The organism is Methylobacterium sp. CM6241 (assembly GCF_054817845.1).
This window is the reverse complement of sequence record NZ_CM139246.1, coordinates 3989239-4104068: the sequence shown is the minus strand read 5'-3', so window position 1 is coordinate 4104068 and position 114830 is coordinate 3989239. Positions and strand designations below refer to the sequence as shown.

The 114830-nt window shown below is 67.6% G+C and carries 104 protein-coding genes (2 of these 104 only partly in view); 56 read left to right on the top strand and 48 right to left on the bottom strand.

The genetic code is table 11. The features are described from left to right. Positions 1-1288 carry the 3' portion of a DNA mismatch repair endonuclease MutL gene (gene mutL, locus ACYQR9_RS19205; RefSeq protein ID WP_461227727.1) on the top strand. 695 nt of this gene lie to the left of the window's left edge, so the window shows 1288 of its 1983 coding nt (coding positions 696-1983); the start codon falls outside the window, past its left edge; it ends in the stop codon at positions 1286-1288. Between the two features lie 126 nt (positions 1289-1414). On the opposite strand, the gene ACYQR9_RS19200 is transcribed toward mutL, so the two are convergent. Further along, positions 1415-2026, bottom strand: a complete 612-nt coding sequence (locus ACYQR9_RS19200) for an FMN-dependent NADH-azoreductase (protein ID WP_056425100.1) — start codon at positions 2024-2026, stop codon at positions 1415-1417. A gap of 76 nt (positions 2027-2102) precedes the next feature. Between ACYQR9_RS19200 and ACYQR9_RS19195 the strand changes: the two genes are divergently transcribed. Next, positions 2103-2507, top strand: a complete 405-nt coding sequence (locus tag ACYQR9_RS19195) for a winged helix-turn-helix transcriptional regulator (protein ID WP_461227726.1) — start codon at positions 2103-2105, stop codon at positions 2505-2507. A 42-nt stretch (positions 2508-2549) separates the two neighbouring features. Here ACYQR9_RS19195 and ACYQR9_RS19190 read toward each other — a convergent pair whose 3' ends face one another. The 4 genes from ACYQR9_RS19190 to ACYQR9_RS19175 all read right to left on the bottom strand — a co-directional run bounded on the left by ACYQR9_RS19190 (position 2550) and on the right by ACYQR9_RS19175 (position 6874). Beyond that, on the bottom strand, positions 2550-3683 hold the full coding sequence (locus ACYQR9_RS19190; RefSeq protein WP_461227725.1) for a spore photoproduct lyase family protein: 1134 nt from the start codon (positions 3681-3683) through the stop codon (positions 2550-2552). Positions 3684-3749: 66 nt separating this feature from the next. Next, entirely contained in the window at positions 3750-4307 is a 558-nt protein-coding gene (gene rsmD / locus ACYQR9_RS19185) for a 16S rRNA (guanine(966)-N(2))-methyltransferase RsmD (RefSeq protein WP_461223066.1), read from the bottom strand. Beyond that, complete coding sequence (locus tag ACYQR9_RS19180; protein ID WP_461227724.1) at positions 4304-6520, bottom strand: pseudouridine synthase; 2217 nt, start codon at positions 6518-6520, stop codon at positions 4304-4306. The genes rsmD and ACYQR9_RS19180 overlap by 4 nt, the downstream gene beginning before the upstream one ends. Before the next feature lie 150 nt (positions 6521-6670). Continuing rightward, positions 6671-6874, bottom strand: a complete 204-nt coding sequence (locus tag ACYQR9_RS19175; protein WP_056425115.1) for a CsbD family protein — start codon at positions 6872-6874, stop codon at positions 6671-6673. 143 nt (positions 6875-7017) lie between these two features. Here ACYQR9_RS19175 and ACYQR9_RS19170 point away from each other — a divergent pair, with 143 nt between their 5' ends. Further along, positions 7018-7491 carry a nucleoside deaminase gene (locus ACYQR9_RS19170; protein ID WP_311273893.1) on the top strand — a complete coding sequence of 158 codons (474 nt, stop codon included), beginning with the start codon at positions 7018-7020 and terminating at the stop codon, positions 7489-7491. Positions 7492-7555: 64 nt separating this feature from the next. Then, positions 7556-8257, top strand: a complete 702-nt coding sequence (locus ACYQR9_RS19165; protein ID WP_461227723.1) for an SDR family NAD(P)-dependent oxidoreductase — start codon at positions 7556-7558, stop codon at positions 8255-8257. Between the two features lie 33 nt (positions 8258-8290). Here the strand turns inward: ACYQR9_RS19165 and ACYQR9_RS19160 are convergent, their stop codons facing one another. Beyond that, the gene (locus tag ACYQR9_RS19160; RefSeq protein WP_461227722.1) at positions 8291-9769 is read right to left on the bottom strand and encodes an MFS transporter; all 1479 of its coding nucleotides are present in this window, start codon (positions 9767-9769) and stop codon (positions 8291-8293) included. Positions 9770-9893: 124 nt separating this feature from the next. On the opposite strand from ACYQR9_RS19160, the gene ACYQR9_RS19155 reads away from it, so the two are divergent. Then, positions 9894-10148 carry a hypothetical protein gene (locus ACYQR9_RS19155; protein ID WP_056425126.1) on the top strand — a complete coding sequence of 85 codons (255 nt, stop codon included), beginning with the start codon at positions 9894-9896 and terminating at the stop codon, positions 10146-10148. 342 nt (positions 10149-10490) lie between these two features. Beyond that, positions 10491-12215, top strand: a complete 1725-nt coding sequence (locus ACYQR9_RS19150; protein WP_461227721.1) for a diguanylate cyclase — start codon at positions 10491-10493, stop codon at positions 12213-12215. Between the two features lie 114 nt (positions 12216-12329). Here ACYQR9_RS19150 and ACYQR9_RS19145 read toward each other — a convergent pair whose 3' ends face one another. From ACYQR9_RS19145 to ACYQR9_RS19120, 6 genes are all read right to left on the bottom strand, one after another. Next, positions 12330-13412, bottom strand: a complete 1083-nt coding sequence (locus ACYQR9_RS19145; protein ID WP_461227720.1) for an ABC transporter permease — start codon at positions 13410-13412, stop codon at positions 12330-12332. After that, a complete protein-coding gene (locus tag ACYQR9_RS19140) occupies positions 13409-14332 on the bottom strand; it encodes an ABC transporter permease (protein ID WP_461227719.1) in 924 nt (307 codons plus the stop codon). The genes ACYQR9_RS19145 and ACYQR9_RS19140 overlap by 4 nt, the downstream gene beginning before the upstream one ends. Before the next feature lie 16 nt (positions 14333-14348). Beyond that, complete coding sequence (locus ACYQR9_RS19135) at positions 14349-15947, bottom strand: peptide ABC transporter substrate-binding protein (protein WP_461227718.1); 1599 nt, start codon at positions 15945-15947, stop codon at positions 14349-14351. 8 nt (positions 15948-15955) lie between these two features. Next, the gene (locus ACYQR9_RS19130; RefSeq protein ID WP_461227717.1) at positions 15956-16390 is read right to left on the bottom strand and encodes a GlcG/HbpS family heme-binding protein; all 435 of its coding nucleotides are present in this window, start codon (positions 16388-16390) and stop codon (positions 15956-15958) included. 73 nt (positions 16391-16463) lie between these two features. Next, positions 16464-17471 carry an alpha/beta fold hydrolase gene (locus tag ACYQR9_RS19125; RefSeq protein WP_461227716.1) on the bottom strand — a complete coding sequence of 336 codons (1008 nt, stop codon included), beginning with the start codon at positions 17469-17471 and terminating at the stop codon, positions 16464-16466. Between the two features lie 72 nt (positions 17472-17543). Next, positions 17544-19418, bottom strand: a complete 1875-nt coding sequence (locus tag ACYQR9_RS19120; RefSeq protein WP_056425150.1) for an ABC-F family ATP-binding cassette domain-containing protein — start codon at positions 19416-19418, stop codon at positions 17544-17546. Between the two features lie 107 nt (positions 19419-19525). On the opposite strand from ACYQR9_RS19120, the gene ACYQR9_RS19115 reads away from it, so the two are divergent. Further along, entirely contained in the window at positions 19526-20461 is a 936-nt protein-coding gene (locus ACYQR9_RS19115; RefSeq protein ID WP_461227715.1) for an AEC family transporter, read from the top strand. A gap of 21 nt (positions 20462-20482) precedes the next feature. Here ACYQR9_RS19115 and ACYQR9_RS19110 read toward each other — a convergent pair whose 3' ends face one another. Next, positions 20483-21502, bottom strand: coding sequence for a UDP-3-O-acyl-N-acetylglucosamine deacetylase (locus ACYQR9_RS19110; RefSeq protein ID WP_461227714.1), 1020 nt, complete (start codon positions 21500-21502; stop codon positions 20483-20485). A 300-nt stretch (positions 21503-21802) separates the two neighbouring features. Between ACYQR9_RS19110 and ACYQR9_RS19105 the strand changes: the two genes are divergently transcribed. From ACYQR9_RS19105 to ACYQR9_RS19090, 4 genes are read left to right on the top strand one after another with little or no spacing between them, the layout of a single operon-like run. Next, positions 21803-22495 (top strand): Crp/Fnr family transcriptional regulator, encoded by a 693-nt coding sequence (locus ACYQR9_RS19105; RefSeq protein ID WP_018043200.1) that lies wholly within the window; start codon positions 21803-21805, stop codon positions 22493-22495. Further along, complete coding sequence (locus ACYQR9_RS19100) at positions 22492-23577, top strand: ABC transporter ATP-binding protein (protein ID WP_461227713.1); 1086 nt, start codon at positions 22492-22494, stop codon at positions 23575-23577. Before ACYQR9_RS19105 ends, ACYQR9_RS19100 begins: the two co-directional genes overlap by 4 nt. Then, entirely contained in the window at positions 23577-24464 is an 888-nt protein-coding gene (locus ACYQR9_RS19095; protein ID WP_461223080.1) for an ABC transporter permease, read from the top strand. The genes ACYQR9_RS19100 and ACYQR9_RS19095 overlap by 1 nt, the downstream gene beginning before the upstream one ends. Continuing rightward, positions 24461-25246 carry an ABC transporter permease subunit gene (locus ACYQR9_RS19090; protein ID WP_461227712.1) on the top strand — a complete coding sequence of 262 codons (786 nt, stop codon included), beginning with the start codon at positions 24461-24463 and terminating at the stop codon, positions 25244-25246. The genes ACYQR9_RS19095 and ACYQR9_RS19090 overlap by 4 nt, the downstream gene beginning before the upstream one ends. Here ACYQR9_RS19090 and ACYQR9_RS19085 read toward each other — a convergent pair. Then, positions 25234-27165 (bottom strand): AsmA family protein, encoded by a 1932-nt coding sequence (locus tag ACYQR9_RS19085; RefSeq protein WP_461227711.1) that lies wholly within the window; start codon positions 27163-27165, stop codon positions 25234-25236. The two genes, ACYQR9_RS19090 and ACYQR9_RS19085, sit on opposite strands and share 13 nt — an antisense overlap. Positions 27166-27591: 426 nt before the next feature. Between ACYQR9_RS19085 and ACYQR9_RS19080 the strand changes: the two genes are divergently transcribed. Next, positions 27592-28323, top strand: coding sequence for a CoA transferase subunit A (locus tag ACYQR9_RS19080; protein ID WP_461227710.1), 732 nt, complete (start codon positions 27592-27594; stop codon positions 28321-28323). Positions 28324-28343: 20 nt separating this feature from the next. Further along, positions 28344-29003 carry a 3-oxoacid CoA-transferase subunit B gene (locus tag ACYQR9_RS19075; protein WP_056425174.1) on the top strand — a complete coding sequence of 220 codons (660 nt, stop codon included), beginning with the start codon at positions 28344-28346 and terminating at the stop codon, positions 29001-29003. A gap of 99 nt (positions 29004-29102) precedes the next feature. Here ACYQR9_RS19075 and ACYQR9_RS19070 read toward each other — a convergent pair whose 3' ends face one another. Further along, entirely contained in the window at positions 29103-30104 is a 1002-nt protein-coding gene (locus ACYQR9_RS19070; protein WP_207411786.1) for a polysaccharide pyruvyl transferase family protein, read from the bottom strand. 451 nt (positions 30105-30555) lie between these two features. On the opposite strand from ACYQR9_RS19070, the gene ACYQR9_RS19065 reads away from it, so the two are divergent. From ACYQR9_RS19065 to ACYQR9_RS19055, 3 genes are all read left to right on the top strand, one after another. Beyond that, positions 30556-31980, top strand: a complete 1425-nt coding sequence (locus tag ACYQR9_RS19065) for a phosphomannomutase (protein WP_461227709.1) — start codon at positions 30556-30558, stop codon at positions 31978-31980. Between the two features lie 452 nt (positions 31981-32432). Next, entirely contained in the window at positions 32433-33551 is a 1119-nt protein-coding gene (locus ACYQR9_RS19060) for an MBL fold metallo-hydrolase (RefSeq protein WP_461227708.1), read from the top strand. Further along, on the top strand, positions 33544-34158 hold the full coding sequence (locus ACYQR9_RS19055; protein WP_461227707.1) for an SCO family protein: 615 nt from the start codon (positions 33544-33546) through the stop codon (positions 34156-34158). Before ACYQR9_RS19060 ends, ACYQR9_RS19055 begins: the two co-directional genes overlap by 8 nt. 33 nt (positions 34159-34191) lie before the next feature. Here ACYQR9_RS19055 and ACYQR9_RS19050 read toward each other — a convergent pair whose 3' ends face one another. The 5 genes from ACYQR9_RS19050 to ACYQR9_RS19030 all read right to left on the bottom strand — a co-directional run bounded on the left by ACYQR9_RS19050 (position 34192) and on the right by ACYQR9_RS19030 (position 39194). Then, positions 34192-35082, bottom strand: coding sequence for an ABC transporter permease (locus ACYQR9_RS19050; RefSeq protein ID WP_461227706.1), 891 nt, complete (start codon positions 35080-35082; stop codon positions 34192-34194). Further along, positions 35079-35984 (bottom strand): ABC transporter ATP-binding protein, encoded by a 906-nt coding sequence (locus tag ACYQR9_RS19045; RefSeq protein ID WP_461227705.1) that lies wholly within the window; start codon positions 35982-35984, stop codon positions 35079-35081. Before ACYQR9_RS19045 ends, ACYQR9_RS19050 begins: the two co-directional genes overlap by 4 nt. A 10-nt stretch (positions 35985-35994) precedes the next feature. Continuing rightward, entirely contained in the window at positions 35995-37026 is a 1032-nt protein-coding gene (locus ACYQR9_RS19040) for an ABC transporter substrate-binding protein (RefSeq protein ID WP_461227704.1), read from the bottom strand. 358 nt (positions 37027-37384) lie between these two features. Then, positions 37385-38050, bottom strand: coding sequence for a methionine ABC transporter permease (locus ACYQR9_RS19035; protein WP_461227703.1), 666 nt, complete (start codon positions 38048-38050; stop codon positions 37385-37387). Continuing rightward, a complete protein-coding gene (locus ACYQR9_RS19030) occupies positions 38040-39194 on the bottom strand; it encodes a methionine ABC transporter ATP-binding protein (RefSeq protein ID WP_461227702.1) in 1155 nt (384 codons plus the stop codon). Before ACYQR9_RS19030 ends, ACYQR9_RS19035 begins: the two co-directional genes overlap by 11 nt. A gap of 465 nt (positions 39195-39659) precedes the next feature. Between ACYQR9_RS19030 and soxC the strand changes: the two genes are divergently transcribed. Continuing rightward, positions 39660-40919 carry a sulfite dehydrogenase gene (soxC, locus tag ACYQR9_RS19025; RefSeq protein WP_461227701.1) on the top strand — a complete coding sequence of 420 codons (1260 nt, stop codon included), beginning with the start codon at positions 39660-39662 and terminating at the stop codon, positions 40917-40919. Further along, complete coding sequence (locus ACYQR9_RS19020) at positions 40909-41517, top strand: c-type cytochrome (RefSeq protein WP_461227700.1); 609 nt, start codon at positions 40909-40911, stop codon at positions 41515-41517. Before soxC ends, ACYQR9_RS19020 begins: the two co-directional genes overlap by 11 nt. Here the strand turns inward: ACYQR9_RS19020 and ACYQR9_RS19015 are convergent. From ACYQR9_RS19015 to ACYQR9_RS19005, 3 genes are all read right to left on the bottom strand, one after another. Next, positions 41481-42278 (bottom strand): MetQ/NlpA family ABC transporter substrate-binding protein, encoded by a 798-nt coding sequence (locus ACYQR9_RS19015; RefSeq protein WP_461227699.1) that lies wholly within the window; start codon positions 42276-42278, stop codon positions 41481-41483. The two genes, ACYQR9_RS19020 and ACYQR9_RS19015, sit on opposite strands and share 37 nt — an antisense overlap. Positions 42279-42395: 117 nt before the next feature. Further along, on the bottom strand, positions 42396-43196 hold the full coding sequence (locus ACYQR9_RS19010) for a MetQ/NlpA family ABC transporter substrate-binding protein (RefSeq protein WP_461227698.1): 801 nt from the start codon (positions 43194-43196) through the stop codon (positions 42396-42398). 39 nt (positions 43197-43235) lie between these two features. After that, positions 43236-44633: an LLM class flavin-dependent oxidoreductase gene (locus ACYQR9_RS19005; protein WP_461227697.1), complete on the bottom strand. Its 1398-nt coding sequence runs from the start codon at positions 44631-44633 to the stop codon at positions 43236-43238. A gap of 325 nt (positions 44634-44958) precedes the next feature. Between ACYQR9_RS19005 and ACYQR9_RS19000 the strand changes: the two genes are divergently transcribed. Both ACYQR9_RS19000 and ACYQR9_RS18995 read left to right on the top strand, forming a co-directional pair. Further along, on the top strand, positions 44959-46176 hold the full coding sequence (locus tag ACYQR9_RS19000) for an acyl-CoA dehydrogenase family protein (protein WP_207411775.1): 1218 nt from the start codon (positions 44959-44961) through the stop codon (positions 46174-46176). 51 nt (positions 46177-46227) lie between these two features. Next, entirely contained in the window at positions 46228-47580 is a 1353-nt protein-coding gene (locus tag ACYQR9_RS18995; protein ID WP_461227696.1) for an LLM class flavin-dependent oxidoreductase, read from the top strand. 82 nt (positions 47581-47662) lie between these two features. Here ACYQR9_RS18995 and ACYQR9_RS18990 read toward each other — a convergent pair whose 3' ends face one another. From ACYQR9_RS18990 to ACYQR9_RS18950, 9 genes are all read right to left on the bottom strand, one after another. Continuing rightward, positions 47663-51001 (bottom strand): DEAD/DEAH box helicase, encoded by a 3339-nt coding sequence (locus ACYQR9_RS18990; RefSeq protein ID WP_461227695.1) that lies wholly within the window; start codon positions 50999-51001, stop codon positions 47663-47665. Between the two features lie 329 nt (positions 51002-51330). Then, positions 51331-52125, bottom strand: a complete 795-nt coding sequence (locus ACYQR9_RS18985) for an ABC transporter ATP-binding protein (RefSeq protein ID WP_461227694.1) — start codon at positions 52123-52125, stop codon at positions 51331-51333. Beyond that, positions 52119-53162: an ABC transporter permease gene (locus tag ACYQR9_RS18980; protein WP_461227693.1), complete on the bottom strand. Its 1044-nt coding sequence runs from the start codon at positions 53160-53162 to the stop codon at positions 52119-52121. Before ACYQR9_RS18980 ends, ACYQR9_RS18985 begins: the two co-directional genes overlap by 7 nt. A gap of 9 nt (positions 53163-53171) precedes the next feature. Then, positions 53172-54245, bottom strand: coding sequence for an ABC transporter substrate-binding protein (locus ACYQR9_RS18975; RefSeq protein WP_461227692.1), 1074 nt, complete (start codon positions 54243-54245; stop codon positions 53172-53174). A 70-nt stretch (positions 54246-54315) separates the two neighbouring features. Beyond that, positions 54316-54486, bottom strand: a complete 171-nt coding sequence (locus ACYQR9_RS18970) for a hypothetical protein (RefSeq protein WP_244477986.1) — start codon at positions 54484-54486, stop codon at positions 54316-54318. Between the two features lie 382 nt (positions 54487-54868). Then, entirely contained in the window at positions 54869-57967 is a 3099-nt protein-coding gene (locus ACYQR9_RS18965) for an efflux RND transporter permease subunit (protein ID WP_461227691.1), read from the bottom strand. 59 nt (positions 57968-58026) lie between these two features. Continuing rightward, positions 58027-59256 (bottom strand): efflux RND transporter periplasmic adaptor subunit, encoded by a 1230-nt coding sequence (locus ACYQR9_RS18960; RefSeq protein ID WP_056425227.1) that lies wholly within the window; start codon positions 59254-59256, stop codon positions 58027-58029. Then, positions 59253-59936, bottom strand: coding sequence for a TetR/AcrR family transcriptional regulator (locus tag ACYQR9_RS18955; RefSeq protein WP_311273863.1), 684 nt, complete (start codon positions 59934-59936; stop codon positions 59253-59255). Before ACYQR9_RS18955 ends, ACYQR9_RS18960 begins: the two co-directional genes overlap by 4 nt. Beyond that, complete coding sequence (locus tag ACYQR9_RS18950; protein ID WP_461227690.1) at positions 59933-60208, bottom strand: hypothetical protein; 276 nt, start codon at positions 60206-60208, stop codon at positions 59933-59935. The genes ACYQR9_RS18955 and ACYQR9_RS18950 overlap by 4 nt, the downstream gene beginning before the upstream one ends. Positions 60209-60286: 78 nt before the next feature. Here ACYQR9_RS18950 and ACYQR9_RS18945 point away from each other — a divergent pair, with 78 nt between their 5' ends. Beyond that, positions 60287-60784, top strand: a complete 498-nt coding sequence (locus ACYQR9_RS18945; protein WP_244477987.1) for a hypothetical protein — start codon at positions 60287-60289, stop codon at positions 60782-60784. 391 nt (positions 60785-61175) lie between these two features. Here ACYQR9_RS18945 and ACYQR9_RS18940 read toward each other — a convergent pair whose 3' ends face one another. The 10 genes from ACYQR9_RS18940 to ACYQR9_RS18895 form a co-directional block, all read right to left on the bottom strand. Next, entirely contained in the window at positions 61176-61574 is a 399-nt protein-coding gene (locus ACYQR9_RS18940) for a hypothetical protein (protein WP_461227689.1), read from the bottom strand. Between the two features lie 805 nt (positions 61575-62379). Beyond that, positions 62380-63273, bottom strand: a complete 894-nt coding sequence (locus ACYQR9_RS18935) for a transporter (RefSeq protein ID WP_056425239.1) — start codon at positions 63271-63273, stop codon at positions 62380-62382. A gap of 318 nt (positions 63274-63591) precedes the next feature. After that, positions 63592-65160, bottom strand: coding sequence for a c-type cytochrome (locus tag ACYQR9_RS18930; protein ID WP_461227688.1), 1569 nt, complete (start codon positions 65158-65160; stop codon positions 63592-63594). Between the two features lie 46 nt (positions 65161-65206). Next, complete coding sequence (locus tag ACYQR9_RS18925) at positions 65207-65566, bottom strand: hypothetical protein (RefSeq protein WP_461227687.1); 360 nt, start codon at positions 65564-65566, stop codon at positions 65207-65209. After that, complete coding sequence (locus ACYQR9_RS18920) at positions 65563-66084, bottom strand: TspO/MBR family protein (protein WP_461227686.1); 522 nt, start codon at positions 66082-66084, stop codon at positions 65563-65565. The genes ACYQR9_RS18925 and ACYQR9_RS18920 overlap by 4 nt, the downstream gene beginning before the upstream one ends. Continuing rightward, on the bottom strand, positions 66081-67265 hold the full coding sequence (locus ACYQR9_RS18915; RefSeq protein ID WP_461227685.1) for a geranylgeranyl diphosphate reductase: 1185 nt from the start codon (positions 67263-67265) through the stop codon (positions 66081-66083). The genes ACYQR9_RS18920 and ACYQR9_RS18915 overlap by 4 nt, the downstream gene beginning before the upstream one ends. Before the next feature lie 5 nt (positions 67266-67270). After that, positions 67271-68614 carry a BCD family MFS transporter gene (locus tag ACYQR9_RS18910; RefSeq protein WP_461227684.1) on the bottom strand — a complete coding sequence of 448 codons (1344 nt, stop codon included), beginning with the start codon at positions 68612-68614 and terminating at the stop codon, positions 67271-67273. Further along, positions 68614-69540 (bottom strand): chlorophyll synthase ChlG, encoded by a 927-nt coding sequence (gene chlG / locus ACYQR9_RS18905; protein ID WP_461227683.1) that lies wholly within the window; start codon positions 69538-69540, stop codon positions 68614-68616. Before chlG ends, ACYQR9_RS18910 begins: the two co-directional genes overlap by 1 nt. 100 nt (positions 69541-69640) lie before the next feature. Further along, the gene (ppsR, locus tag ACYQR9_RS18900) at positions 69641-71086 is read right to left on the bottom strand and encodes a transcriptional regulator PpsR (RefSeq protein ID WP_461227682.1); all 1446 of its coding nucleotides are present in this window, start codon (positions 71084-71086) and stop codon (positions 69641-69643) included. Positions 71087-71121: 35 nt separating this feature from the next. Continuing rightward, complete coding sequence (locus ACYQR9_RS18895; protein ID WP_244477988.1) at positions 71122-72006, bottom strand: cobalamin B12-binding domain-containing protein; 885 nt, start codon at positions 72004-72006, stop codon at positions 71122-71124. A gap of 292 nt (positions 72007-72298) precedes the next feature. Between ACYQR9_RS18895 and bchF the strand changes: the two genes are divergently transcribed. The 17 genes from bchF to bchO all read left to right on the top strand — a co-directional run bounded on the left by bchF (position 72299) and on the right by bchO (position 92113). Continuing rightward, the gene (bchF, locus tag ACYQR9_RS18890; RefSeq protein ID WP_419953739.1) at positions 72299-72805 is read left to right on the top strand and encodes a 2-vinyl bacteriochlorophyllide hydratase; all 507 of its coding nucleotides are present in this window, start codon (positions 72299-72301) and stop codon (positions 72803-72805) included. Then, a complete protein-coding gene (locus ACYQR9_RS18885) occupies positions 72802-74085 on the top strand; it encodes a ferredoxin:protochlorophyllide reductase (ATP-dependent) subunit N (RefSeq protein ID WP_419953738.1) in 1284 nt (427 codons plus the stop codon). The genes bchF and ACYQR9_RS18885 overlap by 4 nt, the downstream gene beginning before the upstream one ends. A gap of 4 nt (positions 74086-74089) precedes the next feature. Continuing rightward, the gene (gene bchB, locus ACYQR9_RS18880; protein ID WP_461227681.1) at positions 74090-75736 is read left to right on the top strand and encodes a ferredoxin:protochlorophyllide reductase (ATP-dependent) subunit B; all 1647 of its coding nucleotides are present in this window, start codon (positions 74090-74092) and stop codon (positions 75734-75736) included. Further along, positions 75711-79421: a magnesium chelatase subunit H gene (locus ACYQR9_RS18875; protein WP_461229842.1), complete on the top strand. Its 3711-nt coding sequence runs from the start codon at positions 75711-75713 to the stop codon at positions 79419-79421. Before bchB ends, ACYQR9_RS18875 begins: the two co-directional genes overlap by 26 nt. Continuing rightward, the gene (gene bchL / locus ACYQR9_RS18870) at positions 79418-80311 is read left to right on the top strand and encodes a ferredoxin:protochlorophyllide reductase (ATP-dependent) iron-sulfur ATP-binding protein (protein ID WP_018043258.1); all 894 of its coding nucleotides are present in this window, start codon (positions 79418-79420) and stop codon (positions 80309-80311) included. The genes ACYQR9_RS18875 and bchL overlap by 4 nt, the downstream gene beginning before the upstream one ends. A gap of 11 nt (positions 80312-80322) precedes the next feature. Next, positions 80323-81063: a magnesium protoporphyrin IX methyltransferase gene (bchM, locus tag ACYQR9_RS18865; protein WP_461227680.1), complete on the top strand. Its 741-nt coding sequence runs from the start codon at positions 80323-80325 to the stop codon at positions 81061-81063. Then, positions 81060-82505, top strand: coding sequence for a BCD family MFS transporter (locus ACYQR9_RS18860; RefSeq protein WP_419953735.1), 1446 nt, complete (start codon positions 81060-81062; stop codon positions 82503-82505). Before bchM ends, ACYQR9_RS18860 begins: the two co-directional genes overlap by 4 nt. Positions 82506-82507: 2 nt before the next feature. Next, complete coding sequence (puhA, locus tag ACYQR9_RS18855; RefSeq protein ID WP_461227679.1) at positions 82508-83281, top strand: photosynthetic reaction center subunit H; 774 nt, start codon at positions 82508-82510, stop codon at positions 83279-83281. Beyond that, positions 83278-83964: a photosynthetic complex putative assembly protein PuhB gene (puhB, locus tag ACYQR9_RS18850; RefSeq protein WP_461227678.1), complete on the top strand. Its 687-nt coding sequence runs from the start codon at positions 83278-83280 to the stop codon at positions 83962-83964. The genes puhA and puhB overlap by 4 nt, the downstream gene beginning before the upstream one ends. 18 nt (positions 83965-83982) lie before the next feature. Beyond that, on the top strand, positions 83983-84456 hold the full coding sequence (gene puhC, locus ACYQR9_RS18845) for a photosynthetic complex assembly protein PuhC (RefSeq protein WP_311273849.1): 474 nt from the start codon (positions 83983-83985) through the stop codon (positions 84454-84456). Next, on the top strand, positions 84453-84752 hold the full coding sequence (locus ACYQR9_RS18840; RefSeq protein WP_056425285.1) for a hypothetical protein: 300 nt from the start codon (positions 84453-84455) through the stop codon (positions 84750-84752). The genes puhC and ACYQR9_RS18840 overlap by 4 nt, the downstream gene beginning before the upstream one ends. Positions 84753-84802: 50 nt before the next feature. Beyond that, positions 84803-85840 (top strand): magnesium-protoporphyrin IX monomethyl ester (oxidative) cyclase, encoded by a 1038-nt coding sequence (gene acsF, locus ACYQR9_RS18835; RefSeq protein ID WP_156467715.1) that lies wholly within the window; start codon positions 84803-84805, stop codon positions 85838-85840. 1 nt (position 85841) lies between these two features. Further along, positions 85842-86654, top strand: coding sequence for a putative photosynthetic complex assembly protein PuhE (puhE, locus tag ACYQR9_RS18830; protein WP_056425292.1), 813 nt, complete (start codon positions 85842-85844; stop codon positions 86652-86654). 222 nt (positions 86655-86876) lie between these two features. Further along, a complete protein-coding gene (gene hemA / locus ACYQR9_RS18825) occupies positions 86877-88094 on the top strand; it encodes a 5-aminolevulinate synthase (RefSeq protein ID WP_056425295.1) in 1218 nt (405 codons plus the stop codon). 199 nt (positions 88095-88293) lie between these two features. After that, positions 88294-89430, top strand: coding sequence for a magnesium chelatase ATPase subunit I (gene bchI, locus ACYQR9_RS18820; protein WP_461227677.1), 1137 nt, complete (start codon positions 88294-88296; stop codon positions 89428-89430). Continuing rightward, complete coding sequence (locus tag ACYQR9_RS18815) at positions 89427-91184, top strand: magnesium chelatase subunit D (RefSeq protein ID WP_461227676.1); 1758 nt, start codon at positions 89427-89429, stop codon at positions 91182-91184. The genes bchI and ACYQR9_RS18815 overlap by 4 nt, the downstream gene beginning before the upstream one ends. A gap of 11 nt (positions 91185-91195) precedes the next feature. After that, positions 91196-92113, top strand: a complete 918-nt coding sequence (gene bchO, locus ACYQR9_RS18810) for an alpha/beta fold hydrolase BchO (RefSeq protein ID WP_461227675.1) — start codon at positions 91196-91198, stop codon at positions 92111-92113. Positions 92114-92422: 309 nt separating this feature from the next. On the opposite strand, the gene ACYQR9_RS18805 is transcribed toward bchO, so the two are convergent. The 3 genes from ACYQR9_RS18805 to ACYQR9_RS18795 all read right to left on the bottom strand — a co-directional run bounded on the left by ACYQR9_RS18805 (position 92423) and on the right by ACYQR9_RS18795 (position 95952). Beyond that, on the bottom strand, positions 92423-93652 hold the full coding sequence (locus ACYQR9_RS18805) for a hypothetical protein (RefSeq protein WP_461227674.1): 1230 nt from the start codon (positions 93650-93652) through the stop codon (positions 92423-92425). After that, entirely contained in the window at positions 93649-94440 is a 792-nt protein-coding gene (locus tag ACYQR9_RS18800) for a hypothetical protein (RefSeq protein WP_461227673.1), read from the bottom strand. The genes ACYQR9_RS18805 and ACYQR9_RS18800 overlap by 4 nt, the downstream gene beginning before the upstream one ends. A gap of 246 nt (positions 94441-94686) precedes the next feature. After that, entirely contained in the window at positions 94687-95952 is a 1266-nt protein-coding gene (locus ACYQR9_RS18795; RefSeq protein ID WP_461227672.1) for a cytochrome P450, read from the bottom strand. A 276-nt stretch (positions 95953-96228) separates the two neighbouring features. On the opposite strand from ACYQR9_RS18795, the gene ACYQR9_RS18790 reads away from it, so the two are divergent. The 5 genes from ACYQR9_RS18790 to ACYQR9_RS18770 all read left to right on the top strand — a co-directional run bounded on the left by ACYQR9_RS18790 (position 96229) and on the right by ACYQR9_RS18770 (position 100053). Beyond that, a complete protein-coding gene (locus ACYQR9_RS18790) occupies positions 96229-96492 on the top strand; it encodes a con-10 family general stress protein (RefSeq protein ID WP_311273842.1) in 264 nt (87 codons plus the stop codon). A 157-nt stretch (positions 96493-96649) separates the two neighbouring features. Continuing rightward, the gene (locus ACYQR9_RS18785; protein ID WP_461227671.1) at positions 96650-98179 is read left to right on the top strand and encodes a phytoene desaturase; all 1530 of its coding nucleotides are present in this window, start codon (positions 96650-96652) and stop codon (positions 98177-98179) included. Beyond that, positions 98160-99263 carry a phytoene/squalene synthase family protein gene (locus ACYQR9_RS18780; RefSeq protein WP_461227670.1) on the top strand — a complete coding sequence of 368 codons (1104 nt, stop codon included), beginning with the start codon at positions 98160-98162 and terminating at the stop codon, positions 99261-99263. Before ACYQR9_RS18785 ends, ACYQR9_RS18780 begins: the two co-directional genes overlap by 20 nt. Next, complete coding sequence (locus ACYQR9_RS18775) at positions 99260-99412, top strand: hypothetical protein (protein WP_311273839.1); 153 nt, start codon at positions 99260-99262, stop codon at positions 99410-99412. Before ACYQR9_RS18780 ends, ACYQR9_RS18775 begins: the two co-directional genes overlap by 4 nt. Before the next feature lie 440 nt (positions 99413-99852). Then, positions 99853-100053: a hypothetical protein gene (locus ACYQR9_RS18770; protein WP_461227669.1), complete on the top strand. Its 201-nt coding sequence runs from the start codon at positions 99853-99855 to the stop codon at positions 100051-100053. Positions 100054-100068: 15 nt separating this feature from the next. Here the strand turns inward: ACYQR9_RS18770 and ACYQR9_RS18765 are convergent, their stop codons facing one another. After that, positions 100069-100947: an SDR family oxidoreductase gene (locus tag ACYQR9_RS18765; RefSeq protein ID WP_461227668.1), complete on the bottom strand. Its 879-nt coding sequence runs from the start codon at positions 100945-100947 to the stop codon at positions 100069-100071. A 76-nt stretch (positions 100948-101023) separates the two neighbouring features. Between ACYQR9_RS18765 and ACYQR9_RS18760 the strand changes: the two genes are divergently transcribed. Next, positions 101024-101452: a winged helix-turn-helix transcriptional regulator gene (locus ACYQR9_RS18760; protein ID WP_026175842.1), complete on the top strand. Its 429-nt coding sequence runs from the start codon at positions 101024-101026 to the stop codon at positions 101450-101452. A gap of 388 nt (positions 101453-101840) precedes the next feature. Beyond that, complete coding sequence (locus tag ACYQR9_RS18755) at positions 101841-102242, top strand: hypothetical protein (protein WP_311273836.1); 402 nt, start codon at positions 101841-101843, stop codon at positions 102240-102242. Positions 102243-102287: 45 nt separating this feature from the next. Here ACYQR9_RS18755 and ACYQR9_RS18750 read toward each other — a convergent pair whose 3' ends face one another. Next, positions 102288-103187 (bottom strand): carotenoid 1,2-hydratase, encoded by a 900-nt coding sequence (locus tag ACYQR9_RS18750; protein WP_461227667.1) that lies wholly within the window; start codon positions 103185-103187, stop codon positions 102288-102290. Next, the gene (gene crtD, locus ACYQR9_RS18745) at positions 103145-104695 is read right to left on the bottom strand and encodes a 1-hydroxycarotenoid 3,4-desaturase CrtD (protein WP_461227666.1); all 1551 of its coding nucleotides are present in this window, start codon (positions 104693-104695) and stop codon (positions 103145-103147) included. The genes ACYQR9_RS18750 and crtD overlap by 43 nt, the downstream gene beginning before the upstream one ends. Before the next feature lie 86 nt (positions 104696-104781). Between crtD and ACYQR9_RS18740 the strand changes: the two genes are divergently transcribed. The 11 genes from ACYQR9_RS18740 to pufM all read left to right on the top strand — a co-directional run. Continuing rightward, positions 104782-105651 (top strand): polyprenyl synthetase family protein, encoded by an 870-nt coding sequence (locus ACYQR9_RS18740; protein WP_419953722.1) that lies wholly within the window; start codon positions 104782-104784, stop codon positions 105649-105651. A gap of 199 nt (positions 105652-105850) precedes the next feature. Then, positions 105851-106981: a methyltransferase gene (locus ACYQR9_RS18735; RefSeq protein WP_461229841.1), complete on the top strand. Its 1131-nt coding sequence runs from the start codon at positions 105851-105853 to the stop codon at positions 106979-106981. A gap of 100 nt (positions 106982-107081) precedes the next feature. After that, the gene (bchC, locus tag ACYQR9_RS18730; protein ID WP_461227665.1) at positions 107082-108017 is read left to right on the top strand and encodes a chlorophyll synthesis pathway protein BchC; all 936 of its coding nucleotides are present in this window, start codon (positions 107082-107084) and stop codon (positions 108015-108017) included. Next, a complete protein-coding gene (locus ACYQR9_RS18725) occupies positions 108014-109000 on the top strand; it encodes a chlorophyllide a reductase iron protein subunit X (protein ID WP_461227664.1) in 987 nt (328 codons plus the stop codon). Before bchC ends, ACYQR9_RS18725 begins: the two co-directional genes overlap by 4 nt. A gap of 5 nt (positions 109001-109005) precedes the next feature. Then, complete coding sequence (gene bchY / locus ACYQR9_RS18720) at positions 109006-110583, top strand: chlorophyllide a reductase subunit Y (protein ID WP_461227663.1); 1578 nt, start codon at positions 109006-109008, stop codon at positions 110581-110583. After that, positions 110583-112049 carry a chlorophyllide a reductase subunit Z gene (gene bchZ / locus ACYQR9_RS18715; RefSeq protein ID WP_311273829.1) on the top strand — a complete coding sequence of 489 codons (1467 nt, stop codon included), beginning with the start codon at positions 110583-110585 and terminating at the stop codon, positions 112047-112049. Before bchY ends, bchZ begins: the two co-directional genes overlap by 1 nt. Positions 112050-112171: 122 nt before the next feature. Then, positions 112172-112423 carry a hypothetical protein gene (locus ACYQR9_RS18710; protein WP_461225360.1) on the top strand — a complete coding sequence of 84 codons (252 nt, stop codon included), beginning with the start codon at positions 112172-112174 and terminating at the stop codon, positions 112421-112423. 172 nt (positions 112424-112595) lie between these two features. Next, positions 112596-112823, top strand: a complete 228-nt coding sequence (gene pufB, locus ACYQR9_RS18705; protein WP_018043292.1) for a light-harvesting antenna LH1, beta subunit — start codon at positions 112596-112598, stop codon at positions 112821-112823. Positions 112824-112837: 14 nt separating this feature from the next. Further along, the gene (gene pufA / locus ACYQR9_RS18700) at positions 112838-113026 is read left to right on the top strand and encodes a light-harvesting antenna LH1, alpha subunit (RefSeq protein WP_018043293.1); all 189 of its coding nucleotides are present in this window, start codon (positions 112838-112840) and stop codon (positions 113024-113026) included. A 266-nt stretch (positions 113027-113292) separates the two neighbouring features. Then, the gene (gene pufL / locus ACYQR9_RS18695) at positions 113293-114117 is read left to right on the top strand and encodes a photosynthetic reaction center subunit L (RefSeq protein ID WP_461227662.1); all 825 of its coding nucleotides are present in this window, start codon (positions 113293-113295) and stop codon (positions 114115-114117) included. Between the two features lie 73 nt (positions 114118-114190). Then, positions 114191-114830, top strand: the 5' portion of a protein-coding gene (gene pufM / locus ACYQR9_RS18690; protein WP_056425355.1) for a photosynthetic reaction center subunit M. 338 nt of this gene lie beyond the right edge of the window; only the first 640 of its 978 coding nucleotides appear in the window; its start codon is at positions 114191-114193; its stop codon lies beyond the right edge, outside the window.

The window sequence follows — 114830 nt, the reverse complement described above, 5'->3', positions numbered from 1 at the left end:
GGCGCGGGAAGGCTTCGCCCTGTCCGGCCATATCGGCCTGCCGAGCTACCATCGCGGCGCGGGCAACCAGATCCACTTCACGGTCAACAGCCGCCCGGTGCGCGACCGCCTGCTGCTGGGCGCCGTGCGCGGGGCCTATGCCGACACGATGAGTTCGGACCGTCATCCGGTGCTCGGCCTCGCCATCACCTGCGATCCCGCCCTCGTCGACGTGAACGTCCATCCCGCCAAGACGGAGGTGCGCTTCCGCGAGCCGGGCCTCGTCCGCGCCCTCATCGTCAGCGCCATTCACGAGGCCCTGCGGCAGGTCGGAGCGCGCAACGCCAGCACGGGGGCCACCCGCACCCTGGACGCCCTGCGTCTGGGCCATCCCTCATCGACGGTGCGGCCTGCAATGACCGCACATTCGGGACGTGGCGCCTGGTCGGGCAGGGCACCGCTTCCGCCGGGCCTGCCCTCGTTCGGCGCGCCCGCCGGCCTCGCGCCGGCAGCGTCCTTCGGTGCGCGGGCGGGCCTGTTCGAGGCCCCGCAAGCGGCGTTCGATCGGTCCGGGGCAGGGTTCGAGACGGCAGGATTCGAGGGGGCGGGGTTCGAGGAAGCCGGACAGGCGCTGTTCTCCGGTGATCTCGCACCGCCCGGTGCCGATATCCGCGAGCCGGAGGCAGAGCCCCTGCCGGACGATCACCCGCTGGGTGCCGCCCGCGCCCAGCTCCACGAGACCTACATCGTCGCCCAGACCCGCGACGGAATCGTCCTCGTCGACCAGCACGCGGCCCATGAGCGCCTCGTCTACGAGCGGCTGAAGCGCGAGCGCGCCGCCGGCGGCATCGCCCGCCAGGGCCTCCTGATCCCCGACGTGGTGGAGATGGCGCCGCAGGACGCCGAGCGCCTCGTCGCCGCCGCACCCGACCTCGACCGCCTCGGCCTCACCCTGGAGGCGTTCGGCACCGGTGCGGTCCTGGTGCGTGAGATGCCGACGGCGCTGGCCGGTGCGTCCGCTCGCCGCCTGCTGGAGGACGTCCTCGACGCCCTCGACGCGAGCGGGCTGGAGGAGGGCAGCGCCGACGCTACCGAAGGTGGCCCGCTAGGGCGGCGCCTCGACGCGATCCTCTCGCGCATCAGCTGTCACGGCTCGGTCCGCGCCGGCCGGCGCCTGCGCCCCGAGGAGATGAACGCGCTCCTGCGCGAGATGGAGGCCACCCCGTTCGCCGGCACCTGCAACCACGGCCGCCCGACCTTCGTGGAACTGAAGCTCCAGGATATCGAGCGGCTGTTCGGCCGGCGCTAGAGCGCTCTCCGCCGAAGTGGATGCCGGTTCGGCGAAAAAGAGCGCGGCAAAACAAAGGCCTGGAGATGTGCCCCGGCCCAACGTGGTCGGGCGCAGCTCTAGAGAGCGGCGCCGGTTCGTCGGTCCTCAGGCGGTCGGCAGGGCGGAAGCCGCGTCGAGCGCCCCGGCGAGGGCCTTCTCGCGGGCTTCGGGACCGAGGGCGATCCCCTCGGCGATGACGAATTCCGGGTTGGTCACGCCGATGAAGCCGAGGACGACCCGCAGATAGGTCTCGGCATGCTCCGCCGAAGCCGTCGGCGACCCCGCACCGTAAAGGCCGCCGCGCGACACGGCGACGATGATGCGTTTCTCGGGCACGAGGCCGACGGCGCCGCTCTCCGTGTATTTGAAGGTCTGGCCGGCCACGAGGATGCGGTCGATCCAGGCCTTGAGTTGGGTCGAGATCGTGAAATTGTAGAGCGGCGCGCCGATCACCACGATGTCGGCGGCCAGGAACTCCGCCAGCACCGCGCGGCCGAGGGCGACGTCGTTCTGGATGTCCGGCGTGTTGGTCGCATTGGGCTGATGGCCCGCGAGATAGGCGCCGGAGAGATGAGGGATCGGCGTGGCGGCCAGATCGCGATAGGTCGTCACGAGGTTCGGTGACCCTGCCTGAAGGCGGGCGACGATGGCGGCCGAGACCGCGCGGCTGACGGAATGCTCGCCCAGGATGCTGCTGTCGATGTGCAGAAGGTTCATGTTCGATCCTCGGTATCAGAAATATACCGAGGCGCTATAGAGTACCGGAGTGGCGCTCGCGCAAGGAGGCACATTCGTGGAACCCGGACACATGGATGTAACCGAGGCACAGGCCTCCCACCGCCCCGGCGATTGCCGGGTGGTCGGTACGGTGCTGGCGCGCGTCGGCGACAAATGGAGCATCCTCGTGGTGATGACGCTCACGGACGGGCCCCGGCGCTTCAACGAGTTGAAGCGGGTCATCGGCGGCATCTCCCAGCGGATGCTCACCTTCACCCTGCGCGGCCTGGAGCGGGACGGCCTGGTTTCGCGCACGGTCACCCCGACGATCCCGCCCCGTGTGGATTACGAACTCACCGAGCTCGGCCGCTCGCTTCAGGTGCCGGTCCAGGCGCTCGGCTCCTGGGCCTTCGCGAACCTGCCCACGATCCAGGCCGCGCGGACCCGTTTCGATGCAGACGGCAAGGCGGGTCCGGACTGATGCGGGGACGTTCGGAAGCCGAGCGGTGGGCGGATCGGCCGCTCAGGTCCAGTAGAGGATCCGGGCGAAAGGGAGTTCGCGCGCGACGGCGGCGGTGATCGTCTCCCGCATGGTCCGCATCAGATCGCGGGGGTAGACGTATTTCACCGAGCCGAACTTGGTGAGCTTGCGACTGCGCTCGTCCTCCCGCATCGGCAGGTCGGAGCCGGGATACCAGCCCTGGAGCACGTCCTTCGACCCCGGCGTGAACCGGTGCGTGATGAGTTCCACGGTGAGGTCAGGGTTCGACACGCCGGACAGCGCCTCCGCCACCTCCCGCAGGAGCCCCTCATAAGCGTCCGGCCAATCGGGAACGGCGATGATCGGCGCGATGGTGAGACCCACCGGGTAGCCGGCGCGGGCCATGGCCCCGAGCGCCTGCAGGCGGGCGTCGAGACTGGCGGTGCCGCCCTCGTAGCGCGCGGCGGGACGCGCGTTGAGGGAGAATCGCACGCGGGTCCGGCCCCGATGGGGCAGGGCCAGGAGCGGCTCGACGGCGGCGAATTTCGTCGTGAACCGCAATTGCACCGCCGCGTCCCAGGCGCCGAAATGCGTGATCGCCGCCGAGAGCGAGCCGGTCAGGTGCTCGATGCCGAGGGGATCGGTGTAGCAGGAAGCCTCGAAGGTTGTGCCCTCGTCGACCCGGCCGGCCTGGGCCGAGGTGACGCCGCCTTGGCCGAGATAGGCCGGCAGATTCCTGAGGATGGCGTCGAGATTGGCATAGGCCCGCGTCACCGGAGGGCCGGACAGGGAGCCGGCGAGGTAGCAATACTGGCAATGGGCCGGGCAGCCCTCCGCGAGATCGAAGCGCCAGTCGGCACTGGGCGGGATCGGCTGCAGCCTCAGCTTGGTCGGGGGCGCCACCACGATGGCGAGGGTCGCCTTCGCCTCGCGATAGGCCCGGCGCGGATCCGCGTCGCGCAGGCTGGTGAGACGGTTGCTTTTCAGGCGCTCCACCGGGAGACCGAGCGCCTCGGCCCGCGCCAGCATCGCGCGGCCATGGGCATGGTCCAGGGCCGCCGGCGTCACCAGGACACGGCGCGGCCGCCACAGGCGCGCGTCACGCGCACCCTCTACCGGCCCGGCCTTCGCCGGCTCGGCCGTCAGGGGATCGCGTGTGACGTCTTCGAGGACCATGGCGGAGCAACGCGGCGGCGATGCCCCAGGGTTCCCGGCGCGCGCCGGGGTCGCAGGGTCGACGCGTCAGGCCTGGAAGCGCGCGAAGGCCAGGGCGGTGTCTCCGTAGACCCGTCGTTCGAGCTCGGTGAAGCCCGGCGGCAGCGCGACGTTGGCGCCGGCGGCCTCCTCCACCACCACGAGGGCGCCGGGGGCGAGCCACCCGCCATGGGACGCGCTGGCGAGAGCGGCCGGCGCGAGGTCCCTGTTGTAGGGGGGATCGCAGAAGACGAGGGTGAAGGTCCCGCTGGTGCCGGCCGGGCCGAGCTTGGTCGCATCGCGGCGGAACAGCCGCGTCTTGCCGGCACAGCCCAACGCATCGATGTTCTCGCGGATCAGACCGCGCGCTTCCGCCCCCTCGTCCACCAGGAGCGCGTAGCTCGCCTCGCGGGACAGGGCCTCGAAGCTCAGCGCCCCGGTTCCGGCGAAGAGATCGAGAACCCGCGCGCCCGCCACCGCGTCGTCATAGGCATGGGCGAGAACGTTGAAGAGCGCCTCGCGCAGGCGATCCGAGGTCGGCCGGATCGCGTCCGATTTCGGGGTGGCGAGGCGGCGTCCACGCAGGTCGCCGCCGACGATCCTCACCGCGAGCCGCCACGGGGCGGACGTCCGCCCCCGCCACCGGGCTTGCCGCCCGCGCCGCCGCCGCGATTGCCGAACCCACCGGGCTTCGCCGAACCGCCGGGACGGGAGGAACCACCGGCCTTGAACCCGCCCGGCCTTCCGGCCCCGGCGGGTTTGCCCGATCCGCCGGGCTTGCCGAACCCACCGGGCTTTCCGCCCGGGCGGAAGCCGCCACGATCGGCGCCCGAGCGTTCGGCGCCGATGTCACGGTCGCCGCCCTGGCGGTCGTCGGAGCGGCCCTTGAAGCTCGCTCCCTTGAACCCACCCGGCCGGCCGCCGCCGGGACGATCGTCGCCGCCACGATTGAAGGCCGGCTTGTCACCGCGGAATCCCGCCGGCCTGTCCCCCCGCGGCTCGCCGCGATTGAAGGCCGGGCGTTCCGCGCGGTCGTTGAAGCCCCCGCCATCGCGAGGCTTGAAGCTGCGGGGGCGCTCGTCGCCGCCACGAGGCGGACCGCGCCGCTCGGCACCGTCCTGCCGTCCAAACCCGCCGCTGCGCGGAGCATCGTCCCGGCGCGGGGGTCTGGCATCGCTTCGCGGCGGTCTTGCATCGCTGCGCGGAGGTCCGGCATCGCTTCGCGGAGGTCTGGCATCGCCATCGAACCGGCGCTGCGGCGGGCGGGCATCGGCCTCCTCGCGGCGGGCCGCCTTGGCATCGGATTGGCGCAGCGTCCGGACCGGACGCTCGGCGGCGCCCGTCTCGTCACGCCGTGCACCGCGATCACGGCGATGCGGCTCGGGAGCCGGCTCCTGCGGGCTCGCCTTCAGGCGCTCCACCAGGACACGGCGCTCGCCGGTATTGATCGCGCCCACGCGCTCGCGGCCGCGAGCGGCGGATGCCTCACGCTCCGCCTTGGGATCGGCGCCACGGCGGGGGATCTTGACCCGGCGCGGGCCGTCCTCCTGCGGTGCGGCCTCGTCCGCGCGCCAGACCGAGCGCCGGGGGCCGGCACTGTTGCCGCCGGTGGGGACCCGTGCGGGTTCGGCGGGCTTGCGCAAGGGGCGGTCGCCGCCGCGATCACGGTCGCCGCCGCGCTCATAACCGCGCGGGGCGTCGTCATAGCTGCGCCCTGCGCTTCGCGCCGCAGCCGCCGAGGCGCTGCGGGCGGGCTGTTTCGCCTGCTGCTGCGCGGGTTTCGGCGAGCCGAACGGGGCGATGGGCTCACGGTTGGGGCTGGTGAAATCGACGCCGGCCTGATCCGCGAGGGTCGGGCCCAGCTGCTCCTTGAGCACCTTGGTGCGGATCTCTTCCACCAGTCCGACTTCGAGGTCGCCGAGCTGGAACGGGCCGAAGGACAGGCGGATCAGCCGGTTCACGGCCAGACCCAGATGTTCGAGGATGCGCTTGACCTCGCGGTTCTTGCCCTCGCGCAGGCCCAGCGTGAGCCAGAGGTTGTCGCCCGAGGACCGGTCGAGGACCGCGTCCACCGGGCCGTAATCCATGCCGTCGATGGTGACGCCCTTGCGCAGCTTGTCGAGCTCGGCCTGATTCGTGTCGCCATGCGCGCGGACGCGGTAGCGCCGCAGCCATCCGGTATCGGGATGGGCGATCACCTTGGCGAGGCCGCCATCGTTGGTGAGAAGCAGCAGGCCTTCGGTGTTGATGTCGAGACGGCCGATGGCGACCACGCGCGGCAGGTCCTCGGGCAGGGCCTCGAAGACGGTCTGGCGTCCTTCCGGATCGCGCGCCGTGGTCACGAGGCCCCGCGGCTTGTGATAGATCCACAGCCGGGTCCGCTCGCGGGCGGGCAGGGGCTCACCGTCGACGGTGATCTCGTCCGCATCCGTCACGTTGATCGCGGGCGAGGTCAGCACCTTGCCGTTGAGGGTGACGCGGCCCTCGGCGATCATCGCTTCGACGTCGCGGCGGGAAGCGATGCCGGCGCGCGCGATCGCCTTGGCGATACGGTCGCCCTCGGGCGTCGCCGAATCGGAATCACCGGCGGCGGCATCGTCCCCGGCCTTGGCCGCAGGCCTCGGCAGGGCGGCCTTGCGGCGCAGGGGGGCGTCTCCTCCCCTGGCGGGCGCGGCGGCCCGGCGGGGCTTCGGCTGCTCCTCGGCCGAGGGGCCGGGCACGCCCGCATCGGTCGCCGGGGTCCAGGCTTCGCCGGAAACGCTGTTGGTCTCGGGCGCGTCCTCGGACCCGCCCGTCTGTTCGTCTGTCTTGTCGCTCATCCGAGCCCCATAACAGAGCGGAGGCAAGGTTGCGAGCGATTGCGCGTGGGGCGGCCTGCCCGTCGCGCAAGGGGGCATTGCGGCCGGTCACGAAAAAGGCAGCCTTTCGGCTGCCTTCGTTCCTCATCCAGTCGGGCTGGATGCCGAGGTTCAGAGCTTGCTCTTCACCGTGTCGGCAGCGTTCTTGACGCCGTCCTTGGCGTCGCCGACGGTCTTCTGGGCATCGCCCTTCAATTCCTGGGCCTTGCCTTCGGCCTTGAGCTTGTCGTTATCCGTGGCATTGCCGATGCCCTGCTTCACGTTACCGACCGCCTCGTTGGCGAGCCCCTTGATCTTGTCAGTGGTGCTGCTCATCGTCTGCTCCTGATAAGATCCTGCGGCCTTGGCCGCGTTGGAGATGAAACGGCTCAGCCTCAGCGATGTTCCTGCCGGGCCGGATCACGGGATCTCGACCGCTTCCTTGTTTCAACAAATACAAAGGCTTGGGCTCGACGATCGTGACTGCGCCCATTTCCTCGAAGGCCGCGACCGACCCGTTGAGCCTCGCTTTCGACGCCGCCCGCCGCGCGGCCGGGGAGGGCGAAGTACCGGTCGGCGCCGTGATCGTACGGAACGGCCTCGTCCTCAGCGTCGCCCACAATCGCCCACGGGCGCTTCGCGATCCCACCGCCCATGCGGAAATCCTGGCGATCCGCGCCGCCTGCGCCGCCATCGACGACGAGCGCCTCATCGGCTGCGACCTCTACGTCACCCTGGAGCCCTGCCCGATGTGTGCCGGCGCCATCTCGTTCGCGCGCATCCGACGGGTCTATTTCGCGGCCCTCGACCCGAAGGGCGGCGGGGTCGAGCACGGACCACGGGTCTTCAACCAGCCCACCTGCCACCACGCGCCGGACGTCTATGGCGGCTTGCGCGAGGCGGAGGCGGCCAAGCTCCTGCGCGACTTCTTTCGCGACAGGCGGGAGGGCTGACGCGAGACGCCTTACCCATCGTACAAACGGCGGCCATCCGAATCCTGCGTCCCGGAGATACCCCATGATCGCGACCTATCGGCGTGCCCTCATCGTCGGGGCCGGAGAGGGCCTGAGCGCCTCCCTGGCCCGGCGTTTCGCCCGTGAAGGCCTGCGGGTCGGCCTCGCCTCGCGCAACGTCGGGAAACTCGAAGGGCTGGCGGCCGAGACGGGAGCGGCCGTCCATGCCTGCGATGCCGCCGATCCGGCCGAGGTGGAGGCTCTGTTCGCCCGGATGGAGCCGGCGCTCGGAGGCCCGCCCGACGTGGTGGTCTACAATGCCAGCGGCCGCTTGCGCGGCCCCATCGCCGATCTCGACCCGGACGCGGTGCGTCAGTCCGTGATGGTCTCGGCCTTCGGCGGCTTCCTCGTCGCCCAGGCCGCCGCGCGACGCATGCTGCCGGGGCGCCACGGCGCGATCCTGCTCACCGGAGCCTCGGCCAGCGTGAAGGGCTACGCCGAGTCCTCCGCCTTCGCCATGGGCAAGTTCGGCTTGCGCGGCCTGTCGCAGAGCCTCGCGCGCGAGCTCCAGCCGAAGGGCATCCATGTCGCCCATTTCGTCATCGACGGCGGAATCCGCAGCGCGTCCCGCCCGGAGCCGGCGGACGCGCCCGACAGCCTGCTCGATCCCGACGCCATCGCCTCGGCCTATTGGGACGTCCTGCGCCAGGACCGCAGCGCCTGGACCTCCGAGATCGCGCTGCGTCCCTGGGTCGAGCGGTTCTGAGGCACTTGGGAGCGCCTCGGAACCGGCCGGCGATCAGGCCGCCGCCAACGGCTTCGAGACATCCTCCAGGGACTTGCCCTCTGCGGCCGTGCCCCAGACTCCGCCGACGATGGCGGCGATCAGCATGAGAGCGGCACCGATGCCGTAGCCGATCAGCACGTTGTCGCGGGACCCCGTCTCGACCAGGGCGCCGAACAGGAGCGGGCCGGACACGCCGCCGATGCCGGTGCCGAGCGCATAGAACACCGCGATGGCGAGCGCCCGGATCTCCAGCGGGAAAGTCTCGGCGACGGTGAGATAGGCGGCGCTCGCGGCGGCGGAGGCGAAGAAGAACACCACCATCCAGGCCGCCGTCTGGCCGACGGGGCCGAACACCTCGATCTTGAACAGGTAGCCGGTGATGGCGAGCAGCACCGCCGAGATACCGTAGGTGAAGGCGATCATCTGGCGGCGGCCGATCGTGTCGAACAGCCGGCCGAGCAGCAGCGGCCCGAGGAACGAGCCCAGCGCGAAGGGCAGCAGGTACCAGCCGACATGGTCCCCCGGCACTCCGTAGAAGCGCTGGAGCACGAGGGCGTAGGTGAAGAACAGCGCGTTGTAGAAGAAGGCCTGCGCGATCATCAGGGCGAGGCCCACCAGGGTCTGCTTGCGATAGCCGACCAGCATGGTGCCGAAGACTTCCTTGAGCGGCGTGTGGCTGCGCGTCCTCAGCTTCATCCTCTTGGATTCGTCCACCGGCGGAAGGGTGATGCCCTCGTCGGTGAAGCGCTTCTCGATGCTGGTGACGACCCGGTCCGCCTCCGCGACGTAGCCGTGGGTGGCGAGCCAGCGCGGGCTCTCGGGGATCCATGTCCGCAGCAGCAGGATCACGAGGCCGATACCGCCGCCGACGAAGAAGGCGATGCGCCAGCCCCAGGCCGGGTCGATCATGCCGGGGCGCAAGACCGCGATGGAGAGGAAGGAGCCCAAGGCCGCCCCGATCCAGAACGAACCGTTGATGACGAGGTCGGTCCAGCCGCGCACGCGGGCCGGGACGAGTTCCTGGATGGTGGAGTTGATGGCGGTGTATTCGCCGCCGATGCCCGCGCCGGTGAGGAACCGGAAGATACAGAAGCTGTAGATGTCCCAGGACAGGCCGGTGGCCGCGGTGGCGGCGAGGTACAGGGCCAGCGTGATGAAGAACAGCTTCTTGCGGCCGATCCGGTCGGTGAGCCAGCCGAAGCCCAGGGCCCCGACGACGGCACCGACGAGATAGGAACTCGCCGCCAGACCGATATCGAACTCGGTGAAGCTCATGGGCTCGGCCCGCAGGGCGCCCACGAGCGAGCCAGCCAGCGTGACTTCGAGGCCGTCGAGCACCCAGGTGATGCCGAGCGCCACGATGACGAGAACGTGGAAGCGTCCCCAGGGCAAACGGTCGAGACGAGCGGAAATATCGGTGTCGATCACCGTGCCCATCGGAACCCGCTCGGGCGCGGGAGAGCCCGACTTTGCTTCGACCATACTCGTCATCGACGCCTCGTTAACCACCGGATACGATTGCTGTTGGCAATGAACGGCCAAGCGTCGCGGTTCCGTCGGCGTCTTTACCTGTTCACGCTTCACTCACGGTACTCGTCTCCGGGTGCCGCCTCCGATGTATTCCCGCCTTCTCTCCGTCATTCTCGCCACCACGGCCCTTACGGCCGTCGCGATTGTGCCGACGTCCCTACGCGCCACGGAGATCTCGCGCAGCCAGCCGAGCGGCGCCGAGCGCTGGCGCCTTCGCCCCGCCGACGTGACGATGACGGGAAGCACCGGCACAGTGGCGAAGGATCGCCCGGCGGCCGACATCCCGGCGGAACGGCGTGCCGTGCGGGTGGTCTATCCCGGGCTCCTGCCTGCCCAATGACGACCCGGCCGGCAGCCCATCGTGACAAGACCGATCATGGTTGTCGCGATGATTCACACAACAAGAATCATCGTTGTCATTTGCCGATCGGCACTATCGGCTCCCGACCGCAAAGATATCATTCAAAGACCTCGCTCCGTTATCTCGCTTAAGATCTCGACACCTACGAACGGGTTGAGGACCGATACGAGGGGCGAGCGCGGATTGTCGTTCGACCACGCGACGCGGCACTGTCCGGTCACTGACGGAAGTTGCATTTTACAGGAAAAATTGACTCTACCGGTTGACGGTCTCGCAAGCCCGTGGGCTGCAAGGTCCGGTCTGATTAAAGGATCGGTAACGATGCTGGAACGGCTCGCCAACAAGATCTCGCTGCGGCATCAGATCAGCCTCGTCACCGGGGCGGTCGGCCTCACGATCGTGGCCGCGGTCACGCTGGGATCCGCCTTGCTGGCGCGCGCGCAGGCCACCGACATGGCCGAGAACGCGCTGCTGCAGGTCGCACGCTCCGTTGCCGATCGTCTGGACCAGGACATGGCGGAACGCCTGCGCGAGATCCGCAACGTGGCCGCGCTCGATCCGCTGCAGCCTCACTGGATGGAGAATACCGGGAGTCTCCGCAACGTCCTGCAATCGATGCAGAAGACCTTCCCGGATTATGCCTGGATCGGCTTTGCGGACGAGACCGGAAAGGTTCGGGCTGCGACCGGCGGTATCCTGGAAGGTGCGAATGTCGGCCAGCGTCCTTGGTTCATCGATGGAATCAAGGGCGCGGCGGCCGAGGATGTCCATCTCGCGGCCCTGCTGCAGACTTTGCTCAAACCCAATGCCGACGGAACGCCCTTCCGGTTCGTCGATCTCGCATCGCCCGTCATCGACGCGTCGGGCCGGACCATCGGCGTCCTGGGTAGTCATCTCAGCTGGAGCTGGGCCGACGGGGTGCGCCGGGAGGTCCTGTCCTCCCGCCGCCCCGAACTGAAGGAGGAGGTCATCGTCCTCGACCGGACCGGCCGCGTCCTCATGGGACCGGCGCTCGGCACCCATCCGTATTCGCCTGCCGATCTCGCCGCCGGCCATTTCATCGCGCGCGGCCCCGGCGGAGACCAGTTCGCGGCCGTCTCGGCGACGAGGGGGCGGGGCGATTATGCGGGCCTCGGATGGATCGTCGTGGCCCTCCAGCCGGTGCAGACGGCCCTCGCGGGTGCCCACAGGCTGACCGTTCTCATCACCCTGGTCGGCCTCGGCGCGGGTGCACTCGGCACGCTCGGCATTTTCCTCGTGGTGACGCGCCTCAGCCGCCCGCTGGCGCGTCTCACGGATGCGGTCGACCGGATCGGCCGCGAGCGAAATGCGACGATGACGGAGCGCGTCCAGGGCTCCCCCGAAGTGTTGCGCCTGTCCGCCGCGGTCAGGTCCCTGTTGCGACGGATCGGCACCGCCGAAGCCGATGCACGCGACGTGGAACTCGAAGCGTCGCGGGCCGTCCGAGCCGCCCAGGACAGGATCGAGCGCATCGGCGCCGATCTTCAGGCCATGAAGCTGATCGCGAACAGGGACGCCCTCACGGGCCTGCTGAACCGGCGCGCGTTCCTGCCCCTCGCGAAGGACGCCCTCGGCGATTTTAGACGCTATCAGCGCCCCCTCTCGGTGCTGATGATCGACATCGATCATTTCAAGCGGGTGAACGACCGTTACGGCCACCCGGCGGGGGATGTGGTGATCCGCAAGGTCGGCACCATCATCAACGATACGATCAGGACCACGGACAAGGTGGCGCGGTTCGGGGGCGAGGAGTTCGTGGTTCTCCTCAACGACAACAATGCCGCCGGTGCCGCGATCATCGCGGAGCGTATCCGACAGACCGTGGCCAGCACGGTGTTCGAGGCCGACAACGATCGCCTCCTGGCGACGATCAGCATCGGCATCGCCGAGGCGGAGAAATTCGACACGGACATCGACCGCATCATCGAGCGCGCGGACCGCGCCCTCTACGAGGCGAAATCCCGCGGCCGCAACTGCGTGCATACGTTCGAGATCGACATCTACGATCTGCGTTCGGTCGCGTAGCCCCGTTCGTCGACGGGTCGGCCACCCTACTGCCAGCGTGCCTCCTGCCGGCGCGCGTCGCGGGGCTTCCGCCTGCGGCGGCCGAGGGACGCTCGCGCGCTCTCGACCGGACCGTCAGGTCTCCGAAAGGCGCGGGTCGAGGGCATCGGCGAGACCGTCGCCGATCGTGTTGAGGGCGATGAGGGTCAGGACGAGAAAGGCGGCGGGGCCGGCGAGCATCCACGGGGCGGATTCGAGGGTGCGCGCGCCATCCGCGATCAGTGCCCCCCAGCTGGTGGCCGGCTCCTGCACCCCGAGGCCGAGGAACGACAGGAAGCTTTCGAGCAGGATCACCTTGGGCACCAGCAGGGTCGCCGCCACGGTGACGGGACCGAGGGTGTTCGGGACGATATGGCGCCAGAGGATGGCCGGCGTCGAAAGCCCGAGCGCCTCGGCCGCACGCACGAAGTCGCGGGCGCGTAGCGACAGGGTCTGGGCACGCACGAGGCGGGCCATGTCGAGCCATTCCACCGCGCCGATCGCCACCAGGATCAGCCCCAATCCGGAGCGGAAGAACACCAGCAGCATGATGACGAAGAAGACGAAGGGCAGGGCGTAGAGGATGTCGACGATGCGCATCATCACCGCGTCGGCCACACCCCCGAGGTAGCCGGCCGCCGCGCCGTAGGCGATCCCGATCAGCAGCGCCACGGCGGTGGCGACGCCACCGATGAGGAGCGAGACCCGCCCCGCGACGAGGCTGCGGGTGAGGAGGTCCCGCCCCAGCATGTCGGTTCCCATGAGGAAGCGCAGGCGGCCGAGCGGCGCCTCGACGACGAGGCGGCGACCCTCGTCGAGACGCGCGACGACACGGGGGACACCAAACAAGTCGGACCGGGGGAGATAGGCGAGGACGCGCTCGTCGACGGGCTTGGCCGGGTCAGACACCACCATGCGCACGCGGTCGCCCGAAACGGTGACGTCCGAGACCGAGACCCGCATGCGGAAGGCGAGGCGGGCCAGCGCCGGACCGACGTCTCCAGGTTCGGGATGAGCGGCGAGGCCGGGCGCGATGCGGACGAGATCGGGATAGATCCTCCCGGGTTCGTGGCCGGTGAGGAACGGTCCGACGAGGCAGGCGAGCATCATCGCGACAAGGATCAAAGTGGCGGCGAGGGCGCCGCGGTTGCGCGTGAACCGGGTCCAAACGCGGCTCATCGCCCGTGCCTCAGGCGCGGATCGAGAAGCGCACAGGCGATGTCGGCGACGATGTTGAGCAGGGTGACGAACACCGCCACGAGGATCACGGTGCCCATCACCAGGGTGTAGTCGCGGTTGAGCGCCCCATCGACGAAGGCCCGCCCGATCCCGGGCAAGCCGAAGATCGTCTCCACCACCACCGACCCCGTCAGCAGCCCGGCCGCCACGGGCCCGAGGATCGCGACCACGGGCAGCAGCGCCCCGCGCAGGGCATGGCGGGCGACGCGTCGGGGCGGCAGGCCCATGGCACGCATGGTGCGGACCGGCTGGGCGTTCAGGGTCTCGTTGAGGGACGTCCGCGTCAGCCGGGCGATGGCGCCGATCTGCGGCAGCGCGAGGGTGAGGACGGGAAGCACCAGATGCGAGGGCGCGCCGCCCTCCCAGCTGCCCACCGGCAACCAGCGCAGGCTCAGGCCGAACACGATCTGGAGCAGGGGCGCCACGACGAAAGTCGGGATCGCCAGGGTCAGCCCGGCGAGAAGGCCGATGACCCGGTCGATCCATCCGCCGCGCCGGAACGCCGCCCAGGCTCCGAGGCCGATTCCGACGCCAAGGGACAGAAGGAGCGCGAGGCCGCCGAGGGTCATGGAGACGGGCAGGCCACGCGCGAACAGGTCGGCCACGGTCAGGTCGCGGAACGAGAAGGAGGGGCCGAGATCGCCCTGGATCAGCGCGGCGAGGTAGCGGCCGTATTGGACGATGAGGGGCTGGTCGAGGCCGTAGACACGGGCGAGATTCTGCATCGCCGCCGGCGGCAACGGACGCTCCAGGTCGAAGGGTCCACCGGGGGCGAGGCGGATCAGAAAGAAGCTGCCCGTCACGACGAGGAACAGGGTCGGGATCGCCTGGGCGAGGCGGCGCAGGACGAAGCCGATCATGCCGGGATCCCGCCCGTCACGCGTCGAGCTTCAGGAAACGCGTCGGCGACGCGTTGCGCGGGTTCGGGTGATAGCCGGTGAGACGGGCCGAGATCAGTGCCTTCGACCGGGTGTGAAGCACCGGGATCCACGGCAACTCTTCGAGGATGATCGCCTCGGCCCGGAACAGGAGGTCGGCCCGCCTGGCGAGATCCCGCTCGGCGGCCGCCTCGCGCATCAGCCCGTCATAGGCCGGATTGCTGTAACGGCCGGGGTTGAGCCCGTCATTGCCGGTCTCCAGCAGGAACAGGAAATTCTGCGGATCGGAGTAATCGGCGACCCAGGACATGCGGGCCACATCGAAATCACCGCCGTCGCGCAGGTGGGCGAAATGGGTTTTGGCATCGGTATAGACGAGGCGCGTCTCGACGCCGATGCCCCGCCACATGTCGGTGAGAGCGACCGCCGCGTTGCGGTTGTTATCGGTGCTGTTGAAGCGATACTCGACCCGGAGGGGCTTGCCGCCCGGGCCGAAGCCGGCCGCGGCGAGGAGTGACCGTGCCTCCTCCTCACGGTCGATGGGCATCGCGTTCCGCCCGGCGAGTTCCGGCGACGTACGGTAATTGTCGAGGCCCGGCGGGCAGAGGGAATAGGCCGGTGCCATGGTCTCGCCCCACAGCCTCTCGGCCAGGAATTCACGATCGATCACAAGGGACAAGGCCTGTCGCACCCGGACGTCGTCGAACGGGGGCTTCCGGGTACTGACGGCCAGGGCATAGAGCCCGAGCGACGGACCGAGGACGACCTGACCGCCGAACCGCGCCTTCAGCGAGGCCATCTGATCGCCCGGCAGGTCGGCGAGGGAGTCGATCTCGCCGGCGGCGTAGCGGCGAACCGCGCTGGAGAGATCCGGTGTCGGCAGGAAGGCCACCGTCTCGATCGAGACGCAGGCCGCCGCATGGAAAAAACGGTTTCGTGTCAATGTGATACGGTCGTTCGGCACCCAATCGACGAGGGCGTAGGCACCGTTGCTGACGAGGTTGCCCGGCCGGGTGAAGGCATCGCCGAAGCGCGCGATGGAGGGCGGATGCACCGGCAGGGAGGTCTGGTGGGTGAGGAGTTCGAGGAGGTAGGGCGTCGGCCGGTCGAGGGTGATGACGAGGGTCCGCGCATCCGGCGCCGTCACGCCGAGGCTCTCCGGCGCAGCCTCGCCCTGGTTCACGGCGCGGGCGTTCTTCAGCGGATACAGCACTTCGGCATATTTCGCCGCCGTCGCGGGGTGCAGGATCCGGCGCAGGCCGAAGACGAAATCCGCCGCCACGACCGGATCGCCGTTCGACCAGCGCCCGTCCTCGCGCAGATGAAACGTGTAGGTCAGGGCGTCGTCCGAGACGGTCCAATGCGTCGCCGCACCCGGGATGATGGCGCCGTGATTGTCGTAGGTCAGCAGGCCCTCGTAGAGGTCGCGCAGGACATGCGCCTCCGCGACGGTGGAGGATTTGTGCGGATCGAGAGTTTCCGGATCGGCATCGTTACCGCGCCGGTAGACCGGCCCGCCGGTCGCGCGCGCCGAGCTTGTTCCAGCCACGAGCAGAGCACCGCCACCGAGGAGGCAAGCCCGGCGGTCGGGTCGCATAGCGGCGCTCAGGCGCCGGTCTGCGCGGTGAATCCAGCGGCTTCGATCCCGGCGAGCGCGCAGAGTTCGTCGTTGTCGGAGGTATCGCCCGAGATGCCCACGGCGCCGATGACCGCATCGCCATCGCGGATCAGGACACCGCCCGGCACCGGCACGAGCGCAGCCGGACCGACGAGATGGCTCACGGCCGACACGAAATAGGCCTGTTCCTCGGCACGCTTGTGGATCGCGCGTCCGCCGAGGCCGAGCGCCAGGCAGCCATTGGCCTTGCCCATGGCGACCTCCGCGCGGCGCAGCGACGTCCCGTCCTCGGCGCCCAGCGCCTTCAGGGCTCCACGCGCATCGTAGACCACCACCGCGAGGGGCTTCAGGCTGTGTGAGCGCGCCGTCTTAAGGGCGGTGGCGACGATGGTCTGGGCGGCGGCGAGGGTCAGGTCGGGCATCGGCTTACCGGGGCGATCTGTTACGGGTCGGTCCCGACGTAACCCGCCCCGCGGCGCCGGACCAGCCCCGGCCTCATGCGACGCGATCGGCCAGGAACGCATCGTAGCGTCGTGCCACCGCCGACATATCCTCGAAATGCGGGAAGGCCCCGGTGGGCAGGACGTCGACGGTCCAGTTCGGGCGGCCGGCGACACGGTCGGCATGGCGGTAATCGACGAAATCCCCGCGCACCCCGTGGATCATCCAGACCGGGAGGGTGAGCGCCTCGTAGAACCGCCCCGGCGCATCGGGAAACAAGGCCCCGGACAGGAACGAGAACGGCGCATGCCGGGCGCCGGGACGATGGGCGGAGGCGTAGTCGTAGGCGAGCAGACCCTCGTCGATGTCCTTCGAGCCCCAGGTCTTTTCCAGGAAGAAGCGCATGCTCGGCCGGCTCACCAGGAGATCGAACAGCGGCTCCCCCCAGAGCGGGGCGTTCAGCATGGTGCGGGCGACGGCCCCACCGTGCCGGGTCCGGTCGCGATGCCGGCCGACGAAACGGGCATCGAAGCCGGTCGGACTGACGAGGCCGAGACTGCGATAGCCGCCCGGTTCCTCGAGAGCGGCGGCGGCGAGATACTCGCAGGATAGGGACAGGGCGACGGCATCGATCTCCCCGCCACCATGCCGATGTCGGATCTCGGCGGTGACGGCCCGGATCGCATCGGACATCAGGCGTGGGGTGTAGACCCGGTCGCTGCGCTCGGAAAAACCGAACCCCGGCAGGTCGAGCGCGTAGACCGGACGGCTCCCCGCGTAGTGCCGGTAGAGCGGGCGAACCTCGTAGGCATTGGCCGCCGCGTTCACCGAATGGATCAGAAGCAGCGGGACGCCCGGCACGGACGCGCTCCCATAGAGGCCGATCCCGCCGGCCGGCGTCTCGAGACATTCATGCCGGCCGGGCAGGGCCGGGTGAAGCGTCTGGTGGTGGTCGATCCCGAAACGGCTATAGGCGATCCACGCGCCGGCAGCACCGAGGGGCAGCAACGCGAGCTTGGCGGCGAGGGGCAGGGATCGATCGCGCCGGATCAGGTCGGGCATGGGGTCGTCCGCGTGATGGATCGGGTGCGGGAAACGCGAGGCGGCGCCGGTTGATCCCGGCCGCCGGACGCATCACGCCGTCGCGCCCTCGATCTCGCCGCTGAGCTCCAGCCATTCCTCCTCGGCCGCCTCCAGCGCGGCGGCGGCGTCGGAGCGCATCTTTGCGAGTTCTCCGGCCTTGGCGGCATTGGTCTGGAAGGCAGTGCCGTCGGCGAGCGCCGCGTCGATCTTGGTCATGGCGTCGGTGAGCTTCTTCATCCGCGCCTCGACGCCCTCCAGCTTCTTGCGCAGGGGGGCCAAAGCCACGCGGCGGTCGGCGTTGGAGCGGCGCTCCAGTGCCTTCACTCCGCCGGCGGCCTCGGACGCGCCCTTCTCCGCCTCGCGTTCGGGACCCGCGAGAACGAAGCGGCGGTAATCGTCCATGTCGCCGTCGAAGGCCTTCACGCTGCCGTTCGCCACGAGCCAGAGCCGGTCGGCGCAGGCCTCCACCAGGAAGCGGTCGTGGCTCACCAGGATGACCGCCCCCTCGTAGTCGTTGATCGCTTCCACCAGGGCCTGCCGGCTCTCGATATCGAGATGGTTGGTGGGCTCGTCGAGGATCAGGAGATGCGGCCCCTTGAACGCCGCCAGCCCCATGAGCAGGCGCGCCTTCTCACCGCCCGAGAGCTGCGAGACCGGCGTCTCGGATTTCGCACCCGAGAAGCCGAGGCGGGCGGCGGCGGCGCGCGCCTTCGATTCCGGGACGTCCGGCATCAGGTCACGGACATGGGCGTAGGCGCTCTCGGCGGGCCGCAATTCGTCGAGCTGGTGCTGGGCGAAATACGCCACCTCCATCTTGCCCGAGCGCCGCATCTCGCCGCTCAAAGGGGGCAGGCGCCCGCCGATGAGCTTGCAGAAGGTGGACTTGCCGTTGCCGTTGGCGCCCAGCAGCGCGACCCGGTCGTCGGGGGCGAGGCTGAGGTTGAGCCCCGAGAGCACGATCCGGTCCGGGTAGCCCGCCTGCACCCGCTCCATGGCGACGATGGGCGGCGAGAGCGGACGTTCGGGGCTCGGCAGGCGGAAGGCCGGCACGTCGTCCTCGATCACCGAGGCGATGATCTCCATCTTGGCGAGACGCTTGACGCGGGACTGGGCCTGGCGCGCCTTCGTCGCCTTCGCCTTGAACCGGTCGACGAAGCTCTGGAGATGCGCGCGCTCCGCATCCTGCTTGGCCTTCGCCTTGGACTGCAGCACGCGCTTCTCGGCGACCTGCCGGGCGAAGGAGGTGTAGCCGCCCCGGTAGATGCTGAGCTTACCGCGGTCGAGATGCAGGATGTGATCGACGCATTCGTCGAGCAGGTCGCGGTCGTGGGAGATGATCACGGCGGTGCGCGGATAACGCTCCAGGTAGTCGTAGAGCCAGATCGTGCCCTCGATATCGAGGTAGTTGGTGGGCTCGTCGAGGAGGAGCAGGTCGGGTTCGGAGAACAGCACGGCGGCCAGCGCCACGCGCATGCGCCATCCACCCGAGAAGTCGGAACAGGGCCGCCCCTGCGCCTCCGCATCGAAACCGAGGCCGTGCAGGATGGCGGCGGCGCGGGCGGGCGCAGAATGCGCCTCGATATCCACGAGCCGGGTCTCGATCTCGGCCCGGCGCAGGCCGTCGGCGTGCTCAGCTTCGGCCATCAGGCGCGCCCGCTCGGTATCGGCGGCGAGCACGACGGAATGCAGCGTTTCAGGGCCGGCCGGAGCTTCCTGCGCCACGGCGCCGATGCGCATGCCCTTGGGCATCGAAACGGTGCCGCCCTCGGTGGGTAATTCACCGAGGATCGCCTTGAACAGCGTCGTCTTGCCCGCGCCGTTGCGGCCCACGAGCCCGACGCGGGCCCGGTCCGGAATGACGAAAGTGGCGCCGTCGAGGATCAGACGTTCGCCGATGCGGTAGGTGAGGTCGTTGACGCGGAGCATGGAAGGCTTCTGGCGGCGCAAGGCGAGGGTTGCAAGGGGAGCGTCGCCAAGGGACGGGCAGGGGGGTGCCGTATCCGGCGGAGGCAGAGCGTTGTAATCGGGCGGCCATGACGCTGACGCTTCTCGCTGCCCTCTTTCCGATTGCTCTCCTGATTGGGTTCGGCGCGGCCCTGCGCCGCCTCGGCTTCCTCGCCGAAAGCTTCTGGCCGCAGGCCGAACGCCTTGCCTATTACGTCCTGCTGCCGAGCCTTCTTCTGGACAGCCTCGCCACCGCGCAACTCGCCGATGTCCCCGTCGGTGCGCTCGCCCTGGTCTTGGTTCTCTCGACCCTGGCGGTGGCGGGTCTGACGCTGGCGGCCGGACCACGCCTCGGCTTCGGCGGACCGGCCTTCACCTCGGTGTTCCAGGGTGGGATCCGCTTCAACAACTACGTGGGAGTTTCGGCGGCGGCCGGTCTCTACGGCGCCCAGGGCATCGCACTGGCGGCGGTGGCGAACGCCGCGATCGTCCCGACGGTCAATGTCCTCTGCGTGCTGGTCTTCGCCCGTTTCGGCACGGCGGGCAGGCCCTCGGCCCTCGGCCTCGCACGGCAGATCGTCCTCAACCCTCTTGTCATCGGCAGCCTCGGCGGCATCGCACTCCAGGCCTCGGGGCTCGGCCTGCCACCGGGACTCGAGCCGATGCTGCGGGCCTTAGGCCAGGCCTCGCTGCCACTGGGCCTGCTCTGCGTCGGCGCCGCCCTCGATTTCGGGTCGGCGCGAAGCTGGATCAGGCCGGTCGCCGTGGCGTCCCTGATCAAGTTCGGGCTGATGCCGGCCGCCACGATCCTCGCCTGCCTCGCCATGGGGCTCAAGGGTCCGGCCGCGGTGACGGCCCTGCTGTTCCAGACCCTGCCGACCGCGTCATCGTCCTACATCATGTCGCGCCAGCTCGGAGGAGACGCACCTTTGATGGCGGGGATCACGGCGACCCAGACCGTGATCGCCGGGGCGGCGCTCCCCCTCGTCCTGGCCCTCGTTCTGGCTTTGACCGGGATCGGCTGAGCCCCACCCGCGGGATTCGCGTCAGGCCAGTTCCCAGGCGGCGGGATCCTTCATCAGGGCCGCGACCAGGGCGTGGTTCAGTTCATGCCCAGTATGCGCCGCCTCGATACGGCCGAGGATCGGCCGTCCCGCCAACGCGAGATCGCCGACGAGGTCGAGCATGCGGTGACGCACCGGTTCGTCGGGCACGGTCATCCCGCCGATGATCCGCCCGCCGACGATACAGGCAGTCGAGGAGAGGTTCGCCCCCCGCAGCAACGGCTTGCGCAGGAGCGTGCCGTAAATCTTGGCCGGAATCGCCCATTTGGCCCGTCCGAAGCTGCGCGACGGGGCCAGTTGCTGAGTAAACACCTCCGGCGTGATCGTGCCCGACCATTGCATGGCATCGAAATGGGAGAGTTCGAGACGGCCAGAGAGATGAAGCGCGTCGGCCGGCTCGATCCTCAACGTCCTGTGATCCTGGCGGACCTCGACGGGCCGCAGCACGCGGATGCTGCGCAAAGGCGTGTCGCTTTCGGTCCGACCGCTCGCACGCAACGCCTGGCACCAGGGCAGGGCGCCCCCGTCGAAGATCGGCAGTTCCTCCGCGTCGAGGCAAACGAGTGCGTTGTCGATGCGATACGCGGCGAGCGCGGCCAGGAGATGCTCCACGGTGCGGACCAGCGGTCCTTCGGACGATCGCAAGGCGGTGCAGAGTGGCTGCGTCTCGCGAAAGGTCCATAAGGCTGGCACATCGACGGTGCGCGCCCGCCTGAAGCTTCGCCGGAAGACGATGCCGTGGTCGTCACGGGCGGGCGCGACGGTGACCGTGACGCGACGCCCGGTATGCAGGCCGTAACCTGTCAGAGAGAAGCTCGCGGACAGCGTCGCCTGCCGGGGGCGAGCAGTCGGCGGAGCCACCTCGCGCACGGCCTGGACCGATAGGGCGAGCGAATTCGCGGCGGCGTCATGCGGCGAGGCGAATCCTGGCCCAAGCCCCGATTGCCCTGGCAGACGGTTCGCATCTTCAACGTCCGTCGATGACGCGGAGCTCACCAGCATGTCTCGGGTCCCAGCGCGATCAACCGGGATTGTCATCCGACAGGCGGTTCATTCTGTGCGTGCGCTTAGCTTAACCCAGATCAGTTGCAAAGGCAGGTAAACTGCGCGCGATGAGGGTTTTCATTCTCCTGTCCGATGGCCAAGCCGCAGCCAATGCCGGCGCTCGATAGGTCGGACTCATCGAGACCTGGTATGAATCGAATATCCAACGACACGACTTTTGGTAGGGATGGTCCGACGGAATGGGTTGACCCACAGGACCGGCAGCTTAACGATCACTCGCTTTAGGAGATGATACCCGTGACTGCAGGACGGCTGGCGACAATCCCCTTCTTCAAGGAGCCGGGAATCGAGCTGTCGACCTATGAGACCCGCTGCCACTGGCGCCGGTTCGACGAGAACGAAGTCCTGGTCGATTACGACGACATCTCCACCGACGTGTATTTCCTCGCCTCCGGCGAGGTCCGCATCCTGAATCGCTCTCAATCGGGCAAGGAAGTCATCCTCGGCGAGATGCGGGGCGGCGCGTTCTTCGGTGAGCTCGCGGCTCTGGACGGGATCGGCCGCTCGGCCAACGTCACCGCCCTGACCCGCGGCGAGGTCTGTGTCGTTCCGGCCCCGATCTTCCGGCAGATGATCTTCGCCTCCGAGGCCATTGCCGACCGGCTGTTCCGCCTTCTAGCCAAGCGCGTGCGCGAGCTCAACACGCGGCTGATGGAACACGCGCTGCTCGACCTGCGCCACCGGCTCTATGCCGAGTTGTTGCGCCTGTCCGTGCCGCGCGCCGGCGGCGACGGGGAACGGGTGGTGACGCCGCCGCCTTATCACCATGTGCTGGCCGCCCGCATCGGCTGTCGGCGCGAGCAGGTGACCCGTGAGTTCACCGTGATGGCGGCGGACGGCCTGATCGACCGGACCAGAGGCGCCCTGGTCATCCGCCGGCCAGACCTGCTCGAGGCACGGGTCGCCGAAGCCTTGCGCGAGGACAATTGACGGCGCGGAACGCCGTGGCTCCGTTCCTCACCCTCGAACGGCTGACCAAGACGTTCGGCGCGCAAGTTGCGGTCGCGGATCTTTCGCTCGCTATGCCAGCCGGGGAAATTCTCTGCCTGCTAGGCCCCTCCGGCTGCGGCAAGAGCACGTTGCTGCGCCTGATCGCCGGATTCGAGACGCCGACAGGTGGCGCAATCCGCCTCGACGGCGTCGATCTCACCCGCCTCGCTCCGCACAGGCGACCGGTGAACATGATGTTCCAGTCCTATGCGCTGTTCCCGCATCTCAGCGTCAGCCGCAACATCGCCTACGGGCTGAACGGCCTCCGCCGCTCGGCCGCTGCCGCCCGCGTGGAGGAGTTGCTGCGCCTGGTACAGTTGGAGGATTTCGGGCATCGGCGTCCCGAGACCCTGTCCGGAGGCCAGCGCCAGCGCGTCGCCCTCGCGCGGGCGCTGGCGCGCGAACCGAAGGTGCTCCTCCTCGACGAGCCGCTCGGCGCGCTCGACCGGGGGCTGCGCGAGCAGACCCAGGGCGAGTTGCGCGCGATCCAGCGCCGCCTCGGCACCGCCTTCGTCATCGTCACCCACGATCCTTCGGAGGCCATGGCGCTCGCCGACAGGATCGGCGTGATGGACAAGGGCCGCCTCGTCCAGGTCGGCCGGTCCGAGACGCTCTACGAACGGCCCGTCAACCGCTTCGTCGCCGGCTTGCTCGGCGACGTGAACCTCATCCCGGGGACGGTCCGGGACGCCGACGGCGCGCTGGTGCGGGTCGAGACCGCCCTTGGGCCCATCTTCGCGTCCGGTGAGAGCGCCCCCTCCATCGGTGCGCCCGCGGTGATCGCCCTGCGCCCCGAGCGTCTGGCGGCGTCCACCATCGACGGGGTGGCCGCCGGGGATCGCAATACTCTCGACGGTCAGGTTGAGGCCTCGATCTATCTCGGCGACCACATCCGCTTCGACATCCGCATGCGGGATGGCAGCACGATCCGCGCGAACATGCCCGCCGGAACCGGGATCGCCAGCGAGACTCATGTGCGCCTGTCCTTCGCGCCGGATGCCGCGACCGTCATGGCGGCGTGATGAAGCGACTTCTCCCGGTCGCTCCGTATCTGTGGCTGGCCGCCTTCGTGCTGCTGCCCTGCCTCATCACTCTCAAGATCAGCCTGTCCTCACCGGCGACGGCGCAGCCGCCCTACCTGCCGGTGCTCGACTGGAGCGCGGGTATCGACGGATGGGGCGCGTTCCTGGAAGCCCTGGATTTCGCCAATTTCGAGACCCTTGCCGGCGACAGCCTGTATCGCGACGCGGCCCTCTCGTCCCTGCTCTACGCGGGCATGGCGACGGCCATCCTGGTGATCGTCGGCACGCCCATCGCCCATGCGCTCGCCCGCTCGCCGGCCCGGCTCCAGCCGCTTCTGGTAGCGCTGGTGATCGTACCGTTCTGGACGAGCTTTCTCATCCGCATCTATGCCTGGATCGCCATCCTGAAGCCCGAGGGCCTGCTGAATGCAGGACTGATCTGGACCGGCCTCATCGCCAGCCCCTTGGACATCCTGAACACACCCGCCGCGGTGATGATCGGCCTGACCTACGCCTACCTGCCGTTCATGGTGCTGCCGCTTTATGCGGTGCTTTCCCGCCTGGATCCGACCTTGACGGAAGCCGCCGCCGATCTCGGGGCCTCGCCGACGCGTGCCTTCTGGACCGTGACGCTGCCGCTGGCCCGACCCGGCATCGCGGCGGGTGCGCTCCTGTGCTTCATCCCGATGGTCGGTGAGTTCATCATCCCCGACCTGCTGGGCGGTTCCGATACGCTGATGCTCGGCCGCGTCCTGTGGAGCGAGTTCTTCTCGAACCGCGACTGGCCCCTCGCCTCGGCGGTGGCGGTGCTGCTGCTCGTGCTCATCGTCGGACCGATCGTGCTGTTCCGTGATGCGGAGCGCGAGCGGGAGGACGTCGGCCGGTGAGTGTGCTCAACCGACTCAGCCTCGGGCTCGGCCTCGTCTTCCTCTACGCACCGATCGCCGTTCTCGTCGTCTTCTCGTTCAACGCCTCGTCCCTCGTGACGGTCTGGGGCGGGTTCTCGACGCGCTGGTACGGGGTGCTCGTCAATGACGGCCCACTGATCGCCGCCGCCCTGGTTTCGCTGAAAGTGGCCTCACTCGCCGCCCTCGTGGCGACACTCCTCGGCACGCTGGCGGCGCTGGCTCTCAACCGCAGCGGACGCTTTACCGGACGTAGCGGCTTCACCGGCCTCGTCTACGCGCCCATGGTGATGCCGGAGGTGATCACCGGCCTGTCGCTCCTGCTCCTTTTCGTCGGGCTCGGTCTCGACCGCGGCCTCGTGACCCTCGTCATCGCCCACGCCACCCTCGGCCTCGGCTTCGTCGCAGTGGTGGTCGGAGCCCGTCTGAAGGGACTCGACCGTTCCCTGGAAGAGGCAGCGGCGGATCTCGGGGCGGGCCCCTTTCGGGTTTTCGCGACCATCACCCTGCCGTTGATTGCGCCGTCCCTGGTGGCGGCCTTCCTCCTCGCCTTCACTCTCTCGCTGGACGACCTCGTCATCGCGAGCTTCGTTTCGGGCCCTGGGGCGACGACATTGCCCATGCGGCTCTACAGCCAGGTCCGCCTCGGCGTGAACCCTGAGATCAACGCCGCGTCGACGCTCCTCGTCGGCGGCGTCACCGTCGTCGTCCTCGCGGCCTCGTTTCTCACCGGACGCCGCGGCGTAGGAAATCAGGGCACGTAGGCGCGCACCCTGGTCGGTAGATCGAGCGCACCCGTCCTCGGTCCCTGCATGTCATCGAGATTCAGGATCGAGCCGCCGCGGGAGTCGAGATCGGAACCACCTTCGCGCGGGATGGTGCGAACAGCGACCGCGTCCCATGGGCCTTCGATGTCCAAGAGGGTGCCCTGAGGCAGGCTCGAAGAGCGGTTCGGCGGCGACATCGGCCGCAGGGCGGGATCGGCTGGGCTTCGCGGCAACAGTTCCGCCCGTGCGGCGAGGGTCTGCTCCGGTAGAGACAAGGTTCCTCGTAACGAGGCGGTGAGCGACGACGTCTTCAAAATGCCATCGGCAATGTCGCCGACGCCATCGACGAAGCGCAGGGAGATTCCCGCGCGGTCGAACGGGGTGCGGGCGTTCCGGCGGGCCAAGGCACCGTCGGCGGCGACGCCATTGCGGTGCACTACGTCGGCGAGGTCGAGCCCGGCGAGGGTCCCGTTCTCCATGGCGAGGGACGAGCGTCCGTTCAGATGGTCGATCAGGCTGGCCGCGGTGCGGCCCGATCCCTCGAGCGTGAACTGTCCCTGGGCGTTTCCGAGAAGCCAGCCCTCCTGCCCGAAATCGACCAGCAGGGCGCCGAGATCGAGCCGGTCGAATGCACCCTGGGCGCGCAACTCCGTCTCACCGCGGTCGGTGGCGGAGGTCGTGAGGCCGAACCGTCCCTTGACGATGCCCCCTCTGACCACGGCGCGAGCCAGGGAGCCCTCGACGCTGCCCTCGCGGACCAGAAGGCTGGAAGCGAGATCCTCCATCACAAGCGGCCCGAGCCGGGCAGTGCCGGCCGAGAGACGCAGATCGAGGTCCCCTCCGGTGAAGGGGCGCAGCGCGAGACTTTGCCGGCTCCAGCCGCTGGCGTTCAAGGATTCGTCCGGGCCGAAGACCCGGATCAGGGTGGCGAGAGCGGGTGCGAGATTCAGGCTTTCGGCCGCCAAGGTCGCCTGAAGGGCCGGACGGCTCTCGGCGAAGCTGATCGATCCCGCACCTTCGAGGCTGTTGTCGCCAAGCCGCATTCGCATGGATGGCAGAAGGAGGGTCCGGCCTGAACTTTCGAACGTTCCGTCGATGGCGAGGCTATCGAGGAACGGCGACAGGGCGATATCCGTCCCCGCCCAGGTCAGGGTCTCGCGCAGGGAGCGCGATTGCAGGCTGCCCTGTCCGCGAAGCGACAATCCATCCGCGAAGCTGCCGCTTCCCTCAGCCGCCAGATTGCCGGCGGGCCAGGTCGCGCTGGCGGAAAAGGACGATTCCCGGCCGGAGAACAACTCGTCCAGCCTGACACCGGAGAGCGAAAATTGGGTTGGCGTGTCGTTCCAGATAAAGCTTCCCGCCGCGTTCATCTGGGACGACCAGAATGGCCAGGCCAGAACCAGATCGACATCGCGGGCGGTCTGGGCGCTGCCGTCGCGGGGGTCTCGGCCGGACAGCGTCGCGTCGGTGAGGCTGATACGACGCGGACGCGACGCGCCCCCCTGGGTCAGGCGCGCTCTCAGGCGCCGGAGCGGCTCGACCCAGCGCGAATCCCCGTCATCCTGGGGGAGGGTGATCGTGGTGCGTTCGAGGGAGAGGGTGTCAATCTCGATGCGGCCGGCGAGAAGGGCACGGATCCCGAGCTTGAGGGTGAGCGATCCGCCATCGGCGAGGAGCGGCCCGTCCAATGTCCCGGCGCTGAGTCGGACGCCCTCGAAATCGAGCCGGGGAATGGGCAGAAGCGCGACGCCCGCCGATCCTTCGGCCTTCATCGCAATTCCGTAATTGGTCGCCAGCGCCTTGCCGACGCCCCGCGTGAGGCGCGCGGACGCGACCGACCAGGGCAGACAGGCGGCGATCAGGGCAAGGACGAGGCTGCCGATACAGAGGGCCGGCAGGAGGCGACGGAGCGACATGTCTCTCCCTATCGGAGCAAAACCGCGACACGCGGTTGCGCGCGCGGCCTCGCCGAGCCGCCGCGATCGATCTTCTAAAAACCTACCCCCCGCTCTCTCCATAACGAGCGGGAAAGCATTTGTCTGCCATGCATCATTTCTCTGCCGTGGAGCATTCAGAAGCAGGCCCCGGAAAGCCGTCCCGCGTTTTCCGAACACCCCATTCTGCTACAGCTTTCGCGACCCCTCACCTTTCAGGCCCGTTGTTCCCTCGCAGGATCTTGCCGAAACGCCTTATCCTGGCGCAGAGACAGGGCAGACGGACACGGCCAGCCCCTGGTATACCTGAGCCTGACCTAAGCCGGGCCGGCGGGTTGGGATTGGCTCGCGTTTCGCAGGGCAGCCCGAAACGGCGCCAAGGACCGGATTCCGGGAGGAAGGCTTGAGATGAAGAAGGTATATTCCGACGCCACGCAGGCGGTCGCCGGCTTGCTCAAGGATGGCATGACGATCATGGCCGGCGGCTTCGGCCTGTGCGGCATCCCCGACGAGCTGATCGATGCGATCCAGGCGTCAGGGGTCAAGGACCTCACCGTCATCTCCAACAATGCCGGCATCGACAATGTCGGCCTCGGCAAGCTGCTACAGACCCGCCAGATCGCCAAGATGATCTCGTCCTATGTCGGCGAGAACAAGGAATTCGCCCGCCAGTATCTCGGCGGCGAGCTCGCCATCGAGTTCAACCCGCAAGGGACGCTGGCCGAGCGCATCCGCGCTGGCGGGGCGGGCATCCCGGCCTTCTTCACCAAAACCGGCGTCGGCACCCTCATCGCCGAGGGCAAGGAGGTGCGCGAGTTCGACGGTGAGAATTACGTGATGGAGCGCGGCCTCTTCGCCGATCTCGCCATCGTCCATGCCTGGAAGGGCGATACCGAAGGCAATCTCGTCTACCGGAAGACCGCCCGCAACTTCAATCCGATGATGGCCACGGCCGCCAAGGTGACGGTCGCCCAGGTGGAGCATCTGGTCCAGCCGGGCGAGATCGACGGCGACGCGATCCATACGCCGGGCATCTTCGTCAAGCGCATCATCCACGTGGCGATCCGCGAGAAGAGGATCGAGCAGCGCACCACGCGCAAGCGTGGCGAGACCACCGATTCCTCCGCAGCTGCCATCTGACATCTAAGGGAGACACCACCATGGCCTGGACCCGCGAACAGATGGCTGCGCGCGCCGCCAAGGAGCTGCGCGACGGCTACTACGTGAACCTCGGCATCGGCATCCCGACCCTGGTCTCGAACTACATCCCCGAGGGCATGTCGGTGCAGCTGCAATCCGAGAACGGCATGCTCGGCATGGGACCTTTCCCTTATGAGGGGGAGGAAGACCCCGACCTCATCAATGCCGGCAAGCAGACGATCACCGAATTGCCGACCACGAGCTATTTCTCGTCCTCCGATTCCTTCGGCATGGTCCGGGGAGGGCACATCAACCTGTCGATCCTCGGCGCCATGCAGGTCGCCGAGAATGGCGACCTCGCCAATTGGATGATCCCCGGCAAGATGGTGAAGGGCATGGGCGGCGCCATGGACCTCGTCGCCGGTGTGAAGAAGGTGGTGGTGGTGATGGAGCACACCGCCAAAGGCAAGGATGGGTCGGAAAGCCCGAAGCTCCTGACGGCCTGTGACCTGCCCCTGACCGGCACCGCCGTGGTCGACATGGTGATCACCGATCTCGGCGTCTTCACCATCGACAAGAAGGGCGATGGCGGCATGGTCCTGGTCGAACTCGCCGACGGTGTCACCGAGGATGAAATCCGGTCGAAGACCCAAGGGGCCTTCACCGTCGCGTTGACCTGAATCCGGCCCGGCACAATCCGACCGGTCGTTGCAAAAGGCTCCCGATGCGATCGCATCGGGAGCCTTTTTCGTCGACGCCGCAGAGGTTTCGCAGGCGTTTCAACCTCGTGCGGCCGGCGGCTCCTCGATCCGGACGGGGAACGGGAAGGCGGCGCGCAACGGCTTCGTGTCGAGGGGGGAAGGCGGGAGCACGCATCTGCGGCGCTCCAGCCATGACAGGTCGCTGAACTGACGCGGGAGTTCGAGGGCTTCGTCGGCGAGCCCCACCGATTGCTTGTAATCCCGCATCTTGAAGGAATCCTTCGCCTCGGCGTTCGGCTCGGACAGGCGCGCCGATTGTGCGGGCACACCATAGGCATGGGCCACGATGAGGCCGTGCAACGATGTGGTGACGATCTCGTCGCAGGACAGGATCTCGCGGACCACCCGCTCGATATCCCCGAACGTCACGCCCAGGAGCGAGATGACCTTGACATGGTCGGCGCCGACCGCCTCGAGAGCCTCACGGATACGGTTCTCCTGCAGCACGTGCGGGATGATGCCGACCTTGTGGGTCTTCGCCACCACCGGCGCATAAAGCTCGGGCAGGAGGATGGCGGCATCGCCGTAGATTTCAGGGCATTGCCCCCCTGCCGCCAGAACGGCGGCGCGGGACAAAGGTCCGCGCACAGCCGAGTAGATCGCGGTCGGGCAGAGAGTATCGGTGCTGCGGGGCATGCCGGTACCCCAGAGATGCATGCCGGGACGAGCGAACTTGGCGGTGCTTCCGATACAGAGACCATCCGCCTCCTTCGCATGGTGCCACCGGGGCATTACGCCGAAAGCATGCCACAGCACGTAAGGCGTGAGGATATCGCCGAAATTTCCGGGGAACGGACTACGCATCCACCAGATCTTCGGACGGAACCGCTCGTCGAGCCTCGCCTCCGCTGCGATATCATCGAGCGTCAGCAGAGCGCGGTAGGCCGATACGAGAGCCCCCCATTTTTCCACCGACTGGCCCAACAGCTCGGCCTCGAGCGCGAGGAACGCATCCCGCTCTCCACTCCTGAGAAAAGCCAGGAAGGTTTTCTCCGCGAGCGACTCTTCTTCTTTCGCCAAGGTTGGTCTCCCCCTTACGGAACCGGCTATCGAGCCGAAGCCGCGTTTCGGAAAATTACAATGCGATGACAATGGCTTAACGTGCCTTGTCATGGGGCATGCGCGGAAGGGTTATCTCAAGGCGCACCGTCTCTGTCGAGGCGATTTCGCAGGCCGCTCTTTGCTCGACGGATCATACGGGTGATGGCACGCAGCATCGTGCGGGCAGGGCAATCGCATCATCCATGCTCTGATCCGACCTCCAGTGCCCCGGACGATGCTCGCCCGAGCGAGCCCAATCGTGAGGTGGAGCCCCTTCGGAACCCCGCTCCGGACCGCCCCCTTCGAATGAGGCGACCAAAAGTTGCGCAAGGGACCAGCCTGCCATTTGAGACGACGGCGCAACCCCCTTAGAAGCGGGGTTTACCGCAACGCTCGGCGCGCGGTCACGCCCTTTGCAAGTGGAAAGCTCATGAGCAGTCTGAAATTCGGAACCAGCGGCCTGCGCGGATTGGTGACGGACCTCGTAGGATGGCCGAGCTACGCCTATGCCAGCGCGTTCTTCCGCTCGGTCGCCGCGACGGCTGGCGAGGGCGCGTCCGAACGGACCGTCGTCATCGGGCGGGATCTCCGTGACAGCAGCGCGGGGATCGCAGCCACGGTGGCAGATGCCGCCGCGGCGGCCGGGTTCAGCGTGTACGATTGCGGCGCACTACCGACCCCGGCTCTCGCCCTGGAAGCGATCCGGCGCGGGGCCTGCGCCGTCATGGTCACAGGCAGTCACATCCCGTCGGATCGCAATGGCCTGAAATTCTACCGGCCCGATGGAGAGATCACCAAGACCGACGAGGTCGCCATCCTCGCCGCCCTGGGCGACATCACCAAGGCCGGGGACATGCCGCAGGCCGATTCAGCCATTCAGGAGCCTGGCGCCATCGACCGCTACCGGCAGCGCTATACCGATGCCTTCGCACCGACCATCCTGGCTGGTCAAAGGATCGCGGTTTATCAGCAGAGCTCGGTCGCGCGGGACCTCCTCGCCGACGTGCTGGCCGCGCTCGGGGCTGACATCGTACCGATCGGCCGCTCCGACAGCTTCATTCCGATCGACACGGAAGCACACCGTCCCGAGGATATCGCGTTCATCCGCGATGCCATGGCGTCGGGCGGCTTCGACGCGCTCGTGACGACGGATGGCGATGCGGACCGGCCGCTGCTCGCGGACGCCGCAGGCCGGATCGTACGCGGAGACGTTCTCGGGCTGATCACCGCGCGCTATCTCGGCGTCGATACGGTGGTGGTGCCGGTCACGGCGGGCTCGGCGATCGAGCATGCGGGCGGGTTCCGGAGCGTGTTGCGCACCAAGGTCGGCTCTCCCTTCGTCATTGCCGGGATGGACCGGGCGAAGAGCGAAGGCGCGAGCACCGTCGTCGGTTTCGAGGCCAATGGCGGGTTCCTCCTCGGCTCGGACGTCGTCATCGATGGCAAGACACTGCCGGCCCTGCCGACGCGTGATGCGATCCTTCCGATCGTGGCGACATTGGCGGCCGCGCAGGAAGCTCGCCTGACCCTCGCGGAACTCGTCACGTCGCTGAATGTCGGCGAGACGGCGAGCGATCGTCTTCCCAATACGCCCGCAGAGCGAAGCGGCGCGTTGCTGCGCCAACTCGGTCAGGACTCGTTCCGCGGGGAATTCTTCCGCCCGATCGGTACGCCCCAGGGCGTGGATGAACAGGACGGCGTCAGGGTCGAACTCGACGGCGGCCGGACGATCCATTTCCGTCCGTCCGGCAATGCGCCCGAACTGCGCTGCTACGCGGAGGCGGGATCGGCCGCGGACGCTGAAGAATTGGTACGCTGGGGATTGGGCGCAGCGGCCGCGGCCATGACAAACTGAGCCGAGCGAGTTCAGAGGCGGGCCAGGCGGACCCGCCCCTGGCCGGTCCCTGCACCTGGACTCGATCCATTCTCGACCGGGAATCGCCCCGGTTCTGGTCCCGCCCGGATCGGGCCGAAAACGCTTCGGCAATGGCTCGTTAGACGGCGATCGCGAGGCGGCCGGTCCGCCTTGCTTCGCTCGTGTCCGATGGGGTGCTGGAGTTTGAAGGACCTGCGAGACGGATAAGGTTTGCGACAAGCATACCGGCGCGATGCAGACGATCTTGCGGCGCACTGAGCAGACGCGCTACCTCGGACGAAGTATCCCGCAGGAACAGAGCTTCACCGATGTCGCCGAATACGAGACATCCTTCTCTCATGACCTCCAAATAGAGCAAACCCATCCCGGAAAGCTCGGCTATAATGTATACAGAGCAGGAGCCGTGACGCGTCGGCGTCGAGGAGGATGAGATGGCCCGAGAGATCGGCAGGCGTGGCTTTCTGAAGGCCTCGGCGGCTCTTGCCGCGACCGCGACGGCCGGGTTTTCGTGTATCGAGATCGCGAATGCCGCGCCGATCGAGATACCGACGGTCGACACGCTGAGCTTGCGCGTCTTGATCGACTCGTCCCACGATCAGTTCCTCAAGCCCGCGACGGTTCAGGGTGTCGTCCACCAGCCACCCGGGAACGGGCGCGGCAGCGATTACCGCAAGGTTCTGCACAACCAATGGGGCCTGTCGCTGTTCGTGGAATCGCGGCGCGCGGACGAGGCACGCACGATCCTGCTCGATTTCGGCTACAGCCCTGACGCGTTGCTGAACAACATCGAGATCCTGAAGGTCGACCCGTCCAAGATCGACGCCCTCATCGTCAGCCACGGCCATCACGATCATTACGGCGGCCTCAACGGGTTCCTGGACAAGTACCGCGCATCCCTGCCCGCGGATCTGACGCTCTATGCCGGCGGCGAGGACAATTTCTGTCACCGCGTCAGCCCGAGCAAGGTGCAGGGGCAGTTCACGGATTTCGGCCAGCTCGACCGGCGTGAGTTGACGGCGCAGAAGATCAGGACAGTCCTGTGCGAGACACCCACGGTGGTGGCCGGCCATGCCTTCACCACGGGTCAGATCAAGCGCTCCTCCATCGAGCGCATCCTGCCCAACACCTTCGTGGAACGCGGCATCAAGGACGGTCTCGGCTGCGATGCCACCCACTATTCGCCGGCTGAACTACAGGGGCAAATCATTCCCGACGAGCATGTCCACGAACACGCCACCTGCTTTAACGTGAAGGGCAAGGACCTCGTCGTCATCAGCTCCTGCGGCCATGTGGGGATCGTCAATTCGGTCCGTCAGGCCCAGGCCGTCTCGGGTGTCGAGAAGGTCCATGCCATCGTCGGCGGGTTCCATCTCGGGCCGGCGCCGAAAGACTATCTCACCCAGATCGTGGCCGAGATCCGAAAGCTCGATCCCGACGTGGTCATTCCCATGCATTGCAGCGGCCTCAACTTCGCGCTGGAAGCCCAGGCGCAGATGCCCGCCAACGTGATCGTGCCGACCACGGGCAGCCGTCTCACCTTCGGTGCGTAGGTCCGCAACCGCGGCGCTGTTCCTGTCGCTCCTGGCCTGGCACGCCATGGTGCCGGCTCGTGGCGCGGAGCCGGCGCGACGCTCGGCTGCGGAGTTGATGGACGTGCTGATGTGGAACCGCGAGCCGGTGGGCGGGCCCTTCAGCCTCGTCGATCACGAGGGGCGCAAGCGCACGGAGGCCGACTTTCGCGGCAAGCTCCTCCTCGTCTATTTCGGCTACACGTCGTGTCCCGATATCTGCCCGACCGACCTCATGGAGATCGCCCGCGCCCTCACCCTGCTGGGCGCGGAGGCCGAGGCGGTCCAGCCGCTGTTCATCACCCTCGATCCGGAGCGGGACACGGTCGCGCATCTCGCCGAATACATCCCGAACTTCTCGCCCCGGCTCGTGGGCCTGACGGGAGAACCGGCGGCGATCCGTCAGGCTGCCGATGCCTACCGGGTGTTCTTCGAAACAGGCGTGGGAGCGAATGGTGACAGGACGATCGACCACTCGGCCTTCATCTACCTGATGGACCGGTCGGGGGCCTATCTTGGCTTCTTCCCGCCGGGCACCTCGGCCGAGCGAATGCTGGCGATCATCCGCCCCCATCTCGCTCAGCCCTGACGGCTGCGCGTCGAGCCACCACCGTCGATCAGATCATCGCGCCATGCCCCAGCGCCGCACGGTGAGTCGCTCGAAGGCCGCGAACACGATGTTCTCGACAACGAGGCCAATGACGACGACGAGGACGAGGCCGGCGAAGACGCGGTCAGTGTAGAGTTCGTTGCGGTTCTGGAAGATGTACCAGCCGAGACCGCCGCGCCCCGAGGACGCGCCGAAGACGAGCTCCGCCGCGATCAGCGTACGCCAGGCAAAGGCCCATCCGATCTTGAGGCCGGACAGGATCGCCGGCAGGGCGGCGGGGATGAGGATCTGAATCACGTAGGACGGGCCGCGCAGGCCGTAATTGCGCCCGGCCATGCGCAAGGTTTCGGGCACGCCCTGAAAGCCCGCATAGGTGTTGAGCGCCATCGGCCACAGCACCGAATGGATGAGGACGAAGATCAGACTGCCGGAACCGAGGCCGAACCAGAGCAGGGCCAGCGGCAGAAGTGCGATCGCCGGCAGCGGATTGAACATCGCCGTCAGGGTCGAGAGCAGGTCGCGGCCGAACTGGGTCGATACGGCCAGCGTCGTCAGCAGGAAGGCCAGGACGATCCCGCAGACATAGCCCTGCAGCAGCACGACGAGGGAGATCCGCACCCGGTCCAGCAATTCGCCGTTCACGAGGCCTTCGACTAGGGCGGACATCGTCGCGCCGAAGCCGGGCAGCAGCAGGTCGTTGTCCTGCCAGCGCGCCAACCCCTCCCAGAGGAGGATCAGAGCGACGATGATCAGGCCCTTGCGCAGCCAATCCTGCTGCCAGAGACGTGCCGTGAGCGGCAGAGCGCGCTCCACCGGCACCTCGACGAAGGGGGCGAGCACATGGTCGTATTCCGGGCGGATCGGCGGCACGAGGGGCCGGCCCGCGAGACTGGCATTGCTCATGCAGAGGCCTCCGTGGATGCGCGGCTTTCGGGTGCGGCCTCGAACAGGCGGCTGTGCAGTCGCTGCACCGCGTCCTGAAAATCGCGGCTCCCGATGCTGGTCAGATCGAAAGCATGGCTGTTGAACTCGGCCCGCACCCGGCCCGGATGGGGCGAGAGCAGCGCCACCCGGTTCCCGACCACCAGGGCCTCCTCGATGGAATGGGTGACGAAGAGCAGGGTGAAGCGGGCCTCGTCCCACAGGGCCAGCAACTCCTCCTGCATCCGGCGCCGGGTCAGGGCATCCAGAGCCGCGAAGGGCTCGTCCATCATCAGGACCTTCGGCTGCATCGCGAGCGCGCGGGCGATCGCCACGCGCTGCTTCATGCCACCCGAGAGCTGGTGCGGGTAGCTCTCGGCGAAGGGCGTCAGCCCGACCTTGTCGATGTAGTGGCGGGCCCGCTCCATCGTTTCGCGCCGTCCCAGCGCCCGTGCCGCGCGCAAGGGGAAGGCGACGTTCTGGGCCACCGTCTTCCAGGGCGGCAACTGGTCGAATTCCTGGAACACCACGATCCGGTCGGGTCCCGGCTCGCGCACGGGCACGCCGTCGAGGGTGATCTCGCCCTCGACGGGGCGAATGAAGCCGGCCGCGGCCTTGAGCAGGGTGGACTTGCCGCAGCCGGAGGGCCCCAGCAGAACGAAGCGGTCCCCCTGGTGGATGTCGAGATCGATGCGATGGGTGGCGCGCACCACCCGTTCCGGCGTGCGGTATTCGAGAGTCACACCCTTGATCCGCAAAAGCGGCGATGCCTCGGCCGCGATCGGGGAACGGGCGCGCGCCTCCTCACGCCGGATGGAACCCCGCGCGCGGGATTCGGGATGTTCGGCGATGGCAAAGTCGGAGCGGGGGGCTGCGAAACTCATGGCGCGCCGCTCAGCTGCCGCGGCTGATGCGCGGGTCATCGAAGAAGTAGTCGCCGATCGTCTTCGGCTCCGTCTTGATGGCCCCGACCCGGTGCATGAACGTGCCGAGACCGAGCGTGTTCTCGGGCGTCACCTTGAAGGATACGGCGGGGTTCTTGATGATCGTCGTCAGGAAGGCCGGGTCGATCTTGCTGCCGTTGATCCGAACGTAGATCTCGGCGGCTTTCTCCGGGTTCTCGGTAATGAACGTCGCGGCCTCATCGAGCGCGCCCAGGAACGCCTTGTAGGTCTTCGGGCTGTCCTTGTAGAATTTCTCCGTGGCGTAGAGCACGGTCGAGGAGGCCGGGCCGCCCTGCACGTCATAGGAATTGAGGACGATCCGGGCCTTCGGGTTCTCGGCGAGTTCCTGCTCCTGGAAGGGCGGGTTGCCGAAATGGCCGGAGATCTCGGTGCCGCCCTTGACGATCGCGGCGGTGGCCTCCGGATGCGGGACCGCGACACTGATCTTGTCGAGCTTGGCGAAATCCTTGTCGCCCCAGAGCTTCGCCGAGGCCAGTTGCAGGATGCGCGACTGAACCGAGACGCCGACGGCGGGAACCGCGATGCGGTCCTTCTCGGTGAAGTCGGCGATGGTCTTCACGTCCGGATTGTTCGTGACGAGGTAGTAGGGGAAGTTGCCGAGCGACGCGACGCCCTTGACGTTCTGCCGTCCCCGAGTGCGGTCCCAGAGGGTGAAGAGCGGGCCGACCCCGGCACCGGCGATCTCGATGTTGCCGGAGAGGAGGGCGTCGTTGACGGCCGAACCACCGGAGAGCTGGACGTACTCCACCTTGATGTCGAGGCCCGCCTGCTTGCCGTGCTTCTCGATGAGCTTCTGATCCTCGACCACGTTGAGGAGCAGGTAGACGACACCGAATTGCTTGGCGATGCGCAATTGACCTTCGCCGGCCGCAGCATGGCCCGCGGCCACCAGGGACAGGGCGAGCCCGCCGAAAAGGGACGCGGCCTTGCGGCGCGAGAGGGACATGCGGCGGGTCGTCATGGGGAACCTGCTGTCGAATTCGGGCTCGGAATGCGGAGCCGGGACGTGAAAGGCACCTGCAAATCTGCTTGGCGGCGCTCGCCGCGTCAATGAAACCGTTCTCTTTATAGAACAACGGATGGAGATGATCCGTCTCTAGAAGCCGGATACTTTAGTAGTTATCCAGCTTTCATCGATAACAAGAAGGATATTTCCAGCACTTCAGTCGGAAGCTGGAGGTTTTTGGTTTACATCATCCCCACAGTCGTTCGTTTTATGGGACACGGAGGGCAGCTTGTCGGATGCAAGGCCGATCACCGTCCCCGCCACACCAACTCATGTGCCGGATCGATCTCGCCCGATCGGCACGGGGGCCGGATCATGCCCGGCGGACACGCCGGTTGAGACGAGCGGCGAAACGCTCGCCAATGGTCTGCACCGCCTGGACCAGTACGATCAGCACGACGACGACGGCCAGCATCATCTCGGGGCGGAATCGCTGATAGCCATAGCGGATGCCGAGATCGCCCAGCCCCCCGCCGCCGACGGCGCCGACCATGGCGGAGTAGCCGAGCAGTGACACCACCGCGAGGGTGAGGCCGAGGAGGATGCCGGGCAGCGCCTCGGGGATCAGCACCTTGCGGATGATGGTGAACGGGCCGGCACCGAAGGCGCGCGCCGCCTCCACGAGCCCCGAATCGACCTCGCGGATCGCGGCCTCCAAGAGGCGGGCGATGAAGGGGGTCGCCGCCACCGTCAGCGGCACCGTGGCGGCCCATAGGCCGATGGAGGTGCCGGCGATGAGGCGGGTGAAGGGGATGATGGCCACCACCAGAATGATGAAGGGTGTCGAGCGGGTCGCGTTCACGACGAGACCCAGGATGCCGTTGAGCCACGGTGCGGCGAGCAATTCCCCGCGCCGGCTGGTCGCCAGGAAGATCCCGAGCGGCAAGCCCAACAGCGTGCCGAGACAAGCCGCCACGGCCACCATGGCGAGGGTGTCACTAGTCGCCTGGAGCAGCAGGCGGATCATTTCAGGCGACACGGCGAGCCTCCACGCTGCGAGCCGGCAGATAGCCGAGGAGATCGGAGACGAGACCGTGGGCGTCGAGGAACGCACGTGCGCGCCCAACGACATCCGGCCCCGCGGGCAGGCCCACCGTCAGCGAGCCGAATGGCTGCCCGGCGATCTCGTCGACGGTGCCGGACAGGATGTTGGCCTCGATGCCGGTCTCGCGCGCGAGCCGCGCGATGATCGGGTCGCTGGCGTGAGCTCCGCGAAAGGCGATCCGCAGAACCGCCGTTCCGCCGGGAATCGGCTGGGTGTCGATCTCGGCGCGAAGCCCGGCCGGCAGCGCCAGCCCCATCTCCCCGGCCAGGAGTGTCCGGGTGATCTCGGCCTGCGGACGGGTGAAGACCTCGAACACGTCGCCTTGTTCGACGATACGGCCCGTCTCCAGCACGGCGACGCGGTCCGCCACGGCGCGGATCACCGACATTTCATGGGTGATGAGCACGATGGTGAGGCCGAGCTCGCGATTGATCCGGCGCAGCAGCGCCAGGATCGACCGCGTGGTCTCCGGGTCGAGGGCGGAGGTGGCCTCGTCGGAGAGGAGCACGCTCGGTCCGGTGGCCAGCGCGCGGGCGATGCCGACACGCTGCTTCTGCCCCCCCGAGAGTTCGGCGGGATAGCGGTCGCGCTGATCCTCCAGTCCGGTCAGGGCCAGCAACTCCCCGACACGGGCGCGGATCGCGGCCCTGCCGCGCCCTTCGATCTCCAGCGGCAGGGCGATGTTGCCGGAGACGGTGCGGGACGAGAGCAGGTTGAAATGCTGGAAGATCATGCCGATGCGGCGGCGCACGTGGCGCAGCGCGCGCTCGTCGAGGGACGAGACCTCGGCATCCCCGACTTTGATCGTACCGGCGCTGGGGCGTTCCAGCCCATTGATCAGACGGATCAGGCTCGATTTTCCGGCGCCCGACCGGCCGATCACCCCTAGCACCGAACCCGCCGCCACCGAGAGGTCGATCCCACTCAGCGCCGAGACGTCGACACCGTCACGGGTCGAGTAGGACTTCGCGACCTGCTCGAAACGGATCAGCACTTCCGGCGGCGGCGGGACGGCATCGCCGGGGCTATCATGATGAACTGACGACACGCAACGAACCTCGTGGACCTGCACACGCATCGCCCATGCAGGTTCGCCAGAATGACTAGGATCGAAGATGTATTCCTACATCTTATACTTTGGACGCTCAATGAAAACGGTTATCAAATCGATCGTCGATTGGAAGAGAACGATCCCCGCATTCGCACCGGAAGGGAAGGATCCTCCATCCGCCCACTCGACCCAGCTCTCGCAGCAGGACTTCCGAGCACCGATTTCCGCGAGCCAAGACGCTGCAGCCCCCTCCGGCAGCATTATTCGACCGCGCAGGCCGGACCCACGAAAATCACCCTTTCAGACACCCGCTCGATAGAAGATGCTATCGAATTCTTGAAAGTGTTCAGAATTTCATTTCATTGAATACAAGAGACGATTACGCTTTAATGCTTCGAGATCGGCAAGGGCGGCAGTGTCTTTGCACGACTCAGAATCTCTCGACCTTATGCTTCGCGTTCTTTGACGAACGCCCATTCGGACCCCGTCTTCATGTCGTTTGATATCATGCGCGTACCGCGCCGGTCGTCGAGCCGGCGCGGCTTCCTTCGGCTGGCCGGTGGCGCGGCGGGCGGGATCGGCATCGCGTCGGCCGCGCAGGCCCTGGATGCCGGCGGTCCCCTGGCCGTTCCCGAATGGAGCCGGACGCCCGGAGCACCGTCCGCATCGCCGCCCTATGGACGGCCATCGCCCTACGAAGTTCTGGGCCGCAAGTCGCGGACGCCACCGACCTTTCCGGGAGCCGCCTCCACCGGCACGCCGCTGCAGCACCTGCATGGCATCATCACGCCCAACGGTCTGCACTTCGAACGTCATCACGCAGGGGTTCCAGCCATCGACCCGGAGCGCCACCGGCTGGCGATCCACGGCCTCGTGGAACGCCCGCTCGTCCTGACCATGGACGATCTGGTGCGGATGCCCTCGGTCTCGCGCATCCACTTCCTCGAATGCTCGGGCAATACGCCTTGGCTCGGGGCCAAGCCGGGCTGGACTCTCCAGGACAGTCACGGGCTCCTCTCCTGCGCCGAATGGACCGGGGTCGAATTGGCGACTCTGCTCGATGAGGTCGGCGTGAAGCCGGGCGCCGCCTGGATCCTTGCGGAAGGCGCAGACGCGGCCGGGATGACCCGGAGCATTCCCCTCGATCTCGCACGCGACGGTGCGATCCTGGCCTATGCCCAGAATGGCGAGCGGCTCCGCCCGGAACAGGGCTACCCGCTGCGGCTGTTCGTGCCGGGGGTCGAGGGCAACCTCAGCATCAAATGGCTGCGCCGGCTCAAGGTCGGAGACCAGCCGTTCCAGACGCGCGAGGAAACCTCGAAATACACCGACCTGATGCCGGATGGGTCGGCACGGCAGTTCACGTTCGCGATGGAGGCGAAATCCGTCATCACCTCACCCTCCGGCGGCGAGCAGCTGCGCACACCCGGCTTTCGCCAGATCCGCGGTCTCGCCTGGACGGGACGCGGCCGCATCGCAGGCGTCGAAGTCTCCACCGACGGCGGAGCATGCTGGCAGGCAGCCGTTCTGGAGGGTCCGATCCTGCCGCGATGCCTGACCCGGTTCCGGCTCCCCTGGCGCTGGGAGGGCGGCCCCGCGCATCTCCTCAGCCGGGCCACCGACGAGACGGGCTACGTCCAGCCACCGCGTGAGGCGCTGCTCTCCGTCCGGGGCACCCAATCCTTCTACCACAACAATGCGATCGCCGGCTGGCGTGTCGCCGCCGGAGGAAACGTGAGCCATGCGGTTTAGCGGCCTCGGCCTTCTCCCCTGCCTGATGGTGACGGGCGCCGCCCTGGCGGACCCGTCCGGGCCCGTCTCCCTCCCTGGCAACGGGCTCGGCCCTCTGGCGATTGGGCAGCCGGCGAGCCAAAGGATCCTCGCCCTGTGGGATATCGACGTGCGTGCCGACGGGCAGGGCCTGCCCGCCGGCCATGGCAGCGTGCGCCAGGGCGAGGCCCTGTTCGGCGCGCGCTGCGCCGCCTGCCACGGGGCGCAAGGGGAGGGTGCATCCGCCGACAGGCTCGTGGGCGGCCAGGGCAGCCTCGCGACGGGCAAGCCGGTGCGGACGGTGGGCAGCTTCTGGCCCCATGCCACCACCCTGTTCGACTATATCCGCCGCGCCATGCCCTACGACGCACCGCAATCCCTGAGCGCCGACGAGACCTACGCCCTCAGCGCCTATATCCTGCATCTCAACGGCATCCTGCCGGAGGAAGCCGAACTCGATGCCGCCTCCCTGCCGAGGGTGCGGATGCCGAACCGGGACGGGTTCACCGCCGATATCCGCCCCGACGTGCCGGCGCGCGCCAGTCAGGCGCCTCTTACCGGGATCACCGCGCCGCGATAGCGCACGCGGATGAATCCCGCGACCTCCGCCGATTGCAGGAGGGAGGAGAGCGTCTGGATGCGGGCATCCTGGGCCAGGGCCTGGGTCGTCACCAGCACGTTGGCGTAGGGGTTGCCCTCCGCCCGCTCCAGCCCGAGGGAATCCTTGGCCGGGTCGAGGCCGGATTCGAGGGCATAGTTGCCGTTGATGACCGCCAGGGCGACGTCGTCGAGGGAGCGCGGCAATTGCGGCGGCGCCACTTCGATGAAGCTCAAGGATTTCGGGTTCTCGGCGATGTCCCCGGCCGTGGCGAAGGTGCCGTCGCCGCCGGGCCTGAGACGGATGAGGCCGTTCTCCTGCAGTAATCTCAGCCCGCGGCTGAAATTAGTGACGTTGTTCGACAGGGCGACGGTCGCCCCCTTCGGTAGGTCGGCGAGGCTGCGGACGCGGCGCGAATAGAGCCCGAGGGGCTCCACATGCACGCTCGCGGTCACGGCGAAGCGAGTGCCGAGTTCGGCCTCCTCGCTGCGCAGATACGGCACGTGCTGGAAGAAGTTGGCGTCGGCATCGCCATCGAGAACGAGGCGGTTCGGGCGGATATCGCCGCTGATCTCGATGATCCGCAGGGGCAGGTCCGGAGCGAGCTTGTCCTGCACGTACGTCAGGATCTCGGCATGCGGCACCGAGGAGGCGACCACCTTGAGGGGTGTCGCGGCCCGGGCCGTGGAGGCCGTCAGCAGAGCAAGGGTGCCGCCCAGCAGGGCGCGACGGTTCAGGGGCATGGTGATCCTTCCTGTTCGGGCGTGCCGGCGCGTCCGCCATCGAGCGTAGCGCAGGGCCCCGGGCGGGCACGCGCTTGAAGAAACGGGTCGGGGCGGGAGTTTGAGTCGGAGACCGCGCTACCAGACCGGCTCGAGGAAGCCCTTGTAGGTCCGTTCGATGTAGTCCCGCACCGGCGCCGACCGGAAGCTGCGGATGAAGGCGGCCAGACGCGGATCGTCGCGATTGTCCGGTCGGGCGACGAAGCTCAGCGTGTAGCGCCGATCCCCGGCCCCGTCGGTGATGAGGGAGGTCCTGGGGTCGCCGCCGGCGGCGATCAGGTAGGTGAAGCTCACCTGCGCCAAGGTCACGTCGTCCATCGCACGCGGCAATTGCGCCGCTTCGAGTTCGATGATCCGCAGGCGCTTCGGATTGGCGACGATGTCGGCGACGGAGGCCTCGTCGCCGACGCCCGGCTTCAAGGTGATCAGCCTGGCGGTCTCCAGCAGGCGCAAGCCCCGCGCCGCGTTGACGGGATCGTTGGCGATGGCGACCGAAGCGCCGTCGGGGACTTTGTCGAGGCTGGTCACCGTCTTCGAGAACAGGCCCACGGGCAGGACCATGGCGCCCTCCACCGCCACCAGCTTGTAGCCCCGCGCGCGGATCGCGTTCTGAAGGTAGGGCACGTGCTGGAACAGGTTGGCGTCGATATCACCCGAGGCCACGGCCTCGTTGGGCGTCACCCAATCGGTGAACTCGACGATCTCGACATTCTGCCCCTGCTTGCGGGCGAGATCGGCGGCGAAGGCCAGGGTCTGCCCCACCGGCCCCGGCGTCGCGCCGATCCGTAGGGGTTTTTCCGCAGAGGCGGGGCCGGTCGCCAGAGCGAAGAGGACGGCCGCGAAGCCGAGGAGGCCGCGGCAGGTACGGAGCGGGGGCATCGTGGAAGCCTGTGATCGTGGAGGGGAAGAGGGTGCCGGTCAGGCGGCGGAGGCGCGGGCCTCGGCGCCGGTCCGGCGGAAGCGGGCGCCGGGATGGGTCGCCTTCAGGGTGGCGCCGCCCTCCGGGAACAGCTTTTCGCGGAGCGTGCCTTCGCGATACCGCGTCTTGAACGCGCCCCGGTCCTGCAACGCGGGCACGACGAGATCGACGAAGGCCTCGATCGTCTCGGGCGCGACGGCGCGGGTGAGATTGAATCCGTCGATATCGGCCTCGTCGGCCCAGGACAGCAGCGCGTCGGCGACGTCCGAGGGCGATCCGACGATGAAGGGGGCCCTCGCCCCGCGCGGGCCGAACTCGGCGAAATCGGCACGGGTGAAGGGGCGTTCGCCGGGCAGCGTCAGATTCTCCAGCAAGGACTGCATGGCATTGGTCTTGACGTAGGCGAGCCCCTCATGGGCATCGAGCCCGGACAGGTCGATCCCGGTCCAGCCGGAGACGAGGGCGAGCTGGCCCTCCACGTCGAGATAGTGCGCGTACTCGTCGCGCAGATCGAACGCCTCGGCGCGGGTGGGGGCGACGATCACGGTGGCGCCGAGAAACATCCGGATGTCGTAGGGATCGCGGCCCGCTTCCTTCGCCGCCTGCCGCGTGGCGCGCACGGCCTTGCCCGCGATGGCCTTGGTCTGGCCGTTGAGGAAGATGCTCTCGGCATGGCGGGCGGCGAAGAGACGTCCCCGCGACGAGGCGCCGGCCTGGTAGAGCACGGGCGTCCGTTGCGGCGACGGCTCGCTGAGATGCTGCCCGTCGACCCGGTAGCTCGGCCCGTCATGGCTGACGCGGTGGACCCGGTCCGGCTGCGTGAACAGACCGCCCGCCCGGTCGCGCAGGGCCGCGCCGTCCTCCCAGCTTCCCTCCCAGAGCTTGTAGGCGGCCTCCAGGAAATCCTCACCGGCATCGTAGCGCGCATCGTGTTCGCGGGCTTGGGGCAGGCCCATGCCGCGTGCGCCGCTCTCGAGATAGCCGGTGACCACGTTCCAGCCGATCCGCCCATTGGTGAGGTGATCGAGGGTCGAGAGCCGGCGGGTGAAGGTGTAGGGGTGTTCGTAAGTGAGGTTCGCCGTGACCCCGAAGCCGAGATGCGTGGTGGCATGGGCCATCGCCGGCACCAGCAGGAACGGGTCGAGGTTCGGAGCCTGCGCCGCCCGGGCGAGGGCGGTGGCCGGGCTGGCGCCGTAGACGTCGTAGACCCCGACCACGTCGGCGAGGAAGATCCCGTCGAACAGGCCGCGCTCGGCGGTGCGGGCCAGCGACACCCAGTAATCGAGGGTATTGTAACGCGCCGCCGCGTCGCGCGGGTGCCGCCACAGCCCGGCCCAGGTATGGCCCGGCGCCCCCATCTCGAAGGCGTTCAGCCTCAATTCGCGGCGTGGGCTCATGGCAGATCCAGGCAATCCGGGGCGACGGTATCGTGCGATGGGGAAGAGAGGCCTCGTTCACGCGATGCGGGAGGCCTTCAGGCGCATGAGCCTAGCCGGAGACCGGACCCGGTCAACAAGAATGATCTTTCAACGATCACCCCTTCCAAGCATACATCGTCTATTTTACGATGTTTTAGAGCATAACATCTCCAAATCGCACATTTGATCATAATTTATACTTGTCTGCCCTGCCCGGATTGACGATCAGGACGACCACGAGGCCGGGGGCCATCGAGCGCGAGCCCCTTCGGCGTCACGGCATCACAGGCACGGGATCGACGGAATGTCTCAGACGGAAGCGGGATGGGGCGCGGGACCGAGCGCGGGCTACGAGGCGCTCGCGGCCGGTTTCCGGCCGGTCTTCGCGCGCATCCGCGCCACCGCCATCACCCGCGATCTCGCGCACACGCTCCCCCATGACGAAATCGACTGGCTGAAACAGGCGGGCTTCACCACCCTGCGTCTCGCACGCGAAGAGGGCGGCCACGGCGCGAGCCTGCCCGAATTGTTCAACCTCCTCATCGAGTTGTCCCAGGCCGACCCCAACGTCACCAACGCCCTGCGCGCGCATTTCGGCTTCACGGAGGACATGCTGTGCTCGTCCTCGCCGGAATGGCGGGCGCGCTGGACCGCCCGGATCGGCGATCGCCAGACCGTCGGCAGCGGCGTGTCCGAAACCGGCGAGGCCAAGGTCGGGCAGTTCGATACGGTGCTGAGGCCGCAGGGTGGGCAATGGCTGCTCAACGGCCGGAAATTCTACACCACCGGCTCGCTCTTCGCCGATTGGATCCACGTCTCGGCCCAGGACGAGGCGGGCGCATCCCTGGTGGCGGCCGTGCCGGCGCGGGCGCCGGGTGTCGAGATCGTCGACGATTGGGACGGTTTCGGCCAATCGCTCACCGCGAGCGGCACGGCGATCTTCACGGACGTCCTCATCGGGCCGGAGCTGATCAAGCCCGATCCGGAGCGTTTCCCCTACGCGATGGGGTTCTTCCAGCTCGTCCATCTGGCGACTTTGGCCGGCATCGGCCGTTCGGCCGCCATCGACGTGTCGCGGCTCGTGGCCGAGCGCAAGCGGGTCTACAGCCACGGCAACGGCAGCCGGGCCGGCGACGATCCCCAGGTGCAGCAGGTGGTGGGGCGCGTGCGCGGGGCGGCCTATGCGGCGGGCGCCATCGTCCTCAAGGCGGCGGAGGCCCTGCAGCGGACCTACGACATCCACCGCACGGGAGAAGCGGCGGACCATGCGGCGGGTATCGCCGACATCGAGGTGAACCAGGCGGTGACCGTGGTCACCAATCTCGTTCTCGAAGCCACCACGACCCTGTTCGATGCGCTCGGCGCCTCGGCGGTGAAGAGCGGTCTCGGCCTCGATCGGCACTGGCGCAACGCCCGCACCATCGCCTCGCACAATCCCCGGATCTACCGCGACCGGGCGGTGGGCAATTTCGCGGTGAACGGCACGGCCCCGCCGCGCCAATACCGGGTCGGCTCGGCCTGAAGCGCCCCCTGCCAAGCAAGCCCATTGCAACGAGAGATCAAGGACAGACCCATGTCACGTCGCCGGGACACGATGCGCCTCGGTGCCTTCCTCTATCCGGGCGGGCACCACGTCGCGGCGTGGCGGCACCCCTCGTCGCAGGCGGATGCGGGGATCGATCCCGCCCATTACCGCCGCCTCGCCAAGGTGGCCGAGGCGGCGAAGTTCGACCTGATCTTTCTCGCCGACGGGGTCAGCATCCGCGGCGACGACATCGACGCCCTGAGCCGCACGGCGATCCGTTATGTCGGACAGTTCGAGCCGCTGACCCTGCTCTCGCATCTCTCGGCGGTGACGGAGCGCATCGGCCTCGTGGCCACCGCCTCCACGACCTACAGCGAGCCGTTCCACGTGGCGCGCAAGTTCGCCTCCCTCGACCATCTCAGCGGTGGCCGGGCGGGCTGGAACCTCGTCACCTCGGCCGACCCGCGCGAGGCCTATAATTTCAGCCGCGACAGCCATCTCGCCCATGCGAGCCGCTACGCCCGCGCCGAGGAATTCGTGGATGTGGTCGCCGGCCTCTGGGACACGTTCGAGGACGATGCCTTCGTCCGCGACCGCGAGGAAGGGCGCTTCTTCGATCCGGCCAAGCTGCACGTGCTTGGGCATGAGGGCGAGCATTTCTCCGTGCGCGGCCCGCTCAACGTGCCCCGTCCGCCCCAGGGCCATCCGGTCGTCGTGCAGGCGGGCTCCTCGGAGGCCGGCAAGGCATTGGCGGCCCGGACCGCCGAGGTGATCTTTACCGCCCAGGCGACCCTGGACGATGCGACCGCGTTCTACGCCGACGTGAAGGGCCGGCTCGGCCGGCACGGCCGCGAGCCCGACTCACTCAAGATCCTGCCGGGCGCTTTTCCGGTGGTGGGCCGCACGATGGCTGAGGCCGAGGACAAGTACGGCGCGTTGCAGGAGCTGATCCACCCCGTCGTCGGCCGCTCGCTCCTGGAACAGCTCGCGGGGCTCGACCTCTCCGGCTATTCCGACGATGCGCCGGTTCCGCCGGCCAACGGGACGGAGGGCGGCAAGAGCCGGCAGGATCTCCTCGTCACCATCGCCCGGCGCGAAGGCCTGACCATCCGCGAGCTCTACCTGCGCATCGCCGGCGCTCGGGGCCACTGGACCCTCATCGGAACACCCGCCCGGATCGCCGACGCCCTTCAGGAGCGGTTCGAAGCTTATGGCGCCGACGGGTTCAACATCATGCCCCCGACGCTACCCGGCGGGCTCGACGATTTCGCCACGCTGGTGATCCCCGAATTGCAGCGGCGCGGACTGTTCCGAACGGAATACGAAGGGACCACGCTCCGCGAGAATCTCGGCCTCGCCCGGCCCCACCATCGTCGTCACGACGTGGCCCGGCCGGAATGATGCGCCGCAGCTTGCCCCGAGGCGTCCTCCTTCAGATGCCTCGGGGCAAGCGATGACGCCTTCCCGTCCGAGCCCCCCGATCTCACCCGGCCTTCCGCATCGGCGAGGATCCGCTCCTTCCCTCCTTGGCCGGGCGCCGGGCGCTGGCCTCCTGCAGGCGTTCGAGCAGGCGGGCGCCAAGATGGCCGCGCTCGACGGCATCCTCGCACTGCGCCCGCAGGAGCACGCGGCGGTCGCGGCGCTCGATATGCGCGTTGACCGGCAGCAGGATCGGCGGGGCATTGGCACGGAAATCCGCCGCCAGACCTTGAGGTCCTCCGCTCAACCGGGCGATTCCGAGCGTGCGGCAACCGACCCGGAGCCGGGCCAGCGTGACGAGGGCCTCGAACGCCTCCGGCGGTGGCCCGAACCGGTCCGCAACCTCGTGGCGTAGCGCCTCGACCTCGTCGGCGGTCGTCAGGCGCAGGAGCCGCGTATAGAGGCTCAGGCGCACTTCCGGCTCCGGCACGTAATCCGCAGGCACGCCGCCGGAGAGACCGATCCGGATCTCGGGGGTCCAATCCTCGGCGGTCTCGCCCTTCGCGGCCCTCAGGGCGAGATGCAGAAGGTGCTGATACAGGCCGAGCCCGATCAGCTTCACATGGCCGGCCTGGTTTTCGCCCACGAGATCGCCGGCCCCGCGCAGGTCGAGGTCGCGGGCGCTGATGGCGAAACCGGCACCGAGCCGATCGAGGGCTTCCAACGTGCGCAGCCGCTTCTCCGTCGCCGGGCTGAGAGGCTTCTCCGGCTGGTGAAGCAGGTAGACGACGCCCCGGCGTTGGCCACGACCGACCCGGCCCCGCAGCTGGTGCAGCTGCGACAGGCCGAAACGCTCCGCATCCCAGACCAGCATCGTGTTAGCACGGGGCACGTCGAGGCCGCTCTCGATGATGCTGGTCGCCAGCAGCACGTCGCCCTCTCCATCGGCGAAGCGCACCATCACGTCGTCCATGTCCGCCGCCTTGAGCTCGCCATGGGCGATCATCGTGCGCAGGTCGGGGACGAGCTTGGCGAGACGCTCCGCCATGGGGCCGATATCCTCGATCCGCGGGCAGACGACGAAGCTCTGTCCGCCCCGTCGATGCTCGCGCAGGAGCGCGTCCCGCAGGCCATCGGCGTCGAACGGCGCGATCACCGTACGGATGGGCTGGCGCACCGCGGGCGGCGTGGCGATGACGCTGAGGGATTGCAGTCCGACGAGGGCGGATTGCAGGGTTCGGGGGATCGGCGTCGCCGTGAGCGTGAGGACGTGACCGTCCCCCGCCGTGTTGCGGAGCGCCTGCTTCATCTTGGTCCCGAAGCGCTGCTCCTCGTCGATCACCACGAGGCCGAGATCCGCGAAACCGACGCCCTTGGCGGTGAGGCAATGGGTGCCGACGACGAGGCGGATGCTGCCGTCGGCGAGCCCCGCTTTCACGCGCTTCGCCTCGGCCGGCGAGACGAGCCGTGAGAGATGGGCGACCTCGATGCCAAAACGGGCGAAGCGCCGGGTAAAGGTCTGCACATGCTGGCGAGCCAGCACGGTGGTGGGCGCCACCACGGCCACCTGACGGCCGGCGAAGATCGCGGCGGCGGCGGCACGCAGGGCCACCTCGGTCTTGCCGAAGCCGACATCGCCGCAGACGAGCCGATCCATCGGCCGCCCCGAGGCGAGATCGCCCATCACTCCGTTCACGGCGCGCGCCTGATCTGCGGTGAGGTTGAATCCGAAACCGGCGGCGAAGCGCTCCATCTCCCGGACCGGGGGTGACAGAACCGGCGCCTTGACCTCCCGGCGTGCCTCGGCATCGGCGAGCATCATGCGGGCCGCCTTGGCCATGCAGGCCTCGGCTTCAAGACGCCGACGCCCCCAGGACCCGCCTTCGAGTTTGTCGAGGGTCACCGCCTCGGCCTCCGAGCCGTAGCGCCAGATCCGGTCGGCCTGGGAGACCGGGACCATCAGGATCGCGTTTCCGGCAAAACGCAGACGCAGGGCGTCCTCGCCGCCTTCCGCTCCGGTCTCGACATGCTCCAATCCCTCGAAGACGCACAGACCGTTGTCACGATCGACCGCCACATCGCCGATGCGCAGCTCGACCTCGCCGATGGGAAGGCTCGCCGTCGGCTCGCCCTCAGCCGCAGCGGCGGCGCGGCTCCCGAACAGGTCGGCGGCTGCAATGACACAGACACCCTGTCCCGGCACCCTGAACCCCGCCTCGATGGGAGCGGCCAGCGCCAGGATCGCACCGGGCCCGGCACGGGCAACCTCCGTCCAGTTCGTCACCTTTCGTGCCTTGCGACCCAACACACGCTCGGCGACGCGGATCAGGCGACCGAGAGGCTCCTCCGGTCCCGTCAGCAGGATGCGTTCTCCGCTTTCGAGATGCTGGCGCAGGGTCTCGGCGAGGGCCGCATTCGGACGGGTTTTCCGTACGAAGGCCGGAATGGCGAGATCCTCGGATTCGTCCGCCGACGCGGTGGCGATGCGTCGCTTCTCTTGAAGGGCAGTCCAACTCCGGGGGTCGAGATAGAGGTCCCCGAGGTCACGGTTCCGGTCGCCGGCATCGCGCCCTTCGGCGATCTGTTCGAAGAAGGCGGCGGCGCGCTGTTCGGCGCCGGTCTCGACCACGAGGCGGGCATCCGGAACGTAGTCGAGCACCGTCGTGAGCGTAGGGTAGAAGCGGGGAAGCTGATGCTCCTGACCGGTGAAGGGCCGCAACTGGTTCTCCGATCCCTCCGGCAGAAGGATCTCCGTGGCCGGGTCGATGACCAGTCGCTCGGCCTCCGCCAGGGAGCGCTGGGAGACCGGATCGTAGGACCGGATCGCGATGACGCGGCCGTCCTCGTGCTCGATCCGGCAAGGGCGCGGCGCGGCGGCGGGGAACACGTCCACTGTCCTTCCCCACACCGCCACCTCGCCCGGCTCGTCGACCCGGTCGTCCAGGATGTAGCCGAGGCGCTGCAACGTCGCGGTGATCGCCGTCGGGTCGAAATCATCGCCGACGCGGATCTCGAGATGGGCGTCCGCCCATGTCTCGGGCGGTGGAACCCGCTGGATCAGTGCGGGGGCGGTCGTCAGGACGATGTCGGGCAGGGCGGCGGTGTCCGTGAGCCAGCGCAACACGCCCGTGCGCTGCCCCATGACGCCGCGCGACGGCGAGGTCCGGTCGAAGGGCAGGCAATCCCATTCCGGGTAGATCGCAACGCTGCGATCGGGTGCCAGCGCCCGCAGGATCGCCGCGATGGCCTCCTGCCGGTACGTTTCGCGCACCATGTGGATCAGGGGCTTGTTCAGGGCCACGAGGTCGAGGAGCGCCACGGCCAGAGCGCCGATGGGAACGAGGGGAGCGACGACCTCTTCGGAGGCGTTGTCGGGAGACGTCCTAGTCCGGCGTTTTGCCATCGGGGAGTGCGCTGCCCATCATTGATGTCGGGAGTCGGCAAACGTGGGCCGACGCGACTCGGGTCCCGAGATTCACGATCTGTCCCCAGTTTGTCGCAGACCGTACCGAGTGCGGGATGATGGGTGGACGAGGGCGTCCTCCATGGCCGGGCGGGGCATTCCTCCCTGCTCGACGTGTCGCTCATTCAACCCTCCGCCCGCGTGAATCCAAGCCGGTTTCGAGCGCGGGACAGGCAGGATCGGGCGGATCGTCCGCGCTGGAGTAAAGCCCGCCGCATGACGCATGTTGACCCCGTCCGATGGCGGTCGTTTGCCCCCTCCGATGGCGGTCATTTCTCCCCGAGGATGCCGAGGATCTCGGTGCGCAGGCTCAGGAGCTTCGGGTCGTCGCGGCGGCGCGGATAGGGGGCATCCACCGCGATCTCGGTCCTGATCCGAGCCGGCCGGTCGCTCAGCACGATCACCCGCTGGGCGAGGATGAGGGCCTCCTCGACATCGTGGGTGACGAGGAGCGCGGTGAAGCGGCTCTCCTGCCAGAGCCGGACGAGTTCGCCCTGCATGGCAAGGCGGGTGAGAGCGTCGAGCTTGCCCAGAGGCTCGTCGAGGAGGAGCAGGCTCGGATCGTTGACGAGAGCCCGGGCGAGCGCCGTGCGCTGGGCCATGCCGCCGGAAAGCTGGTGGGGATAGGCCTCGGCGAAGTCGGCGAGCCCGACGAGGTCCAGCGCCTCGTCGATGCGGTGCCGATGGCGGCGAAGCAGCCCACTCGCCTCCAGGCCAAGCGAAACATTCCCCCGCACCGTGCGCCAGGGATAGAGCGTCGGATCCTGGAAGACGAGGAGCCGTTCCGGATCAGGTCCGGCGATCGTCTCCCCGTCGAGGGCGAGGGTGCCGGATTCCGGCGGTTCGAGACCGGCGGCGAGGCGCAGCAGCGTCGACTTTCCGCAGCCCGAGGGCCCGAGCAGGGCGACGAAGGAGCCCGGCGCGATGGTCAGGTCGATGTCGTCGAGAACGGGCAGGCGCGTACCGCCGATGTCGAAGGCGTGGGAGACACCTCTGACAGCGAGGGCTCCACGCCGGCTGGAAGAGGAGGCGCCGGTCGGCGCTTCGAGGGTCACCGCTACCATTGGACGAGCCCCTTCTGCCAGGACAGGACGCGGTCGCGCAGGCGGAACAGCAGGGTGATCAGGGTCGAGCACATCAGCGCCATGGCGATGAGGGCGGCATACATGTTGGCATAGGCCGCCCATCCTTGCGCCCATTGCAGGTACCAGCCGAGGCCGGATTTCACGCCCAGCATCTCGGCCACGACGAGAACCGCGAAGGAGGCGCCGAGCCCCATGAACAGCCCGACGAAGACGTGAGGCAGCGCGGCCGGGATCGCGACCTTGCGGATGAGGAAGCTCTGCGAGGCGCCGAGCGTGCGGGCGACGTCGTAATAGGATTTGTTGGCGGCCGCGATCCCGGACCAAGTCAGCACCGTTACCGGGAAACCCGTCGCCAGAGCCACGAGGAACGTGCTCGCCGACCAGGACGAGGGGAACACGAAGAAGGCCAGCGGCAGCCAGGCGGTGGCCGGGAGCGGTCCGACGAAGCGCAGGACCGGATGGACCCAGTAGCCGGCCGTCCGCGACCAGCCCACCGCCACACCGAGAACGAAGCCGACCGCGGCACCGATGAGGTAGCCGCCCGACAGAAGGATCAGCGAATTGACGATGCTGCCGCCGAGTTTCGGCCAATCCTCTGCGAAGACTTCCAGAATCGCCTGAGGAGGCGGGAAGAACGGCATCGGCAGCCATTCGAACTTGGCCGTCACCAGTTCCCAGATGGTGAAGGCGAGGGCGAGGGCGACCGTCCAGGGTCCCCAATGGCGCAGGCGGGCTCCGACCCGGCCGAGGGCAGGGAGAAAGGGGCTCGCCAGAAGCAAGGCCGCACCGATCAGGCCAGTGCCATGTCCAAACGTGGTGGAATACGGAAAATCGCCGTTCTCCGGCAGACCGATCGTGAGGGCCGCGAGGGCGAGCCAGACGGAACCGGCGAGGAGACCGACCCACCACAGGGCAGCGAGACGAGTTCGCCATGCGGAGCGACTCGATACCGTGGCATCCGCATCGGCGGCTCGGCGGAAGCCTCCGCCGAACGCCCCCGTCAATGAACTCGACATGGATGCCCCTCAGCTCAGGACGTCGGCATAGACGCGGTCGGCGAACTTCGCCGTGTCGGTGGAGCGGCGGATCACGTTCACGCGCTTCAGTTCGTCGCCGTAGAGGGCGATCTCCTGCTTGAGGGTGACGCCCACCGGCCGGTGATCGTGCGTATGGCTGCGCAGCATCGCGGCCAGATCCTCCACCGACCCTTTGCCACCGTAATTCGAGAAAATGCCGGCGGCATCCAACGGATCGGTGGCGACGCGGTGACCACCCTCGAGGATGGCGCGGGTGAGGGCGGAGGCGACCGCCCGGTCGTTACGGATCAGGCTGCCGCGCAGGGCCACCACGCAGCAGGAGCGCGTGGCGAAGCTGCCTGTCAGGTTGGTGGCCACTTCGGTGAAGCGCGGGTCCTTCAGCCAGATCCAGGTGCGCGGGTCGGCATCGGCCAGGGCCTGGGCCTCGCCCTTCTCCACGGCGAGGTTGAGAAGATCGGCTGGGTATTGCCGCCATTCCATCTCCCTGTCGGGATCGATACCGGCATCCGACAGGAGCAGGGCGAAGAAGTTCTTGGCCGGGCTCGCATGGTCGCTGATCGCGATGGTCTTGCCTTTCAGAGAGGCAATGTCGCTGATGCCTGCGGATTTTGCGCCGAGCAGCCTGAGGCAACCTCCATGGAGGCCGGCGGTGATCTTGACGTCGAATCCCTGTTCGAGGGGCTTCAGCCAGCGCAGGGCCATACCGATGCCGGAATCGGCCTTGCCGGTGGCGATGGCCTCCAGCAGGGCCTCCGTAGAGCCGCCGAAATTGATGAATTCCACGTCGAGCCCGTAGGCCGCGAAGATGCCCCGCTCCTTGGCGACGGGGGCCGCGGCGGTGCAGATGGCATTGGCGTTCCAGGCGAGCTTCACAGGCCGCAGCGGGCCGCTCCAAGGCTCAGTGGCCACTGCCGGCGCGCACAGGGGACCGGGATCGAAGGGCACAGCAGGGCCCGGAACCCAGGCACGCCCCGCCGTCGCGGTAAGGCCGAGGGGCAGGGCGGCCGCGACGGTGGCGCCCGCTCTCAGCAGGCGGCGTCGGGACAGCAGGTCGTCGGTCATGGTCGTCTCCGGGGCCGCGAGCAGCCCGCCTTCATGGATCGATGGAATGTCTGGGGAGGAAGTCGGCGGGTCAGGCCGGGGCGTAACTGAGATAGGCGACCATCATCTCGGCCACCGCCCGGTGGGCGTAGTCGGAGACGCTCTCTCCGCCATCGACCGGGAAGGCCTCGACGACGCGGCGGCCAGCCAGCACTTCGGACAGCTCCTCGGGCATCAGCCCGTTCTCGATGGCAGCAGCCACGGCTGCCCTGCCATAGGTGCGGCGAACATGCTTCGGCGCGAGAGCGCCTGCAAAAGCCCAGGCGCTCGCGGAGCTAACCGCTTCAATTCTCGCGTCGTGATAACCCATGACCATCAACCCCATTCGTCAGAATCGTCCCAGGATGAGTGCCGCCGAGATCGGCGAGACATGCATGGTGAAGGCAACGATTATGTTTGGGGTGACGGATCTTCATTGCGCCCTCGCGTCGGCAGCGAGCCGATAGACTTGTCGACAGGCGAAACTATAGGTGAGGGCTCGCGAAATGTGCTTCCAAATGTCCCGCATTCGGCAGGTGAGAGCTCTCTCCCGACCGGTCGATCGGGAAAGTTCCTGGTACCGATGCTCGCATGCCAACGGACCGTCAGCGGGCGGAGCCAGCCATCGCGTCGGAAACCGGCGCCTCGTCGCGGGCGCCGACGAAGCGGCCGAACAGGCGCCAGAGCAGGGCGCCGAGGCTGTCCATCAAAAGGAACACGGCCGGCACGAAGACCAGTGAGAGCAGGGTGGAGACGATGAGGCCGGAGATCACCGCCACCGCCATGGGTGCGCGGAACTCGCCACCGACACCCAACGCCATCGCCGAAGGCACCATGCCGGCGGCCATGGCGATGGTTGTCATCACGATAGGGCGCGCCCGCTTGCGGCCGGCATCGACGATGGCGGTGACGCGGTCGACGCCGCGCGCCATCTCCTCCACGGCGAAATCCACCAGCATGATCGCGTTCTTCGTGACCAGCCCCATCAACATCAGGATACCGATGACCACGGGCATCGATATCGGCATGTTGAGGATGAGGAGGCCGAGGATCGCGCCACCGATGGAGAGCGGGAGCGAGAACAGGATCGTCAGTGGCTGAAGAAACGAACCGAACAAGAGCACGAGAACGGCGTATACCATCATGATCCCGGCCCCCATCGCCAGCAGGAAGCCGGAGAAGACCTCGCCCATGATCTCGGCGTCGCCGGTCTGGCGAATGGTGACGCCAGGCGGCAGCGACTTCGCGGTGGGTGTTTCCAGGGCTTGAGCGATGAGCGAGCCCAACGCGTCGGACCCTTCCATGTTGGCCTCGACCGCCACGCGGATTACGCGGTCATAGCGCTCGATGGCGCCCGGTCCCTGGTCGAGCTCGATATCAGCCACAGCGGCGAGAGGCACGGCGCCGCCGTTCTTTGCTGGGACCTTGAGGTTCTCCAACCGCGAAATCGCGCCGCGCGCCGCCTCGGGCAATTGAACGCGGATCGGAATCTGGCGGTCGACGGCGTTGAACTTGGCCAGGTTCAGGCCGATATCGCCGATCGTCCCGACTCGTACGGTCTCGGCGATGGTTTCTGTGGAGACGCCGAGATCGGCGGCGGCCCCCTCTTTCGGGCGGATGCGCACTTCCGTGCGGTTGAGCGGTGCGGTCGACATCACGGAGACGAGGTGTGGGATCGCCGCCATGTCGCGCTGCAGCCTTGCCGCCACTTCGGCGACGATCTCGGCATCCGGCCCTCCAACCACAAGGGCGAGGTCGCGCTGGCCGGAATCGCGCAGGGACCAGGAGCGGATGTCCGGTTCCTCCGCCAGCAACGCGGCGATGTCGGTCTCTACCGCCGCCTGCTTCTTCGAGCGCGCGTTCTTCGGAGTCAGGTTGACGATGAGGGTGGCGAGCCGGGTCTCCTTCTTGCCCCCCACCTGACGACCGCCATCGACGAAGACCGAGGTGACTTCCGGCAGGGAACGGATGCGTTCGACCACTCGGTCAGCGACAGCTACGGTGTCTACGAGCTTCGCGCCAGGCGCGAGTTCCACCATGAACAGCGTGCGGGCATTGTCCTGCTTCGGCACGAAGCCGGAGGGCAGCAACCCGGTGGAGGCGAGCGAACCGGCAAACAGCACGAGGCCGACGATGAGGGTGATGACGCGGTGGCGCACGGACCAGCCCACCAACCGGCCATAGGTGCGCATCACCCATCCCTCACGTTCGTCGTGGTGATGGCCGTGGTCGCGTAGGAAATAGGCAGCGAGCATCGGCGTGATCAGCCGCGCCACGAGCAGCGACATGAACACCGAGACGGCGATGGTGAGCCCGAACTGCATGAAGTAGCGGCCTGCGATACCGCCCATGAACGAGACCGGCGCGAACACCGCGATCAACGTGGCGGTAATGGCAATGACGGCGAGACCGATCTCGTCGGCGCCCTCGATCGCCGCCCGGTATGCTGACTTCCCCATCCGCATGTGCCGGACGATGTTCTCGATCTCGACGATGGCGTCATCCACCAGAATGCCGGTGACGAGGGTGATGGCGAGCAGGCTGATGCCGTTGAGGGTAAAACCCAGCGCATCCATCGCCCAGAAGGTCGGGAAGACGGAGAGCGGTAGGGCGACCGCCGCGATCAAGGTCGCGCGCCAGTCCCGCAAGAACAGGAAAACCACGATGACAGCGAGAACAGCGCCCTCGATCAGGGTGTGCATCGCCGAATCGTAGCTTCCGATCGTGGCCGAAACCGATGAATCGATGACGTCGAAAGCCACGTCGGGATAGGTTTTGCGGAACTCGTCGATGCGCTTCTCGACGGCTGTCGCCACCTCGGCATCACTGGCGCCCGAGCCGCGCGAGACCGCGAAGGCGACGACCGGCTCGCCATTGAAACGGGCGAAGGTGCGCGGCTCCTCGATGGCGTCCTGCACCACAGCGAGATCGTCGAGACGAACCTTGCGTCCCCCCGGTAGGACGATGGACGTAGCCTTGAGGTCACGTACCGTGCGAGAGGCGGCAAGCGTCCGAATCGATTGTTCGCGACCACCGACCTCGCCACGTCCGCCCGCCATGTCAGCTGAGGTCAAGCGTAACTGCCGATTAACATCCGCAGCGGTGATGCCGAGCGCCAGCAGGCGGTCGGGCTGGAGCACGACGCGGATCTCGCGCGTGACGCCGCCGACACGCTCGACCCCACCGACGCCCTTCACCCCCTGGAGCGAGCGGGCGATCTTGTCCTCCACCAGCCAGGAGAGGTCGGCAGGTGTCATCGCCGGGGCCTTCACGCCGTAGATCAGAATCGGCAGGCCTGCGATCTCGACACGGCTGATCACCGGTTCGTCGATGGTGCGTGGCAGGTTGATGCGGATCTTCGAGATTGCATCCTTTACGTCGTTGACCGCGCGGTCAGTGTTCACCTCAAGACGAAATTCTACCGTCGTGACGGAGGATCCCTCTGTGATCGCCGAGGTGATGTGCTTCACGCCGCGTACGCCGGCTATTGAATCCTCGACCCATTTCGTCACCTGGGTCTGGAGCTCGGATGGGGCAGCGCCGGCCTGCGTGATCGCCACCGAGACGATGGGCACGTCGATATTCGGCATGCGCGTGACTGGAAGCCCACGAAAGCTGACGAGGCCGAGAACGATCAGGACGAGGAACAGAACCAGTGGGCCGATCGGCTTGCGGATCGCCCAGGCGGAGACGTTGAGGCGCATCGGCACAAACCGTGTTCGCGAGATGGAAACAACAGAGCCCGGCTGTTCCGGGCGCTGTTTCAGGGAATGCCGGCTTCAGCGGTTTCGCGCGGGGACGGGCCGTTCGCGACGGCGGGAGCGGGCGTAACGGCAACCGGGATGGCGCGGACCCGGTCGCCGTTACGCAGGAAGCTTCCAGAGCGCGCGACCACGGCCTCGCCTTGGTTGAGGCCTGAGCGGATTTCGATATCGTCATCGTCTGAGATGCCGGTGCGCACGGTCCGCGCCTCCACGAGGCCATCGGCGACTATGAGGACGCTACTGCGTTGCGGCCCGCCATACAGAACGGAGGCCTGGGGCACGGTGATGCCACGGGTTCGTGCGACCTCAATGGCCCCTCGGGCAAAGGTGCCAATACGCAGGCGCGGATCGGGATCGAGCCGGACGCGGACCTTGCCGAGGCGGGTTGCCTTATCGACCTCCGGGTAGACGGCGCGCACGCTCCCTCGCACGCGCTCGCCAGTGGTAAGCTCCATCGAGGCGGGTGCCCCCTCCCGCAACAGTGGCAGCTTGGTCTCAATGACCTCGCCTTCGAGCTCAATCTCGCCTCGGGCGATGAGCCTGAACAACGGCTCAGAAGAGGAGGAGGCTGCCATACCGACGCGGGCCGTACGGCGGTTTACGATACCGGCTTCCGGCGCGCGGATCTCGGTGCGGGCGAGGCGCAATGAGAGTTCGTCGCGCAGAGCCCGCGCCTGAGCGAGTTCCGCCCTTGCGATGACAAGACCATTGCGCGCGAAGGCGAGCTTGCCCTCCGTTTGACGCAAGGACGCAGTGCGCCCCTCCATGATCGCCGCTGTGCCGTTGCCGCTACTCATGAGTTGCTTAGCTCGCTCGAAGGCAAGGCGCGCTTCCATCTCGGCGGCCTCCGCCTGCTCGATATTGCTCTGTGCTTGCGGCACGGTGGCCGACGCCTTGCTGACCAGGGCGTCCTGCTGAGCGATCTGCTGGTCGATGAGATCGCGCGAGAGCCGCGCCAGGATCTGGCCTCGCTCTACGCGCATGCCCTCCTCGACCAGCACTTCGGTGACCCGATAGCCCTCGATTTCGGGCGTTACCAGGATTTCGTCACGGGGAACCAGAGATCCGGTAACGACGACCTGCTCGACGATTTCGCGGCGTGCCGCCTCGACAGTGCTCACCGCCGGCGCCGGCTTGTTTGGAGCCAGCGCGACCTCAGCGAAGGCCGAACCCGACGGTAGGCCAAGAATGAGAACGAAGGGACGAACGACCTTGAGGACGGAACTCATCGGCTACCCTCCAAGAGAGAGTGGGACGGAAAACCGAGCGAGACGGGAAGCGCGCCGGCCTCCGCCTCCTGCGCCGCCGTCGGCAGCCGTCCGTCCAGTCCCGCCTCGATCAGGGCGCACAAATGCGCCGCGGCGGGGGCTGGATTGAAGGCTGGCCAGAGCGCCAGGTTCACGAGAATGCCCTTCATCAGCGGGTTCAGCGTTTTGTCGTAGAGAATGGCGGCATCGCAGGCCGGTGAGGTTGCCAGAGACGAAAGAGTCTCGACAAACCAAAGGCGGGCCTCGGTCTCGCCTCGCTCGACCATGCCGGCAATGTCGGGGTTGCGAGTGGCCTCGGACCAGAGATCGACGCGCAGGACCGCGCTCTCGCGGGTCGCCCGGGCGAAGTAGCGTTCGAGGATGCCCATTAGGGCCCCACGGCGATCGCCGGCCCGCTCCATCTCTTCGACGAGGGTCATACCATGCCCGCGCTCACGCTCCGCGAGGCCTAAGACAACGGCCTCCTTCGACTTGAAGTAATGGTAGATGTTGCCTGCGGTCATCCCGGCTTGACGGGCGAGATCCTGCATCGTTGTGCGGTGGAAGCCATTGCGGACGAAGCAAATCTCGGCGGCATCGAGGATGTCCTGGCGGCGGGTCGACTGGCTGCTTCGAGGCTCAGTGAGGACGCCGGCGCTCATGATGCGGCCCCCGTGTTCGCGACGATGCCCACACCTTGAGCATTGATCGATCCGCAGGAGTACGCATGTCCACCAAGGTCGGCGCAGACCCGCGCCTGCCACCCATCCGATCCTGCACCCGTCCAGCCAATGAAAGCGAGCCAACCGACGAGAATCAAGAGCCCCGGCAGAAGATTGGACATCCGGCAAGCGGAGCGGGCCGAGACCACAATGCGCTGGGAGATCCCATCGCGAGGCGCATCCACATCATCGTACCAACCTAGATCGCCCATCGCGGCCTCCCGTCTCTCCGCAAATCTATTGAACGTTCATTCAAAGGTCAATGAATGAACGTTCAATAGGAGCTAATAATGTTATCCGACTCCCTCCTCGACGGGATGAGCAGCGCTCCTAGTTTAACTCCCATGCGCTTCATGATTCTGACCGCCGCCCTCGTGTCATTCTTCAGCAGTTCGGCCCAGGCAGATCCGTGCGGGGATCTCATCGACAGCGTCGTGGCTGAGACGAAGGCCACGCTCGTCAACCGCACCGTTGATTTCGCGGAAATGTCGGTCACCAACGGGATGACGCTGACACTCGCCTGCGGTGACCCGTCCGCTGTCGGAGTCCAATTCAAGGGGGAGACGCCGAGCGATGACTACTATGACCTGTTCGGCCGGGCCGGGCGGATCGCTACCGGGATTGCACCAGACCTGATCGTAGCCGCAGCTCGCCGCGCCCGCGAGCAGGCGGTCATCTCCCGCCACAGCCATGCCGATGCGGCGACATCTCTCGTCACGTGCTCTGTCATAAACGGGAGCCGTGGACCAATGACCGGCTGCGCGGTGGTAAATAAGCGCGACCGCTGAGGCATCCCCCCTGGGTCGCTGCCGAGCAAAGTATAGGTGCGCCACAGCAGGCCTTACGCCGGTGCGGTGGATTTGCTCGATGATGCTCGGCTCGATGCTTCGGCCCAGTCAGATTTCCCGGTTAGCCATAGGAACCCACCTGCCGATGGTCGAGCCGGGTGGTTGACGTCGTCGCTCGTGAAGAAAAACGTCGTGGGTATAAGCAGACGCTGACTATCAAGAGCGGATAGCTGCACCTCGGGGCATCTACCCCGGTGGTGTTCAGGGATGCATCTTCGGCGACGAAGAAATTAGCTGTCTCGCCGCTGCCATTCACATTGTCACCGGAGAGCCGCTCCCTCCGGAGCCTGCCGTCGATGAGCAAGGATAGCAGGTGCTTCTTACGGAAGGATCAGGCTGAGGCGCCGGCGGAAGAGTCGAACAGGAAATCGTCGGCGGCTGGGACAGTGACAGACAGGCCGGAGCCGTAGGCTGCTTTTGAGAGGCGCCAGGGGCGGTCGGCTTGGGCGCGGATAGCCTCGGACGGACGCAGGCGCCGCAACGTCCCTTCTTCGCTCAATTCCTCGACGGTGAGGAAGCCGTAGACCTGCAGGCGGGCGGCGATCAGCTTAGTCTCACGATCACCCGCCGCAACCGCGAGCGTTCCGCTGGCATAGACCGCATCCATCAGCGCGCGCTGATCGACCCGCCTCGCGGCTAGGGAGGGCGATACGACGGGAGCCTGGGGCTGGGGCCTGCCGGGACGTCGGAAGGGAACCACGTTGTCGATCGCCGTGTGAACGCTACGCATACACCGTTACCCTTACAAACCACGCGCGGAAACCAGCGCATGTCGCCCCGGCCCCAACGATCGCTAGGTTTCGACGAGTCGGATTAATGGGCGGTTTACGGTAAATCCCAGCCCTGTCCCGAAGGCGCACCGCCTTGTACTTCACGCAAAAGAGAGGAAATTCCCTTACGCCGACCTGCCCGAACGGCGATGCCCGCCCGTCCGGACACACATGTTTCGAAACAGTAACAGAGCAAAGCATTTGCTAGTGTAAATACGTCGTACTCCAGTGTATTAATAATATTTATTCTATCAGATGACGTTCTGCCATTCTTTTTCGACTCAAAGTAGCACTATCCGACGAAGTTCCTATTTGCAATATGACTTTATGGCTAATTAATCTTGGGATACAATGGCTATCCCAAGTCTAAAAATTGGCACATAGCCACGTATGGCGTTCATAGCAGGCCTTATTGCAACGTTCGACCCGAACCGGCAGGCTCTCGCCGCGGATGAGCGCATCTATATGCATAACATTGGGAATGAGGACCTTTGGCTGTGGAGGTGATCTGGGCTGCGCCTTATGGCGTTGGCTACGTCGAACCTGGGGGCAAGCGCTACCCGCATCGTGGCGGTGCCCCTGCATCAGCCAACCTGTCCCAACTTCGCAGGACACCTCCTCGACGGCCCCTTGTCACGACCGCCTTCGAAGGCATGGACGCCAGCAGGGGATGCCGACTTCAAACCGGCAACACGCTCCTTATCGATACCGGAGCCTGGAGCGTGCTGGAGTCGGCCTTTCGCTTGAACGCTCTATGAGGAATCCCTAGCGCAGGGATTGCCGCCCGCTCAGCGGGATCGAGGGAGCCGCCGAATTGGTGCTCTCCTTGTAAATCGGCACGATGAGCCGCAGCCAACCGCGCGTTTCTTGACCACCGTAATTGCGCTCCACCACATCGCGCGTGACATAGGCCTGGAGGTTCACAGGCCCGAAATTGTAGCCGACGAGGCCGCCGACGGCGATCTGTCCCTGGCGGCGATACCCGGGAAATCGGGTGGGCATGTCAGTGGAGGCGAAGGCTACCGGGCCGACCTCCCACTTACCGAATTTCTTGGTCGCAGTGAGGTCGAGGTTGAGATAGTCGGGATAGACCACACCTTGGGCGGTCACCGGATCGACGAAAACTCCGTAGAGCAGATTAGCGGTCAGGTTCAGTCCGTTACCCGTATAGCTCGCAGCGAAGCGGTGGCTGAGGGACGCGTTCCGGGTGAGGAACTCCGTCTCGATCGGCAGGTATCCACCGAAGAGATAACTAACGCCGAAATCGTTGCCGAGGTTCCAAGCAAGTTGGGTAGCGAGCAGTGGTTGGCCGATGCCGCTCTGATAGGCTGCGCCTCGCGGACTCGACGCTACGACCGGCTGGATCGCCGCTAGGTTGAGGCGCGCGCCCAGCAGGTTCCAAGGCGTCGCCCAAAGGAAGGTGGGCAGGTTGATATTAGATTCGGAATCAAGCGGCCGGGTATCGCGGACACCAAAGCTCGACGTGTTCACGAAGTAGAGGCCGACGGGAAGCTGGGCGCCAACGGGGAGACCGACCGTCTGTCCCGGTTGCGCCGCAGAACCGGCCTGGACCGGCCTTGAAGCCAGGGTGGTCAGGCCGAGGCCGACGCACAGGGTGAGACCGAGCGTGTATGTCGCGTGACGGGTACCGTGAATCATCCAGTGCCTCTACTTCGAGCGTGATGGGAAGAGCGCTGCGTTCGAGCAAGCTCTTCTTCATCGACGCACCAGCACCGGATCTCATTCCCCACGTATCGTCATCGCATCTGCGGATGTCACCAAAAGGTCACATATAGATAAAGGGGCAATTCTGTCGCGAAATACATACAAATTAAAGTAGCGATCGTTACTTTCATAGACGGAAATATTTATTTGTACTCTTGCTGCGATACCGCTTTTCAATGTGAGATCAAAATCATCGGCTTCGCGTTTGCAGCGCTCGCAGGTATTGATGTCCGCGACGTCGTTAGCGCTGAATCACGGCGTCGGCGCAACACCAGCGGGGGCCGGCAAGGCGACACGTTTCTCGGGATTCCTGATCTGACTGTATACGACGCTGGAAAAGCTGCCGATGACCGCGTGCCAGCCGATCTTGCCGTAGGCCGGATCATGGCGCGCAGTCTGGCAGAATACTGTCGTCAGCCCATTGACGATGTCGTCGTCCTTGGCCCCTCCGGCGGCTGCCTTTACCTTGGGTAGCAGAGAGTCGATGACCGGCACGAAGTTGTCCGGCGCCAAGCCTTTGAGGCTCTCAGCACTCCCCGCATCGGCGATGGCCTTTGCGACCTCTGGTTGCGCGATCTCCGCGCAGGGCGCCGTTCCGGCGAGCATGGTCTGAGTGGCGGTCCGGGCGGTTGTGACGATGCCGCGCTCGGCGATGACGGGGGCGTTGTTGCCCCACGCGTTGCGGATGTAGTCCGTGACGTCGGCGACCTCTCGGTCGGTCATGCCGGCCCCCACTGCAGGCATCGGCGCGTAGCCGTTCTGGGCAGCGAGGCCGCCGAGGATGATGCGGATCACCGTCTCGGGGCCTTCCGACTGCACCGAGGTATTGCCGGCGAGCGCCGGGATCGCCCCCTCGACGCCCTGGCCGTCCGGCTTGTGGCAGGAGGAGCAATAGCTGAGATAGGTCGCAGCACCCGGCGCATCGGCCTGGTTGAAGGCCTGGATGTCCTTGATTTTATAGCTCTCTTTGGCTTTCTGCGTGCGCAGGTAGGCGACCATCGCCTTCAGGTCGGCATCGGTCAGCCTGGAGAGGGATTCCTCGATGGTCTGACGCATCGGCCCGGCGGCGACGCCCGGCCGGTTGCCCGGAGCCGTGCCGGTTTTGAGGTATTCGACCACCTGATCGTCGGTCCAGGAGCCGATCCCGGTGTGGTCGTCGGGGGTGATGTTGGGCGCGTACCAGCCGTCGATGACCCCGCCACCGAGTTTGCCCGCCAACCCGCTGTTTCCGACGATCTTGTTGGCGTTGTGGCACATGCCGCAATGGCCGAGGCCCTCCACGAGGTAGCCGCCGCGATTGACCTCGGCGCTGGCGTTTGGATCCTGCTTGAACTCGCCCGCGGTGAAGAACGCGGTGCGCCAGGTGATGAGCGCGCTGCGAATATTGAAGGGGAAGGGGATCTCGGAAGGTTTGCGGGGCTCCTTCACTGGCTTGAGGGAGCGCAGATAAGCAAAGATCGCATCGGAATCGTCGCGCGTGACTTTGGTGTACCAGGCGAAGGGGAAGGCCGGATAGAGGTAGCTGCCCTCGTTGTCGATGCCTTCGTGCAGGGCGCGGTAGAAGTCGTCGGCGGTCCATTTGCCGAGCCCGGTCTCGTCGTCCGGTGTGAGGTTCGGCGTGCGGATCTTCCCGATCGGCGTGTTGAGGACATAGTTCCCGGCAAAGGGCCTGCCGCCCGGTGCCGAATGGCAGGCGACGCAATCGCCCGCCGTCGTCAAGTATTCGCCCCGCTTGATCTGTTCAGCATCTTGGGCCGAGGCACAGGTCGCGGCGGCGATGAGGCCGGCCGAACCGAGCAGGAGGGCAGATATGCGACGCATGAAGCCGGTTCTCCACTCATGAAGCCGAAGGTTGGACAGCAGCAATTCAGGCACGCCTCGTGACCGTTCTGCCCGGTCGGCGAAGGTCGGGCACGACCGGATCGGATGCGTCATGCGACCCCCCAAACATGCGCAACGCGACCTCCCCTAGATGCGCCATCAGCGAGGCGATGAGGCAGAGCGCAACCACCGTCCAATCCGAGCCGATCAGCGCGGCGCGGATCGCCAGCATCAGCGCCGCGCCCGAGGCGAGATTGCAGAAAAGGGGCGGAAGGAGCGGGCGATCTCGCCCATAAAGGCGCCATGCCACGAGGGCGGCGGCCTCCAGGGCCACGAGACCGAGGATTACGTCGATGATCCGCCCGGAGGCGAAGAGCGACGCCAGGGTCGCCACATCCGGAATCATACCCGGCTTCCGACATCGCGGACCGGTACGGCCCGGCCAAACGGCCCGTTCAGCCGCACGATCGCCCGGTTGAGAAGTGTCGCGACGCTGACCCATGCGAGGTAGGGCGCGAGCAGCAACGCCGCGATCCCCGAGGCCTGGGCCGTCACCGCGATCAGCGCCACGATGGAGAGCCAGAGGGCGATGACTTCGAGATAGGCCCAGTCCGGCCGGCGTAGGCGGAAGAAGATGCCGCTCCAGGCGATGTTGAGACAGAGGTTGACGCCGTAGGCGACCAGTAGCGCGGTGCGCGCCGAGGTTCCGGCATCCGCGTGCCAGGCCATCACGGCGGAGATCGCCATGAGGGTGAAGATCGTTGTCCAAACCGGGCCGAAGGCCCAGTCCGGCGGCTTCCACGAGGGACGCCGCAGGGTTTGATACCAGGGGCCGGTCGTCGTCAGGAGACCACCGGCGAGGGCGGCGACGAGGGCGGCGGCCGCCGAAGCCACGACCGGGCCGGTCTCGTAACCGCCGATCACGGCGAGACCCAGCGGAACAGGTGCGCCAGATCCTTGAAGAAGATCCGCGCATGGGCGGCGGGCTTTGCCCGGACCAGCTCCTTGTTCATGTAGGAATCCCAGGTCAGCTGCTGGACGTCCTTGTCCTTGCAGATCGAGACGAAGCGCTCCCGCAGGGAATCGTTGCGGTACCAGACCCATTGCATCATGCGCAGGATCAGAAAGACGCGGCCGTGCAGGCGCATGAAGCGACGCCGGGCAAGGGCCAGGGATGCGGCCTTGCCGGTGGCGAGGAAGGTGTCGGCCGCCTCCGCCGCGAGCCGGCCGGCGAGCATGGCGTAGTAGATGCCCTCGCCCGAAGCCGGGGCGACGATGCCGGCGGCATCCCCGGTGAGCAGCACGTCCCGGCCATTGTCCCAGCGCCTGAGCGGCTTCAGCGGCAGCGGCGCGCCCTCGCGGCGCAGGGTCTCGCCGGCATCGAGGCCCGTGGAGGCGCGCAGGGACCGGATCGCCCCGCGCAGGGAGAACCCCTTGCGGGCGCTGCCGGTGCCGATGCTGATCGTGTCGCCATGGGGGAAGACCCAGGCGTAGAAATCCGGCGAGAGCTTGCCCTGGTAGTAGACGTCGCAGCGCGTCCCCTCGACATCGCCGCTCCCATCCGCCGGCGACCGGACGATCTCGTGATAGGCGAAGACCTGTTTCATCGCCGCGTGGCCGGGAATCTCGGCCCGCCCGACCACCGAACTCGCGCCGTCCGCGCCGATGACGAGGCGGGTGCGAACCCGGTACTCCGCATCGCCCGAGCGGTAATGCACCACCGCCCCGCCTTCCGCGTCGCGGATGATGCGGGTGAAGCTGCCCGGGCGGTGGTCGGCCCCAGCCAGGGCCGCGCGGTCGCGCAGCCAGGGGTCGAAATGCTCCCGGTCGACCATGCCGACGAAGCCGTCGCCGATGGGCATGTCCACCCGCTTGTCGGCGGGTGAGATCATGCGGGCCGAGCGGACGCGGGCGACGAGCAGCGCGTCGGGAATGGCGAAATCACGGATCAGGCGCGGCGGGATCGCGCCGCCGCAGGGCTTGATCCGCCCCGGCTTGTCGAGGAGCAGCACCCGCCGCCCCATCCGGGCGAGATCGGTGGCGGCGGTGGCCCCGGCCGGGCCGCCTCCCACCACCACGACGTCGAAGGTCTCCAATTCCGGCATGGGTCTCACCTCAACGACAATCGGGGCTGCAGCACGGGCTCGGCGAGGCGGGCAGGGCGGCGCAATTGCGTCGCAGCGGCATGCTCGATCCGCATGGCCAGGGCGGCGCCGACCAGAAACAGGGCGGCCTCGGCCAGGAAGACGGCAGCATAGGCAAGGACCGCTTCGGGGCTGACGAGGCGGGCGAGATCCACCGCCATGGTCCCGAGGAAGCCTCCGGCCCCGAAGGCGACGCCCTGGGCCGCGCCCCAGACGCCCATTCGGGTGCCGCGCTCGGCCTCGCCACCGGCACCCGCCAGACCCATCATCGAGCCGATGGCGGCCACGGCGAACATCCCGTTGAACAGGCCAAGAGCGAAGACGGCGGCGCGCAGGGGGAAATCCGGGCCGACGAGGCCACCGACGGCGATTCCGGCCAGAGCCAGCGCCGAGCCGGCGCAGCCGGTGGCGGTCCATACTTTCAGCGAGCCGAGATAGGGACCGCCGATTCCCATGGTGAGGCCGGCGACGGTGAGCATGCCGGCGAGCACGCCGCCATGCTGGAGACCGGACAGCTTGGTGGTGGCCCCCGGCGTCATCGCGAAGACGAGGCCGGCGAAGGGTTCGAGGATGAGCTCCTGCGCGCTGTAGGCGAGCATCGCCACGAAGATGAAAATGGTGAAGCGGCGCGAGGCCGGCTCCGACCAGACCCGGGCCAAGACCTCGCGGAACGGCCGCTTCCCGCCGGCATCGGACGGTGCGGCCGCCGCGCGGCGCGGCTCGATTCCACGGATTGCGAGACAGGCGAGGGCGAAGGCGGCAAGCGACACCGTGGCGGAGACCATCACCAGCCGGACACCGGAGAACGGATCGAGGAAATGTCCGGCGATCGGCGCGGTGATGGCGAAGCCGGCGATCATCATCACCCAGACGATGGTGGCGGCAGCCCCCCTGCGGCGCGCATCGACGCCGCCCGCCAGGAGAACGAGGAGAGAGGTCCCCGCCGCGCCCGCGCCCATCCCCACCAAGAGGAAGGACAGGATGGCGAGGGCGATGCCGGTGGAAAGCTGCGTTTCCATGAGGGCGGTCGCCGCCGCCGCACCGAATCCGCCGAGGCAGAGCGCGGCCATGCCGCCGACGATCCAGGGCGTGCGCCGCCCGCCCACATCCGAGCCGTAGCCCCAGCGCGGGCGCAGGACCTGCACGGCGTAGTGGAGGGTGACGAGGGCGCCGGGGATCATCGCCGGCAAAGCGAGCTCTACGACCATGACCCGGTTGAGGGTCGAGGTCATGAGAACGACCACGGCACCCAAAGCGGTCTGGACGAGGCCAAGGCGGACGATGGCGAGCCAGCCCATAATCGGCGCCATCACGCGGCTCCCTGCTGCGCGAGGGCCCTGAGGGCGAAAGCCGCCACCAGCATGCCGAGCACGTAGAGGGTGGTGCCGGTGCCGTTGTACCAGGCTGCCCGCTCGCGCGGGCTCCGGAGCAGGCGGGACATCAGCGCGAGTTGCGCCACGAGCAGCCCCGTGACGAGGGCCGCGTGCCCCGCGCAGTTCCACCAGGCCGAGAGGAGGAGGATCACCGCCAGCTGTGGCAGGGCCATGACGAGGCAGGCGAGGCGCGCGGCCCGGTCGGTCCCGAGCTGGACCGGCAGCGAGCGGAGATTCATGCGCGCATCCCCTTCCACCGACTTGAAGTCGTTGAGGGTCATGATGCCGTGGGCACCCACCGAATAGAGGAGGGCCACCGTGAGAACGCGGTGGTCGGGCAGGGCGCCGGCCATCACGGCGGCACCTGTGAACCAGGGCAGGCCCTCGTAGCAGAGCCCCACTGCCGCGTTACCCCACCAGCCGTTCTGCTTCAGCCTCAGGGGCGGCGCGCTGTAGATCCAGGCGAGGACGAGACCGAACAGCGCGGCGCTGAGGATCCAAACCCCGAGCGAAGCCGCGACGGCGAGGGAGAGGGCGGTCCAGGCCAGCGCGACGTAGAGGCCCCAGCGGCCGGGCATCCGGCCGGACGGGATCGGGCGCAGCGGCTCGTTGATCGCGTCCACATGGCGGTCGTACCAATCGTTGACCGCCTGCGAGGTCGCGCACACCAGGGGGCCGGCGAGCACGATCCCGGCGAGGATCAGCGGCCAGCGCCCCTCGGCCGCCATACCCGACGAGACCACGCCGCAAGCGAAGGCCCACATCGGTGCGAACCAGGTGATCGGCTTCAGAAGCTCGACCAGGGTGGCGGGAGCGGGGATGCCGACGGAAGCGGCGGGAGGGGTGGACGCCGACGTTGCCATGCCCCGAAGCTAGGAGCCGAACGTCGGGAGTGTCAAGAAAGATTGACACATAAAATGTCAATCTTGTGCGACATTTGGCCTGCCGGAAGACAGGCCTGAACTATTGTTCGTCAGCAGGCTCCGGCGCATCGAGATCGCCGATGCCATAACGGCGCAGCTTGGCGTAGAGGCCCTGCCGGCTGAGCCCCAGCATCTCGGCGGCCGAGGCCCGGTTGTCGCGGGTAATGCGCAGGGCCGCCTCGATGCAGAGGCGCTCGATCAGGTCCGTCGATTCGCGCACGAGGTTCTTCATCGAGACCCGGCCCACGAGTTCGGTCATCTGCTCGACGGAGCGTGGCAATTCCCGACCACCCAAAGCCGTCGCGGTGCGGCGCGGCGTCGAACGGATGGTGAAGCCGAGGCAGGGTTGCCCGGCGCCGGGCACCGCGACGGCGGCGACTTCCACCTCCTCCACCGAACCGTACTCGCCCCGGAGACTCGTCGCGAAATGGCGCACCGAGCCATGCTGGCCAAGGGTGGAGAACAGGGCGGCGGCCTCGGTCTCCTCTCGGCCGAGCCAGCGGTCGAGGGGTTCGCCGCGCACCTGTTCCTCGGTGGCGAGTTGCACGAGATCGAGGAAGGCGGCGTTGGCGGCGAGGATACGGCGGGCCGGATCGGTGACGACGAAACCTTCGGGCAGGCTCTGGATCACGTCGAGGGCGGAGGTACCGGCACGGCTCGGTCCGGCCACCTCGGCGGGGCCGGAGGAGAGGCGCAGGAGCGCGCTCGTGGCGTTCTCCTGGCGGAACAGGGAGGCGGCGACGCGGGTCTCGCCGCGACCGTTGCCGAGTTGCGCGACGAGATCGCCGGCCTGGCCGGTGATGCGCAGTCCTGCGAACAGCGATTCGAGTTCGCGGGTGCTGGCGGAATCGAACAGGTCGACCACGTCCTGTCCGATGATGCGCTTCTCTGCCCGGCCGAGGAGGCGGGCGGCGGCCGGGTTCACCTCGGTGACCCGGCGGGTGGCGGCATCCACCACCAGGACAGGCTCGCCGGCGAGCTGGAAGAGCAGACGGTAGCGGGTCTCGGCGCCGCGCAGGCGCAGGTAGTCGCGTTCCAGGGCCTGCTGGGTCTCCGCGAGCTTTCGCTGGAGCACGGCCATGGCGCGGAGATTGCGGCCGATGGCGATGATCGGACCGCCATTCTCCAGGCGCAGGGCGGAATAGCGGACTGGCAGGTCGATGCCGGTGGCGGAGGGATGGTTCACCTGCCGCCAGCGCGTGACGGCGCCCGGGGCGGCATCGCGCAGGAGGGCGGCGATCTTCGGCCGGCTCTCGACCGTGACGGTATCCATCCAGGGCTGGCCGAGCCAGGTCTCACAGCCTTCATCGGCGAAATCCGCGTTGCCGAAGGCCGCATCGCGGATGATCCCGTCCGCATCGACCACCAGAGCGAGATCCGTCGCGGCCGCGACGAGAAGCCCGGCCGACTCCGCGTCCAGGGGACCGAGTGCCTTACGAAGCGCTGCGAAGGTTTCCGCCGCGGCGGGAAGTGCCAGACTGGTCAAGGATCACCACGATGTGACGACGTCGAGCCGGTCTTTCAGCAGGGTCTGGCCCGCGGATCAAGCAAGCTCTCGGCGATGGTTATGGCAAGGCGTGCATCACCCGCCGTCGCGTCCGCGCCGACGAGTGCCGAATATTCGGGATGGTTCATGAAGATCGGCCCGCCGACCATGACACGGACCGATGGATTGCGCGAGGTGCGACGAAGCTCGGTCACCAGCCGGGTGAGGGTTGGGAGCAGGGTTTCGCAGCCAAGCGATACGCCGATCACATCGAACCAGCCCGTGCTGGCGGCGCGGATCGCCTGGGAATGCGCGGAATGGGCCGCACTGGTCACATCCCATCCGGCGTCGCGGAAGAAGCGTTCGACGAGGGAGAGACCGAAGCTGTGCGTCTCGCCGGGACAGGCCATCAGGAAGACGCTGCGGCCGTGCGGGTCCGGCGCCGGCTCGTCGCGAAACCGGGCGGTGAGCTCGTGCATGATGCGCTGGAGCCGGCCCATGGCGATGGTGAGCTCGGCGAAGTCGCAGAGGTCCTCTTCCCACAAGAGGCCGAGATGGCGGGCCGTGGGGGCGAGGAGATCGAGGAGCAGGCTGTCGAGGGCGAGCCCGTCATCAACGAGGCGCGCGATCCGGTCTTCCACATCCTCGCCGTCCGGTGACAGGACCAGCGTGGCGAAATCCGTGATCTGCTCCGTGCTCGGCAGGATTCCCGGGCGGTTGGCACGGGAATCCGCCCGGTGGGCGAGCATCAGGCGAGGGATGATCTCCGCCTCGATGACGCTGGCGAGATCGACGTCCCACGCGGAGTTCCGCTCCTGCCTGGCCCCGCCAGGATATAATGCGAATTCCGACGAGGCGCACTCGTCCAATGCAACCGGCTCGATCCCGGAAGCCGTGCGAAACCGCCAGACATCATCCATTGGGTCCTCCAATGTTTTATGACGGCTTCTTGATCCAGCTCGATCTTGATTGTCGAACTTGACGTCTTCGACTTAAAAAGCGTCCGACGCTGCTTGCAGTGCGACAAGCGGGCCTTGTCGATAACGATACGCTTCACAACCCATTTGGCAATCCAGCAACTCACATTATTATGCATCAATGCTGTAAATTTAAAATGACGTAAAGCCAGCTTGACACTTATTCCGCCGGTTCATACCCTCCTCGGCAACGGGCCCCGACCATGCGGGGCCAAGCCGGGACAGGGTGGAACCGATGCCTGCAAGAGGGGGCCAGCCGACTCGACCTCTCTACTCGCCGGCCGAGCGCGCCCGCCGCGACGCCTCCCGCTGGACCCTGGTCCAGGGCATCCTCGCACCCCTCCAGTTCCTGGCTTTCCTGATCAGCCTCGGCCTCGTCCTGCGCACCCTGGCGACGGGGGAGGGCGCGCAGATGGCCAACGTCTCCATCGTCGCCAAGACTTTGCTGCTCTACGCGATCATGGTCACGGGCTCGATCTGGGAGAAGGACGTCTTCGGGCGTTACCTGTTCGCCCCGGCCTTCTACTGGGAAGACATGGTCAGCATGCTCGTGTTGGCCCTGCACAGCGCCTATCTCGTGGCGCTCGTCACGGGCGCCCTCACGACGGCGGGGCTGATGCTCCTGGCGCTCGCCGCCTACGCGTCCTACGCCGTCAACGCCGCGCAATTCCTGCTGAAGCTGCGCGCCGCCCGGCTCCAGGCCCCGTCCCGCCTCGTCCTCTCACCGGAGGGCGCGCGATGAATGCCCATGCCAAGCTCGGCAACTTCGACCCCGCCTGCGGCGTCGAGATCCGGCAGGAGCGCGGCCAGCGGGCGGTATTCTGCGGCCTCACCGGGATCGTCTGGCTGCATCGCAAGATCCAGGACGCCTTCTTCCTCGTCGTCGGCTCGCGCACCTGCGCCCATCTCATCCAATCGGCCGCCGGGGTAATGATCTTCGCCGAGCCGCGATTCGCCACCGCCATCATCGACGAGCGCGACCTCGCCGGCATCGCCGACATGAACGACGAGCTCGACCGCGTGGTGGGTCGGCTGATTGAGCGCCGCCCCGAGATCAAGCTGCTGTTCCTTGTCGGCTCATGCCCGTCGGAGGTGATCAAGCTCGATCTCGGCCGCGCGGCGCAGCGCCTATCCCGCGAGTTGTCTCCCCAAGTCCGGGTGTTGAGCTATTCGGGCAGCGGCATCGAGACCACCTTCACGCAGGGCGAGGATGCCTGCCTCGCCTCTCTCGTCCCCGCCATGCCGGCCGAGGCGAAAGATGCCGCCCCCTCGCTCCTCGTGGTCGGGGCGCTGGCCGACGTGGTCGAAGACCAGTTCGCCCGTATTTTCGCAGAACTCGGCATCGCCCCCGTGCGGTTCCTGCCCGCGCGCCGTGCCGGCGAGATGCCGCCGGTGGGCCCGAACACTCTGGCGCTGCTGGCCCAGCCCTTCCTCGCCGACACGGCACGGGCGCTGGAGGAGCGGGGCGCAACACGGCTCACCGCCCCGTTTCCCCTGGGCGCCGAAGGCACCACGGGATGGCTCAAGGCCGCGGCGGACGCGTTCGACGTGGCCCCCGACCTATTCGCCGCGGCCACCGCCGCGGGATCGCGCCGCGCAGAACAGGCGCTGGCGCCCTACAGGGCCATGCTCGCCCGCCGGCGCGTGTTCTTCTTCCCCGATTCGCAGCTGGAAATCCCGCTTGCGCGCTTCCTGTCACGGGAACTCGGCGCCGAACTCGTCGAAATCGGCACGCCCTACCTGCATCGCGGCCATCTCGCCGACGAACTGGCGCTGCTCCCGCGCGGAACGACGATCGTCGAGGGCCAGGACCTCGATGCCCAGATGGACCGGTGCCGGGCGGCCCGGCCGGACCTGACGGTGTGCGGCCTCGGCCTCGCCAACCCGCTGGAGGCGGAGGGGCTGGCGACGAAATGGTCGATCGAGCTGCTGTTCACCCCGATCCAGGGCTACGACCAGGCCGGCGACCTCGCCGAACTGTTCGCCAGACCCCTCGTCCGTCGCACCCGGCTGGAGGTCTGACGCGATGCAGCTCACGATCTGGACCTATGAAGGGCCGCCCCATATCGGCGCCATGCGCGTCGCCACCGCCATGCGGGGACTGCACTACGTCCTGCATGCGCCCCAGGGCGACACCTATGCCGACCTGCTCTTCACCATGATCGAGAGGCGCGATGCGCGCCCGCCGGTGACCTACACCACCTTCCAGGCCCGCGACCTCGGCGCGGACACCGCCGCAATCTTCAAGAATGCGGTGGAGGCTGCCTACGAGCGGTTCCGGCCGGAGGCGATGATCGTTGGCGCGTCCTGCACCGCCGAACTGATCCAGGACGATCCGGGCGGTCTCGCCAAGGCCCTCGCCCTGCCGATCCCGGTCATCCCGCTCGATCTCCCTTCCTACCAGAAGAAGGAGAACTGGGGCGCCTCGGAGACCTTCTACCGGCTGGTGCGCACTCTGGCCGTCCCGGTGAAACCCACCGCGCCGCGCGAGACGCGGCGTCCGCTCTGCAACATTCTCGGTCCCACCGCCCTCGGCTTCCGCCACCGCGACGACCTCGTCGAGATCAGGAGCCTGCTCGGCCGGCTCGGGATCGACGTGAACGTGGTGGCGCCGCTCGGGGCGACCCCCGCCGATCTCGGCCGCCTCGGCGAGGCCGATTTCAACGTGGTGCTCTATCCCGAGATCGCGCGGGCCGCCGGGCAGCACCTGCACAAGACCTTCGGACAGCCGATGGTCGAGACCGTGCCGATCGGCGTCCAGGCCACCATCCGGTTCGTCGAGGAGGTGGCGGCGCTCGCCGGGATCGATCCGGCCCCGGTTCTCGACGGCGCACCGTCGCGGCTGCCCTGGTACTCGCGCTCCGTCGATTCGACCTACCTTACGGGCAAGCGCGTCTTCGTCTTCGGCGACGCCACCCATGCCCTCGCCGCGGCCCGCGTCGCGTCCACCGAACTCGGCTTCAAGATCGTCGGCCTCGGCACCTATACCCGCGAATTCGCCCGCGAGATCCGGGCGGAGGCGGCGCTCCACGGCATCGAGGCCCTCGTCACCGACGATTACCTCGACGTGGAAGCGGCGATCCAGGCCAGCGCCGCCGAACTGGTGCTGGGCACGCAGATGGAGCGGCACATCGCCAAGCGTCTGGGCCTTCCCTGCGCGGTGATCTCGGCCCCGATCCACGTCCAGGATTTCCCCGCCCGGCATTCGCCGCAGATGGGGTTCGAGGGCGCCAACGTCCTGTTCGATACCTGGGTCCATCCGTTGATGATGGGGCTGGAAGAACATCTGCTCGGCATGTTCCGCGAGGACAACGAGTTCCACGCCGACGCCGCGCCCTCCCATCTCGGACCCGCTCACCAGCCTGTCCCTCCCCCCTTTGCGGGGGAGGGTGGCCCTCGCGTCAGCAAGGGTCGGGAGAGGGGAGCGCCAGTTCCGGAGAGGTCGCCCCCTCTCCCGCCTGCTCCGCAGGCACCCTCCCCCGCAGAGGGGGGAGGGAGTTCCAGTTCCGCACAAAGCACCTGGGCCCCCGACGCCGAGAAGGAACTCAGGAAGATCCCGTTCTTCGTGCGGGGCAAAGCCCGCGCCAATACCGAACGGTTCGCCCGCGAGCGCGAACTCCCCCTCATCACAGTCGAGACGCTCTATGATGCCAAAGCGCATTTCGGGCGCTGAGCGTCCGGCCCTCCGCATCGTCGTCGTGACGATGGACAATCACATGGCGAGCGCGCTCGAACGCGCCCGCCGCCGGCTCCATGACGAGATGCCGGGGCTCGTCCTCGGCTTCCACGCCGCCGCCGAATGGGACACCGATCCGGGTGCGCTCGCGTCCTGCAAGGCGGACATCGCGGTCGCCGACATCGTGCTCTCGACCATGCTGTTCATGGACGAGCATGTCCGCGCCATCCATCCGGCGCTGCTCGCCCGCCGCCCGCATTGCGACGCCATGATCGGCTGCCTGTCGGCGAGCGAGATCGTGAAGACGACGCGCCTCAACCGCTTCGACATGGACGGCACCAAGCGTGGCGCCCTCGATTTCCTGAAGAAGCTGCGCGGCAAGCCCGGCGGCCAGGGCAACGCCGCCCGCCAGATGGCGATGATCCGCCGCCTGCCGAAGATCCTGCGCTTCATCCCCGGCTCGGCCCAGGATGTCAGGGCCTATTTCCTCACCCTGCAATACTGGCTCTCGGGCTCGGACGAGAACATCGCCGCCCTGGTGCGCTTCCTCGTCGGCCGCTACGCCGCCGGACCGCGCGCGGCCTGGCGCGAGATCGCCGCCGCTCCGGCCCCCATGAGCTATCCCGAGACCGGTCTCTACCACCCACGCATGAAGGGCCGGATCGGCGAGGACGTGACACGGGTTCCCGCTCCCGCCGGCACCGTGAAGGGCCGGGTCGGCCTGCTGGTGATGCGCTCCTACGTGCTGGCCGGAAACACCGCGCATTACGATGGCGTCATCGCCGCCCTCGAAGCGCGCGGGCTCGCCGTCGTGCCGGCCTTCGCCAGCGGCCTCGACAACCGCCCGGCGGTGGACGCCTTCTTCCGGAGCAACGGGCGCCCCGTCATCGACGCCCTGGTCTCGCTGACGGGATTCTCCCTGGTGGGCGGCCCGGCCTATAACGACGCCTCGGCCGCCGAGGAGACCCTGCGCGGCCTCGACGTGCCGTATCTCGCTGCCCACGCCCTCGAATTCCAGACCGTGGAGCAATGGGAGGCCTCCGATCGCGGCCTCTCCCCCGTGGAGGCCACCATGATGGTGGCGATTCCCGAACTCGACGGCGCCACCGCGCCGATGGTGTTCGGCGGTCGCTCCAGCGCGTCGCCCGGCGCCAATGCCCGCGACATGAGCGTCCATGCGGAACGGGCGGACATGCTGGCAGCGCGCGTCGAACGCCTCGTCTCGCTGCGCAGGACGGAAAAGGCCTCGCGGAAGGTCGCCATCGTCCTGTTCGGCTTTCCGCCCAATGCCGGGAGCATCGGCACGGCGGCGTTCCTTTCGGTCTACCACTCGCTCCACAACACGCTGAAGGGCCTGAAGGCCGACGGTTACGACGTCGCCGTGCCGGACAGCGTCGACGACCTGCGCAACGCCGTGCTCGCCGGCAACGCAGCCCGCTACGGCACCAGTGCCAACGTCCATCACCGCATCCCGGCCGACGACCATATCCGGCGCGAGCGCCACCTCTCCGAGATCGAAGCGCAATGGGGTCCGGCGCCGGGGCGCCAGAACAGCAACGGCTCGCAGATCTTCGTGCTGGGCGCGCAATTCGGCAACGTCTTCGTCGGCGTGCAGCCGGGCTTCGGCTACGAGGGCGACCCGATGCGGCTGCTGTTCGAGCGCGGCTTTGCCCCGACCCACGCCTTCTCCGCCTTCTACCGTTACCTGCGCGAGGATTTCCGGGCCGACGCCGTGCTGCATTTCGGCACGCACGGGGCGCTCGAATTCATGCCCGGCAAGCAGACCGGCCTGTCGGCTTCCTGCTGGCCCGAGCGCCTGATCGGGCCGCTGCCCAATGTCTACCTCTACGCCGCCAACAACCCGTCCGAGGGGATGATCGCCAAGCGCCGCTCGGCCGCCACCATGGTGAGCTACCTGACGCCGAGCCTCACTCAGGCGGGCCTCTATCGCGGGCTCATCGACCTGAAGGCCTCGGTCGAGCGCTGGCGCGGGCTGGAGCCAGAGGCGGAAGCCGAGCGGCGCGAACTCGGCCAGCTGATCCAGGCGCAGGGCTCAGCCCTCGACCTGACATCGGCCGAGCCGGCCTGGTCCGGGGACATGTCCGGCAGTATCCTGGCCCTCGGCCTCGCGCTCAGCGAACTCGAACACAGCCTGATCCCACACGGGATGCATGTGGTCGGGGAGGGCACGCCCCCTGAAGAGCGGATCGACCTGCTGACCGCCCTGGCCGAAGCCTCGAACGGGCTCCGGCCCGACCGCGCCGGCATTGCCGCCCTGGTGGCCGGCGACACGATCGACAAGGCCCTGACGGCCTCCGGCCTGCCCCTCGACGACGCCCATCGCGCCGCCTTCATCGCCCTGCGCGAGACCGACACGCTGCTGGCGCAAGACCACGAGCTTCCGGCCTTGATGCGGGCGCTCGATGGCCGCTTCATCCCGCCCGTTGCCGGTGGCGACCTCCTGCGAAACCCGTCCGTGCTGCCGACGGGGCGCAACATCCACGGCTTCGACCCCTACCGCCTGCCCTCGGCCTTCGCGGTAGCTGACGGCACCCGGCAGGTCGTCCGCATCCTCGCCCGCTACCGCGACGAGGGTGCGCCCTTGCCCGAGAGCATCGCCCTCGTCCTGTGGGGCACCGACAACCTCAAGAGCGAGGGCGGCCCCATCGCGCAGGCCCTGGCCCTGATCGGCGCGAGCCCACGCTTCGACGGCTATGGCCGCCTGTGCGGCGCGACGCTGATCCCCCTCGAAGAGCTCGGCCGCCCGCGCATCGACGTGGTGGTGACCCTGTCGGGCATTTTTCGCGACCTGCTCCCTCTTCAGACCAAGCTGCTGGCGGAAGCCTCCTATCTCGCAGCCACCGCCGACGAACCACCGGAGTGGAACTTCGTGCGCAAGCATGCCCTCGCCCACATGGACGAGCACGGGATCGACATGGAGACGGCAGCCCTGCGGGTGTTCTCCAACGCCGAGGGCACCTACGGCGCCAACGTCAACAACCTCGTCGAATCCGGCCGCTGGGAGGACGAGGACGAGATCAGCGAGACCTTCTCGCGCCGCAAATCCTTCGCCTATGGCCGCAACGGCCGGCCCACCGCCCAGCGGGCCCTGATGGGCAGCGTGCTGGCCAAGGTCGATCTCGCCTACCAGAACCTCGATTCCGTCGAAGTCGGCGTGACCTCGGTCGACCATTACTTTGATGGCCTCGGCGGGATGGGCCGGGCGGTGGCCCGCGCCAAGGGCGAGGCCGTGCCGATCTTCATCAGCGACCAGACGCGGGGGGAGGGCGTCGTGCGCTCCCTCTCCGAGCAGGTCTCCCTGGAGACCCGGACCCGCATGCTCAACCCGAAATGGACCGAGGGCATGCTCGGCCACGGCTACGAGGGCGTGCGCCAGATCGAGGCGCATCTCACCAACACCATGGGCTGGTCGGCCACCTCCAACGCCGTCGCGCCCTGGATCTACCAGCGCATCACCGAAACCTACCTCCTCGATCCGGCGATGCGCGAACGCCTCGCCGCCCTCAACCCGACCGCGTCCGCCAAGGTCGCGCATCGGCTGATCGAAGCGCATCAGCGCGGCTTCTGGACTCCTGACGCGGCCACGCGCGACGCGCTCGACCGTGCCGAGGAGGAGCTCGAAGACCGTCTCGAAGGCATCACCGCAGGGGTCGCCGCATGAACATCGCCATCCGTAATCCCGTGGCCTCGCGCCGCGAGGAAGGCAGCCTCCAGGTCGAACTCGATCCGGCGCTGAAGATCGGCACCGCCAAGGTCTTCGCCGTCTACGGCAAGGGCGGCATCGGCAAGTCCACCACCTCGTCGAACCTGTCGGTGGCCTTCTCGAAGCTCGGGAAACGCGTGCTGCAGATCGGCTGCGACCCGAAGCACGATTCGACCTTCACTCTGACCAAGCGCCTCGCCCCCACGGTGATCGATGCCCTGGAGGCGGTGCAGTTCCATTCCGAAGAATTGCGGATCGAGGACTTCGTGGCCGAGGGCTATAACGGCGTCATGTGCGTGGAGGCCGGCGGCCCCCCCGCGGGCACCGGCTGCGGCGGCTACGTGGTCGGGCAGACGGTGAAGCTTCTGAAGGAGCATCATCTCCTCGAAGACACCGACGTGGTCATCTTCGACGTGCTCGGCGACGTAGTCTGCGGCGGCTTCGCCTCTCCGCTCCAGCATGCCGACCAGGCGCTGATCGTCACCGCCAACGACTTCGATTCGATCTTCGCCATGAACCGGATCGTGGCCGCGATCCATTCGAAATCGAAGAACTATCCCGTGCGGCTGGGCGGCGTCATCGCCAACCGCTCGGCCAAGACCGACGAGATCGACCGTTTCAACGCCGCCGTCGGCCTCGAGCGCATCGCGCATTTCCCCGACCTCGACGTGGTCCGGCGCTCGCGCCTCAAGAAATCGACCTTGTTCGAGATGGAGCCGACGCCCGAACTCATCGCGGTGACGGACGAGTACATGCGGCTCGCGGCCCATCTCTGGGCCGGCGGCAAGCCGCTCTCGGCGATGCCGATGAAGGACCGCGACCTGTTCGAGTTCCTCGGGTTCGATTGAGGGGGGCCGCCATGACGAGCACCAGCTACGCGGCGCGCCGGTCGCAACTGACCACCTATTTCGACCGCACGGCGGTGGAGGCCTGGGCGCGCCTCACCACCGACGCCCCGGTCTCGAAGATCCGCGCCACCGTGCGGGCCGGGCGGGACGCCATGCGGGCGAACCTGCTCTCCTGGCTGCCCGAGGATCTCACCGGCCGGCGCATTCTCGATGCCGGCTGCGGGACGGGAGCCCTCAGCGTCGAGGCCGCCCGCCGCGGGGCGGAAGTGGTCGCCATCGACGTCTCGCCGACGCTGGTGGGCCTCGCCCGCGAGCGCAGCGCCGAGCTGCTCGGCGGCCACCATATCGACTTCCGCGTCGGCGACATGCTCGATCCCTGGCTCGGGCGCTTCGACCACGTGGTCGCCATGGATTCGCTCATCCATTACAGCGCCGGCGACATCGTCCGGGCCCTGGCGGAACTCGGCCTGCGCACCGACGGGTCCCTTGTCTTCACGGTGGCCCCGCGCACGGCGCTCCTCACCCTGATGCACGCCGCCGGCCGCCTGTTCCCGCGCGGCGACCAGGCGCCCGCCATCGTGCCGATCACCGAAGGCGGCCTGCGCCGCCGGATCGGCGGGGAGGCCGCACTCGCCGGGTTCGCTGTGGGGCGGACACAGCGGGTCAATAGCGGGTTCTACCTGTCGAACGCCGTGGAGTTGGCGCGGAAAAGCCCTCCCCGCATCGCTGGGGAGGGGGGAACCGTGCCATGAAACCCGCCGACCTCACCGCCCGCCTGCTCACGCGCCTCGGCCCCGGCCTGATGCCGTTCCTGCCCTTCGCCGACGCGGCGACGCCGGAACTGCCGCTGGGACGGTTGCTGCGGCTGTCGCTGTTCCAGGTGACGGTGGGGATGGCCGCCGTGCTCCTCATCGGCACGCTGAACCGGGTGATGATCGTCGAACTCGAAGTCCCGGCCTGGATCGTGGCCGTGATGCTGTCGCTGCCGCTGGTCTTCGCCCCCTTGCGGGCCCTGGTGGGGTTCCGCTCGGACACCCACCGCTCGGTCCTCGGATGGCGCCGCGTCCCCTACATCTGGTTCGGCACCCTGCTGCAGTTCGGCGGTCTCGCCATCATGCCGTTCGCGCTGCTGATCCTGTCCGGCGACACCACCGGCCCGGCCTGGCCGGGCCATGTGGCGGCGGCGCTCGCCTTCGTCATGGTGGGGGCCGGCCTCCACACCACCCAGACCGTCGGCCTCGCGCTCGCCACCGATCTCGCCCCCGCCCATGCGCGGCCGAGGGTCGTGGCCCTGCTTTGCGCGATGCTGCTGGCCGGTATGGTGGTGAGCGCGGTCGCCTTCGGGCTGCTGCTCGCGAACTTCTCCGCGATCCGCCTGATCCAGGTGATCCAGGGCGCGGCCCTGGTGACGATCCTCCTCAACGGCATCGCCCTGTGGAAGCAGGAGGCGCGACAGCCCGGACGCACGGCGACGGACCTGCCGCGCCCGAGCTTCTTGCAATCCTGGTCGGCCTATGCCGGCAGCGGCTTGGCGCGACGGCGTCTCGTCGCCACCGGGCTCGGCACGGCGGCCTTCTCGATGCAGGACATCCTGCTCGAACCCTATGGCGGGCAGATCCTGCATCTGCCGGTGGCCGCCACCACGGCGCTCACCGCGATGCTCGCGGCCGGAGGCGGGGTCGGCCTATTGCTCGCGGCGCGTTGGCTCGGCCGGGGCGGCGATCCGTTCCGGGTCGCGGCGGCCGGCAGCGTCGTCGGCATCGTCGCCTTCTCGGCGGTGATCTTCGCCGCGCCCCTCGCCTCGGCCCAGCTCTTCACCACCGGCGTCACGCTCATCGGCCTCGGCGGCGGTCTGTTCGCGCACGGAACCCTCACCGCCTCCATGGCTAAGGCGGGGCCGGAGGAGACCGGGCTCGCGCTGGGCGCCTGGGGCGCCGTCCAGGCCAGTGCGGCCGGAATCGCCATCGCGGCGAGCGGCATCCTGCGCGATGTCGGCTCCAGCCTTTCGGCCTCAGGGGCGCTGGGCGAGGCGATGAGCGACCCGTCGGTGGGCTACCTCATCGTCTACCACATCGAGATCGCCCTGCTCTTCGCGACGCTGCTGGCCATCGGGCCCCTCGTCCGTGATCCGACCACCCGCCTCAGGCAGGGGCGCACCCTCCTGCCGACCCCCGTTTCCCGTCAAGGAGCCTGACCATGCAACGAGGTGAAATCACGGGTTACATCGACGTCGCCCAGGTCGTGCTCTACGCATTCTGGATCTTCTTCGCCGGCCTCGTCTTCTATCTTCGGCGGGAAGACCGGCGCGAAGGCTATCCGCTGGAGAACGAAGTGGCCGGACGCCTGAAGCGGCCGGACCCGATCCTGATCCCGAGCCCGAAGCAGTTCCTGCTCTCGAACGGCCTGGTGAAGACCGCGCCGCAGACCGACATGCAGCCCGCCCGGAACTACAGCGGCCACAAGCGCGAGGTCTGGCCCGGCGCCCCGATGGAACCGGATGGCGACGGGCTTCACGACCAGATCGGCCCCGGCTCCTATGTCGACCGCGACGACCATCACGACCGGACCTGGGACGACGAGAAGCGCATCGTCCCCTTACGCGTCGCCGAGCATTTCGTGGTGCACGAGGATGGTCCCAACCCGATCGGCATGACCGTGTTCGGGGCCGACCGGAAGGTGGCGGGCATCGTCAGCGACCTCTGGATCGATCGCGGAGAGTCGATGGTCCGCTATGTCGAGGTCGAGCTCGCCGGGGGCGGGCGCCGGGTGCTGATGCCCAACACCTTCTGCCGGACGGGCCGGTTCACTCGCACCGTGAAGACCGAGGCGCTACTGGCCCATCAATTCGCGGACATCCCCGGCCAGAAGGACCCGGATTCGGTGACCCTCTACGAAGAGGAGCGGATCATGGCCTATTTCGGTGCCGGCACCCTCTACGCCACCGCCGATCGCCAGGAGCCGTTCCTGTGAGCCGCGCCGCGAGACACCGCCCCGGCGTTCCCGCCAACGCCTTCGACGCTCCGCCCGGCTTGCCAGCACCGCTGCCGCCCGGTGAGCATATCCTCTGGCAGGGCCGCCCCTGCGGCTTCGGCATCGCCGCCCGGGCCCTGCATATCCGCCTCGTCGGCCTCTGGTTCGTCGGACTGGCCCTCTGGGCGGCGATCCCGCCCATCGCCGAAGGCAGCTTCACCGAGGCCGCGCTGGTGGCCGGGCCGACACTCGCCGTCGGCAGCGGAGCGCTGGTCCTGCTCGGCCTGCTCGGCTGGCTCTCCGCCCGCTCGACCACCTACACAATCACCAATCGCCGGGTGGTGATGCGGCTCGGTATTGCCCTGCCGATGACCCTCAACCTGCCTTTCACCCTGATCGAGGGCGCCGGCTGCAAGGTTTTTACAGATGGCAGTGGTGATCTGCCTTTACGGCTGCGGGCCGGCAACCGCGTCGCCTACCTTCATCTTTGGCCTCACGCCCGGCCATGGGCTCTTTTACGACCTGAACCGATGATGCGATCGGTGCCGGAGGCAAAGCAGGCAGCCGAAATCCTCGCCCAGGCCCTGTCAACTGCACTTGACACAACAGAGGAAACTGCGGCTCCTATCGTGGTCGCGCGGAAACGGCAGGTACGTCCTCCGCGCCTCGCCAACGCGAGTTGAATGAAGGGAGGAGACGCGATGACGGCGAAGGCTGATGCCGCCCGGATTCCGCGACCGCTGGTCATTGGATCGCTCGGGCTGATGGGGTTCGTCATCGTCGTGACGGGCATTGGCCGGAGCGAGGGGATCGGCCTCTCGCACATGCCGCCGACCAGAGCTGTCCGAACCGTCGATCTGAGGCCGGAAGACCGCTCCGACGGTGCCATCGTCATTAGGGATGCAGAGAACCGGGCCGTCATCGCCACCGTCGAACCCGGAGAGGACAATTTCGTCCGTGCCACCCTTCGGGGCTTCGGTCAGGCGAGGCTCCGCGCCGGCCTCACCCGAGACCAGCCCTTCCGCCTGACGCGCTTCGCCGATGGCGGTCTCGAACTCTCCGACCCGTCCACCGGACGCGTGGTCAATCTCGGCGCCTTCGGCCCGTCGAACTTCGCGGCCTTCATCAGGCTCCTCGCAGATACGAGACTCGCCGACAGCGGAGCGGTGCGATGAGTGCGTGGTTCGGACAGCGGATCGTCGAGGTGCCCTGCACCGTCGAGATCGAGCAGACCCCCGAGACCCTCCACGCCCACGTGACCCTGGACGCCACGTTCGAGATCGAACCGGGAGACGAGGTTCAGGTCCACGACGCACCCACCTCCGTTCCCTATGGCGAGCGCCTTGTGGTCCGCCGCACCGCCACGATCACCCGTGCCGGCATCCTGGAGCGGCTCTGGACCAAATTCGCCGGCCATTTCGAGCTCACCGAACTCTACGAAGTCAGCTTCTCAGAGAGGAGGCGCCTGTGAACGTCTCGATCCAGCACCAAGGCCCGAAGGGCGTCACGCCGAAGCTGCCCATGAACGAGGGCACAAAGGCCGCCCAGGAGACGACCTTCCTTTCACCCCGCTTCTACACCACCGATTTCGAGGAACTCGACCGCACCGATGTCGAGCCCGTGCGTAAGCAATGGGACATCCTGATCGCGGAGCTCCGCGCCGACCCGAACAAGCGCCACTTCACTCGCAACGAGGAGTTCGACCTCGACATGTCCGGCCTCGACCCGGACCTGCGCAAGGAATTCATGGATTTCCTCGTCTCCTCGATCACCGCCGAGTTCTCCGGCTGCGTGCTCTATGCGGAGATGAGGAAGCGCGCCAAGAACCCAGACATCCGCGAACTGTTCGGCTTCATGAGCCGGGACGAAGCCCGCCACGCCGGCTTCATCAACGACGTGCTCAAGGATTTCGGCATCGGCGTCGATCTGGGATTTCTGACCAAATCGAAGAAATACACGTTCTTCCGGCCGAAGTTCATCTTCTACGCCACCTATCTCTCCGAGAAGATCGGCTACGCTCGCTACATCACCATCTTCCGCGAACTGGAACGCAACCCGGAAAGACGTTTCCACCCGATCTTCAAATGGTTCGAGAAGTGGTGCAACGACGAGTTCCGTCACGGCGAGGCCTTCGCCCTGCTCATGCGCGCCAACCCGAAGCTGACTACCGGCATCAACCGCTACTGGATCAAGTTCTTCCTGCTCGCCGTCTTCGCCACCATGTATGTGCGCGACCATTGCCGGCCGCATTTCCACAAGGCGCTCGGGGTCGATCCGACCGATTACGACTTCAAGGTGTTCCGGATCACCTCCGACATCTCGAAACAGACCTTCCCGCTCACACTCGACCTCGACAATCCGAAGTTCAAGGCGGCCCTCGACCGGCTCCTCGTCTGTTCGACCAGGCTCGCCGACGCCAAGGCGCAGGGCGGGATCGTGGGGAGGCTCAAACAGGGTGCCTGGATCGCGGCCTCGGCGGTCAACTTCGTCCGGCTCTATGCCCTGCCGACCATCGACAACCCGATGCCGGCCGAGATCCGACTCGAGCCGGTCTGGTAGCGTGGGTGCCTATGCGGTCCCCGCGCTCTACGCGATCGTGGTCTGGTGGTTCTCCACCGGACTGATCCTGCTTCTCGACCTCAAACCCCGGCACACCCATGCCTGGAGCATGGCGGGAGCGACCCTGGTGCTGGCCGGCGCCGTCTGGGCCATCGCCCGAAGCGCCGGCGACACGAGCGAGGCGGGAGCCTATATCGCTTTCACCGGAGCGCTGCTGGTCTGGGGCTGGCAGGAGATGAGCTATTACATGGGCTTCGTGTCCGGCCCGCGTGCCGTCGGATGCGCACCGGGCACGCGAGGCCTCGCTCGATTTCGGGCGGCGGTGGCCACGAGCCTGTGGCACGAGGCGGCGATCGTCGCCGGGGGAGCGGCCATCCTCGCCCTCATCTGGGGCGAGCCAAACCGTTTCGCCCTGTGGACCTATCTCACCCTCTGGGGAATGAACCTCTCGGCCCGGCTCAACATGTTCCTGGGCGTGCGCAACCTCAATACCGAGTTTCTCCCCGAGCATCTCAGCTACCTCTCGTGCTTCCTCACCAGGAAGCCGATGAACATGCTGTTCCCGGTTTCGGTCGCCGTCGGGACGGCGCTGACGTTGGCGATCGGGCTGGCCGCCATCGACGAACAGGCACTGCCACACGATGTCGTGGGCCTGACCATTCTGACCACCATGCTGGCGCTCGCCACCCTGGAACACGGGTTCCTGATGCTGCCGCTGCCCTCCGCCGCCCTTTGGAGCTGGAGCCTGCCCTCGGGCAAGAGGCCGTCCCTGCGCGCCGAACCAGCGCCGGTGCATCCCCGCGACCGTGCCTGATCCCCTCGATCCGCCTTCCCTGATCCAAGCTGTGACCGCGCGCTTCCATATCGGACGGGTCGGCGGAAACACGCCGCGCCGATCTACTGGGTAATTTATTGTCGTCCAAAAGCGTCAAGTTTAGTTGACACACTCATGCACTCGGTGGTCAAAAAAGCTGCCGGGACAAGGCAAGGCGTCGCTCGTTCAGACAGGTCGCCGCTCGTTGGGGAAAGGGACGCCATGAACTACGAGACATTCTTCGGGAACGAGTTGGCCGGTCTCCACCGCGAGGGCCGCTACCGCGTCTTCACCGATCTCGAGCGCCAGAACGGCCGCTTCCCCCACGCCACTCATCACAGCCCCGGCGGCGAGCGCCCGGTGACGGTCTGGTGCTCCAACGACTATCTTGGGATGGGCCAGAACCCTGTCGTGCTCGACGCCATGCACGAGGCGCTCGACCGCTGCGGCGCCGGGGCCGGCGGTACCCGCAACATTTCCGGCACTAACCATTACCACGTGCTTCTGGAGCAGGAGCTCGCCGACCTCCACCGCAAGGAGGCGGCCCTGCTCTTCACCTCCGGCTACGTCTCGAACTGGGCGGCGCTGGGCACGCTGGCCGGCAAGCTGCCGGGCTGCGTCGTGCTGTCGGATGCCGAGAACCATGCCTCGATGATCGAAGGCATCAAGGCCTCCCGCGCCGAGCGGCACATCTTCCGCCACAACGACCCGGAGGACCTCGACCGCAAGCTGCGGATGATCGACCCGGCGCGGCCGAAGCTGGTGGCCTTCGAGTCGGTCTATTCCATGGACGGTGACATCGCGCCCATCGCCGAGATCTGCGACGTCGCCGAAGCCCACGGCGCGCTCACCTATCTGGACGAGGTCCACGCGGTCGGCCTCTACGGCCCGCGCGGCGGCGGCATCTCCGAGCGGGAGGGCCTCGCCCACCGCCTCGACGTCATCGAGGGGACGCTCGGCAAGGCCTTCGCGGTGCATGGCGGCTACATCACCGGCTCGGCCAAGCTCTGCGACTTCGTCCGCAGCTTCGCCTCGGGCTTCATCTTCACCACCTCGTTGCCCCCGGCGGTGGCCGCTGGCGCGGCGGCGAGCATCCGCCATCTCAAGGCCAGCGGCAGCGAGCGCGAGCGCCACCAGGAACGCGTCGCCAGGGTCCGGACCCGGCTCGACGCCGCCGGCATCCCCTACCTCCCCAACGACAGCCACATCGTGCCCGTGATGGTCGGCGACCCCGTCCTGTGCAAGGCGATCAGCGACACGCTGCTCGACGAGTTCGGCATCTACGTCCAGCCGATCAACTACCCCACAGTGCCGCGCGGGACGGAGCGCCTGCGCATCACCCCGTCGCCACTGCATTCGGACGCCGATATCGACCATCTGGTGGGAGCGCTGGCGGCGATCTGGACGCGGATGGGCGTGGAGCAGGCGGCGGCGGAGTGAAGGCAAGAACCCTCCCCCCTCCGCGGGGGAGGGTGCCTGCGGAGCAGGCGGGAGAGGGGTCGACCTCTCCGGAACCGGCGCTCCCCTCTCCCGACCCGCTTCGCGGGCCACCCTCTCCCGCAGAGGGGAGAGGGAGAGGCGCACACCATGTCGAGACACCGGGAGACGGCCTATGGTCCTGAATGGAACGACCCGAACGGTGTCTCCTGGATCAGCCTCCCATCCTCGCTCTCGTCCCGAGGCGCCGGAGCGCAGAGCGGGCCTCGACGAGGCCCTCCGGAGGCCCCGAGGCGACCCGGAGCCCTCCTTCACGGCCCCGCCCGTCACCTTCCCGTTCTCCGCCATCGTCGGCCAGGACGAGATGCGGCGAGCCCTGATGATCGCGGCGGTGGACCCTTCCGTGGGCGGCGTCCTCGTCTTCGGCGACCGGGGCACCGGCAAGTCCACCGCGATCCGGGGCCTCGCCGCCCTGCTGCCGCCGATGAAAGCCGTGATCGGCTGTCCTTATTCCTGCGACCCCGCGAAAGCCGCCGGCGAGTGCCCGCATTGTTCCGGCCGCGCCGACGCCAGACGAAGCCACCTCGCGCCGGTGCCGGTGGTGGACCTGCCGCTGGGTGCCACCGAGGACCGGGTAGTGGGCGCGCTCGACCTCGAACGGGCGCTCACCCGTGGCGAGAAGGCGTTCGAGCCGGGGCTGCTGGCCCGCGCCAATCGCGGCTTCCTCTACATCGACGAGGTCAACCTCCTCGACGATCACCTCGTCGATCTCCTCCTCGACGTGGCGGCCTCCGGGATCAACACCGTGGAGCGCGAGGGGTTGAGCGTCCGGCACCCGGCGAAATTCGTTCTGGTGGGCAGCGGCAACCCGGAGGAGGGCGAGTTGCGGCCCCAGCTCCTCGACCGGTTCGGCCTCGCCGTGGAAGTGACGACGCCGACGGACCTGCCCACCCGCATCGACGTAGTGCGCCGGCGCGACGCCTATGAGCGCGACCCCGCGGGGTTCTGCGCCAGCTATGCCAAGGCCGACCGGGCGCTGCAGAAGCGCCTGACCGCCGCCAGGGCGCGCCTTGCCGGGCTCGACATGCCCGATGCGACCCTGGAGGCCGCGGCCCGGCTCTGCCTTGCCCTGGGCACCGACGGCCTGCGGGGCGAGCTGACTTTGATGCGCACCGGCCGGGCGCTGGCCGCCTATGAGGGGGCCGAGACCGTGGGAATCGAGCATCTCCGGCAGGTCGCGCCGTCGGCCTTGCGCCACCGCCTGCGCCGCAACCCGCTCGACGAATCCGGCTCCACCGCCCGCGTCGCGCGAGCGGTGGAGGAGGTGCTGGGCTCGTGAGCGAGGGCGAGAGCTCGGCGATTTGGGCCGAGGCCCTGCGTGTCGCCCGGCTCGTGGCCGCCGACCCGCATGGCTGCGGCGGCGTGGTGGTGCGCGCCGGAGCCGGCCCGGTGCGCGACCGCTGGCTCGAGATCCTTCGCGAAAACCTCAACCCCGGCAAGCCGTTGCGGCGGATGCCGGCGGGGATCGCCGAGGATCGGCTGATCGGCGGGCTCGACCTCGCGGCGACGCTTGTCGCCGGGCGGCCGGTGGCCCAGGCCGGGCTGCTGGCCGAGGCCGATGGGGGACTGCTCGTCGCCGCGATGGCGGAGCGGATGGGGCAGGGCACCGCCGCGCAGCTCGCCGCCGCCCTCGATACCGGGCGTCTGAGGGTGGAGCGGGACGGGCTGGCGGAGACCCGGCCGGCGCGGTTCGGGCTCGTCCTCCTCGACGAGGGGATCGGCGAGGACGAGGCCGCCCCGGCCTCCCTGACCGATCGGCTGGCCTTCCATATCGACCTCACGACCGTGCCGCCGAGCGCCATGCGAGGGGTGCTTCGACCGCCATGCGACGCCCTTTCGCCGGAATCCGAAACACCGCCGCATGGCGGTGCGCCGAGCGGCCACGATCCCGTCGCGGAGCTGAGCGAGGTCGCGGCCCGGCTCGGCATCACCTCGCTGCGCGCGCCGCTCCTCGCCCTCCGGGTGGCCCGCCTCCTCGCCCGGCTCGACGGGCGCGCCGAGACCGCCGAGGCGGATGCGCGGGAGGCCGCGCGCCTCGTCCTCGGCCACCGCGCCACCCGCCTGCCGGAACACGAGTCGGCCCCCGGGGAGGAGCCGGAGGAGGGCGAGCCATCTCCCCCCGAACAGGCGCCCCCCGGCCCCGAGCCGGAGGAGGGCACGGGCCAGGCGAGCGAGGACCGCATCGTCGAGGCCGCCCGCGCCGCGATTCCCGCCGGGCTCCTGGCGATGCTGATGCGGGACGGCCCGCGCCTGCGAATGCCCAAGGCCGGCAAGGCCGGGGCGAAGGCCGTGTCCGCCCGTTCCGGCCGCCCCATGGGCGCGCGGCCGGGCGATCCGCGAAGGGCCCGGCTCGATCTCATCGCGACCTTGCGCGCCGCTTCCCCCTGGCAGGGCATCCGCCGGCGGGAGAAGGGGGGCGGCACCTGTCTCATGATCCGCCCCGACGACATCCGAATCACCCGGTTCCGGCAGCGCACCGAGACCACGACGATCTTCACCGTGGACGCCTCCGGCTCCTCCGCCCTGGAGCGGCTGGCCGAGGCCAAGGGGGCCGTCGAGCTCCTCCTCGCCGAGGCCTATACGCGGCGGGACAAGGTCGCCTTGGTGGCGTTCCGGGGGGCCGGCGCGGAGCTGGTCCTCGCGCCGACGCGCTCCCTGGTGCGGGCGCGGCGCGGGCTCGCCGCCCTGCCCGGAGGCGGCGGGACGCCGCTCGCCGCCGGCATCGACGCCGCCGGCCAGCTGGCCCTCGGGGTCCGGCGCGGCGGCGGGACGCCGGTGGTGGTGATGCTCACCGATGGCAGGGCCAACGTCGCCCGGTCGGGGATCGCCGGGCGGGAGCGCGCGGGCGAGGATTCGCTCAAGGCCGCCCGCCTTTTCCGCGAGGCGGATGTCCGCGCCATCCTGATCGACACGGCCCAAAGGCCGCAGGATTCGGCGCGCCGCCTCGCCGCCGCCATGGGGGCGCGCTATCTGCCCCTGCCCCATGCCGATGCGGGGGCGATGAGCGCCGCGATCCGGTCGGCGAGGGAATAAAGGGTTCCAGCATGCGCGCGCCCGCCGAACGACCCCGCTGGGAGAGCGAGGGCGCCGACTGGCCGCATCGCGAGGCGAGCCGCTTCGTCACGGCCTCCGGCCTCAACTGGCACGTGCAGGAGATGGGGGCGGACGGGGCCCCGACCGTGCTGCTGCTCCACGGCACGGGGGCCGCCACCCATTCCTGGCGCGGGCTGATGCCGCTCCTGGCGACGCGGTTCCGAATCGTCGCCCCGGACCTGCCGGGCCACGGCTTCACCGACCCGCTCCCCGCCGCAAGACTCTCCCTGCCGGGGATGGCGAGCGCCGTCGGCGACCTCCTCGACAGCCTCGACCTCCGCCCGAGCCTGGTCGTCGGCCATTCGGCGGGGGCGGCGCTCCTGGTCCGGCTCTGCCTCGACGGGCGGATCGCGCCCGATCTCCTGATGGCGCTCAACGGCGCGCTCACCCCGTTTCCCGGCCTCGCCTCGGTGCTGTTCCCCAGCATGGCGCGGCTGCTCTTCCTCAACCCGGTCACGCCCAAACTCTTCGCCTGGACCGCCGACCGCCCGGCGGTGGAGCGCCTGATTCGCGGCACCGGCTCGCGCCTCGACCCGCAGGGGCTCGATCTCTACCGCCGCCTGTTCCGCAAACCCGGCCACGTGGCCGGGGCGCTCGGCATGATGGCGAACTGGGACCTCGCCACCCTCGACCGCGCCATCCCCCGCCTCGCCACCCCGACGCTCCTCGTGGTCGGCAGCGAGGACAAGGCCATCTCCCCCGACACCGCCTTCGCCCTGAAGAAGCGCCTGACCCACGCCCGCGTAGAGCTGCTGCGCGGCCTCGGCCACCTCGCCCATGAGGAGGCACCGGAGAAGGTGGCGGAGGTGATTTTTGGGGCGATGGATTTGGCGGTGGGGGAGGGGGTCGGGGTTACCGCATCGCCATGACGAGATTTTCGCGGTGTTTCGGTCCTGACTTCAGCTCTAAGGTATGCATTGGGTAGGGCTAGGTTAGTCCGCGTTTAGCTTTACGATAGGCACGCCGGACAGCGCAATTCTGATCTACCAAGTGAAATGGATTTCGGCCAATCTCGGGCCAATAATCTTTGGGCATGCCGCAGACCATGGCGCAGGTTGGAGGAAGGTCAGCATTCGCCGCGTTTTAAGATTTTTCTTAGATCAGAAAATCTTCTGTTAAGGCTAAATAACCTCATTTCAGCAGCATCTAATCTAATGATAAATATAAAAATGCAATTACTATCTTCTTTTATTCTTATAGATATCCTCCATAAGATCAACAATGAACCTGCTATCTAAACCAAACCGCCTATCTATTACTGTCTCTGACAATCTAACGCTACCATTCATTACACCATCTAGATTCATCATATTACGGTAAATTTGCACTAAATCGTCCGATGTGTAATATTCAGACCGCATGTGGCTGTATGTACTTCGCCCATCCATTGTTCTTTTTATATCCATAAATAAATCAGTCATTCTGTGTAAGACCGGAGTTATTGCATCTCCGATTTCACGTGGTGCATCAGCATTTCGAAAGTAAGCATAGGCAAGACGCTCAAGCCGCTTAAATTCACCCTTATTTTCAGCGCCTGCCAATTCTCGATAAAATGGATCAAGAATACGAAAGGGTGTTCCATAACTAAAGGATACATCAGGCCACCCATTCTCTCGGTAGTACCCATACAGACCATAAGGAAAGAGCGCTGAGAATTCATTGCTTACGGTAATATCTCTTTCAATAGAAGAAAAAGACCCCGAATGTATCCGGTGCATAATAAAGGCAAAAAACATTCCACTAATCTGTTTATCGGAGAGTATACCTTCAATTAAACTTCCAGTAATGCCTTTAAATCTCGCCAAATCTGTCTTCGTCGCAAACCGATTCACCCAATCCATTCCCACTCGCCTTAGCTCACCGTCGATAGGATGTGGGGGCTTTGCAAGTTTTCGAGCGTGCTCCACTGCTTGAGTAAAGCGTCCTACCCAATAGCGTGAATGAACCGGCGTTTCGTGAAATATGTCACTGAAAGTAGCTGCTATATCACGAGCTACCCACACCTCGCTCTCGCGACGATATACACCTCCTCGCGCGTCAGCTAGGATCTGACTGAGATCCCGAAGCACCTCTACTGCATCTACTTGATCTCCATGATGTGATATGAGATCCGTCACTTGCGCATCTCCGCTGATTATGAAGCAATTGCCTTCCAACCAATACGGAAGCGGAGCCGGATCACCTTCACGGTACTTAATTTTCGTAGCAGCAGGCGGTAATTGGTGATCAATGATAAACCGTTCGCGGTTCGGAAATAACAGAAAATCCTTAATATTGAAATCAGCGTCCATCTCTGGGATGTACATAGCATTACTAAGCGGGCTCATAAATACCGGCAAGCCAATAGAATCGGCTATACGGGTAATTTTCACAGCACCGAAGAGTTGCTTTACTTCACTCCCCATCACAATCTTACACCCGCCCGCTCATAAATTCTCTCAACGCACTCAGACATGCGCGCATAATATCCATGCAAGCTCGCCGGCAGATGACTATATGTTTCAACAAATTTAGTCATTTCGTTTAGCTTTAACCACAGCTCTTTTTCTCTTCGAAGCTCGCTCGGAACGACAATACCGACGAGATCTTCTTTCAGTAGAGGAACGTCTTCACTTACAGAAATTTCGATAGCTGCAGCCCTATCGTCCATTTTTGCAGCTGAATTTTCGCCGGCTAGCTTTGATACTGCTAAAATCTCTCTGTGACGAGGAAGAAGATCGTGTTCTCGTTTGACCTCTTCTTCGCCCATCGGCCGCCTGAAAAAATACTGCTCCGGGGTCCGATAGACCAGGGAAATAAGCCGCCCGATATTTCGAGGGTCGCCGGATATATCAAATCTATTAATCTGAAACATAGTCATGTACGTAGGAAATCTATTTATAGAAAAAGCTCCGCTATCGAAAGGAAATACCCTTTTTATATTAGGCGGGCTTCTAAATTTCATAACGAATGCCATTGGAAGCTCCCAATCGCCCGGATTGAGGACATCATCTCTTTTGTAGGCTGGTCGTCCGACAAAAAAATAACACAGCTTTTCAGGCCGGAACACTGTACAAGGCACAGCAAGTATCTTCTCAGATTCTAAGAAATCCCAGATGTCGCCAGAACTGGCGCTATGAACCCAAGGCGGCTCCTTTGCTACCTCTAAGTTGCTCGCCTCAAGATACTCTTTCAGGGACGGTGGTCTTGGTATCAATCTTCTCCCCCTTGAACTCGATGGAGCCAGAATGAACTCCCTAGCATTTTAGAACTCTAAGGGATCATAGCGCCTCTTTCAGGCAAGTTCGCTGACGCGTTTAAAAGGTGCATGGCAAACTTGGGGCACGGAGCTCGCGCGTCACGGTGCTGGAGCGGCTCGACTAGCCCGGCGGGCGCGGGTGCATCACCGGGACGGTTTCAAGCTCGCTATCGAGCCCTTTCCTCTTCGAAGCCCCCCGCATCCTCAAACAGCCCGCACCCCACGCAAAACACATCCGCTCCGGGGGCGGGCGGGGATGTAGGCGAGGTCGAGGGTGAGGTCCTGAGGGGGGAGCTCGTAGCGCATCGACGTCGCCAGGAGGTGGGCGGCGGTGACCAGCAGGGTCTGCGTGAGGCCCTCGCCGGGGCAGCGGTGTCCGTCCGTGGCCGAGCCGCCGCCATGGGAGATCAGGTCGAACGGATCGATGGCCTCGGTGCGGAACCGGTCCGGGTCGAAGCGCTCCGGCGCGTGCCAGCGGCCCGGATCGTGGTTGGTGCCATAGAGGTCCATGAGCGCCCAATCGCCGGTCTCGAACGCATGGCCGCGCCACTCGAACGGCTCGCGGACCCGCCCGCCGATGAAGGGGATGAAGGGATAGGCGCGGCGCACCTCCCAGGCGAACCGCTGGCGCGTGTCCTCGTCCGCCGCGCGGAGGGCCTCGGCCCAATGCGGGTTCTCGTGGAGCGCCATGGCGGCGAACACGACGTAGCGCGCATTCGCCACCGTGGGGCGCAGCAGGTTGATGAGCTCCACGCCGGCCGTCTTTCCATCGAGGAGGCGGCCCTCGGCGTCGCGATGGGTGGCGACGGTCCGGGCGGGGCCGGGCGGCGCGTCGCTTCGGCCGCCGCGGATCTCCTCGATCCGTGCCCGCGCCCAGCGTTCGGTGCGGGCGCGGAGGAGATGCCCCCGCCAATTGCGCGGGCCGATGGCGCCCGTGCCGTCGACCATGGCGGCGAACTCGGCCGTCCGCGCATCGACCTCGTCCGGGGCCAGCGGAAGACCGACCCAGTCGCACACCGCCTGCGTGATGACGCGGTGCGCCTCGTCGAGGAGCACCACGCTCTCCCTCGCCGCCCAGCGCGGCACGGCTTGGCGCCAGTGTTCGGTGAACAGGTCGGCGAAGCGCCGGAGGGCGTCCTCCCCCACCAGCGACAGGAACATCGCCTTGCGGTGGCGATGGGCCTCGCCGTCCATCACCATCACGCTGCCATGGTCCTGGATCAGCGCGAAGGTGGTGGGCGGCAGCGCGTGGCGGCGGGTGAAGCGATAATGGTCGTAGAAGCGTGACGCCGCCTCCCGGCCGGACAGGCAGACCACCGGACTGAGCATCAGCCGCGCCGCGAACAGCTCCGACCCATGGCGCCGGCAGCGGTTCGGGATGAAGGCATAGCCTTCCGCGAGCAGCGACAGGGTGCTGTCCGGCGCACGCTCCCGGGGAATCGCCGAGCGGTTTCGCCTGTGTCCGTTCATGGCCGACCTTTCTCGAAAACCTCGCGGAATGCCTCGTCCGAGCCGGGTCAACCTCCGCGAGGCCGCGCGGTTCACCCTCCACCTTCAACCAAACGTAGAGCCCAGCCAGGCTATAGATACCCTTTTTCGAACCAAACACAGGCATGAGCCAGGTTAAAAACCTGGGTTAAACCGTATCCTATCCTTGTATAATGGCTTTTTAATCCCGCCTTTCTCGGAACCATGCTTTCGGTTGCTGGTTGATCTGGTCCATTCCCCAACGTAACGGAGGACAGCATGTCTCAATCCAACGACACGCAGGGCAAGTCGGAGCATCGCGGCGGTTCGGGCAACTTCGCCGAGGATCGTGAGCGCGCCTCGGAGGCCGGCTCGAAGGGCGGCCAGGCCAGCGGCGGCAACTTCGCCAACGACCCGCAGCGTGCCTCGGAAGCCGGCTCGAAGGGCGGCCAGCAGAGCGGTGGCAACTTCGCCAACGACCCCCAGCGCGCTTCGGAAGCGGGCAAGAAGGGCGGCGAAGCGAGCCACGGCGGCCGCGGCTAGGACGCATGCGACGCGTCGTGGGACCGGGGGGCGATGCCTCTCGGTCCCCGCGCGCATGTCATCCGATAGCCGTCGGCACCTTTCCGTCGCGGGCGATCACGCTGCGCCGGTGAATCAGCGCTTGCGTCGGTGATTTTTCGGCTGATAGTGTCACCTTATGTTGACACTCAGCGATGTGCCGATGTCCTCGACCCGGCCGGCCAGACGCCCCCATGCGGTGCTGATCGGCAGCGGCTTCGGTGGGCTCGCCGCCGCCATCCGCCTCGGGGCGCGGGGCTACCGCGTCACGGTGCTGGAGCGGCTGGACCAGCCCGGCGGGCGCGCGCGGGTGCATCGCCAGGACGGCTTCACCTTCGATGCCGGGCCGACCATCGTCACCGCGCCCTTCCTGTTCGAGGAACTCTGGACCCTGTGCGGGCGGCGCATGGAGGACGACGTCGTCCTCGCGCCGATGCTGCCCTTCTACCGCATCCGCTTCGAGGACGGCGCGACCTTCGATTACAGCGGCGATCTCGACGCCATGCGCGAAGAGGTCGCGCGGTTCTCGCCCAGGGACGTCACCGGCTACGAACGCTTCATGGAGCGTTCGCGGGCGATCTGCGAGGTCGGGTTCGAGCGGCTCGGCCACGTGCCCTTCAGGTCGGTCTCGGACATGCTGCGGATCATGCCCGATCTCGTGCGTCTCGGCGGGCACCGCAGCGTCTACGACGTGGTGGCGAGCCACATCCGCGACGAGCGCCTGCGGACGATCTTCAGCTTCCACCCGCTCCTCATCGGCGGCAGCCCGTTCCGGGCGAGCGCGATCTACTGCCTCATCGCCCATCTCGAACGGCGCTGGGGCGTGCATTTCGCGCTCGGCGGCACCGGCCGCCTGGTGGACGGGCTGGCCGGGCTGATCCGGGGGCAGGGCGGGTCGCTCCGCTGCGGCGCGGAGGTCTCGCGCATCCTGGTGGAGAACGGGGCCGCCACCGGGGTCGCTCTGGCCTCGGGCGAGCGCATCGCCGCCGACATCGTCGTCTCCAACGCCGATTCCGCCTTCACCCACCGCACCCTCCTGCCTGAGGGCGTGCGGCGGCGCTGGACCGACCGCCGGCTCGACCGGTCGCATTCCTCCATGGGCCTGTTCGTCTGGTATTTCGGCACGAACCGGACCTTCCCGGACATCGCCCACCACACCATCCTGATGGGGCCGCGCTATCGCGGGCTCATCGACGACATCTTCCGGCGCAAGGTCCTGTCGAAGGATTTCAGCCTCTACCTGCATCGCCCCACCGCCACCGATCCGCTCCTGGCGCCGCCCGGCTGCGATGCGTTCTACGTGCTCTCCCCGGTGCCCAACCTCGCCGGCGGCCAGGATTGGGCGGTGGAGGCGGAGCCCTATCGCCGCGCCATCGAGCGCCATCTCGAGGCCACCGTGATGCCGGGCCTGTCGGAGAGCATCGTCACCTCAAAGGTGACGCATCCGGGGGATTTCGCGGCCGATTTCCTGAGTTTTCGCGGCTCCGGCTTCGGCCTCGAACCGGTACTGACCCAGTCTGCCTGGTTCCGGCCGCACAACGCCTCCGAGGACGTGGCGCGGCTCTACCTCGTGGGAGCCGGCACCCATCCCGGCGCCGGCCTGCCCGGCGTCCTCTCCTCCGCCCGAATTCTCGATACCGTGGTGCCGGATGCGCGCGTCTTCGCCTGACCTTTCCCGGCTTGACTATTCCCGGCCGCCCCTCTGGGCGATCCCCCATGCGGATGCGGCCGACCATGCCGCGTGCCGGGCGGCGATCCGCACCGGGTCGCGCAGCTTCTTCGCCGCCTCCGCCCTGCTGCCGCCCTCCATCCGCCGGCCGGCCTATGGGCTCTACGCCTTCTGCCGCCTCTCCGACGACGCGGTGGACGACGTCGCCGAAAGCGGGCGCCGCCCCGCCGTGGCGCGGCTGCGGATGCGCCTCGACCGCGCCTATGACGGACGCCCCTGCGACGCCCCGGCGGACCGGGCGCTGGCCGACATCGTCTCCGTCCACGCCATCCCCCAGGCTCTGCCCGCCGCTTTGATCGAGGGCCTCGCCTGGGACGCCGGCGGCCGCCGCTACGAGACGCTTGCCGACCTCACCGCCTATGCGGCGCGGGTGGCCGCGTCGGTCGGCGCGATGATGACCCTGGTCATGGGCGTGCGCGACCCCGACGTGCTGGCCCGCGCCTGCGACCTCGGCATCGCCATGCAATTCACCAACATCGCCCGCGATGTCGGCGAGGATGCGCGGGCCGGCCGGCTCTACCTGCCGCAATCCTGGCTGAGGGAGGAGGGGATCGACCCGGACGCGTTCCTCTGCGCACCCGCCTTCACGCCCGCCCTCGGCGGGATCATAGCGCGCCTCCTCGCAGCCGCCGAGCTTCTCTATGCGCGCTCGGAATCCGGCATCGCGGGCCTGCCCCCCGCCTGCCGCCCGGCGATCCGCGCGGCGCGGCTGATCTATGCCGAGATCGGCCGCGAGGTGGAGCGGGCCGGCTACGATTCGGTCTCCCGCCGCGCCCGCGTGGACGGACGCCGGAAGCTCGCGCTCCTCGCCCGCGCCCTGGTCTCGACGGATGACAGGGCGGCCTTGCGCGAAACACCGCTGCCGGAAATCCTGTTCCTGATCGAGGCGGTGGCGGCGCTTCCGTCGATGGCCCCCCGGATTCCGCCCTGGTGGAACGTGCCGGCGCAGGTGGCGCAGGTGCTCGACCTGGTGGAGACCCTGCGCGAGCGTGAGGCGCTCGGCCGCGCGCCCGCCCCCTCGTGAGCGACCGGCTCTTCGCCGCCTTCGACATCGGCCTCGTCTTCGCCCTCGCGCTGGGGCTGGCCCTGTGGCAGCTCATCGTCGTCCGGCGCAGCATCCGCAAAGACCGGGACGACGCCGCCCGCCGCCCGCCGGACGATCCCGCCGGCTGACCGCGTTCCTCTCCCCTTTGGGGCTGCCGGATTCACACATCCGCTCGACGGCCGTTCGCTCTCTCCAGGAGGTTTCGACTCGAGGCGCGACGGGCTCCCTCTCTTGGAAGGAGAGGGCTATCGCATATGCCAATTTGCTTGTCGGAAACCCGCTGGCACCACCCCGTCATCCCGGGTCCGCGCAGCGGAGCCCGGGATCCAGAAACACAAATGGTGCAGGGCTTTACACTGTCAGCGGCTCTGGATTGCACGCCTCTGGCGCGGCCCTCTGGGTCCGGGCTCGCCTGTGGCGACCCGGAATGACGGCGTGGTGTCATATGCGATCGCCTTGCCTTCCAGGAGAGGGCACCCGCGCTTGCGAGAGACCAAATCAATCGACCGCGTGGATCGTCCAGAGATGGCATGATCCGAGGCTTGAGCCTCACCCGAGCGCGGCGGCGATGCTGCTGGACAACGGCGTCGTCGGGCGGCCGATGAGCGTCGAGATCAGGCGCGACGGGCTCCCTCTCCTGGAAGGAGAGGGCTGGGGTGAGGTGTGGTCCCCCTCCGGAAAGCTCACACACCTCACCCTGTCCCTCTCCTTCCAGGAGAGGGGACCCGCGCCCGCCAGAGACCACATGGATCGTCCGGAGATGGTCTGATCCGATGCGCCAGCCTCACCCCAGCGCGGCGGCGATGCTGGCGGACAATGGCGTCGTCGGGCGGCCGATGAGCGTCGAGAGTTGGCGGCCCTCGTCGAACAGGGCGCCGTGCGCGGCGTCCACATCCCACGCGGCGAGGGAATCGGCCAGGACGTCCGGCAGGCCGAAGCCCTTGAGCAGCGCCGCATAGTCCGCCTGCGGCAGGTCCCGGTAGGGGATGTCGCGGCCCGTCTGGCGCGAGAGTTCGGCGGCGAGATCGGCCAGGGTGTAGGCCTCGTCCCCCACCAGCTCGTAGGTTCGCCCGTCATGGCCGTCGCCGGCCAGCACGAGGGCGGCGGCAGCGGCGAAGTCGGCCCGCGCGGCCGAGGCGATCCGGCCGTCACCGGCGCTGCCGAGGAAGGCGCCGCCGGCGAGCGCGCCGGGGATCGAAGCGGTGTAGTTCTCGGTGTACCAGCCGTTCCGCAGGATCGTCGCCGGCAGGCCGGATGCAGCGATGGCGGCCTCCGTGGCGCGGTGCTCCCCGGCGAGGCTGAGCGGCGAGGTGTCGACATGCAGGAGGCTGGTATAGACGAGTCGGCCGATCCCGGCCGCCTTCGCCGCCGCGATGACGGTCTCGTGCTGAGCGACGCGCTGGCCGATTTCGCTCGATGAGATCAACAGCAGGCGCTCGATGCCCCGGAAGGCCTCGGCCAGGGTTTCGGGGCGCGCGTAATCGGCCACCCGCACTCCGACGCCCCGGTCTCGCAGGGCCTGGGCGGCCTCGCTCTCCAGGGATCGCACACCCGCGACGACGGCGCCGGCCGGCACCCGTTCCAGCAGAGCCGCGATGACGAGGCGCCCCAATTGACCGGAGGCGCCGGTGACGAGGATCGTCGGATGAGTGGTGTCGGACATGGCGGGCTTACCCAGGGTTCACTTTCGGTACAAGGGAACTAAGTGAGACCGCATCGGCTGTGAAGGAGGCAGGATTTTGGGACAAGGTGACGCCGAGGGAACCGCCCCCGCACCGGCTCAGGCCGAATTGGCGCGGACCTTCGCGGGCTGGCGGACGAGGGCATTCGAGGCCTCCCGCTGTCCCGTCCGCAACGTGCTGGACCGGACCGGCGACAAATGGTCGATCCTGATCCTCACCGCGCTGGCCGGCGGCCCGCACCGGTTCAGCGCGATCCTCCGGCTGATCCCCGACCTCTCGAAACGGATGCTGACCCAGACCCTGCGCGACCTCGAACGCGACGGCTACATCGCCCGCACGGTCTACCCGACCAAGCCGCCCAGCGTGGAGTATCGCCTGACCGCTCTCGGCGGCACGCTCATGGAGCCCCTGGCGGCCCTCGTCCGCTGGGCGGAGCGGAGCCATGCGGAGATCGAGGCGGCACGGGTGCGGTTCGATGGGGGTTAGGTTGGGGGAGGGGTGAACCGGATGGTCTTGGCCTCGAAAGCGAGGCTGAGCTCGACGGCGAGTACTTCGGCGGCTCGGTTCACCCTGAGGACTGCAAAGAGAACATCCTCGAAGCCGAAAAAAGTTAGGAACGCCAAGCTGTCATTGTCTTACGCCAGAGCGCGGGCCGCACCCATTTCGCTCGCAGCTAAGAGCGTTACCCTGGCCGAACAGCATTCCGCCAAGGGTATCAGAATTTACAATCTTATTGAGCAACTCATCCAAAATTGTTTATAGCAATACAATGCCTTTAAGTGTTTAAATAATCCCGCATGATAGCCATCCGCATACTATCGCATGGCAAGCTACCGAATTGAATCGGCAGACATCAAGCGATTGGATTGCAGCAATGAGCGCCAAGATGATTATAACGGCACTCGTATTTGGCCTAATTGTTGCCACGATGATAGTAGGGGCCTGTGCCATATCAAATGACGTGACGGAGCGTTTTATAAATATTGGCATTCTCTGTGCAGCTATCGCTTCAGGGGCAATAGTTGGAACAGCCCTCGCTCCGTTCGACAAAAGGGAAGAGGAAAAATTCGGAAACTACAGCAAGGCGATTGGATTATTTGCTAGCGGATACATTGCCTCAAAGGCAAACAAGATAATTGATAAGCTGTTTGATCCGGCAACTTACGTAGATATTAGTCAACTTACATCTTTTAGATTAATTGCTGCAATCGCAGTTGCCCTTGCGGCTTCGAAATTAACATTCGCATTCCGTAGTTATGGATATCGATCGCGCTAATGAATCGGGCATCTTCGTTTGAGACGGCCCCAATGAGGCCCCCCATCACCCCGCCCGCCGCGGCATCCGGAACGGCAGCATGAACTGCACCAGCGGGTTGGCGAAGCGGGTGAGGGACAGGCTTTCGTGGACCGGGCGCACGGGCTCGCCGTCGAGGGTCGAGGCGAGGAGCGAGCGGGCGTAGAACGGGGTGTCCTCGAAGGTGCGGACCACCGTGGAAGCCCCGTCGTCGCTGCGGGTGGTGCGGGGCATGCGCCAGAACCGCGTCGGCGGCAAAGCGGCGGGCAGGGGCGGGCGGATGTCGCGGCGGGTGCCGTCGGCGGCAAAGCGCAGGGACAGATTCTGGGTGCTGCCATCGCGGCAGCGCACGTCGTAGAGGATCGCCGACCCGTCCTTGAGGTCGGCCCGGCACCAGGTCCAGTCACGAAAATCCCGGCCCAAAGCGGTGTCACCGTGGTTGGTGTCGAAATAGGCAGTGCCGCGCCAGGACAGGCTCGGGGCGTCGAGGGTCACCTCCACGGGGGAGGAGGGCGCCATCGGCCACCAGCGGTGCCGGCCCTCCGCGTCGAGGGTGAAGGTGTCCCGCGTGAAGCCGTTGGGGCGCAGGCGGATCGTGCCGCGCACCCGCGAGGGGATCGGCGCCGTCACCTCGTCGAGGGTGATGGTGAGGGTGGTCCCGTCCCAGGCGAGACCGCTCGGGCCGATCCGGATCTGCGACGCGTCCCGGCTCAGGGCATTTCGGCCGCGCTCGGTCATGCAGAAGCGGTTGGCGCGCTCGCCGTAAAGCACGACGTTCATGGTGCAGTGGTTGAACGGGTCGCGGCTGAGGTCCAGGGCGTAATAGGGCGAGAACACGCTGCCGATGAAGGCGATGATCGTGAGCCCCTGGCGCCCGTCCTCGCTCAGGGCGTCGACATACCACCAGACGTAACCGCCTTGGGCCACCGGCGTGTCGAAGCGCGGCCCGTCTGGGCGAGATCGGCCAGCAGGCTGTCCGCCGCGATCCGCCCCGATTGCGCCGCCATCGGCACCCCCGGCCCCGGATGGACGCTGCCCCCCGCGAGATACAGCCCCGGCAGCGCCGTCCTGGCCCCCGGACGCTTGAACGAGGCCATCCAGCCGTGCGAGGCCCGGCCGTAGAGGGCGCCCCCCGTCGCCGGAAACAGCCGCTCGAACCCCGCCGGATCGGTGGTCACCGTCCCGGGCGTCGCCTCGATCGTCAGCCCGCATTCCGTCAGCTTGCGACGCAGATTGGTCTCGCATGTGGCGATCTCCGTGGGGGCGAGGGGGCGTTCCCGGCCGAGGGCCGGAGCGTTGACGAGGCAGAGCAGGCGCTCGGGTCGGTCGAGGGCGGAATCGTCGTCGGCGCGGTCCTGCGCGCAGACATAGACGGTAGGATCGTCGGGCAGCCGGCCGGCGCGGAGCTCCGCGAATTCGTTCGCGTAGTCGCCCGAGAAGAACACGTTGTGCCGCACCAGCGGGAAGCCGGAAGTTTGGGCCTTCGCGCAGAGCGTCACCGCCGAGAGGGAGCGGGCATTCGGCGGCACCGCTTCCACCGCCCGCGCCGCGCGCGTGCCGAACAGGCCCGCGCCGAGGGCCGCCGCATCGGCATTGGCTACCACGAGATCGGCCGCGATCCGCTCGCCATCGGCGAGGTCGACACCGACGATGCCGCGCCCGTTCTCCACCGCGATGGCGGCCACCTCGGCGCGATAGCGGATGCGGGCGCCGTTCTCCTGCGCCAGTTCGGCGATGATGGCGGCGAGGCGACTGAGACCGCCCTCCACATGCCAGACGCCCTGGCTCTCCACATGCGCCACCAGCATCAGCGTCGCCGGGGCCTCGAAGGGCGAGGAGCCGCAATAGGTGGCGTAGCGCCCGAACAACTGGCGCAGGCGCGGATCGCGAAAGTATTCGCCCAGCGCCCCCCACAGGGTGGTGAAGGGCTGGATGCGCAGCAAGCCGCCGAGCCCCGACAGGCCGACGCGGCGGCCGAGATCGACCGGGCTCGGCCGCTCGCCCCGGATGAACGGCCCTTCCAGCGTGCCGTAGACCTCCGCCGCGCGGGCACGGAAGCGGCGATAGCCGTCCTCCTCGCGGGGGCCGGCAAAGGCCCGGATCGCCGCCGCCGAGGCTTCGGGATCGGCGAACAGGTCGAGGCGCTGGTCCGCCCCCCAGGCATGGCGGGCAAGGATGGAGGCCGGGCTCAGCCTCACGCGGTCCGACAGGTCGGCGCCGCACTCCGAAAAGATCTCCTCGAATACCCAGCGCATGGTGAAGACGGTGGGGCCGGCCTCCACCCGTGCCCCGTCCGCCGCGACGCTGCGCATCTTGCCGCCGGGCGCAGCCGCACGTTCCAGCACGGTGACGTCGAGCCCCGCATGGGCGAGGCGCAGGGCCGCCACCAGCCCGCCAATTCCCGCTCCGATCACCGCAACCCGCTGCGCCGCCACTGTGTCACCTGTTTCTGCCTTGACGAGTGTCAATAATATCTGACACTTTGCAATGGCAATACGAAAAGACACCAGGGAGTGGCGCCATGGATGCCAACCGTCGGATCGAGCAGGCTCTCGACGCTGCCGTCGCCCATGCGGAGGCGCCCGGCGCGCCGCCGCTCCTGGCGGAAGCCATCCGCTATGCGGTCTTTCCCGGCGGCCACCGCATTCGGCCCCGCCTCTGTCTCTCGGTGGCGAAAGCCTGCGGCGACGACGATCCGGCGGCCTCCGACGCGGCGGCGGCGGCGATCGAACTCCTCCACTGCGCCTCCCTGGTCCATGACGACCTGCCCTGTTTCGACGATGCGCCGATGCGGCGGCAGAAGCCCTCGGTCCATGCCGCCTTCGGCGAGCCCCTGGCGGTGCTGACCGGGGACGCGCTCATCGTCTCGGCCTTCGAGACCCTGGCGCGGGGCGCGGCGCGCTCGCCGGCCCGGCTCGCCGCCCTCGTCGGCCTCGTCGCCCGCGCGGCGGGATCACCCAACGGCATCGCCGCCGGACAGGCCTGGGAATCGGAGCGCCATGTGGGGCTCACCGAGTACCAGCAGGCCAAGACCGGCGCGCTGTTCGCGGCGGCCACCGTCACCGGCGCGGCGGCGGCGGGCGCCCAGGCGCTGCCGTGGCGGCTCCTCGGGGAATGCCTCGGCGAGGCCTATCAGGTCGCCGACGACCTGCGGGATGTCGCCTGCCGCCAGGAAGAGGTCGGCAAGCCGGTGGGCCGAGACGCCACGCTGGGCCGGCCCAACGCCGCCGCCCTGCTCGGCATGGCCGGGGCGCTCTCGCGGCTCAAGCGCCTCGTGCGGGAAGCCGTGGAGGTGATCCCGGCCTGCCCCGGCGCCGACGAACTCCGCGCCGAGATCGAGGCACAGACGCGCCTGTTCCTGCCGGCGAGCCTCGCGCGGGAATTGGCGTGAGCGGGGCAGACCCGTGTCGTTCACTGATAACGCATCGAGTGAAAGGCCAGCCGCGAATCCTCCCCCCTTTGCGGGGGAGGGTGGCCCTCGCGTCAGCGAGGGTCGGGAGAGGGGAGCGCCGTCTCCGGAAAGGTCGCCCCCTCTCCCGGTCGCTCCGCGACCACCCTCCCCCGCAGAGGGGGGAGGGCGACAGCGCGCCCTGCCTTGGCGAGAGCGCTGGCTCGCCTTCCGCAACCGCACCATCGCCAATCCGGCCTTCCAGCGCTGGGCCGCCGCCTTCCCCCTCACGCGGGGAATCGCGCGGCGGAACACCCGCGCGTTGTTCGATCTCTGCGCCGGCTTCGTCTATTCGCAGACCCTGTTCGCCTGCATCAGGCTCGACCTGTTCGCGATCCTCGCCCCCGGCCCGCTCGGGCTCGCGGCCCTGGCCGAGCGGACCTGCCTGAGGCCGGAACGGGCTTTGCGCCTGCTGGACGCCGCCACATCGCTCGACCTGCTGCGGCGCCTGCCCGACGGGCGCTTCGCCCTGGCCGATCTCGGCGCGGCGTTGATCGGCAACCCCTCCATCGCCGCCATGATCGAGCACCATGCGCTCCTCTACGAGGATCTGCGTGACCCGGTGGCGCTCCTGCGCGGGGAGGGCGGCACGAGCCGCCTCGCCGCCTACTGGCCCTATGCGGGCGCGGCTGGCGACGTGGCGATCCCGGCCGAGGCGGTGGCGGATTATTCCGCCCTCATGGCCGCCTCCCAATCCCTCATCGCCGAGGACATCCTCGACGCCTATCCGATGCACCGGCACCGCCTGCTGATGGATGTGGGCGGCGGCGAGGGGGCTTTCCTCCGCACGGTCATGCGGGCGACGCCCGGCCTCGCCGTCCGGCTGTTCGACCTGCCGGCGGTGGCCGCCCGCGCCACGGAGCGTTTCGCGGCCGAGGGCCTGTCCCACCGCGCCGAAGCCCAGGGCGGCAGTTTCCGCACCGCGCCCCTGCCGAAGGGCGCCGACGCCATCTCCCTCGTCCGGGTCGTCCACGACCATGACGACGACACCGTCCGCCTGCTCCTGCGCGCCGCCTACGACGCGCTCGGCGATGGCGGCACGCTCCTGATCGCCGAGCCGATGGCCGGGACGGCGGGGGCCGAGCCGGTCACCGACGCCTATTTCGGCTTCTATCTGCTGGCGATGGGAAGCGGCCGCTGCCGCCGCCCCGCCGAGCTGACCGCGCTCCTCCAGGAGGCCGGCTTCCGCGAGTGCCGCGAGATCCCGACGCGGCGCCCGCTCCTCACCCGCCTGCTGGTGTCCAGACGAATTGACACGCTGCAGCGTAAGTAAGGCTTGACGAATAAAAGTGTCAATCTAGGATGACACATCGAACAAGCGCCGCACCCGTCGCCATCGGGTTGAGGCACGAGACAGGGGAGGGTCGACCACAATGCACGCGCTGGCCGTCCTCTTCGAACGCCCCGAACAGCTGTCGCTCGCCGAACTCGCCCTCGACGCTCCGGGCCCGGCCGACGCGGTGGTCGAGACCCTGTGGAGCGGCATCAGCACCGGCACCGAGCGCCTGCTCTGGACGGGCCGGATGCCACCCTTCCCGGGCATGGGCTATCCGCTGGTCCCCGGCTACGAATCGGTGGGCGAGGTGGTGGAAGCCGGCCCCGCCTCCGGCCTCGCCGTCGGGCAGCGGGTCTTCGTGCCCGGCGCCCGCTGCTTCGGCCCGGTGCGCGGCCTGTTCGGCGGCGCGGCCTCGCGCCTGGTGAGCGACGGCGCGCGGCTCGTTCCCATCGATGCGGATTTGCGCGAACACGGCATCCTGATCGCCCTCGCGGCCACCGCCTACCATGCACTCCACGCGCGTCCGGAAGGCCGCTCGCTCATCGTCGGCCACGGGGTGCTCGGGCGGCTTCTCGCCCGCCTGACACGGATCGCCGGCGGCGAGCCGGTGGTGTGGGAAACGAACGCGATCCGGGCCACGGGCGCGCAGGGCTACGAGGTCGTGCATCCGGATGCGGACGAAACCCGCGATTACGGTTCCATCACCGATGTCAGCGGCGACGCCGCGATCCTCGACACGCTGATCGGGCGGCTCAGGCCCGGCGGCGAGATCGTGCTCGCCGGTTTCTACGAGGCGCCGCTCTCCTTCGCCTTCCCGCCCGCCTTCCTGCGCGAGGCCCGCATCCGCGTCGCCGCCCAGTGGCGGCCGGACGATCTCGCCGCGGTTCTGACCCTGATCGAAGGGGGGCGTCTCTCCCTCGACGGGCTGATCACCCATCGCGAAACGGCGGCGCACGCGCCGTCTGCCTATCGCACGGCGTTCGGTGAGCCCGAATGCCTGAAGATGATCCTCGATTGGAGAGCCGCTTCATGAACATGCAGCTGAACGGAGCCGCACTCCTGCGCGCCGAAGCCGCCATCGAGCCGGATGCGGCCCCCGTCTCCGCCACCAAGGAGACGCAGATCATCGCGATCTACGGCAAGGGCGGCATCGGCAAGTCGTTCACGCTGGCCAATCTCAGCTACATGATGGCCCAGCAGGGCAAGAAGGTCCTGCTCATCGGCTGCGACCCGAAGAGCGACACGACGTCCCTGCTCTTCGGCGGCCGCGCCTGCCCGACCATCATCGAAACCTCCACCAAGAAGAAACTCGCCGGCGAGCAGGTCGCCATCGGCGATGTCTGCTTCAAGCGCGACGGCGTCTACGCCATGGAGCTCGGCGGCCCGGAAGTCGGGCGCGGCTGCGGCGGGCGCGGCATCATCCACGGTTTCGAACTGCTGGAGAAGCTCGGCTTCCACGAATGGGGCTTCGATTACGTCCTGCTCGACTTCCTCGGCGACGTGGTCTGCGGCGGCTTCGGCCTGCCGATCGCCCGCGACATGTGCCAGAAGGTCATCGTCGTCGGCTCGAACGATCTTCAATCGTTGTATGTCGCCAACAACGTCTGCTCGGCGGTGGAATACTTCCGCAAGCTCGGCGGCAACGTGGGTGTGGGCGGCCTCGTCATCAACAAGGACGACGGCACCGGCGAGGCCCAGGCCTTCGCCGCCGCCGTGGGCATCCCGGTCCTCGCGTCCATCCCGGCCGATGACGACATCCGCAAGAAGAGCGCGAATTACGAGATCATCGGCCGGCCCGAGAGCCAATGGGGCTCGCTCTTCGCGGATCTGGCCCAGAACGTCCACGACGCGGCGGCCAACCATCCGACGCCGCTCTCCCAGGACGGGCTCCTCGGCCTGTTCAAGGGCGAGGCCGTGGGCCGGGGCGTCACCCTGGTCCCCGCCACCTTCGAGGATATGTGCGGCACGGTTCAGGTCGTGAAGCCGTCCCTCGAAGTCGTCTACGACGAGGTCTGACGCGCATGGCCGTCTCCCTCGACATCGCCGATCTGCGCGCCCGCAAGGAGCGCCCCGCCTCGACCCTGGCTCCCGCCGCATTGCCTGCGGAGGCGGTCAATCTCGCCGCCACCCAGTCCGACGGGCTCGGCTGCCATTCCGGCAAGGACGCGATGCGGGCGGCCGCCGAAGCCGCCGGGATGTCGGAGACGCTGGAGCAACTTAAAAAAGACTACCCGCAGGGGCCGCACGACCAGCCCCAGAGCATGTGCCCGGCCTTCGGCTCCTTGCGCGTCGGCCTGCGCATGCGCCGCACGGCGACGATCCTGTCGGGCTCGGCCTGCTGCGTCTACGGGCTCACCTTCACGTCGCATTTCTACGGGGCGAAGCGCAGCGTCGGCTACGTGCCCTTCAATTCCGAAACCCTCGTCACCGGCAAGCTGTTCGAGGACATCCGCGAGGCGGTGTTCGACGTGGCCAAGCCCGCCGATTACGACGCGGTCGTCGTCATCAACCTCTGCGTCCCCACCGCCTCCGGCGTACCGCTCCGGCTCCTGCCGAAGGAGATCGACGGTGTCCGCATCATCGGCATCGACGTGCCGGGCTTCGGCGTGCCGACCCATGCGGAAGCCAAGGACGTGCTCGCCGGGGCGATGCTGAAATTCGCCCGCTCCGAGGCCGAGCAGGGCCCGGTCCAGGCGCCGCGCCTCGGCCGCTCCGAGCGCCCCAGCGTGACGCTGCTCGGCGAGATGTTCCCGGCCGACCCGGTGGTGATCGGCGGCCTGCTCGAGCCGCTGGGCCTCAGCGCCGGCCCGGTGGTGCCGACCCGCGAATGGCGCGAGCTCTACGCGGCGCTCGACTGCGCGGCGGTGGCGGCGATCCACCCGTTCTACACCGCCTCGATCCGCGAATTCGAACTCGCCGGCCGCCCCATCGTCGGCTCCGCCCCCGTCGGCCATGACGGCACCGCCGATTGGCTCGACCGGATCGGCGACGCCTGCGCCGTGCCGCGCGCCATTGTGGAGGCCGCCAAGAACCGGCTCCTGCCGATGATCCAGGGGGCGCTGGCCGCCGCGCCTATCAAGGGCCGGATCACGCTCTCGGGCTACGAGGGGTCTGAACTGCTGGTCGGCCGGCTCCTCGTCGAGAGCGGCGCGGACCTGCGCTACGTCGGCACCGCCTGCCCGCGCACGCCCTATTCGGAGGCCGACCGCGACTGGCTGGAATCACGCGGCGTCATAGTGCGCTTCCGCGCCTCGCTGGAGGACGACCTCTCTGCCATGCGCGAGTTCCGCCCGGACCTCGCCATCGGCACCACGCCGGTGGTGCAGGCCGCCAAGGAGCAGGCGATCCCCGCTCTCTACTTCACCAACCTGATCTCGGCCCGCCCGCTCATGGGCGTCGCCGGCGCCGGGTCGCTCGCCAAGGTCATCAACACGGCGCTCGGCAACCGGCACCGGTTCGACGCCATGCGGGACTTCTTCGACGGGGTCGGCGAGGGCCATGCCGCCGGGATCTGGGAAGAGGTGCCGAAAGTCCGCCAGAACGTCGCCTCGGCGACGCGCGGAAAACCCTCCCACAACCCGATCGGGGAGATGGCCTGATGCTCGTTCTCGATCACGACCGGGCCGGCGGCTATTGGGGCGCCGTCTACGTCTTCACCGCCATCAAGGGGTTGCAGGTCGTCATCGACGGTCCCGTCGGCTGCGAGAACCTGCCGGTCACCTCGGTGCTCCACTACACCGACGCGCTGCCGCCGCACGAATTGCCCATCGTGGTCACCGGGCTGGCCGAGGAGGAACTCGGCCGCCACGGCACCGAGGCCGCGATGAAGCGGGCCCATGCCACCCTCGATCCGGGCATGCCGAGCGTGGTCGTCACCGGTTCCATCGCCGAGATGATCGGCGGCGGCGTGACCCCGGAGGGCACCAACCTCCAGCGCTTCCTGCCGCGCACCATCGACGAGGACCAGTGGCAGACCGCCGACCGGGCGATGTCCTGGCTCTGGCAGGAATACGGCGCCCGGAAATTCGCCAAGAAGGGCATCCCGGCCCGGCCTCCCCGCAAGGAGGGTGAGCGCCCCCGCGTCAACATCATCGGCCCGGCCTACGGCACCTTCAACATGCCCTCGGACCTGGCCGAGATCCGCCGCCTCGTGGAGGGGATCGGGGCCGAGGTGAACCTCGCCTTTCCGCTCGGCTCGCATCTCGCCGACGTGCCGAAACTCGTGAACGCGGATGCCAATATCTGCCTCTACCGCGAGTTCGGCCGCCTGCTCTGCGAAGCCCTGGAGCGGCCCTACCTGCAGGCGCCGATCGGGCTTCACGCCACCACCCGGTTCCTGCGCAAGCTCGGAGAGATCCTCGGCCTCGATCCGGAGCCCTTCATCGAGCGCGAGCGCCACACCACGATCAAGCCGGTCTGGGACCTGTGGCGCTCGGTGACCCAGGACTTTTTCGGCACCGCGAGCTTCGGCATCGTCGCCTCCGACACCTATGCGCGGGGCGTGCGCCGCTTCCTCGAAGACGAGATGGGCCTGCCCTGCACCTTCGCGATCTCGCGCCGGCCCGGCGCCAAGACCGACAACGCGGCGGTGCGGGACGCGATCAAGGCCAACCCGCCCCTCGTCCTGTTCGGCTCGTTCAACGAGCGAATGTACGCGGCCGAATGCGGATCGCGGGCGGTGTTCGTACCGGCCTCCTTTCCGGGCGCCATCATCCGCCGCCATACCGGCACGCCCTTCATGGGCTTCTCGGGCGCGACCTACCTCATCCAGGAGGTCTGCAACGCCCTGTTCGACATGCTCTTCCACATCCTGCCGCTCGCCCGCGACATGGACCGGGTCGAGGCGACGCCGGCGCGGATCCATCGCGAACTGCCCTGGGACGAGGCCGCCCGCACCCTCCTCGACGACCTCGTCGAGACCCATCCGGTGCTGGTGCGGATCTCGGTGGCCAAGCGCCTGCGCGACGCGGCCGAACGGGCGACCCGGAATGCCGGGCAGGACCGCGTCGGCCCGGCCGAGGTCGAGCGCGCGCATGCGGACCTGACCCTCGGAGCGGCGGCATGAGCGCCCCCGCCCCACACCCTCTTTCCGGCTGGAGCGGCGCGGCGCCGTTTCCGTCGAGAACCGGCTTCCTCGCGAGGCCGACCGCCGCGGATCGTGGACAGGAGATTTCCGCCATGCAGTCGATGACCATGCCGTCCCGCCAGTCCCTTTCGCGTCCCGCCCCGTCGCGTCCGATGACGCGCCTGCAGCGGCACGCGCTGCAGTTCCGCCTCCTCCTGGTGGCGACCTACCCGTTCTTCCTCGCGGCGGCGGCGCTCCAGCGCCTCGTCCCGGCACGAGCCCCGGCGGGCCACGGGCTCATCGCCCGGCGCTCGGTCTTCGGCGAGGCCAAAGCCATGGCCGAGTCGGCGATCCCCTTCGTCTTCATGGGCTGACGCCTTCCGGGGCCGGATCGCCCCGGGCCGATGCCCGCCCGATCCGGAACCCGAACGACCTCCCGTCCGACGAGGGGGGGGAACGACCGTCGCGAGCGCCGCTGCCGGCCCCCGCGACCTCACCCGCCGCGCGTGGAGCACGCCCGGCCAGACGAAAGCGGAGGCTCACATCATGTCCAGTGGAATCGAGAAGGCGAGCAGCCTGTCCGGGCTGACCGAACCCGAAGCCAAGGAGTTCCACGCGATCTTCCTGACGAGCTTCATCATCTTCACGGCCATCGCCGTGGTCGCGCATATCCTCGTCTGGATGTGGCGCCCGTGGCTGCCCGGCCCCAAGGGCTACGCCGCCCTCGACACCGTCACGAGCGCCGCGCACGGCCTCGTCTCGATGATCTCCTGAGGAGGAACGCACCCATGCACAAGGTCTGGCTTCTCTTCGATCCGCGCCGCACGCTGGTGGCGCTCTTCACCTTCCTGTTCATCCTGGCGCTGCTGATCCACTTCATCTTGCTCAGCACCGACCGGTTCAACTGGCTGGAAGGCCCCAAGGCCCCGCGCGCCGCCAATGCGCAGACGCTGGTCCTGCCGACGATGCCCGCCTGACGGGGCGGGCCGGGATCACCCTCCTCCCCCTCCGGTCTCGGGCTCGCCCGAGACCCGCATGTCAGGTGCCCATATCGGGCAAGCCCGAGATGGGTGCGGGGAGGAGTTGGAGGTGGGGGTGGCTGGGCGACCTTCCTACTGCGGAGGCTGGCGGCGCCACCCCCACCCCTAGCCCCTCCCCACAAGGGGGAGGGGGACGACGCGCACCCTGACGGATGCGCCCATCCATCAAGAATCGTGACCTGTGAAGCCGGGAGGTATTCGCGATGGCGATGCTGAGTTTCGAACGAAAATATCGCGTCCGCGGCGGCACGTTGCTCGGTGGAGACCTGTTCGATTTCTGGGTCGGGCCGTTCTATGTCGGGTTCTTCGGCGTCACGACGTTGTTCTTCTCGGTGCTCGGCACCGCGCTGATCGTCTACGGCGCGGCCCTCGGGCCGACCTGGAACATCTGGCAGATCAACATCGCGCCGCCCGAGCTGAAATACGGGCTGGCGCTCGCCCCCCTCAAGGAGGGCGGCCTCTGGCAGATCATCACCTTCTGCGCCATCGGCTCGTTCGTCTCCTGGGCCCTGCGCGAGGTCGAGATCTGCCGCAAGCTCGGCATCGGCTACCACGTGCCCTTCGCCTTCTCGGTGGCGATCTTCGCCTATGTCTCGCTGGTGGTGATCCGGCCGTTCCTGATGGGCGCCTGGGGCCACGGCTTCCCCTACGGCATCCTCTCCCATCTCGATTGGGTTTCGAACACCGGCTACCAGTACCTGCACTTCCACTACAATCCGGCGCACATGCTGGCGGTGTCGTTCTTCTTCACGACGACGTTCGCCCTGTCCCTGCACGGCGCCCTGATCCTCTCCGCCACCAATCCGGGCAAGGGCCAGGTGGTGAAGACGCCCGAGCACGAGGACACCTTCTTCCGCGACACGATCGGCTACTCGATCGGCACGCTCGGCATCCACCGGCTCGGCCTGTTCCTCGCCCTCTCGGCGGGCTTCTGGAGCGCCGTCTGCATCATCATCAGCGGCCCGTTCTGGACCCGCGGCTGGCCGGAATGGTGGGGCTGGTGGCTCAATCTCCCGGTCTGGCGCTGACGAGCGCCGCAGAGTTCACGACGCGAAACCGGTGACCACTTCCGCGAAACCTGCTGAGCGGGGCACGACGACCATGGCCTACTATCAAAACATCTTCACAGAGGTCCAAGTCCGCTCCACCATTCCGGAACTCGGCGTTCCCGTCGATGTCGACCGGCGCTGGGGCACGCCGTTCCACAGCTACCTGTTCGGCCTGTTCGGCAACGCCCAGGTCGGCCCGATCTATATCGGCTATCTCGGCGCCCTCTCGGGCGTGTGCTTCCTCATCGCCTTCGAGATCGTCGGCCTCAACATGTGGGCCTCGGTGAACTGGGACCCGGTCCAGTTCGTGCGCCAATTGCCCTGGCTCGCCCTGGAGCCGCCGCGACCGCAATACGGGCTCAAGATCCTGCCGCCGCTGCAGGAGGGCGGATGGTGGCTGATCGCCGGCTTCTTCCTCACCGCCTCGATCCTGCTGTGGTGGGTGCGGCTCTATCGCCGCGCCCGGGCGCTCGGCCTCGGTACCCACGTGCCCTGGGCCTTCGCCTCCGCGATCTGGCTGTTCCTGGTCCTCGGCTTCATCCGGCCCATCCTGATGGGGTCGTGGAGCGAGGCGGTGCCCTTCGGCATCTTCCCGCATCTCGACTGGACCGCCGCCTTCTCGCTCCGCTACGGCAACCTCTTCTACAACCCGTTCCACATGCTCTCGATCGTCTTCCTCTACGGGTCGACGC

Excerpts from the sequence above, each read along its gene's own strand:
- ACYQR9_RS19200 (WP_056425100.1), bottom strand. The coding sequence starts at position 2,026 with ATGAACCTTCTGCACATCGACAGCAGCATCCTGGGCGAGCATTCCGTC.
- ACYQR9_RS19190 (WP_461227725.1), bottom strand. The coding sequence starts at position 3,683 with ATGGTCCTCGAAGACGTCACACGCGATCCCCTGACGGCCGAGCCGGCG.
- ACYQR9_RS19180 (WP_461227724.1), bottom strand. The coding sequence starts at position 6,520 with ATGAGCGACAAGACAGACGAACAGACGGGCGGGTCCGAGGACGCGCCC.
- ACYQR9_RS19175 (WP_056425115.1), bottom strand. The coding sequence starts at position 6,874 with ATGAGCAGCACCACTGACAAGATCAAGGGGCTCGCCAACGAGGCGGTC.
- ACYQR9_RS19165 (WP_461227723.1), top strand. The coding sequence starts at position 7,556 with ATGATCGCGACCTATCGGCGTGCCCTCATCGTCGGGGCCGGAGAGGGC.
- ACYQR9_RS19160 (WP_461227722.1), bottom strand. The coding sequence starts at position 9,769 with ATGACGAGTATGGTCGAAGCAAAGTCGGGCTCTCCCGCGCCCGAGCGG.
- ACYQR9_RS19155 (WP_056425126.1), top strand. The coding sequence starts at position 9,894 with ATGTATTCCCGCCTTCTCTCCGTCATTCTCGCCACCACGGCCCTTACG.
- ACYQR9_RS19150 (WP_461227721.1), top strand. The coding sequence starts at position 10,491 with ATGCTGGAACGGCTCGCCAACAAGATCTCGCTGCGGCATCAGATCAGC.
- ACYQR9_RS19145 (WP_461227720.1), bottom strand. The coding sequence starts at position 13,412 with ATGAGCCGCGTTTGGACCCGGTTCACGCGCAACCGCGGCGCCCTCGCC.
- ACYQR9_RS19140 (WP_461227719.1), bottom strand. The coding sequence starts at position 14,332 with ATGATCGGCTTCGTCCTGCGCCGCCTCGCCCAGGCGATCCCGACCCTG.
- ACYQR9_RS19135 (WP_461227718.1), bottom strand. The coding sequence starts at position 15,947 with ATGCGACCCGACCGCCGGGCTTGCCTCCTCGGTGGCGGTGCTCTGCTC.
- ACYQR9_RS19130 (WP_461227717.1), bottom strand. The coding sequence starts at position 16,390 with ATGCCCGACCTGACCCTCGCCGCCGCCCAGACCATCGTCGCCACCGCC.
- ACYQR9_RS19125 (WP_461227716.1), bottom strand. The coding sequence starts at position 17,471 with ATGCCCGACCTGATCCGGCGCGATCGATCCCTGCCCCTCGCCGCCAAG.
- ACYQR9_RS19120 (WP_056425150.1), bottom strand. The coding sequence starts at position 19,418 with ATGCTCCGCGTCAACGACCTCACCTACCGCATCGGCGAACGTCTGATC.
- ACYQR9_RS19115 (WP_461227715.1), top strand. The coding sequence starts at position 19,526 with ATGACGCTGACGCTTCTCGCTGCCCTCTTTCCGATTGCTCTCCTGATT.
- ACYQR9_RS19110 (WP_461227714.1), bottom strand. The coding sequence starts at position 21,502 with ATGCTGGTGAGCTCCGCGTCATCGACGGACGTTGAAGATGCGAACCGT.
- ACYQR9_RS19095 (WP_461223080.1), top strand. The coding sequence starts at position 23,577 with ATGAAGCGACTTCTCCCGGTCGCTCCGTATCTGTGGCTGGCCGCCTTC.
- ACYQR9_RS19085 (WP_461227711.1), bottom strand. The coding sequence starts at position 27,165 with ATGTCGCTCCGTCGCCTCCTGCCGGCCCTCTGTATCGGCAGCCTCGTC.
- ACYQR9_RS19080 (WP_461227710.1), top strand. The coding sequence starts at position 27,592 with ATGAAGAAGGTATATTCCGACGCCACGCAGGCGGTCGCCGGCTTGCTC.
- ACYQR9_RS19075 (WP_056425174.1), top strand. The coding sequence starts at position 28,344 with ATGGCCTGGACCCGCGAACAGATGGCTGCGCGCGCCGCCAAGGAGCTG.
- ACYQR9_RS19065 (WP_461227709.1), top strand. The coding sequence starts at position 30,556 with ATGAGCAGTCTGAAATTCGGAACCAGCGGCCTGCGCGGATTGGTGACG.
- ACYQR9_RS19060 (WP_461227708.1), top strand. The coding sequence starts at position 32,433 with ATGGCCCGAGAGATCGGCAGGCGTGGCTTTCTGAAGGCCTCGGCGGCT.
- ACYQR9_RS19050 (WP_461227706.1), bottom strand. The coding sequence starts at position 35,082 with ATGAGCAATGCCAGTCTCGCGGGCCGGCCCCTCGTGCCGCCGATCCGC.
- ACYQR9_RS19045 (WP_461227705.1), bottom strand. The coding sequence starts at position 35,984 with ATGAGTTTCGCAGCCCCCCGCTCCGACTTTGCCATCGCCGAACATCCC.
- ACYQR9_RS19040 (WP_461227704.1), bottom strand. The coding sequence starts at position 37,026 with ATGACGACCCGCCGCATGTCCCTCTCGCGCCGCAAGGCCGCGTCCCTT.
- ACYQR9_RS19030 (WP_461227702.1), bottom strand. The coding sequence starts at position 39,194 with ATGCGTGTGCAGGTCCACGAGGTTCGTTGCGTGTCGTCAGTTCATCAT.
- soxC (WP_461227701.1), top strand. The coding sequence starts at position 39,660 with ATGTCGTTTGATATCATGCGCGTACCGCGCCGGTCGTCGAGCCGGCGC.
- ACYQR9_RS19020 (WP_461227700.1), top strand. The coding sequence starts at position 40,909 with ATGCGGTTTAGCGGCCTCGGCCTTCTCCCCTGCCTGATGGTGACGGGC.
- ACYQR9_RS19015 (WP_461227699.1), bottom strand. The coding sequence starts at position 42,278 with ATGCCCCTGAACCGTCGCGCCCTGCTGGGCGGCACCCTTGCTCTGCTG.
- ACYQR9_RS19010 (WP_461227698.1), bottom strand. The coding sequence starts at position 43,196 with ATGCCCCCGCTCCGTACCTGCCGCGGCCTCCTCGGCTTCGCGGCCGTC.
- ACYQR9_RS19005 (WP_461227697.1), bottom strand. The coding sequence starts at position 44,633 with ATGAGCCCACGCCGCGAATTGAGGCTGAACGCCTTCGAGATGGGGGCG.
- ACYQR9_RS19000 (WP_207411775.1), top strand. The coding sequence starts at position 44,959 with ATGTCTCAGACGGAAGCGGGATGGGGCGCGGGACCGAGCGCGGGCTAC.
- ACYQR9_RS18995 (WP_461227696.1), top strand. The coding sequence starts at position 46,228 with ATGTCACGTCGCCGGGACACGATGCGCCTCGGTGCCTTCCTCTATCCG.
- ACYQR9_RS18990 (WP_461227695.1), bottom strand. The coding sequence starts at position 51,001 with ATGGCAAAACGCCGGACTAGGACGTCTCCCGACAACGCCTCCGAAGAG.
- ACYQR9_RS18985 (WP_461227694.1), bottom strand. The coding sequence starts at position 52,125 with ATGGTAGCGGTGACCCTCGAAGCGCCGACCGGCGCCTCCTCTTCCAGC.
- ACYQR9_RS18980 (WP_461227693.1), bottom strand. The coding sequence starts at position 53,162 with ATGTCGAGTTCATTGACGGGGGCGTTCGGCGGAGGCTTCCGCCGAGCC.
- ACYQR9_RS18975 (WP_461227692.1), bottom strand. The coding sequence starts at position 54,245 with ATGACCGACGACCTGCTGTCCCGACGCCGCCTGCTGAGAGCGGGCGCC.
- ACYQR9_RS18965 (WP_461227691.1), bottom strand. The coding sequence starts at position 57,967 with ATGCGCCTCAACGTCTCCGCCTGGGCGATCCGCAAGCCGATCGGCCCA.
- ACYQR9_RS18960 (WP_056425227.1), bottom strand. The coding sequence starts at position 59,256 with ATGAGTTCCGTCCTCAAGGTCGTTCGTCCCTTCGTTCTCATTCTTGGC.
- ACYQR9_RS18955 (WP_311273863.1), bottom strand. The coding sequence starts at position 59,936 with ATGAGCGCCGGCGTCCTCACTGAGCCTCGAAGCAGCCAGTCGACCCGC.
- ACYQR9_RS18950 (WP_461227690.1), bottom strand. The coding sequence starts at position 60,208 with ATGGGCGATCTAGGTTGGTACGATGATGTGGATGCGCCTCGCGATGGG.
- ACYQR9_RS18945 (WP_244477987.1), top strand. The coding sequence starts at position 60,287 with ATGTTATCCGACTCCCTCCTCGACGGGATGAGCAGCGCTCCTAGTTTA.
- ACYQR9_RS18940 (WP_461227689.1), bottom strand. The coding sequence starts at position 61,574 with ATGCGTAGCGTTCACACGGCGATCGACAACGTGGTTCCCTTCCGACGT.
- ACYQR9_RS18935 (WP_056425239.1), bottom strand. The coding sequence starts at position 63,273 with ATGATTCACGGTACCCGTCACGCGACATACACGCTCGGTCTCACCCTG.
- ACYQR9_RS18930 (WP_461227688.1), bottom strand. The coding sequence starts at position 65,160 with ATGCGTCGCATATCTGCCCTCCTGCTCGGTTCGGCCGGCCTCATCGCC.
- ACYQR9_RS18925 (WP_461227687.1), bottom strand. The coding sequence starts at position 65,566 with ATGATTCCGGATGTGGCGACCCTGGCGTCGCTCTTCGCCTCCGGGCGG.
- ACYQR9_RS18915 (WP_461227685.1), bottom strand. The coding sequence starts at position 67,265 with ATGCCGGAATTGGAGACCTTCGACGTCGTGGTGGTGGGAGGCGGCCCG.
- ACYQR9_RS18910 (WP_461227684.1), bottom strand. The coding sequence starts at position 68,614 with ATGGCGCCGATTATGGGCTGGCTCGCCATCGTCCGCCTTGGCCTCGTC.
- chlG (WP_461227683.1), bottom strand. The coding sequence starts at position 69,540 with ATGGCAACGTCGGCGTCCACCCCTCCCGCCGCTTCCGTCGGCATCCCC.
- ACYQR9_RS18895 (WP_244477988.1), bottom strand. The coding sequence starts at position 72,006 with ATGGATGATGTCTGGCGGTTTCGCACGGCTTCCGGGATCGAGCCGGTT.
- bchF (WP_419953739.1), top strand. The coding sequence starts at position 72,299 with ATGCCTGCAAGAGGGGGCCAGCCGACTCGACCTCTCTACTCGCCGGCC.
- ACYQR9_RS18885 (WP_419953738.1), top strand. The coding sequence starts at position 72,802 with ATGAATGCCCATGCCAAGCTCGGCAACTTCGACCCCGCCTGCGGCGTC.
- bchB (WP_461227681.1), top strand. The coding sequence starts at position 74,090 with ATGCAGCTCACGATCTGGACCTATGAAGGGCCGCCCCATATCGGCGCC.
- ACYQR9_RS18875 (WP_461229842.1), top strand. The coding sequence starts at position 75,711 with ATGCCAAAGCGCATTTCGGGCGCTGAGCGTCCGGCCCTCCGCATCGTC.
- bchL (WP_018043258.1), top strand. The coding sequence starts at position 79,418 with ATGAACATCGCCATCCGTAATCCCGTGGCCTCGCGCCGCGAGGAAGGC.
- bchM (WP_461227680.1), top strand. The coding sequence starts at position 80,323 with ATGACGAGCACCAGCTACGCGGCGCGCCGGTCGCAACTGACCACCTAT.
- ACYQR9_RS18860 (WP_419953735.1), top strand. The coding sequence starts at position 81,060 with ATGAAACCCGCCGACCTCACCGCCCGCCTGCTCACGCGCCTCGGCCCC.
- puhA (WP_461227679.1), top strand. The coding sequence starts at position 82,508 with ATGCAACGAGGTGAAATCACGGGTTACATCGACGTCGCCCAGGTCGTG.
- puhC (WP_311273849.1), top strand. The coding sequence starts at position 83,983 with ATGACGGCGAAGGCTGATGCCGCCCGGATTCCGCGACCGCTGGTCATT.
- ACYQR9_RS18840 (WP_056425285.1), top strand. The coding sequence starts at position 84,453 with ATGAGTGCGTGGTTCGGACAGCGGATCGTCGAGGTGCCCTGCACCGTC.
- acsF (WP_156467715.1), top strand. The coding sequence starts at position 84,803 with ATGAACGAGGGCACAAAGGCCGCCCAGGAGACGACCTTCCTTTCACCC.
- hemA (WP_056425295.1), top strand. The coding sequence starts at position 86,877 with ATGAACTACGAGACATTCTTCGGGAACGAGTTGGCCGGTCTCCACCGC.
- bchO (WP_461227675.1), top strand. The coding sequence starts at position 91,196 with ATGCGCGCGCCCGCCGAACGACCCCGCTGGGAGAGCGAGGGCGCCGAC.
- ACYQR9_RS18795 (WP_461227672.1), bottom strand. The coding sequence starts at position 95,952 with ATGAACGGACACAGGCGAAACCGCTCGGCGATTCCCCGGGAGCGTGCG.
- ACYQR9_RS18790 (WP_311273842.1), top strand. The coding sequence starts at position 96,229 with ATGTCTCAATCCAACGACACGCAGGGCAAGTCGGAGCATCGCGGCGGT.
- ACYQR9_RS18785 (WP_461227671.1), top strand. The coding sequence starts at position 96,650 with ATGTTGACACTCAGCGATGTGCCGATGTCCTCGACCCGGCCGGCCAGA.
- ACYQR9_RS18780 (WP_461227670.1), top strand. The coding sequence starts at position 98,160 with ATGCGCGCGTCTTCGCCTGACCTTTCCCGGCTTGACTATTCCCGGCCG.
- ACYQR9_RS18770 (WP_461227669.1), top strand. The coding sequence starts at position 99,853 with ATGCTGCTGGACAACGGCGTCGTCGGGCGGCCGATGAGCGTCGAGATC.
- ACYQR9_RS18765 (WP_461227668.1), bottom strand. The coding sequence starts at position 100,947 with ATGTCCGACACCACTCATCCGACGATCCTCGTCACCGGCGCCTCCGGT.
- ACYQR9_RS18755 (WP_311273836.1), top strand. The coding sequence starts at position 101,841 with ATGAGCGCCAAGATGATTATAACGGCACTCGTATTTGGCCTAATTGTT.
- ACYQR9_RS18740 (WP_419953722.1), top strand. The coding sequence starts at position 104,782 with ATGGATGCCAACCGTCGGATCGAGCAGGCTCTCGACGCTGCCGTCGCC.
- bchC (WP_461227665.1), top strand. The coding sequence starts at position 107,082 with ATGCACGCGCTGGCCGTCCTCTTCGAACGCCCCGAACAGCTGTCGCTC.
- ACYQR9_RS18725 (WP_461227664.1), top strand. The coding sequence starts at position 108,014 with ATGAACATGCAGCTGAACGGAGCCGCACTCCTGCGCGCCGAAGCCGCC.
- bchY (WP_461227663.1), top strand. The coding sequence starts at position 109,006 with ATGGCCGTCTCCCTCGACATCGCCGATCTGCGCGCCCGCAAGGAGCGC.
- bchZ (WP_311273829.1), top strand. The coding sequence starts at position 110,583 with ATGCTCGTTCTCGATCACGACCGGGCCGGCGGCTATTGGGGCGCCGTC.
- ACYQR9_RS18710 (WP_461225360.1), top strand. The coding sequence starts at position 112,172 with ATGACCATGCCGTCCCGCCAGTCCCTTTCGCGTCCCGCCCCGTCGCGT.
- pufB (WP_018043292.1), top strand. The coding sequence starts at position 112,596 with ATGTCCAGTGGAATCGAGAAGGCGAGCAGCCTGTCCGGGCTGACCGAA.
- pufA (WP_018043293.1), top strand. The coding sequence starts at position 112,838 with ATGCACAAGGTCTGGCTTCTCTTCGATCCGCGCCGCACGCTGGTGGCG.
- pufL (WP_461227662.1), top strand. The coding sequence starts at position 113,293 with ATGGCGATGCTGAGTTTCGAACGAAAATATCGCGTCCGCGGCGGCACG.